Raw genomic sequence first — 115,343 nt, 5'->3', positions numbered from 1 at the left:
TCGGCGTGAATGATATTGTGCCGTTCTTGGGGAATCCGTACTTTAACCGAGATAAACCGGTGCAAAATGTGGGTGTTGTCACAGGACTTGCGTGGACTTCCCTCGGCGGCGTGACGCTTCCTGTGGAAGCTGTGAGAATCCATGAGCTTCAGCGTGGCATTAAAATCACAGGGCAACTCGGCGAAGTGATGCAGGAATCTGCCAATATTGCGTATAGCTATATTATGGCAAATGCCGCAGAACTTGGATTGCAAGAGAGCTTCTTTGAAAAAGCGTTCATTCATATCCATGCGCCGGAAGGTGCTACGCCAAAAGATGGACCAAGTGCCGGCATTACGCTTGCCTCTTGTTTGATGTCTTTAGCGCTCAACAAAGCGCCGAAGAATATTGCAATGACAGGAGAGCTCACTTTAATCGGACAAGTGCTTCCTATTGGCGGCGTGAAAGAGAAGCTCATTGCCGCAAAGCGTGTCGGCATTAAAGAGATCATTTTCCCGAAAGATAACAAAAAAGATGCCGATGAATTGCCGGCATATTTACGAGAAGGTTTAACCCTTCACTTTGTCGAAGATTTCAAAGAAGTCGCCAAGCTTTTATTCTAATCTCAGATATCAACAAAAAGCGTGAATCAATCATAAGATTCACGCTTTTTTCTTTGTCTGTTTCTCTTAGATATAATTTCTCTTTGTTTTCCTGATCATGCATTCTTTATCAATTTACCGGCAATGAAATTCATCTAAGAATCTTTCATACAACAAAAGCTGATTTACGGCTGGTTCGAATGCTTGCATGCTTCTGCATATCCCGCGCCAGCAATTCGCAATGCTTTCCCCAGCGGGCGCTCGATTGCCGCAAGCATGCAGACATTACTTCCCGCCACACACGATCTATTTCAAAATAACTCGCCCAGATTCAATCCAAACTCAATATGAGTACCCCCAATAAACTCTGCGATAAAATTATAATTACGGCATTAATCTTCTTGTTGTTTTTTTTATACAAACCACCTTCTTAGATTGTCATAAATGGTTATATCCCCGCTAAAAAGATAAAGATTTTATTAATAAATGCCGATTATTAAAAATACAACATAATCGAGTTATTTTACTCCCTAGAAGAATACAATCTCACAAATACAAAAAATAACCCATGAAAACAATATGATAAATCTCTTCAAAAAGTCAAAAAACGACTTGATTTATGAATTTGTTGTTTTTTTAATAAGGATTAGTCTTAATTTGTATTATTTCTGTAAATTTAATTTGATTATTGTAATGATATGCGTTTTAATATGAAACGTAGATGAAGTACATCTAAATTATTTTTAATGTGGCGCGAGCCATCCTATGGAGATATTCATTATGATGAAGAAAAGTATTTTCGCAGTAGCAGTAGCTTCTGTTTTAACATTAGGTGCAGCGCAAGCTGAAACAATCCTTTACGGTTCTATTCGTTACGATTACGAAAACAAAAAGAACGAAACTGCTGAAATTGACCAAAAAAATGGTCATGTAAAATTCTCAGGTAAAAGCCTTTCTAACTTAGAAGACGCTGGTTCACGTATCGGTATCAAAGGTTCTGAAGATTTAGGTAACAACAATGCTGTTATCTATAACATCGAATACGGTTTTGACGGTATGTCAGCTAACGAAAAACAAGGTTTCAAAGTTCGTAAAGCTATCTTAGGTTTAACGGGTGATTGGGGTACATTCACAGCGGGTCGTCAAGATAACCCATTCAAAGTAACAATCGTTGATGACACAATCGTTGATGAGTTCAATGCATCTAACGTAATCAAATCTGCATCACAACGTGCAATGACTACTACTCTTAACGGCACTGGAATCGCATCAGTTTCTGGAACAGTTGATAACTATAAGTTCAATGACACTACAATCAATAATGCTGAATACAGCCGTGTTGGTAAAGTAATTGCTTATACAACTCCTGACTTTGCTGGTTTCTCTGCAAATGTTGCGTTAATGATGGACTCAGATCTTTACAAAGCAAACAACGAGAAAAATCTTGACCTTTGGACAATCAACGCGAAGTATGACTATGACTTCGGTGCTGATGGTACTTTGACTGCAAAAGCAGGTTACCTCGAAGGTAAAATGGGTAACGGCGCCCTAGATGAGAAAGGTAATGTAGGCCCTAAGGGTTACAACAAAGGTAAATCTAAAGTTTGGGGTCTTTTCTTAGGATATAACCAAGATGCATTCGGCGTAACAGCAACATATGCAAACGGTAACTATAAATCAAAATTCAAAGATGCTACTACTGGTCCTAAGCACAAATCTGAAGGTTGGGATATCGGTGCGCGTTACTCATTTGGTGCTAACTACTTCAGCACAGTTCGTGCAACTTACGGTCAAAACACTGTAAAAGTTAATGGTGAAGCTGGTAAAGACCACGGTAAGGACAAAGTTAAATCATGGGCGGTTGGTTTTGAACAAAAACTTTCTACTCGTACACGTGCATGGGTTGAGTACGGTAACGAAGAAACAACTTATGCAGCAGATAACGTTGGCAAGAAAAAAGACAACGTAATCTCAGTGGGTATGCGTCACGACTTCTAATTTCACTCACTTAGCAATAAGTGAACTGATTTAGAAATCTTAGCAAAACCATAAGAACAGAAATCCCGTCATGAATTTGGTGGGATTTTTTTACGCCTGGAACTTTCTACTGCAAAAAGATCCACCTTTCTCTACTTTGAAAAATAAATCCAACGATCTCTTCCTATTTTCTGTATTAAAAAAACAACAAATAACTCTTTAAATCCAAATTCTTTTCTCTAAAAAGAAATTTCAGCACTTTTATTCGTTAATATTTTTCAAAAAACTTCAGGATATTTCCTTCAATTTCATAAAAAAAAGCTATTTTATGATTTATTTTCTCTATCTTCCATTTTGGATTGCTTCAAACATTTACTAAATTTACAACAACGGAAACCAAGTCAATCAGAATGAATGAAGTCATAAATAACTTTTATTCACACCTGTCAAACTACAATAATATACATTTATATATTTTTTATGACATAAAATGTATCATTATTACAAAGACTTAGTTGCAGAAATGATAAAAAATCGTTTTAATACTCCCCATGAATGACACATCGTCATATCAAATTTTATTTCACGTGAAACACAAATTCACAATCAGGAGAAATTATCATGATGAAGAAAAGCATTTTTGCAATCGCAGTTGCATCAGCACTTACTTTAGGTGCAGCACAAGCTGAAACAATCCTTTACGGTTCTATCCGTTATGACTATGAAAATGTTAAAAAACAAAGCATTGGATTTGAAAATGTACAATCCACAAATGTAAATGTTAATGATATGCCTTATTACTCAGGAGTAAGAGGAACTCGTACTAGCAACAGAACATCAAATCTTTCTGATGCTGGATCTCGTATTGGTTTAAAAGGATCTGAAGATCTTGGTAATAATAACTCTGTTATTTATCAATTAGAATGGGGTTTTGATGGCATGGAACAACCAGCGGATGGAGCGAGTAATGCTGGTGGTTTTAAAAATCGTTTAGCAATTTTAGGATTAACAGGTAATTGGGGTACATTCACAGCGGGTCGTCAAGAGAATCCTTTCCATAACGTTCTTGTAAAAGATGCAATTGTTGATCAGTTCAATGGAAGTCATGTTATTACGTCGGCATCTCAAAGATCCCTTACAAGTACTCTTCTTGGTACCCAAGCTTCATCTTTTGTAACTAATTATGGTCATAATTATGCTAATTCTGATGGAACATTTGATTACGCTTTAGGTACACCTGCAGTTTGGTCTGGCGAAACAACTATCTCCGATGCTAAATTTTCACGTGTTGGGAAAGTTATAGCATACACAACTCCAAATATGGGTGGTTTTTACGCAAATGCTGCTCTTATGATGGATAACGAAAATTTCAATGTTGAAAAAACAGTAGACTTATGGACTGTTAATGCTCATTATTCTCATGAGTTTGGTAGTGATGGCACTCTTTTACTAAAAGCTGGATATATCAACGGAAAGTTAATTGACAAAAATTCAGCAAAAGCATGGGCTCTTTTTGCAGGATATGATCAAGCTGCATATGGGCTTACTCTTTCTTATACACAAGGAAATCACCGTCATGTAGGTGATGATTATAAAGATAAGTCTAGAGGTTTTGACTTAGGTGGTCGTTATTCTTTTGGTGCTAATTATTTTAGCTCAGTTCGAGTAAACTATGGTGAAAACCAAGTAAAAACAGATGGCCGTAAAGATAAAGTTAAATCATGGGCTGTTGGTTTTGAACAAAAACTTTCTACACGTACTCGCGCATGGGTTGAATATGGTACGGAAGAAACAAAATATGACAACTTCCCTGTAAAGAAAAAAGAAGATGTAATCTCAATCGGTATGCGTCACGACTTCTAATTTGAGCTAAGATCTATTCTTAGCATGAAATAAAAGTCTATAATCTACTTAGTAGATCTTAAAAGAGCTTAATCAAATATGATTAAGCTCTTTTTTATATCTTCATTTTCGAATCAGCTATATACACAATGTCTATACCCCCCTATTTTCTAGCAAACTTCCTACTCCACATCAGTATAATTCCCTTAATAGAACTTGAAAGCCTACAATAAAAACCCTATGTTATAATTTATAAATATTTATGAGATAACAATAGATTTTTAGAAGGGTATTCTTCCAATCCTATCTTCCAAAATCTTCTCTAGAACCCCCATAATAATATGTAGGAGAGATTTTCAATGAGTAAAAAAATTGCCGTGATTGGCGCTGGCTCTTGGGGCACAGCGCTTGCGATTCATTTAGCTGCCAAACATTCTGTAAATCTTTGGAGTCATAACAAAGAACATGTCAAAGAGATGCAAGAGGTGCGCTTAAATGAGCGGTTTCTACCGGAAATTCCTTTCCCTGATTCCATCACGCTTTTTGATAATTTTAATGAAGCACTTAAAGAGTGTGATCTCATCCTCATCGTAACGCCTTCTACGGCATTTAATGAAATTCTCACCAAACTTCAAGATGCTCATTTAGAAACATTGCCTCCGATTGTGTCTGCCACAAAAGGATTAGATCACTCTAATAATGGCTTCTTGAGCGATACATTCTACCAAGCATTCCCCAATGCGCACTTCACGATTCTATCAGGACCGAGCTTTGCTAAAGAAGTGGCAAAACTCTACCCTACTGCAATCGCCATCGCCGGCAATAATGAAGAGGACTTAGCTGAAGTGATTCCTTTCTTTCATCATGACAGCATGCGTGTTTATGGTAATTTAGATATGAAAGGCGTACAACTTGCCGGCGCTTATAAAAATGTGATTGCCATTGCTACAGGTATTTCTGATGGTTTAGGATTTGGCGCTAATGCAAGAGCGGCTCTCATTACTCGTGGGCTTGCGGAAATGACAAGACTTGGTATTGCACTGCAAGGGAAACCCGAAACATTCCAAGGTCTTGCGGGTTTAGGAGATCTTGTACTGACTGCTACAGATAACCAATCCCGAAATAGACGGTTTGGTTTGTACTTAGGTCAAGGCGTTAAAACAACAGATGCCTTTGAACAAGTCGGACAAGTGGTGGAAGGCGCGAATATTGCGAAAAATATCTATGAACTGGGAGAAGAAATGGGGATTGATCTTCCTATCGCACAACAAGTTTATCGAATTCTCCATAAAAATGTATTACCTCACACCTCTTTAAAACAACTTTTAGCTAGAGAACAGAAAACAGAATAAACTTTCCGCTCTACTAACGATTATATTTTTTATTTTTCATAAAAGGATTCAATCATGAATATTATTACCGGTCATTACCCCAATGTACGTCCTCGCCGTATGCGTAAAGATGATTTTTCTCGCCGATTAATGGCAGAAAGTACCATTACTGCGGGTGATTTGATTCAACCGGTATTTGTTATTGAAGGCGAAAATCAACGTGAGGCTGTAGAATCTATGCCGGGGATTGATAGACTTTCTATCGATCTTCTCGTGGAATACGCCAAAGAACTCTATGAATTAGGTGTGCCGGCAATTGCCTTATTCCCAAACCTAAGTAATGATGTGCGCTCTTTAGATGCGGAAGAAGCCTATAATCCAAATGGTTTAGTCCAAAGTACCGTTCGAGCTCTGAAAGCAGCCGTTCCCGGATTAGGGGTTATTACAGATGTCGCACTTGATCCTTATACACTTCATGGGCAAGATGGTTTAACAGATGAAAATGGTTACATCCTCAATGAAGAAACAAAAGATGTTCTCGTGAAGCAAGCGCTTAGCCATGCCGCTGCCGGCGTCGATATTATCGCACCATCAGATATGATGGATGGGAGAATTTTAGCGATTCGTGAAGCATTAGAAGACAATGGCTACATTAATACAAAAATTATGAGCTATGCTGCAAAATATGCTTCTGAATATTATGGCCCATTCCGTGATGCTGTCGGTTCTCGCGAGTTGCTTGGAGAAGCGGATAAGAAAACATACCAAATGGATCCGGCAAATCGCAGAGAAGCATTGTATGAAGTTGCTTTAGATATTCAAGAAGGTGCGGATATGGTCATGGTGAAACCGGGATTACCTTATCTCGATGTTGTTCGTGAAGTGAAAGATAACTTCCTTCTACCAACGATGGCTTATCATGTTTCTGGCGAATATGCGATGATGAAAGCAGCTTTCGAGAAAGGCTGGTTAGCAGAGAAACCAACCGTGATGGAAACAATGATCTGTTTTAAACGTGCAGGATGTGATGCAATTCTCACATACTTCGCAAAAGATGTAGCAACTTGGCTGAAAGAAGACGCTAGAAAATAAATAACCCGAATGCCAATGATAAAAAAGAGCGCTTATTGCGCTCTTTTTGATACTCTTTTTATGAAAGACATTATAGATAATATTATATCCATCTATAATTTACAGGAGATTTTCAACTACTCAAAAACCCATATCCCTCACTTTTAACAATTCATTATTTATAACGAGTTTGTGTAAAGTATTTATCAAATTGTGCTTGAGTTGCTAAAGCGATGCTTTTTGCTTCATTTGCTGTTCTCAATGCTTCATCTGCTTTTGCTTCGATATTTTGTGTTGAGCAACCTACAGCGATCGCACCCAATACTACTAAAGCAGAAATTTTTACTAAACTTTTCATTATTCTTTCCTTTAAACGTAAATAAGATAGTGAGAGATTTTACATATTCTCTGACTATTATCTTGTCAGATTGCTTTATTCTCCACTGTTTATCTCGAAAAATCAAGAGATCCTCCCTAGCAAATTATCGTTTACCTATTTACGCTACCTCTTATAACCTTTTGTTTCAAAAACACTTTACTGATGAGTAATAATTTAATAGGGATTTATCACAAAAGTGGTTATAATTATCTCTTTGTTTATATTGAGAGATCAGAGCGCCATGCGCAATCAGATTAGCCTTGTGTTCAAAGTCATTGGTATATTTGTCACAAGCTTTAGCTTTACCTATTTAATTCCTATCATCATCTCTTTTATCTATGATGACGGACAAGCTCAATATTTTTTTCTCACTTTCTTAATTACTTTCATTCTCGGCTTAATGCTTTGGATTCCATTTCGAAACACCAATGGTAATCTTAAAACTCGGGATGGCTTTTTAATTGTGTCCCTCTTCTGGACGAGTCTTAGCTGTATCAGTTCATTACCACTGATTATCTCTCCGGCGGTCGAACTTCCCATTATTCATGCATTTTTTGAAGCGACATCGGGATTTACCACAACAGGAGCAACAGTTTTAACGAATCTTCAAGAGCTTCCCAAATCCATTTTGTGGTATCGAACTCAGCTCCACTTCTTTGGAGGAATGGGGATCGTTATTTTAGCTGTTGCTATCATGCCTCTCTTAGGAATGGGAGGTATGGCGCTCTTTAAAGTAGAAGTTTCAGGTCCCATTAAAGAAGATAAAATCACCCCTAGAATCGCACAAACGGCCAGAAATCTGTGGTCTGTATACCTACTTCTATTAGCTGCTTGTATCTCTGTCTATTTCATCGGTGGGATGGATCTTTTCGATGCCATTACCCATGGATTTACCACCGTCGCAACAGCTGGATTTTCAAACTATGATGATAGCTTAGGTCATTTTGATAGTCGATTTATTGATATTACCGCCATCATTTTTATGCTTCTAAGCTCTATTAACTTTACGACTCACTTTCTAGCCTTTAGACACAAAAGTCTTAAGCTCTATTTTGAAAGTACAGAATTAAGAGCTTTTTTAGCAATCTGTATTACTGCGATCGTTTTAGTCGCTTTTGGGTTATACCATTTCAATGTATTTGACTCTATTGGGCATATTATTTTAGAGGCAAGCTTTGCCGTTGTTTCGATGATTACAACCACCGGGCTTTCCATCTCTAACTTTAGTGAATGGCCAAGCTATATTCCGATTCTCATTATATTCATTACATTTATCGGGGGCTGTTCAGGCTCTACTGCTGGTGGTATGAAGGTGATTCGAATCATTCTTCTCACAAAACAAGCGATGCGAGAAGTAAAGCTCCTCATTCATCCGCACGGAAAGTTCCCTATTCGCCTTAATAAACGTGTCGTTCATAATGATATCTTGGGGAGCGTTTGGGCTTTTCTTGGTATCTATGCATTCTCAACCGCAATTTTAACATTAGTGATGACGGCTTTTGGGCTTGCTCCTTTAGATGCCTTTTCTGCAGTCGCCGCTTGTCTTAATATTACAGGTCCAGGTCTTGGTGCTGTTGCGAATAATTATGGAGAGCTTCCTTCAGGAGCCTTGTCTACGCTCATGTTTACCATGATTTTAGGTCGTTTAGAAATCTTCACTCTATTCGTCTTAATTACGCCAAGCTTTTGGCGAAACTAAATCACAGCTGTTTAGATTTCACCCCATAAAAGTAAAAATCAAGCTTCTTTACATTTAATTTACTTTACATTTCTTTATATTTACAAATGCAACGATATAATTTCAAATATCGTAAGTATTGTTATATCTAAATTATTATAATATATTATTTTGATAAGGATTTTATAATAAACAATACAAATTTTGCATATATCCACTCAATGCATTTGTTATAAAATTCAATATATTAAAATGTTTTATAAGATTTGATCGTAACGTATAAATATGCAAATTATTTTTCAATCATCTTCTTATCTTCAATCAAATTAAAGAGGCTCTACAATATGACACCCGCAAAAGTTTTATTTATTGATGATGATGCAGAATTACAAACACTTATCCCTGAAATTTTAAAATATGAAGGATTTGAAGTTAATGTAGGTAGCAACGGCATCGAATGCTTAGAATTTCTAGAGCATACAACACCAGATTTAATTATTCTCGATGTGATGATGCCTAAAATGAATGGCTGGGATACCTTAAAAGAGATCCGTAAAATGCACCCTAATCTACCTGTCATTATGCTGTCAGCAAAAGGTGATAGTATTGATCGTGTACTAGGTCTTGAGCTCGGCGCCGATGACTATATCTCAAAACCATTTGATGATAGAGAGCTTGTAGCAAGAATCAGAACAAGATTGCGACTTCAAAATCAAACTCCTGAGCCGGCACAAGCAGAACAAGATAAATCATCTCTTATTGAAACTCATGGATTATCTCTTAATCAGGCGCAGTTCCAAGCTAATTTCCAAGGCGAAACAATCAATCTTACAAGTACTGAATTTGCGATCTTGTACTATATGGCCGCTAGAAGCGGAGAGACGATTAGTCGCGATGAACTCAGTAAAAATGTGTTAGGCAAACGCCACCAAACATTTGACCGCGTCATTGATATGCACCTTAGTAACATTCGTAAAAAACTCCCACCTCGTGAAGATGGGCTTCCTTGGTTTAAAACGGTTCATGGATTAGGCTACCTTTTCTTAGAATAGTCATTCCACCCTTATAGAGAAAGTCCTCTGTCATTCATATTACACATGAACATATGACTTTCTCTATTAGTATTTTGCTTTATAGTGAGTTTCTATGAAAACACGCGTTCAATTATTTAACAGACTCAGTGTTCGAATCTTTATTACGATTTGGATCAGTATGGCTTTAATGATTTCTTTGACGCTTCTTATCCCAAGATTAGATCAACGTAGAATTCTACCGACTCCAGAAAAAGAGCAAAGTTTTTACGAAACTAGAGTGAATCACATGCTCTATAGTGTTCCTTCCAATCGTTTTAAAGATTACCAAGATGATACAGAACTTATCATTATTCCTAATAAAATTTCTGAACGATACAACGCAATTCATAAACTAAAAAATGAAGATACGATCAATTTTATTCTATCCACGTTAACCTCTAAAAAAATCTATCAGCAAGAATTTGGCGATCGTGAACTCATCGGCCCTATTCGCTTCTCTTATGATCCGAATGCTTACTATCTCGATGTCACAGCTCTGCCCCAATCTTATTATCTCAATAGATTTTATGATGCGCCGACACTTATTTTTATATTAATGCTTCTGATCAGCCTACCCTTTGCCGGAGTTTTAAGCTGGTCTTTATCGATCCCGATGAAAAACATCCGAAAAGCAACAGAACGCATCAGTAAAGGGGATTGGCAAGTTGATAAGTACTTAGAATCAAGAGGTCCGATTGAATATCGTTATCTTGCGAAAAGTCTTAATCATATGATTGAAACTCTTAATTCAGCACGTAATGAAAAAAATCGTCTCTTTGCCAATTTATCTCATGAACTAAGAACACCTCTTACTAGAATCAATCTTGCTAATAGCCTCATTCGTATTAAGAAAATTGAAGGCGTTGAGCAAGAAGTTCAGCGTATCAGCGATAACTTACTTTTAGTAGAAGATCGTATTCAAGCAATGTTAGCGCTGTCTAAACAGACAATTTTGAATCAAGATCTGATTAAATCGTTTGAATTAAGTGAGCTATTAACACCTATTTTGGAATCCTCAGCTTTTGAAGCTGTTGAAAACAATATAGAGCTGATCTTTAACGGCATTCCCAATGCCCACATTGAAGTCAATCCAGATCTTTTTCAAAGTGGATTAGAAAATATTATCCGTAATGCCATTCATTATGCGACTTCTAAAATTCAAATCACCATGGAAGTACGTGATCAAAATTTCTATATCAATATCCATGATGATGGCCCTGGAATTCTTGAAAAAGATTTACCACAAATTTTTGAGCCCTTCTATCGAGGTGATAGACCGGAGGACTTTGAGGATTATGGTGGATCAGGATTAGGCTTAGCTATCGTCAATCAGATGGTGCAATCTCATAAAGGTTCTGTTAAAGCTGAGAATTTAGATGGATTATCCATTACTATCATTATTCCGCTATCCCAAATCACTCAAGATTAGCGACATTAACAAGTATTAATCAATCTCATGCTTGAAAAGAATGACCATTCATTGTGGTCATTCTTTTTGATTTTCTAATACAGTCCAGATTCCCACTAAGGGCTTCGCTTGCCAGAAAGATGCACCATAAACCCGCTTATCTACAAACATTCTTGCCAATGTTCCATCTAGATAAAGCGCATTATCGCAAGATAAAATCTCTTTAAAATAACGTGCGAACTCATAAAAACTCACGCTATCTTCCGTCACAACGAAGATCACTTTTTTACCGTTATCTATTGCACAAACACCACTTCTAATTCGAGTACTTGTAGAATCTGGAATAAAATGCGGATTATATTCTCCATCAATCAAGAGCATTGGTCCTGATTGCGTAGCAGATTGAATCTCTTCATAATTACCCTGATATTTCTCATGAAATGCCATTGTGGCTTGAATTTCAGCCAGGTTTTGATCGGTAATATAAAACACCCCATTGGGTAACAGCGAAAAATTCCCTTTTCCTTCATTGGAGGTCACTAAATTCAGTGGTGCCAATACTTGCTTATCTTCAATATACAATCCAAGCGGTTTATAATCATCCGTATAAATGCCGGAATTCATCGCAAATAAGATACTCTGATTTTTCGCTTTTAATATTTTCTGAAAGTTATAAAAAGAACCATAACTTTTAGCCGTACTATCATCTACCCACTTTTGGATAAGCGTCACTTTCTCTAAATCTAAAGTCGCTTCCACATAACGATGCTCTTGAAACAGCTGTTGTTTGAGATTAATGCCCGAATCAACCTCCTTTGCCAAGAGTACATTCGTTGCAAAAAATAGACTTAATATCAAAGATGAAAGCAAAAAGAGCAATACCGCTTCTTTACGAAAACGATATTGCTCTTTTATATAAGATGTTGCTACAGACTGATCAAATGGCTTCTTCATCAAAATCTCTTAATCGTTGATTAAAAATCTATTATAACGATTATTTATCATGATGGGGAATCATTCACAGTGGATCTCGATGAGTTTATCCACACAATCAATGTTTAGATTTGTAACATTCTTAATAATTCTTTCATGAGTTTTGGATGTGCAATGACAATTTCACCGCTTGTTTCGATATCTTCTCCACCGCGGAAATCTGTTACTAAATAGCCCGCTTCTTTAGCGATGAGCTTCACAGATTTTGCCGTACAGATATCAAACCCTGATGCATAATATGCAGAATATTGCCCTTTTACTACTAATGCACTATCTTTTGCAAAGTCGCCTAATACGCGCACGGCTTTCGTACGGCGAAGTGCTTTTTCAAAACGCGCTAATTGATCTTCTTTCGGTGCAACGGCTGTTAAAACAAATGCATTTTCAACTTTACCATCGCTTTTACCAAGACGAATACGTTGCTCTTCATCTTCACATAAAACGCCAAGACCCACTGCTGATTCTGCAATGACTTTATCTGCAACGCCGTCATAAATAAGCGCAGATTGTAATTCACCATCCATTTCAAGCGCAATCGTTACAGAGAAATGTGGATTTCCAACACGGAAGTTATCTGCACCCGATAAACCGACATACCATGAGAAACGTGGACTATTCACAATACCGGAATGATAGTTCGCATAGAATGAGTGATCAGGATAGAGTTTTAGGAGATTTTCAATGATTTCTCCTTCGATTTTTTGATAAAACTGCACAAATAACTCATCGTCAGCACGTTGTTCTGGACTTAAACGATCTAATCGATAATAAATTGAACGAATCGTACGACCAGATTCGATCGCAACTTGCTTTGCAACTTGGGTAAATACACTCATGGATGTCTCTTAGTTGTTAAAGATATAAGGATAACGAATCATCGTTACCACAGAAAAACGGCACTGCTTTACATCAGCAATACATAATAAGGCGTTATTGTAACGCATCTCACTCTAAAAACGTATTCAAAATTTACGAATATAGAAAATTGATCGAGCATCATCTTCCCAATCCTCTTCAAACCAGCTTCTAAATGATCTTTTAGAGCGATCTTCTTTCTACGTTCTTCTCCGGCTTTTTTTGCTGCCTTTTTAATAGTTTTGAACTTGTTTAAGTTTCTTGGAAATGCTTCCTCACGAATTTCATTGGAGCTTCATTGGTGAGCGACATTAGTAAGCTCATTAGGAATTCGCCTCTGTTATCCCTGCCAAATCCTTTTCCAAATCTTTCTCTAAAACCTCAGAAGTTTTAACATCCTCTTTCGGTGCTTTGTTCTGAGGATTCTTCATCGGAAATGCGAGCACAAACCAAACGCCTAATAAACCCGCACCTAACAGTAATCCCGGCGTTACCGACAAATTGCCAGTAAAAATATCCGAATAACCATAGACTAAGCTCGCTACGATTCCACCCACAGAAGCGCCTAAAAATTGGCTTGAGGAGAAGAATCCCATCACCATTCCGCGATTATGCTCCGGCGCTAAACGGCTCATTAAAGAGGGTTGAATGGCTTCCATGGAGTTAAATCCTAAAAAGAATAATGTCATCAGAAGCATTAAGCTCCAAAATCCCGATACAAATACGAGCGCAATCATCGCCGTAATCAATATGCCAATGGAGATCAAGAAGAACACTCTAAACTGCCTAAAACGCTCTGTTATGCCTACACATGGGAACATCAAAAGAGTCGCAATTAAGAAGCTTGGCACATAAACTTTCCAAGACTCTTTCGGCATATATCCTTCTGCTTCTAAAATCCACGGGAAGATGGTAAATCCGAGCGTTAAGATTAAATGCAACATAAAAGCGCCGAGATATAAGCGATTAATATCGTTATTTGCACATGCTTCTTTCATGGATGCCAATAACGGCATTCGGTTCTCTTTGTTTGCTTTATGTTGCTCACTTTTTGGGAGTTGCATGAGGGTGACATAAATGCCGGCAACACCTAGAATTGCACACAATAGGAAGATTCCCATTCCACCAAAAAAACCATAAATCACCGGCGATATAAAGATCGCGAGACCAAAGGTTAAACCGATACTAATACCAATCAGCGCCATGGTTTTTCCGCGAATCTCTTCTCTGACAACATCACTAGTAAACGCTAAAACAACGGCCGAAATAGCGCCGGCGCCTTGAATTACTCTTCCTAAAATTGCGATATAAATGGAATCGGTAAATGCGATCAGTAAACTTCCCAGGACAAAGAGAATCATGCCGATCACAATCGTGATTTTTCGCCCGAAATAATCCGACAGTGAGCCAAAGAGCGGTTGTAAAATAATCTGCGTTAATGCGTAACTACTAATGAATAGGCCAGCAAGTAACGGCGTTGATCCGCTCAATTCTTTCGTATAGAGAGAATAGATTGGCAAAATGATAAAAATCCCGAGCATTCGAATAGAGAAAAGCCCAGCTAAACGTGCGCCTAATCCTAAATCTGCTTTCGACATCTTATGTGCCGGCGATTTTGTGTCATTTGCCTGATTCTTTGTTACTGTTTCTTCAGCTTGACTCATACTTTCCTGCATGATCATTACCCTTCATTTTTTAATGCTAATAATTCTTGATAAAGCTCGTTTTTGCTTCTGCCAGTCACTTTATGGAGAATGCCGGAAATCTGTTTTAAAGGCAGATTTTCCGCCATTAAAATCTGCAATAATTGCTCGCTCTCAATGCCGGCAGATTCCTCTTCCTTCTTCGGAACGCCGGAAGTGACCACCACAAATTCTCCACGCACTTCATCCGCATGATCCACATAATATTGATGCAGTTCTTTTGCCGTACCATAACGATAATCTTCAAATCGCTTTGTCATTTCTCGTCCGACAAAAATATTTCTTGCTTCGCCAAAGATCTCTTGAAGATCTTCAAGCATCGCGACAATTCGATGACTCGATTCATAAAAAACTTGCGTATGCGTCACTTGGCTTAGTGCCGTAAGTTCTGTTCTTCTCTGCCCTTTTTTAGAAGGCATAAAACCGATAAAGGTAAAACGATCGGTCGGAATGCCGGCAACAGAAAGCGCCGTAATAATAGCGCTTACGCCGGGAATCGGCACCACAGTAAAATTCTGCTCACGAAGCGAGCGAACAACGGTAAACCCAGGATCAGAAATTAACGGTGTTCCGGCATCTGAAATAATCGCCACAGATTCACCGGCTTCAAGATGACTTTTAATTCTCTCAACACGGCTCATTTCATTATGTTCATGCAGAGAAATTAGCGGACATTGAATCCCAAAATGCACCAAAAGCCTTGAAGAAACTCTCGTATCTTCGGCAAAAATGGCACTTACAGATCCCAAAACTTCCACCGCTCTCGGCGTCATATCTTGGAGATTTCCTATGGGGGTAGCTACTACATAACAGGTTGACATCAATCCACTCTTCATTCATCTTGAAAGCAGTCAGTATAACAAGAGAAGCGAAAAATGACGAACCACAAAATCATCGGTAATGCCGGCGAAACCATTGCGCAAAACTATCTACAACAGCAAGGTTGCACGATTATCCAACGAAATTATCATTCTCGTTTTGGCGAGATCGATATTATTGCCGAAAGCGATGATTCCCTTCTCTTTATTGAAGTAAAATACCGAAAAAATGAGCGCTTCGCATTAGCAACAGAATCAATTACACCTTCAAAGCAACAAAAGATGCGTTTAACCATCGAAACCTATCTTCAAAAATTTCCCACAAATAAACCTTTACGAATCGATCTCATCACCATTATCGGACAAGAACCTTTTCAGATTACTTGGCTCAAAAATATTTTCTGATTTTTGGTTCCGGATTTCTAAGTTTCTGAATTTATAAGCATTCAATAGTTATCAGAAAAAGTTGATTCTTTCACTGCGGGCGAGCGATTTTGATAAGCACGAAAACATTCCCTCCCGCTACAAATCAGCTTATGTTGATATGATTCTAGCTTACGGACACAAACGAAAAATATTGCCGGCATTAAAAAAGGAGAATATCGCATTCTCCTTTTCTGAATCATTTCACAGCTCTGATTTTTATATCTCTTTTCATATCAGTTTTTACACTAATAACGATGCTTTAATCGCTTCAAAATCTCGCTTCAAACGAATGTTTGTCTCTAACTCTGCTGAGATTTTATCAAACGCATGCATCACCGTTGAGTGATCTCGTGAGAACTCACGGCCAATCTCCGGCAAACTGTGATCTGTTAAAACACGAGAAATATACATCGCTAATTGTCGAGGTTTTACGATATTCGCCTTTCGAGATTTCCCCAAAATTTCCGACATATCCAAATCAAAGTAGCTCGCAACTGTACGCTGAATATTTGAAAGGGTGATTTGTCGATCTTGAATTTCTACTAAGTGACGAAGCGCTTCTTGAGCGATATCAAGCGTTAACGGCATTCCTTTAAAAGATGCCATTGCATTTACCTGTTTCAACGCACCTTCAAGCTCACGAACGTTTGCACGAACGGTTTCGCCAATGAAGAACTTCGTATCTTTCGGTAATTCTACGCCCCAACTTTCCGCTTTTTGCTCTAAAATCGCAACGCGGTGCTCAAAATCAGGTGGTTTAATATCCACTGTTAATCCTGAAGCAAAACGAGATTTTAAGCGCTCTTCCATCGCTTCAAGCTCTTTTGGATATCTATCACAGGTTAAAATTACCTGATGTCCACCATCAAGAAGCGTATTAAACGTGTGGAAGAACACTTCTTGCGATCCACCTTTTCCTGATAATAACTGAATATCATCAATCAAAAGCGCATCTAATGTACGGTAAAAGTGACGTAATTCATTGATTGTATTATTTCGCATGCTACGAACAATATCTTCGATAAAGCCATCACAATGCTGATAAATCAAACGGGCATCAGGATATTGCTCCTTAATAGCATTCCCAACGGCATGCATTAAGTGCGTTTTTCCAAGCCCTGTATTTCCGTAAATAAAGAGCGGATTGTGAGATGTTCCAGGATTTTTAGAAACCTGTGCACATGCGGCAAGCGCAAACTGATTCGATTTACCTTCTACAAAATTTTCAAAGCTGAAATCAGGGTTCAAGTTACTCGTTTCAATCGATTGCTCACGAATGGAATCTTTCGTAACGGTTCTTGCTCGCCCTGTTTTTTTGGTGGCTCGTTTAATCTGTTTTTTGACTTGGTGATCTTCATATTCAGATTCTGTACCAAGCCCGTAACGCACTTCGAGATCTAAATCGCTCTCATCAATAATGGTATTTTCTAATAAGGTTTTGAATTTAGTTTGAACGCCACGAAGAACAATCTCATTTGCCGCCAAGACCATCACATGATCTTCTTTGAAAACTACTTCAAGGGGCGAAATCCACATACTAAATTCCTCCTCCGACATCTCGGAAGCAAGAATTTCTAGGCAATTTTCCCAACTAAATTTCATCATAAATATAAGACTCTAAATTCTAAAAATCGGTAAAGGTTCTGACTTCGAAGAAAATTCAAAAGCTATAAAACATAACTCCGTGAATTTATACTCCAAAAATCATCGCAGTTAAAAGGAAATCCGCTACTAGAATTAGTAACGAAGAGATCACTACTGTATCGGTTGTTGAACGGGCAATTCCACTCGCCGTCGCTCTTCCCTTTAATCCGATATAAAGCGCAACAAGGTTCGATATTATACCGAAAACAAAACTTTTTAAAACTACTCCAAGCCCAATATCGATTCCAAAATCGACACCTGACTTCATTTGCGACCAATAAGCACCACCATCAACCCCTAAAGAGATCGTCGCAACGCCATATCCGCCAATAATTCCAACGGCACTAAAAAGCAATCCAAGAATCGGAACAGCAATCACGCCCGCCCAAAAACGGGGCGTTAAAATATATTGTACAGGGTTAATTGCCATGAGTTCATAGCTTGCCCACTGCTCTGTTGCCCGCATTAAACCGATCTCGGCAGTTAATGAAGAGCTTGCTCTTCCTGTGTAAAGAAGCGCTGTTAATACTGAGCTTAATTCTCTAAATAGTGCTAAAGCAACAATGGTTCCCACAGAAGCTTCTGCCCCGAAGTTAATCAGATTCACATACGCTTGGAAACAGAGCACCATTCCGACAAATAATCCAGAAAGGAGGATAATCGGTAACGATAAAATTCCTAATTGATAAATTTGGCGCACTAATAGGAAGGGTTTTTTGAAAATATACCAAGAGTTAAGAAGAATATTTACCAATAATCTCGCAACTTCTCCCACATGCATGAGTATTTCACGAGTTTTCTCTCCCGTTGCAACAATCACATTACTCAAAACAAAACCTCCTCTAATGGTTTAGTCGGAATATGAAATGGCACCGGTCCATCAGCATTTCCATTAATAAATTGCTGCACCCATTCATCTTCATGATGACGTATCTCTTCCGGCGTACCTTGAGCAATAATGCGCCCTTCCCCCAAAATACAGATGTTGTCTGAAATCGATAAAACTTCTTCCACATCGTGGGAAATAATCACACTTGTTATATTGAGCGCTTTATTCAAGTTTTGAATTAAACGAATCAAAACACCCATGGAAATAGGATCTTGTCCTGTGAAAGGCTCATCATACAGAAGAAGCTCAGGATCTAATGCAATCGCTCTTGCAAGCGCCGCTCTTCTTGCCTGTCCGCCGGATAACTGTGATGGATAGTAATCCTTCAGCGCTCTTAAACCCACCGATTGAAGCTTAATTAATACGAGCGTATTAATCATCGATTCATCAAGCTTTGTATGTTCTCTTAGAGCAAAAGCGACATTATCGTAAACGGTCATATCGGTAAACAGCGCGCCTGATTGGAACAGAACGCCCATCTTTGTACGAATCTCATAAAGTTTCTTCGTAGAGATTGCGCCAACATCTGCGCCCATCAATTCTACATTCCCAGATTGAGGAATAATTTGCCCGCTTAATAAGCGTAAAAGCGTTGTTTTACCAGAACCTGAAGGACCTAAAATCGTTGTGATTTTTCCTGCAGGAATTTTTAATGATAAATCCTTAAAAATTGTCCGCTCACCAAAAGATAAATGAATATCTTCTAATTTAATTATGCTTTCCCGCATGAATACTTATCCTCTAATCCTTGTATCCCTTCAATTGTAGGGCTCTTTTAGCGATATTAGTTATCCGCTTTTTTTAATAATCTAAACTTACCACTTATAAAGTCTTGCGGGTTTTCTTGCAGAAATACTCACAAAAATTCCTACAAGCGCTAAAAACACCGTGAAAATAGCAGTTAACATCGGAATACTAAGCCCCATAAATGTCCACTCTATAACGCTACAATCCCCGCCTCTCATCAGAATATCTTTCACAATTTGATAATCAAATACTTCCGTAATCGCTAAGGTCGTTTGTGTACAACCCAAGCTATCGTTATCGGGATTTAACTGAAGTAAGGCATGCTTTCCTGAAAAATAGAGCCCTAAAGCGCCGACCGCTAAAATTAGTATTGTGGAGATTGATGAAAAAAATCGAGAGCCTTGCCCGACAAAAATGGCACTCAACCAGAAGACAATCGTAAACAATACCATGACCCCACGCTGTAACATGCAATATGGGCATGGTTCTAATAATTGAATATCTTCTAAATAAAACTTCGCAAAAGCTAATGCTATGAGAGGCAAAAAGCCTAAGATAAAAAACAATCGACGTGGAGACATCTTCAGCACCCTTTTCACGGTTATAAGGATTAAATATCTTATCATGTTTTGTGGATAACTTCTTCAGATAAATCAGTTGTTATTGCCCTTTCAAAAAAGACATTAACTAAATGATCTATAACTATTTAGCCTGCCTTATTTTCACATCCCACATGATAAAATTTGATATCCCTCACGGCTTATCCACAAGTTATCCCAAGAATTAAAAAAGCCCGCATCGTTTAATGCAGGCTTTTCAAATATGGCGTCCCTACGGGGATTCGAACCCCGGTTGCCGCCGTGAAAGGGCAGTGTCCTAGGCCTCTAGACGATAGGGACTTAATGGTGGAGCTAGTCGGAATCGAACCGACGACCTCTTGCATGCCATGCAAGCGCTCTACCAACTGAGCTATAGCCCCAGACATGTTGTCTGAGGAGTTGTATAATAGAAAACTTCCATTTTTTTGTCAATCAATCATTTGCTTAATTTCAATACAAATTACACACAAAATTTTAATATTGGAAATACCGGCATTACCCTAAAAAACAACCATTTGTTATTTCACTCTAACTAATTGTAATTGCCTATTTTCAGGTTCGTAAGTCGAAAGACAAATATTCTATTAACTTCCTGATTTTATGTATCTACAACCGTAATTTCTATCTAATTTCTGAAAATCTATAAATCTACAAAGAAATTAATGCGGCAATAAAAAAGGAGAGATTCTAATATCTCTCCTTAAACAATAAGATTCATGCATCGAACTAATTTAATCTTGCTTTCTCTTTTTGTTCTTCAATTTCTTTACAATCGATGCAAAGTTCAGCTGTTGGACGCGCTTCTAAACGTCTTACTCCAATTTCGATTCCACAAGTATCGCAAAAACCGTAATCGTCTAAACCTAATCTACGAAGTGTCTTTTCAATTTTTGATAAAAGTTTTCTTTCACGATCCCTTGTTCTTAATTCAAGAGAGAACCCTTCTTCTTGAGTGGCTCTATCATTCGGATCTGGAAGGTTAAACGCTTCATCTTGCATATTGTTTACAGTTTTTTCACCTTCTTGAACTAATGCTTCACGCCAGCCTTCAAGTATAAACTTAAAGTGCTCACGTTGGGCTTCATTCATATACTCTTCGCCCTCTTTCATCTCATAAGGTTTGAAAGCACTAAACTCTTGATTACTCATTAAAATCCCCTCTCTGTTCTTCTTTTATCTCAAAATAAGAACTAGATGCCATACCAATAAAATATTACATTGATAGAATGTAAGCTCTTAATAAACATTAATGCTTACCATTTAATTTATTAAATAATATTTTTATACATTATTCAGTTAATCTAAAGATAGATTAGATTACATAATTTACCTATAAGAATAAAAAAATACAACCCCTTGCGCGCCTGTTTAATGCGCTTATTAGCACTTCTTAACAGATTCAAAGAGTTATATTATTAATTTTCTCATTAATTATAGGAGCAGAATATTACATTAACATTTCACAAAAAGATACTAATCATTAAAACAACATTCAAAACAATGAGCTAAGTCTACAATTCTTTATATTCTCCCTCATAAAGCTTTCCTTTCTTTTCTCCACTTTTAATATCATTGACATTTTGAGCTTCCGAAAAGGGGGATTGGGATGCTTGATTGTTCGCTTTATTCAGCTCTTCTTTAAATTGTTTACGAATTTTACGTGTTTTCCACCAGAAAAAGATTCCTAATACTGCTGTAATACCTAATCCGATCACTAAAATGGCTAATCCAAAGAAGGCTAGTAAGATTAAAGCCCCAATGCCGATAATGACCGCTAAAATTCGTTGCAATAACGATGCTGGTTTTCCATTGATATATAATTGTCTGCTCATCTATTTCTCCTACAATACTAAGATGATGGATTATCATTCTTAAGTCAGTATGTGAGTATTTCAAAATACTTCCTAAATTAGAAAGTGATTTTCTTAAAACTTTCTTAAGGATTTCTTAAAGCATCGATTATTCCATCATCTTACGAGATTAATCATTAATCCTTGAGAGATAACACGTCAAAGATCGTATATAAACCCGGCTTACTATTTTGAATACTCCACTCCACTGCTTTCAATGCGCCTTTGGCAAAAAGCGCTCTATCAAATGCCGTATGTTTAATGGTGATCTGCTCTTCAAGGCTTGTAAACGTCACTTCATGCTCACCAACAATCGAGCCCGCTCTGGTAGATGAAACACCGATTAAATTCCCTGTACGCGCCGTATTTCCAACGGTATAGGTTTCAAAATCCTGATCATTCGCTTCTTTTTTAACAGCTTGAATATCTTCAAGAAGCGTATTTGCCGTACCTGATGGGCTATCGACTTTAAAACGATGATGCTTTTCATGAAGATCAATATCAAAATCATCTCCAAGCGCTTTTGCCACAACCTTCACAATATAACGCTGAATTGCCGCACCAATACTCGTATTCGTCGCAATAATCACCGATGTTTTTGCAGCAAGCTCATCAATCTTTGGTTGAAGTTTTTCTTGATCCCAACCTGTTGTGCAGATAATTAAGGGTTTTGGATTTTGTAATGCGGCAGTTAACACAGATTCCACTAATTCTGCATTAGAGAAATCCACAACGACATCATTGCCGGCAAAAACTGCTTCTAAGCTCACTTTATCCGAGAGTTCTTTACTATAAGAAACGCCCAATGTTAATCCTGCTTTCTCAGTAATTTCCTGACTGAGGACCTGCCCCATTCGTCCGCTAATACCAATAATTCCAACGTTTTTACTCACGATCATTCCTTTTAGTATCATTTCAATAAAATAAACTAGATTTCATAGCCTACCTTACTTTTTTAAAAAAATGCAATATTTTTCATATCCCAATGATTTCACGATATCCCCGCGCGATTCACCGCTCTTATTGAAAAAATGCATCCACAAAAAAGACTTTGAAAATGATCTTTTCAAAGTCCACTCTAAATATATACATGTGTTATATACATACGTTCAAATACGCTTATTCATTCACTATTTACTATGAATCTTTTTCCACAATCGACGTATCATCTTTAACGACTATTTAAATCTCCCTAAACAGATTCCCCTCGGCGATTATAGAGAGGATTAAGCGATTAAATACTCTTTCTCATGGCGATAAGCACCTAATGATTCAATCGCTTCAATTCGCTCTTCAATGGTAGTTTTTGGAAATTCCAACATAAATTCCTGAATGCCGTACTTTTGCGATAACGCACGGAGATCTCGGCTTACTGACTCCGCCGTGCCGGCAATCACTTGTACTGCGTGTTTTTCAATTTGGTAATCTTTTCGCCCTAACTGCTTCGCAAATTCTTCTGCCGATTCATGAGAAGGAAGCGAATAGGTTCTATGATCTGAAAAATGAATTTTATAGGTGACGATACTTTTTGCTCGCTCTTTCGCCTTTTTCTCGCTCTCAGCAACTACCGCAGAAAGCGCTACCAACGGTACTTTTCCCTTTGTCGCCAAACTATACGCTTTGAGCGTTTCCCGAAGTTTCTGATCGCCACCATTCAGATGTCCCGCATAACTTAACTCCCAACCTAACTTCGCCGCAAATTGTGCGCTTTCAACACTTGCGCCTAAGAGAAACCCTTGCGCTTTATGCTTCACTTTCGGCGTTGCCGCAAGTCCCGAAAAATCGCCCTCTTTAATAGCGTTCCCGCCTAAAAACTGGCTCAACAATGTCGCTTTTTGATCAAAACTAAAACGAGATTCTTCCGAGAATTCTGCCTGAAGTGCTTTCGTTGATGCCGGCAATCCTCCCGGCGTTTTACCAACCCCAAGATCCACCCGATTCGGCGCAAGCGCCGCTAAGACATTAAACAATTCCGCCACTTTATAAGGATTGTAATGTTGCAACATCACGCCACCTGAACCAATACGAATCTGCTTCGTTGCTGCCAACAGATACGCTACCAAAACCTCAGGAGAGCTTGAAGCAAAGCGGTCTGAATGATGATGCTCAGCAACCCAAAATCGTTTAAATCCTGATTTTTCGGCAGTTTGTGCCAGTCTTACCGTATTCGCTAATGCTTCTTCAGCGGAACCATATTCTTTCAACGGACTTTTATCCAATACGCTTAATTCATAAACCATAATGTGTTTTCTCCAGTGTTCTTTATTTCTGTTCTGATATCTCTATTTTTCATATTTCAATATCATTGTTGGTTTTAATCTCTTAGAGCCGATTTGCGGCGGGAGGGAATGTTTGCATGCTTCTGGTAATCCCTCGCCCGCAGTGGAAGGCTTTCGTTTTGAGTTTTCCTTCTGATTCCGCAATCACTTCTTAACCAGCAATGAGTTCGATATTTCGGTGTGAAATATCCTTTGTGAAAGGCAGTTTTCGAAGGGCTTCAAAATCATCGTTAAGATCAAATAGATTCTGATAGCCATGCTTCAGATAGAGCGCAACGGCTTCGGGTTGCCTAAACCCTGTGGTTAAATAGAGTTTTTGATAGCCTTGTCTTATCGCTTGAGTTTCAAGTTCCACTAAAATCTTAGCTGCCAATCCTTGCCGGCGATGATTCGCACTTGTCCAAATTCGTTTCAGTTCTGCGGTATTGTCATCATAGAATTTAAAACCGCCGCCGCCGATGGTTTCTCCATCTCGCACCAACAACACAAAATTCCCTAAAGGTGGTGCAAAATCTGATGCCGGATAGCGATCCATTTCGGCGATAGCACCTTCTTGTTTATAAAAATCTCCATAACGGCGATCGTATTCCTCCGTTAAAGCATCTCGCAATGGTTTCGCTCTGGGATCATCTATTGAGGTATAAATAAATTCATCACTCATGGTTTTAGTCCTTTTATTCTCTTCTTCTTAATGCTTTCTTAAGCTCATTCTTTGAGTTATCTCTTATTCTTATGGCTATCTTATATTTATGGTGCATCTAAATAGCGCTCTACAATTCCTGCCCATAATGCCGCTGCCGGAATAATCGCTTCATCATTAAAATCATACTTTGGGTTATGTAGCGCTGCGCTATCGCCGTTCCCTACAAATAAGAAAGCACCCTCTTTTTCCTCTAATAGAAAAGAGAAATCTTCACTTGCCGTTCTTGCCGAGAAATTGGCTTCAATGTTCTCTGCGCCCAACGTTTGGAGCGCCGTTCGATATGCAAACTGAAGCGGTTCTTGATGATTCTCAACTGCCGCAAATCCTGCGGTTTCTTGAATCTCAGCTTTCGCACCAAAGCTTTCCGTGAGTGAAAACACTAACGTTCTTAAACGATCTTTCATCACACTTCTCACAGATTCTCGGTAAGCTCTTAACGTTAATTGCAATGTCACTTCATCTGGAATCACATTCGCAGCATTGCCACCTTGAATTGAACCGACCGTTAAAACTGCCATCTCTTTTGGGCTGACATTACGGGAAACAATGGTTTGTAAAGAGGTAATGAGATATGCCGCAATCGTCACAGGATCAATGCCGTTTTGAGGTTCTGCGCCGTGACTGCCTTTGCCTTTAATCTTGATTTTGAAAAAATCCACAGAAGCCATCGCCGCATCTTCTACAAATGCCACTTTTCCTACCGGCAATGCCGGCCAATTGTGTAAACCATAAATACGATCGATGGGGAATTTGGTAAATAAGCCCTCATCAATCATGCGCTTTGCGCCTAAGCCAATCTCTTCTGCCGGCTGAAAGATAAAACGCACCGTGCCATTAAAATCGCCGGCTTCCGCAAGCGCTTTTGCCGCCGCAAGCGCTACCGTAACATGCCCGTCATGCCCGCAAGCATGCATTACGCCGGGATTTTTACTGGCATACGCAAGTCCTGTTTCTTCCAAAATGGGAAGCGCATCCATATCTGCTCGAATGCCGATACTTTTATCGCTATCGCCTTTCTTCAAGCTTGCAACAATGCCGGTTTTCCCGATGTTTATGGCAACGTCATATCCCAAATTTCGCAAATAGTCGGCAATCAATTCGCTCGTTTGAATCTCTTTAAAAGCAAGTTCAGGATGTTGATGAATCTTATGTCGAATCGTTCTAAACTCCGCAATATCTCGTTCTAATACCTTCAAAATTGCCCGATGATTGTCGTTCTTTTCATGATTGCCGTGATTGTCATGATTGACGCGATTGTCGTTTAACGCCGTTGTCATTAATTCACTCCTTGGATTTTCAAGGAATGCCCAATGGTTTGGAATATCCGGCGATCAAAGGATTTGAACTCATCATTTTCCACAATTTCCGGCTGATTCGCGGCTGACCTTGTCACAAAGGGCGTAAACTCCTCCACAGCTTGCGCAATTCTCTGCAAAATATCAGGATTGATTAGCTCTTGGTTTTCAGAATAATCTTGTGAAGAAGCGTAAATCGCCGTTGGCAAACTATGCGCCATAAAAAAGCCCAAAAGTGGTCTGAGTTGATGTTCTACCACAAGCGCATGACGATTTCCGCCGCCCGTTGCGGCAAGAAGTACCGGCTTTCCATATAAAATATCGGGATCTAATAGATCAATAAAATGTTTAAAAAGCCCAGGATAACTACCTTTATACACCGGCGTTCCGATAATTAACGCATCGGCATCCGCAATTTGGTCAATCACTTTTTGCGCGGAGACTTCCAAATCATTGACGCTTTTCGCAAGCCCCAAAGATGCGCCTAAGTCCGCCATATCATATTGAAAGAGAGAGAAATAATGTTTTTCTACCGCACGATTGGCAATCGCATTAATTAATCCGCCGGTTTTCGAAGCATCGCCGTAACTGCCAGATAATGTCACTAATTTTGTCATAATATTCTCCTTAATCTCGATAACGGTTCTGCACTACCGGCAAACCTAAGTTTTCTCGAAGGGTTGTTGCCGGCAATATCGGATCGAAATAGCCTCTTTCCGTTAAGCGAGGCAAAATATAATTTTTAAAATCGTCAAAACCTTGTGATGACACGGCGAATGAGAGGATAAAACCATCCGACGCGCCTTCATTCACCCAGGTGATTAAACGATCGGTGATTTGATCTGCCGTTCCGATAAATGCACTTCTGCGAGTGGTTTCATTGAGGGCGACTTCTCGAAGCGTTAAATCTTTCTCTTTGGATTCTCGTTTAATGCGATCCGTTGTAGAGCGGAAACTGTTTTCGCCAATTGTGCCAAGCTCTGGGAAGGGTTCATCTAAGGGATATTGCCCAAAATCATGATGATCAAAATAACGCCCTAAATACGCAAGCGCATCTTCAATATCCACAAGATCACGAATCGCGAGATATTTCGCTTCAGCTTCCGCTTCTGTTTCGCCGATAATCGGACTAATGCCTTGGAATACTTTAATATCTTCCGGCGATCTACCATGTGCTTCTGCTTTCGCTTTCACTTTGGCGTAATACGCTTTTGCTTCTTCTAAATGCGGGATATTACTAAAGATCGCTTCGGCATATTGTGAGGCAAAATCCACGCCGGAATCTGATGCGCCGGCTTGGAAAATCACAGGTTCTCCTTGCTTGGATCTTTGAATATTAAGCGGTCCTTCTACATTGAAAAACTCGCCTTTAAAATTCACACGATGCAATTTTGTCGCATCAATAAATTGTCCTGTTTCTCGATTACGAACAAACGCATCTTCTTCCCAAGAGGACCATAATCCTTGTACCACTTGAATATATTCATCGGCAATCTTGTAACGTAAACTATGCTCCGGATGTGCTCTGCCGTAGTTTTTCGCTGTGCCTTCTAACGGCGTTGTCACAATATTCCAAGCCGCTCTTCCGCCACTTAATAGATCTAAAGAAGCAAACTGACGTGCAATCGTAAAAGGATCGCTATAAGAGGTAGAAACCGTACCGCCCAATCCTATTTTAGAAGTGTGCGCAGAAAGCATCGAAAGAAGGGTTAATGGTTCAAAGCGATTGAGAAAATGCGGCATTGATTTCTCGTTGATATAGAGCCCATCTGCTACAAATAGAAATGCAATGCCGGCATTTTCCGCTTCTTTTGCCAGGCGAATGTTATATTCCACATTCACGCTCGCATCTGAAAGTGATGCAGGATGGCGCCATGAATTAATATGCCCACCGGCACCATTTAACATTACGCCAAAATTAATTTTCTTCTCGCTCATTGTCTCTTTCCCCTTCTTTTTTAGGCGCAGAATCCCCCGCTCCTAAAGTTCATTGTCTTTAAAAGTATCTTTGGTTTATGGTGTGAAATTCGTTTTAAAAAATATTTTTAAAAGTGTTTTTAAAACATGTTATTGCATTACAAAAGCTGATTCATGGCTGGGTCGAATGCTTGCATTCCTCTAGAAATCCCGTGCCAGCAAGATGAGTTCTTAGTCATGAATGGTCGCTCACAAATCTTATCTACTGCCACTTCTCTATTACAGCGAATCTATTAATGAAGATTCCTTATTCAAGTGGCAATCCCGGTGGATTCGTTTCGGAAATCTCCAAAGCTTCTTCGCCTAAATGCCAACGATCTAAAATATTTTGATACGCGCCATCTTCAATTAACGTATTAATGGCAAATGTAATCGGCGCTGCTAATCCGCTATCTTTACGAGTGACAACGGCGACATCAGATCGATCTGGCCAACCGGCACTCAAAGTACCGACTGAATGAATATTGCCATCTCTTGCAGCAAAATAAATAAGCCTAGCATTGGGTTGTACTGTCACATCCGCTCGGCCTGCTTGTAATGCTAGAAGAGTCGTTGCACCATCATCATAGTATTGCAACTCTATAGGCTTTAAGTTTGCAGCAACAAGCTCATCGCTCCAGCGAAGTAAAATACGCTCCTGATTGGTGCCGGCTCCGACAATAATTCTTAAACCTTCCGCATCTTTAGGTGTTTCTATCTTCTGAATATCACTGCCATTTTTCACATAAAAGCCATGTAATCCTTCACGATAGGTGGAGAAATCAAACTTCTGCTTTCGAGCTTCCGTCACGCCGATATTTGCCAAAACGGCGTCATACTTCCGGCTTGAAAGCCCTAAAGACCAATCAATCCACGGAATCGACACAAGCTCTAATTCTAATCCTAAACTCTCGGCAATGGCCGATGCAAAATCAGGATCCGCGCCTATCGGAGTTTGTGCATCGGATGCATAAAAGGTAATGGGCGGATCGCTCGGCGCTACGGCAATTGTGAGTTTTCCTTTTGTGACGAATGGGTAGTTTTCTGGAATTAAGGCAATGGCTTCTGCATTTTTATCCACATGAATTCGCCCTTTTTGTTCGGCAGAAATATCGTAAATTTCTTTCTCTTGTGCCTGCGCCATTCCTACTGAAAGTGCTAACACGGAATACGATACCATTCGTAAAAGTGGTTGCAGTAATGATACGGATTGAAAGCGCTGTAATTGAAATCTTGATAAATAACTCATGTAATCTCCTTTTCAGATATTCGAATCAGTACTTTTAATATTTCCTTACTGAATACTTCATGACTGATTTTTATGATGAATATTGATGATCCATGAGAAAGAATGCGGTATTTCCTCTGTTATTTCCTATAAAGGATCGCACCTGATTTAATGTCAGTCACACTCATTCTTCCTCGAATCTTCTTACTGCTTAGTGGTAAAATACCGGCATTATTACGGCAATCCTGGGGGATTAATCACAGATTCTTCGACAGCTTCAGTTTCTAATGCCCAACGTTCTAAAATCTCTAAATAAAGGCCACTTTCAACAAAATCATTAATAATATTGGAAACAGGTTCTACTAACTCAGAGCCCTTTGGAAATGCTACCGCAATTTCTGCCGTTAATGGCCAACCACCGTTTACAGTTCCTACATGCTTCGTTTTATTCGTTGTTGCCGATAGGTACGCATGTAGAGAATTCACACCGAAAATTGCATCTGCTCGACCGCTTTCAATCGCAATCACTTGCAAGCCTTTATCTTCATAATATTGCACTTCAATGGGCTCTAATCCTGCTTCGACATTTAGACGATCCCACTCTAATAAAATCTTCTCTTGGTTCGTTCCAGAATCTGTAATGACCTTTAATCCGGCAACGTCTTTCGGTTCTTTTACTTCTGTAATTGCGCTATTTTTACTGACATAAATGCCGATATCATCTTTACGATAAGTGGCAAAATCATACTTTTTCTTACGATCTTCCGTCACCGTTACATTAGAAATCACGGCATCAAACTTCCCGCTTGAAAGTCCTAACGGCCAATCTGCCCACGCAATACTAATCACATCGAGTTCTTTACCCATAGAATCGGCAATTGCGAGCGCAAAATCCATATCAAAACCGATAATTGTTTTCGCATCAATGGCAAAATCATGAAGCGGTAATGTGGAAGAAGTCGTCATTCCTACCGTGAAATATCCATCCTTCACAAATTTAGCATCCTTCACTTCATTGGCGCGAATATCACTAAACTCGGCTCTAGGTCTAGCTTCCTGTTCAATACTGAGATCAATCTCCGCACCGACAGAAAATGTACTCAGCGTTGTGCCTAGTAAAATTCCAGCAATGCCCTGAAGCCATTTATGATTATTTTTTTTCATAAGATCTCTTTCCCCTAATCCGAATAGCTCGGTATTTTTTGTCTAATATTGTGATTTACTTCTGTTGTCCATTATTTTTATTGACTGCTTTTTTTATTGACTGCTTTTTTATTCACTACTCTTTATGTACTGCTTTTATGTACTACTTTTTCATCATTTCTCAAATGATCTTCCTTGGCATCATTCAATTTTTTGTTACAAAACCTTCTGTAAAAAATCTTTCGTTCTTTCGTGTTGCGGATGATTAAACACCGCATCTGGTGTCCCTTTCTCGACAATTTTCCCAGCTTCCATGAAGATAATCGTATCGGCAACTTCGTACGCAAAGCCCATTTCGTGCGTGACCACCACCATTGTGACGCCGGTTTGTGCAAGTTCTTGGATAATATCGAGCACTTCGCCCACTAATTCCGGATCTAATGCCGAAGTAGGTTCATCAAATAAGATCACTTTTGGTTTCAGTGCCAGCGCTCTTGCAATGGCAACGCGTTGCTGTTGTCCGCCCGATAATTGGCGTGGATAGCTTTGTGCTTTATCTAATAATCCCACTCTTGCTAATAATTCAAAGGCGCTTTTTGTCGCTTCTTCATAGCTTGCACCGCGCACTTTGATCGGCGCTTCAATGATATTTTCAAGAACTGTCATGTGTGGAAACAGATTGAAGTTTTGGAAAACCATCGCAATATCTGTACGCTGTTTCAGAATGTTTTTCTCTTTCAATTCATAAAGCACATTGCCCTGTTTTTCATAGCCAATGAGATTGCCATCTACGGCAATAAAGCCTTCATCGACACTTTCTAAATGATTAATGGTGCGAAGTAATGTAGATTTCCCTGAACCTGATGGTCCTAAAATCGCCGTCACACTGCCTTTTGGTACATATAAACTAATGTCATCAAGCACTTTGTTATGACCAAAACTTTTAGAAACATTGTCGATTTTAATATCGGCGCCAGAAATAATATTGAAATGAGATACCGCGCTATTTTGAATCGTTGCGACTTCTTGTTGAAACTCTGCATAGAGCTTTGCAGAATCTGGACGACCTAAAATCGATTCCACTGCTCTTTTAATATGGCGTTGAAATGGCAGCGATACGGTATTTCGAACGGCGCCACGAGAATAGTAACGCTCGATATAATGTTGGATAATGGATAACACCGTTACAATCACTAAATACCAAGCCGTTGCCACCATTAAGAGCGGAATCACTTCTAAGTTACGGCGATAAATCACTTGAACCGTATAGAAAAGCTCCGGCAATGCCAATACGTAAACCATCGATGTTCCCTTCGCTAAACCGATAATCTCATTAAATCCCGTTGGCAAAATAGATCTCATCGCTTGCGGCAATACAATTCGAAGGGATTGTGTTCTCTTGGAAAGACCGAGTGCTGCAGCTGCTTCATGCTGACCATGATCTACCGATAAAATTCCGCCTCGTACAATCTCCGCAAAAAATGCCGATTGATTAAGTGTTAAACCAATAATCGCCGCCGCAAAAGGCGTTAAAAGTGAAACCATCGGATAATCAATCCACGCCGTGCCGGTGATTGGGTTACTGATGCGAACGCTTTCATAAAGATAGCCAATATTATTTAATAACAGAAGCAACACAATGAGCGGAATTGCACGCATTAACCAAATATAGGACCAAGATAATCCTGATAATACCGGAGATTTAGAAACTCTCGCTAATGCTAATAATGTTCCTAAAATAGATCCTAATACTGCGCCAATAATCGTTAATAAAATCGTTCTACTTAATCCGACAAGCACCGGTTCTGATAAAAACCACTGCCCGAAAATATCCCAACCCCATTTTGGATTGGTAAATACAGAATAGAGAATGAGCGCAATCAAAATCGTGGCAAATGCCGTGCCAATATTTCGCATCGGATAACGAGCCGGCACAACACGATAATTTTCATATCCATGATTCGTTTGTGGCTGGTGATTTTCCAGCACATCCAATTTTAACTCTCTCGATATAGACATAGATCTTCCCTTCTCAATTCATCCATATTTATTGGCAACTGACAAAGTGAAACCGACGGATTTTTTTAAAGGTATCAATCTGCAAAATGCGAATTGCTACCTGAAATCCCCTTCACTCTTTCATCGTCCTTTATTGTATAAAGCTTATTTTACGAGGTTAAATATAATATATACCAAACATATATGTAATATAAACAAGCTATGATTCATTTAAGCACATCTTTACAAAAAGTAAAATAAAATCGAATAAATCCTAAAGAGTTTTATCAATAATGATTTACTGATAAAAATCTCAGAATGCTTGAATCATTGATGAAATGAAGATGATCGAAAAACATACGGAAATGGTTTATAGGTAAGAAATTTTTTGAAGTTTTCGCAAAAAATCATCAAATAAATCTAAAAAAAGAGAATCAAATACTTTAGAAGTGCATCAGAAATGCTTTAAAAGTTCTTTAAAAATTCTTTAGCATTTCGAAAAAATACATCATCACGTCCAATGTCTATTGGCAGGATGATTATTACCGGCATAAAAAAACCCGCCTAAGCGGGTTTCTTGATCTGTTATTGTTTAAACGCTATTTCAGAAAATCATTTATCAGTCTTTATTTTACGATAATGCGATCTACTTCAATATCTGCATTTCGTCTTCTATGAGTATCCACTTCACCATAAATGACAACTGTGTTTTGCGGACTAACCTCTACACCATTCCAAATATCTCGCTTAATTTTCAACTCAATCGTACCGGTTGCATCTTTGAATAGATATTTTTTGCCACCAATATGTGATTCGATATTTCCTTCAAGCGAAACGATCGTATCATCTTTCAGTTGTAATGCTTCTTGTACCGTCACGAGATTATCTGCCGCAACACTTGGACCTGTAAATTGAGCAAAAGCAATGGATGAACCAAAAATAAGAGCGGTCATTAATGTTAATTTTTTCATATTTATTCCCTAGAGCAATTTTAATGAGGACTTCTACTTCGCTTTCTAAGTGGGTATTAAACTATAAAAAACTTAAGTAAATCTTAAGAGAATTATTAATATTGAATAAATATGGGTGAATTACAGATTCACTCTTTTTGTAGGATTGCTATCACTCGTAATTCTTGGTGGAACAGCATATCCAAGGCAATTTCGCGTACACCTAGCTCAACAAATGTGTAAGAAAAGATATCCGGAACAGCTCCTAATTCTATCGTTTCTTTCTCTATCTTCACTTTATCCAAAATCTCTTCACAAACTTTCAGAGAAATATTAAGGTCAGAATCTTGACCCGGAATACATGATGAAAATAAGGAGATTTTGTCTAAAAATTTATCATGAAAGTGATCATAAAAAAGTCCTCTAACCCGCTTCTCTAAAGAGGCGATCACTCGTTCTTGACTTAATTCATGTCGATCAACTTCTTTAACAATGCTTTTATTCAATATTGAGATTAAAGGCATTTCTCGTTTACCCATACTCATTAAAACACTACTAGCAAGATGCTCATCATCGAGCACCTTATCATGGTTATGTTCTATACAAGATGGTACATAAACCATGCTATTTCGATAATCTTCAACTTTATCGAATAATCCCTGTTCACTAAAAAACAGATGTCTTGGTAACATATATTCTGAAATTGCAGCTACTTGATGACACATATAACAAGTTTCATTGTTCATTCTCAATATCCTATATTTGATAATATAACCGAGATAAGACTTTTCATGATTTTACATTTATTGTTAGTATAAAGATATATGCCACTGATTCATTACGATGATTGCATATATGTTTACGATATTTTATATTTCCAACCTTTTATTAGCAAAAAATTTATTCAATATCACGAAACTCATCTCCTCAAAACCCTATTATCGCCACAACAAAGATATATAAAATCCATTTCAAGGATCTCTTAGCATGAACTTCTTCAAATCTATTTGGTATTTTTTCGGAAAGTATCAAACACCAGGCATAAGAATCTTACACATCCTCACGTTGCTCATGGTGATCAATCAAATCATCGTCAGCAATTAGGATGCAGGGCACTAACGATCTAACGATTCCAAAATTCAGTGATACATATATTTTCACATGGATTCATATCATCGAAGGATTGAAATATTTTTACCCATATCTCTGGGGAAATTTTTCACAAATTTAATAGTGATATCAAACAACTCTTAAAAAGACATCTACCAGATAGCTCTCCCGAGGGACTTTCCCCTGCGGTTCAAGGATTAGGATTAGGATTAGGGGCATTATTCCTTGTCATCTTCTCTGGATTAATATGGTTTGGTCTTTGGTCTCAAGGATCCTCACTTGCTCCTGAGGCCAAAAACATTCACAAATCTCTCACGCTTCTCATAGAACTCTATCTCTATGGACATGGAGGTTTAGGAATTCTACATTTTATTTTTTGGTATAAAAATAAGAATGCCACAAAGCCCAAACAGTAACTGTTTGTGATTGTTAATCCTCATACCTAAAATTACAAAATACCTATCTCTATCAAAGATTCCATCACATCTCAGACGTAAAAAACCCTTAGCTAAAAAGCTAAGGGTTTATCATATTTGGCGGAAAAGGAGAGATTAGATCTATCATTGAGTAGCATTGGTATGACTATCTTTTATAAGCATCATCAATATATTTACCAACAAACTTACCAACAATAATAAAAGTAGCTCTTAATTTATACTGAATAAACGGAAGCTATTTATTCCAAAGTCATAGCTCTTTTTTTATCTTGAAACTTATCATACACATCTAAATGAAAGAGAGATAATGCTTCTATTTCCCCCATTGGAATAACTATTCTGAACTGTTGGATTGTGAGAGGACCATTACCAGACCACATCCCCATCTCATTATATATCTTAGAATAATCATGCTCTTTATAAAAAGTTAGTGTTTCTTTCTCTCGATATCCCGATATAAATGGCACTAGTACTAGGTCGCTAGTATCTCCACTCTCGAAGCGCACTCCATCGACTACACCTATGTATACCTTTCTCGACTTCAACGTCACAAAAAGAAGTACTCCGTTCTTCATATTATCTAATGATTCAAGAATGATGGCTTCTACAGCATTGCTTTCAGCAATCTTTCTAAATCCTTTTATTCGATTTTCAGGTTTTTTATAATATTCTCGCAACCCTTCGCTTTCCATCTTGGAGATCATCAGAGTTATTATGCCCCAAATAATAAAAGGCACTCTCAACTCTAAGAATGTCTGCCCCATAAGCCAATATGCAAAGCTAAAAGGTTCATACCAACCAAAAGCATATGTCAGTAAGTTCAGCAAGAACATAAGAATATAGATAGAGCTAATGATTATTACGGAAATTATCCCGCCTTTAAGAACGAATTCCGCCCCTTTAACAGCTACTAAAAAATAGGAATTCCATCCAATAGATTTCTTTAGTTTATATTTTGAAGGTAAGTCGGCATCAACATACATGTAGCCACACACAAGCATAAATATTACGAAAATAGCCCACATAATTTAGACTATTTCGCTTCTTTCATGCTTTGTAGCTTTTCAATATTTTGGGAAAGCGCTTCTTGAACTACCTTACTCTTATAATTTAAAGAGATGGAGCCATCCGCACCAACACTAAACGTATCATCAGACTTAATATCTTTCGAATATTGAGGATATTGAACAGGAAACAAACGATAATAAGTTTTTCTCATTAAAGATCTCATACTTTTTCCCTCCCCATAAAATTTAATGTTTTCGTATTTCTACGTATTTCTACGTATTTCTACGCATTATATTATCGGCAACAGTTACAAAAGTAAAACTATTCTGTATTTATAAAATACAACACTCCTTGTCTATTCTCCTCATTTTTCATCTAACGCAGGCAATTTTCTTACAACCCTCCCCCCGGCCTTTTGTGCTTTGCAATTCTCTGATCAACAATCACATTAACTTCCCTTTTTAGCTTTGATGATAGTTGTCCGGCATTCGTTTCGACCGATCCATCTTCGGTATTCACGATCACCTCGATGTTAATTGGCTCGCTCTTTTGTGGCTGATTCTGCAATTTGGAGAAGCTCGGAGCACCGCTAACTAATCCTCCACTCGCATAACCTCGCCCCATCTTTGCTGTATTGTGTAATCGATTTAAGTAATCAACGCCGAGATTTTGAGTTGCCTCTTTACTGAAAACGAACTCATTTTTGTGAACAATACCTGCTTCTTGATACTTTCCACCTGGTCCTGTAAAACCACCATCATAGAAAGATCCTTTTGGAAGTATCCCTGTATCTCTTACTGGTGCCGGGCTTCCTGTTCTACCAAGTCCGGGAAAGAAACTCATTATAGTATTCATCATCGCCATGCGAATCATCATCCTAGATAGATCCTTTAATATGGATGCCGTCATGTCGCCAAAGCTCGCTTTCCCTGTAGTAGCAAAGTCAAACAGAAAATCTTCCATGTGACCTAGTACGTCGGTTGTAGCATTAGCAAACTGATCTCTCATATTTCCAACACTATCAGTATAGTTTCTCATTCCCTGAGTTACACCTTGCCCGATACTATTCTCTTGCTCAATTCTCTTCTTTTGAAGAACTCCGTAAAGCTCAAGATACTTTTGGATCTCTTCATTGAGTAGAGCAATATTTTCTTCACTCATACCAATGGAAAGCAATTTAGCCCGATTCTCTAACTCACGCGCATATCTCATCGCATCTATTTGCTCTTTGGATCTGCCCATTAAAGTGAGCTCAAACTCCATATCTTCCAAGCGCTGATCATAATCAGAGCCAAGCTTTAATATCTCATTAATCTGCTTTTGCGCGTCTAACTCTTCCGCTTTCATTAAGAGGATTTGCTTTTGAGCATCAGATAACTTTGAAAGAACACTCGATTGCGATTGTAGCTCGTGAGTTAATGAGGATGCCGCATTGTATTGACTTTCATATCCTGTCGCAGATAATTGGGCATTCAGGCTAATAAGCTTTGCTGTTTCATCTGAAAGGCTCGATAGTTTCTTGGTATAGGCACTAACAAGATCTAAACCACCGGTACCGCCTCTCCCCCCTCCTGAGTTGCCACCACCTCCTGAAAAAGAAATCTCTTCATCTTCCTTTAACCGATTATCTCTTCTATTTTGCGCATACTCTCCAAAAAAAATTGATCCAAACGCATCGCCGATAGGATCGTTAGAGATTAATCCTTTAACCTCCTCCCAAGCCGAGCCCATGCCACTAACCAACATTTCCTTCATGCGATCTACATCGCCTTCGAACTGGGAAGCAAAGCTGAATCTCTCAAAATTTACTTCGAGATCGCCAAGTCCGGGAATATTGGATAATCCCGAAACCAAACCCTCAAGCAATATCTGTATGCCATTAATAGCAAGCTCAAATGGGCTCAATAGGTAATAAGCAATTGTCTTACCTGTAACTAGCATGAACTCGGCAAAGTTGTTAAAGACTCCAACCGTTAAATTAATGGCCGCAGTAAAAGCATTAATGATTATGTTTGCCGGCATTCGTGCCACTTTCGCAATAGCCATAAACACATCGGTAAATGTCAGTTCAAATCCCCCGATACTGCCGGTAATACTCTCATACAGCGTGCTGAATGTTGTACTAATCGCATTCCATCCGGCAATGGCCGTTTCTTTAATATAATCAAATGCGCCACCAACGACATCGCCAAGCGTTAGCCCTAGCTCTTGATTAAGCACAATCTCATTTCTAAAGTGATAAAGCGCAGTTGTTGCGGCTGTTACACCTACGACAATTAATCCTATTGGGTTCGCAGCTAATGCCGCAGTAAAAGCTATGGCCGCCTTAGTAGCTGAGGCAAACATCGCTGTTAAGGCTACACCTGCCAAACCAACCGCCGGAATCAGTACAAATTCTAGGTTATCAGCGAGTAATACCACGCCTCCGGCAAGAGTTGCCATAATGCCGGTAGAGTTCAGCGCATAATCAGTCACTCTCATAATGCTGTTACGCATTACTTGAAATGATTGCCCCATAGTAATCTGCATACTTGAGGCATCTTTCTTAAGTTGCTCACTAGCATTGGTTAAAGCATTAAAGACAACCTCACTTGTGATCTTCCCCTCTGAGGATAATTTCTTAACCTCTCCACGAACAACGCCGAGTTCCTGAGCTACAAGATCAAGAAGAATAGGCGCGTTCTCCGCAATCGACCTAAACTCATCACCTTGTAAAACCCCCGACCCTAAAGCCTGAGATAGCTGTAAGAGCGCAGAAGCTTGCTCAGTAGCGTTCCTACCTCCAATTCGCATAGCGTTGTTCGTGGCTTCCGTAAACTTTAGGAAGTCTGCTTGGCTTTTTCCGGCATCCTGTAATGCTCTTGCTGTTCTTGTGTAGAGATTAGTTGTCGCTTCAAGACTTGCTACCGTCCTATTCGAAATAGAATAAAGCTCATTCTGTACAGCGCTCGCCTCTTCTATGCTAGAAGTCACAAATCTGATCTGCGAGCCTAAAGATGTCATTGTGTCAGCCATATTGACCACTTGTCTTACAAGCGCAAACGACACGTAACCAATAAAGGCTTTTTGTAGCGCACCTAAAGCAGTGGTAGCATTTTTGGCTTCTTGCTCCGTTTTCCCGATTGAAGCATTTACTGAATCATTAGACTTTACGAACCGCCCGTTACTATCCCTCAATCGCCCTTGAGAATCAGTATATGTTCCGGTTGCTTTTTCGAGCCTTTCAGCGGATTTGGTTAATTGATCTAAGCTGATCTTCGCCTTATCCGCACCATTAGACTGAACGTAGATATTCATGCCAATTTGTTCAACCATTCTTTTCCCCTGCCACTGCTCTTGTTAAAGCCAAATACTCATCATCAATAATCGTAAGTACATCTATCTCTATCGGGCTTGCCCGTATAAGCATAAGATCAAAATAAGCCCTCATCATTGGATGAGTAATAGGTTCTGCTTGGAAACCACTTGATCTAGTTCGAGAAAGATCCGTAAACCACTTCCATATGTGTATAAATTCAGGGAGAACTGTCGGAGGGTTTTCAAGTTCTGATAATAGCTTGCCGGTTGCTCGGGATGCCCTTTTTAAATGCTCGTACTTAGTTATCTTCCCGGACGAGGTTTTAAACTGAGGCTTATAATAAAACTCAAAAACAGAGCGAACAGACTCCCTTAAATCATCTACTCGCTCTTGTAAAAAAAAGTAGCGTCATTCGCCTTTGATAGCACTTGTGCTCGTAACCAAGCATGTTTAGTCATTAGTTCTTTAATCGTTTCAGGCGATGATTCAATTTCCTTCCCATCACCATCGGTAAACCCTTTGAAACTTACCAATACAGCACATGCTAGATCAATGTCATCTTTCACTGAATCCGCTAAATCAATACTCGACTTCCCTGTTCTCTGCAATTGCGCTTGGTGCGCTGCTGCCTTATTAGTGATTCTTGTAATCAAAGGAATGGCCACATTCGAATTACTGGATTTAATCCACAACTCTACACCCTCCATCGCCTCTCCGGAATCAGGAAAGACCGGAACAAATGCTGTTCCCTCTTCAAAGTTATCGCTACTGAATCTCGTAATATTTACCATTTCATACCCTCTCTAAATAACATGATCTAATCTCAAATAAGGATTAGATCAATAAAACAAAAAACCTTTAAATACATTGGTTTTATTATACATTTAGGGTAAATATAGGCAAAAATAAACAGCCTTATTTAACAACTAATTACCAACAAATAGACTTCTAGAACAATTATCGCTTTGAAACACGCGCAAATGTAATAGCATGGGATTATGTCGGCGCTATTTACTAATATGGAGATAACATGGGAATCAAAGCTCTTACAGCTACGGGTATAATTTTAGGATCATTGCTTGCTCACTCATTCGCAGACAGTGGTAGGTGGGATGAAAGGAAAAGCATATCCCCAATGGATGACTCGCCAACTGTCGTATTATCTCTAGAATCTTCGGATAGAATTGGTTCCGGATTTAAATCGGAGAAACCAACCTTAGTAATCAGATGCCAAGAAAACCAAACCACAGCCTATATAAATTGGCGAACCTTTATTTCCGTTACTGATACAGAAATAACTACTAGAATTGACAACGATCTTGCTCAATCGTCTCTTTGGAGCGTATCTTCAAACTACAAGGCGACCCTCTCGCCGAAATCGATTCCATTCATAAAGAGCATGATAAACAAAGAATCCCTCATTGTGCGCGTTACGCCATTTAATGATAATTCCTATACGGTAAAGTTTGATATTACAGGTCTAGACAATGCCATTAAGCTCGTGAGAGAAACTTGCGGTTGGTAGACGTAAAAAAAGGGCTTGTATGCCCTTTTATTCTTTAATGTACTGGTTCTTTTAGCTCGTACTGATCATCTTTATGAGATTGTTCCAATACCTGATTTCTAAGCCAATCATACTCAGTCATGAGCCGGCGCTTATTCTCTTCATTGAAAACTAACTCAGTACCGTATTCTATCAATCCCGTGAAGCCTTCCAATAAAGAGCATGCCAAGTCAATATCCTGCTCTCTTCGCTTATCCCAATCATAAACGTATTTCCCCGTTTCCCACGCCTTTTCTCGTGTCCATGTCACATCGGTATTGATTGCCTTAACAATCTCTTTCGCCGCTTCACAATTGACGGACTTCACATACAAGGTAATTTCATCAGCCACTTGCCCTGTTGGAAAAACAGGCGTGATTGGTCGTGCTAATTCAAATCGCTCATTGTTAAATCTTTCAATACTCATAGTATCCATTATCCTCATAAATCATGATTATTAAACTTTCAAAAAGTAGGCTATACGTTCGTAAAAACCTATCATTATTATACCAAATAACGACCTACCAAACACCTGACAAAGCATGTTAAATCAATACTTTTGAGGGTATTTTAAACAACTAAGAAAGAGGTCTATCGCTTTACCGACAGACGTTGGCGGGATATCCCGTTGACCTCTCTATTTTTCAATTATTATAATCCGTCAGTCGGAATTCCGACCGACCTAACTAGCTGTTTTTACACCGTTGCGCGTTTTAGCGCATTGCTATCCTGAATCAAAATCACCTGAAGAGTTATCTAATCTATTTGGATATCTATAGAAAGATACTTAATTTTTTGAGAGAGAGAACCACTCGTGAAATCATCTGAAATGTACCATGCTTTAGATGACCAAAAATCATTATCATATTCTGTATTTTGATCAAAGTATCCTTCAAGTTGAACATGGTCAACCCCTGCGGGTGCCAATTGAGTTTGTCCTATAATCGTTGTATAAAAACACTGCGCTATATCAGACACTATATTTTCATCAGAATCTCTAGCCTCAAAAGATATATCTATTTTATTTTGTTTTCTCAAAAACTTTTCATCAGGGGAAAAATACCAACTAACTTCATCAATCACAGGCTCGTAAACTCTTACTGACTTAATCTCTACACCTGTTAAACCATAATCCTCTGTTGATGCCACTATATTAGTATCACAATTAGATATAAGGTTTATATCAGGAATTTTTTTATTAACCCAGTAAGTTACCCCAAGATAGAAAACAACTATCAGCACCACAATCAAAACAGCCACTTTAAGAAACCATGATTTAAACATATTTATCCTTATCAAAACATCTAATATCGTCCCTGATTGTGTCGAAGAACTACAAAGCAAATTAAATAACCTAACCATCGTTGAGCCTTCGGCGAATAAGAACCGCTCTTTGGTCGTACTTGTACGGACAAAGACATATCTTGCCCCTTACCTGTTGTAAAACAGGTATACATTTAGTGTAAACTTCTTCACGAATGATTTAAAGAACAGTAATCAGATGATTTATTTCTTATTGAAATTAATCTCAACCAAATGTAATCAATATAGTATTAATCAAATAGGCATTTTTTTGATTTACATAAAATGTATGAGAAATGTATGAGAAATGTATGAAAAATGTATATTCGTCTCATTATTTTCCACCAATCCCTTTTGCATCCTTTTATGGGCTCTAAAAATTATTACTAAGTGGTATTTTGATCATTCTGTAACGTGTAAGGAAAGCCTCATTTAATGCGCGTGATTTACAGCAAATCCAACTTGCAAAGAATCCTTGCTAGTTCGAACCGATTGCGACAGAAGAGTTTTAAAAGAAATCAGATAAAAACCACTAAATAACTGATATTGTTCCGCTATGGGGTTCCCCATATCGAGTGCCAATCATCTGATAGTATTCCGATATCGTTAATAGATTGATTTTGTTCCGATACGGGATTTCCCGTCTTGGCTCTCTAACGTGTCCAATAACTCAATCAACAACCTCATTCATAGTTTAAAAACAGGAAAGGCGACTCCTCAAAAGTGGGGAGTCCTGATATACACCCAAAGTATCGATATGCAAATTTGCACATCACCCCTAAGCGCAGTAAAAAGCATGTGATTTTAACGCCCCCATTTTTGGGTTGGTTGAATATGATTTGGCTAGATAAATCAGCTCTTATTCCTAACGTGTCGAAAAACTCTAAAACACCGATTATTACGCCCTTTTTATAGACTCCAAAACTATCGGCCTAACGTGTGCATAAATTCAATTTACCGGCAAAAAATGCCCTCTCTTAACGTGTCCGAAAACTCAAGATTAACGCGCATTATTTTATTTTTGATGTCAGGTTTGTCAGATTCTAGCCAACCTTGCGCGTATCCAAATACATCAACACTTCAAGCCTAAAAGTGAACTCTTCCAATGCTGAACTATAAACCCTCACATTGTCGCTAATATTAAGGCGTTTAAAGACGTTTGCTATTGATTCGCCACCTTGCTGATTGCGAGTAACGACTTTCAATATATGCGCCCTTTCGGCACTCTTACCGCTTGAATTATTCATCATCGCTAAAATGGTGTTGGCATACTCCACTTCTCTATTTTTTGACACCAAACCTCTTGGCGTACTAGCAGTGAAGTTACCGCTATTCTTTGGCTCTCCAATTCGAGCAATCGCCGATCTTGTAGAAAACCCATGATCTCCTAACATCCAAAATCCCCAAGCCTCTAAGCAAATCTTGGCGTATTCGTAATCCATTCTCTTTTTAACCACAATCACTCCCTGATATTTGTTTTATAAAGCATTTTATCATTTTTAATAAGTGATTATGGGTTATGCGAGAACTTGATGATTCTAACGCCCACCATTGGTGGATGATCGATTATAACTAGATTAAAGAGTATATTCCGGCGCCTCAATATGGGATTTCCTATATCGGGATTAATGCTCTACTTCATTAATACGCGCATCTTGAACGCCAACAACAATCTGTACCGGTTGTGCGTTATGCTCTTCTACTTTCGGGCTTGGATTATTACTCCATTTATCAGGCTGTCTGTTTCGAAGCCAAAAGATCATTGCTGCGGAACTTGGTGGGCGATGCTTAATTGTTTTAATCACTTCAATCCTACCGTTAAACTCCTTAACGACTGATTCCTCGTAACTGAATCCAATAGCTGATCGATATAAAGCTTCTACCACCTCAGCATCAGCTAATGCCTTGCCACGTTTAAGCGCTTCGCTAAACTCAGGATAAGCGAGCTTCCACCTGTTGAGTGTCGATTCGCTAACACCAAAGAAGAAGGCTAGCTGTTTATCAATTAGCCCCAACAAAGAGAGTTTATAGGCATCTTCAACAAAGCTATCCCGGTATTTTGTTGGCCTACCTGTTTTGATTACGTCTGTCATATCCCTTTATGGACTCCCAAAACTATCAATCTACTCTTAGTATATCAGCCCATTTAGTCGTATAAGATGGAGATAGCTTCTCACGCTTCATGCTCCAATCCTTATCCTTTCCCTGTGCTGCCAAATTAATCACATGCCCATATCGTTTATTGATCTGATCAATTACGCCCATGAGCTTTAAACTTGCTTCCGTTTGAGATTCAGCAAATAGATCATCTTGCTCTACACCATCGGATAGTTCACGCAATATAATGCCCGTTTTGACGTACTTATGCCCCTCTACCCAAATAGATTCCAAGCAGGACAAAGCGTTTCTTACTATCTGCCTTGTATCATTGGTTGAAACATCAAGCTGACAAGAAGCTTCATTGTAATAAACACCGGGATTCTTAAATCGATTAGTATTCGTGAATACGGTTATATTTTTAACGGATAAACCATGCGCGCGTAATCTCTCAGAAGCGTTCTCGGCATAACTGGATACCGCTTGCCTCATTTCCTCTAAAGATGTTATCTCTTTACTAAATCCTCTTGAGAATACGATCTGTTGCCTTGTTGGATCTTCGAAAATTAGATCTTGGCACGATATGCCGTTTAATTCTTGTATGGTCCTCTCTAAAACCACAGAATAAGAACGCGCCATAATTGCCGGATCGCTACTACTGAGATCATATGCCGTGTTGATTCCTTGCTGATTTAATCGCTTAGTTAATCGCCTACCAACTCCCCAAACCTCATTGACCGGCGTAATGGATAATAGGCGTGTTTGCCTTTCCTTATCCGTTAAATCAACAACCCCACCGGTTTTTGGATACTTCTTTGCGGCATAGTTCGCCAACTTGGCCAACGTCTTAGTAGTTGAATAACCAACACAAACATCAATGCCAATATCCTGCTTTACTTTTCGCCGGATCTCTTTCGCCAACCCTTCCATTTGCTTTGGATTCATACCCGAAAAATCCACAAACGCTTCATCTATCGAATAGACTTCTATCTTTGGCACAATGGATCCAATCGTTCGCATTACTCGGCTTGATATATCCCCATAAAGCGTGTAATTCGAGGAGAACACCTCAACATTATTCTGCTCTAAAAAGCCTTTGATCTTAAAGAAGGGATCGCCCATCCTCACGCCTAAAGCCTTTGATTCCGCACTACGAGCAATTACACACCCGTCATTATTAGAAAGCACTACTATGGCTCGCCCTTTTAAATCAGGCCTGAATATCCTCTCGCAACTAGCAAAGAAGTTATTACAGTCTATTAATGCGAAATACTGACTCATATTATCGAAACATTCTGATCGAGTTAGTCACTACGCCAAATATCTCAAATTCATCATCAGGCTGAATTATGATAGGCGCGTACTCGTCATTTTCCGGCATTAATTGAAGCACCGGCGTTTTAATCAGGCGTTTAACAGTGAATTGCCCATTATAGGAAGCCACCACAATATCCTTATCCCTAACCTCAAGTGATTTATCAATAATCAAAACATCATCAGGATATATGCCGGCTTTTATCATTGAATAGCCAGTGGCTACCGCAAAGAATGTTGCCGCAGGATGTTTTATACATAATTCATTCAGATCTAATGTTTTCTCAACATAATCAGTTGCCGGCGATGGGAATCCGGCTTGGATCTTAGAGCTAAACAGTGGGATTGATTGTATTTTTAGTGGCTTATCCATAATATTATTATCCCTTTAGGTATTGAGAGAAGGTATCTAAGCGCGCCTTATAGGCTAATAATGAAGTCCTGCTGTGTAAAGGATCCAAATTACCGTCATAGAGGTACATTCTAATTAATGAATAACTAGCATTAATGGGTTTCTTTTCACCGATCATGTAATCAAAACTATGTTCCGATACATCAATTAAATATCCAATCTCATTAGGCTCCCATTTTTCAAATTCCACAATTGATCTGTAATGGCGATTTACTAAAAATACCATACTGTCCTCTTCCGATATTTCAATCGCATAAGGAAACTCATTATAAAATCTATCTTTTACTTGGTTATTATATTGAATTATATCTTGCGCGTACTCTTCTTCCTCAGTTATCGGGTTGAGATAAAATCGCCTTCTTTCCCTAAAGCTATCTAAATAACGATCCAATACTTCAATTAAGCCTTTTTTTGTTAGCATAAAATATTTCCTTACCTAATATTTTTAAACTTATTGTTGCAAAAAGAGCTGGTGCGTATGTCAGCTATGGCATACAAGCATGGTTTACCATGCCAGTGCCTTGCACCCAATGCTAGTTTAATACAGCCATTGATTCATCCTTTAAAACATCCTTTGAAGAAGCCTTGACACATACCTTGATGTCGACACTTTAAGTAACTGATTAAATATAGAAAGCTATATTTTACCCTCTATCATACTGACTTTTCTCCTCACCTTGCTTTTCATATCTTTAAGCCACTCGCCTGTAAGTTGAGTGTTAGCTCGATGCTTTAATCTATAAATCCCTTTTGCAACAGGATTTTCCATACGAACGGGCAAAGGTATACAAATCCCCCCTTGCTCTAAAACCTCCATCATCCCTTCGCCTAACACCATGTCCCCATCGTAATTATCATCAGGGTAATTTCTAGTAAGCAAATATTCTTTGCTCACCTCTTTTATTTGAGTTTCATGCGGTAAAACCCCGTCTATAGGAAAAAGAATCCCAGCATCATCGCTATCATCTTCAAAAAGATATACTGCTCTTTCTATCACTCCTATCTCTTCAGCTAGGATAAAGTAACGCCAAAATTCATGGCCATCATCCGGCGCTTCCTCGCATCCAATTAGATCCGTAAGTCCCATCTCAACAACTATTGGATTATCACTGTAGCTATCAAAGCGCTTCTTGCCATCACTTTCAAATAGATAAAAATTCCAGCTTCCCATTTTTTTGATAAATTCTTTACCATACCTAGCATAAATAACAGACGGATTGATGCCTCCGTGCTCAAGTAGGTTTTGGTGCTTATATAGCAGGATTACAAACCTCAATAACTCAACTTCCCTATATTCGATAATCCTTTCTATTACATTTGGAAACTCTTCTTTTGAATTTCGATAACAGAATCTCTCGAATAAACTATTGGGCAGCCAGATTAAAGATTTGTCCTCTGTTTCTTTAGTGTGAATCTGATATCTAGGCTTGGATCTAGGCTTGTCTGGATTTTTAGAGACATCAGTAATAATTCCATTCTCAATTAGAGTAGATATCGCCTTATCAGCCTTCTTCCACCGAATACCTGTATAAGTATAAACAGCAGTTGCAGACCATGAAGAGAACATACCTGTTCCGGCAGTCCCACAAGATATGACCAAATAACTAATGGCTTCATTAAATCCTAACTTACAGGCCAGATCGAACAATTCTTTAGATATCGCAAAGTACCCATTCACAATGGATTTATCTTTATTCATGATATAATAATTCTCGTAAAACGTGATTCTTGAAAGGGATCATATGAGGCGCGTAATGTTTCCAGCATCGCGCCTTTTTCTTATTATAACCGCTATCACTCTAATAGCACCTTGCCACCGTACCCCAATTATTGGAGCCCGTTTCTTGGTATCCCATTTTTTGATCTACGGCACCGTGTACTAATTTACCGTGTCCGGCTTTATCGGTTACGGTAAAAACACGTTCGGTAAAAGTTTAGTGTCCGATCAATTAGCGTAAGCACTTGGTAACACCACAATCCGCCATTGGCGTAACGTGTAAATACGATCATAAAAACTTAAGAAGAACGATATCGGCATTAATCCCCACATCCTGATAATCAGGACGCTACGAAAACTTCGTAGGCTCTGAAATTAACTCATCAGCTCTGTATGTAAGCTTTGTAACTAGTATCCGTGTCCTTGTTTTGAGGAGGCGGGTTTTCAGGTTCCTGATTTTCAGGACCAGGCTTTCCCCCTAAAAGTTTCACAGTGAAACTTATCAACCGACAAAATGTCCTTTGATCAACCGACAATTTGTCGCATGAGCAATAACGCGCCTATATCCTCATTTCCTATATCTACGTTTTAACGACATACGGCCATGTAGAGCTAGTGTGTTTATTCTTTCTTGTAATATTCTTACTTGTATTATTACCTTCAACGATTTCGTTGATACCCTCCCCATCTTTTTGTTGATAGGTATCAACAATTTCATTGATAGGTAGCCCAAATCAGGGAAAGCCTGATCAGGGTTTTCAGGATCAGGGAGTAGTGAATATTCTGCACCACCTCATATCGCCGTTTTGGGTATGTGACACGTTAAATCAACCGCCTCAAAAATAAGGGCGATAATCAAATACCTGATATTTAGAGAGATTTGGAGGACGGCTGAAATTTCAGCGGTCGGAATATCTTAATAAAAGATCAAGCCAAATTTGGATTGACTTCCAAACTCATTGCTATTACTGCCACTTCGATGACGGCTCAATTTTGAGCCATTGGAGTGTCCCAATAAAAGATTAGTCTAGATTTGGATTGACCTCTAAACCGACAACGGAGCATACAAATTTGTATTAACCTCAAAACCCATTGCCCTATCTATCATTTCGAGGACGGCACAAAATTGTGCAGCCGAATTTCCTTATTAATCGCATATAGCGAGTAAAAGATTTCTCCGCCAATCCTTGTTGTAATCTTGTTGCTGTCTACTAGAAGCGAATACCTTTACCGCTCAATCTTGAGCTGTCACATCGCCCTTTTGGCAACGTGATAGATCAACCAATCCAAACTTGGAGGCGTTAATCAAAAAAAGCGTTGAAGTATTCGAGCACTCAACGCTTTTGGATTGACCTAAGCAAAAGGAAATCAATCAATTTGAAAGATAAGTATATTGAAAACCAAGCAATATGTCACTTAATGGAGCGCTCTTATCTCCCACACCCTTAAAGCAAGGAAGCAGTTTTCAACAAATTTGTTGTAAAGTCTTTTCCCTCTGATCTACTCCCCCAATTTTGAGGTAAGTACCCACCTAATCCACTCAGCCGAAAAGACGGCTCAGTACAAATATGAGAAGTAAACTTTTACTTATCCCCGAACCAATACCGGTAACGCCTATTCCGAGGAAGGTACAAATTTGTACTCTCGAAAAGAACACTCCAATTTACCGAGCGCTCTACCCACTACTAAGCTGTTGCTTATAGTGAACTAATTGCGTTGAAGAAAGTCGGATACTTAACACTGCCCCCACATTTGGGGCGAGTGCTCATTTATCCACTAACCTGATATTTCAGGCGAGTATTTTAAATCTCCGCCAATGCCGGCATTAAATAACTCTCAAATTTGGCTTTTACGATCAATTCTCAATGAAATAGTCGTCTTTATCCATATATCGCCGTATTTCGCTTGGATTTTCGATCTAGTGTTAGGTTCAGAACTACCAATCAAGTGGCGATAACCCATCATCAAAGAAAGCAATTGAGAAACCGCCTCTGCCTGACTACACTACCGCTTCATAGATTATGAAAATAATGTATTTCACAAAAATATAAAATGGAGCTTTATATGAAAAAAGTAATCATGTTAGGTGCTGTAGCAATAGCTTTACTCACAGCTTGCGGAGAGGATGAAAGCAAGACCAATGAGCCAATAAGAATCACTGATCAAGGTACTGGCGCTGATGACACAATGCGAAAAATCGAAGCTAGAAAGCAAAAGCAACGAGAAGCCAAAGAACTCGCCGAACGTGACAAGCAGTTTGAGAAATTCCTAGAAGAATTAGAGAACTCCATGGAATAGATATGTAAATTAAGGAGCTACCACTCCTTTTTTTAATCTTGCTCATCATCAGTGATTATCCTTTCTGACAATCTCCTGACTTTTCAGGCGATCTCCCAACATTTCGGGAGATCTATTTTGTGCGAGCTTTTCTGTCAGAATGACCAAAATTGTATGGACACTATTAATCGGCTTCTTTCTTCTCTTTTTTAAACATTGAATGATCGTGTGAGTGGATTAAAACCCATAGGTATATGGCTTAATATATAAAGGTGTCCAGTTTTTGGACTACGGAATTGGTAAAAATAGCTATTACTGGGCTAGTTTCTGGACTACGGAACACCCTTTTTAAGATAGCGTAGTCCATTTTCTAGCCCAATGAGCTGATAGCGTAGTCCAGTTTTTAGACCGCAAAATTTAATATTAAGGCATAAAAAAGCGCCTGAATTGGCGCTCTAATGTTTCGGAGGATCTCGCCACCAATCAGGGGCGCGTGATGTCGGCTCGATATGTATCTTACTGAACCCATTTTCATCCAAACATTTATCAATTGGCACTGTCGTTAAAGCATATAATGCCGGTCTATTTCTATCGCCCTCTCTAGTTAATACTAAAAAACGCGCATCTAATAGCTCTTTTAAAGCTTTCCTTAGCGTGGCATTAGATACCCAACCATGAAGTTTATTCATAACGCTATAAGTAACACATAAATCACCATTATTTTTACCATCCCAATGAGCGCTTACATCATGATATAGCTTAACGGCAGAAGCCCCTAAACGCTGATATTCCTCACTAAAAATAACATCCCTACGAGATGGAAAAAAACCGCTGTTATTAATGCGTTCAGCAAATTTTAATCTTTTCTTTTTCTCTTTTTCTCTTTCTCTGCTTCTAGCGGTATAGCTCCCCATAACCCTACTCCTACAGGAAACTAAATGCGTTATTGTGTTTGAAATGATTGGTTATCTCGTATAACATTGTCATCAATCCTTTAGGTAAAAAAAGATAGGGAAAGATGGCCGTCTCTCCCTATTTTGCTTTTTGGGTTTAAGCGTGTTTCTGCCTGATTCGCGCTTTTTTAATGCTTACATTCTTCGTTTGACTTCGGTATCCAGTACCGCTTAACCCGGCTCTTTCTCCCAAAACGATTTGGCACTTTTTCCCATTCATCATGGATGATTTCTCCCTTTGCTCTTAACATGCTGATAGTCGTATTCAAGCAACTATCCCCTAAGCTCTGTGCTTCAAAGGTATTCAGGCTTCTTTCTCCTAAAATCCTTTTCATCATCTGCAATTTACCTTCTTGTGGCTTTTCCTGATTAATATCAGTCATTAACACCCTCCATTAATTTAATCTCTTCCCTTTAATTGGGCGGAATTGATACCCTTGTTGCTTTAACTCTGCTATTGCCTGATTGAGTGGCTTGTTCGCCTCACGATCTGCTCTTAACTTCTTCATTGCTTTACTATTCATGGTTATTTACCGCCTTATATTCGTAATATACTTCGCTAAAAAATTGGATATTCTCTAATCTGCCTTTGATTTCGCTTGGTTCAATTACACCGTTATTAATATCCCCAATCAACTGCTCCAACAGCTCACAGATCTCTTTTGGCAACTCCTCATAGTGCGAGTTACTTTTTTGCTCTACAGCCTCAAAGTTCTCTCCGGCATGCTCATGTAAATTCTCAAGGGCTTTCATTATTTCGCTATCCTCAAGACCGACATTCTTCGCCATTTCAATTAGATCAGTAACCGAACTAGCAACATCACAAGCAAAGATTTTGTAATCTTCAATCGTTGAATTATGCGCCTGTCTTTCAAGCCAAAATGACTTCAAACCTGTATTAACACCCATGCCCACCTCTCGTATATTCCCCTAAACCATTTGCCACTAAACGGCTAGAAACTTCTTCTACTCGCTCTACTGAATTGCTATAAAACCCATCTACCGCCAATCGCAATAATTCGACACCACCGCCAATCTCTTCATGACTCATTCGATCATGTAAACCTTTTCGAATAAGGCTCAATTGGTCGCTAACTAATCCAAGCCACTCTCTTACTTGCGTGCTGTTGTCATAGTCATCTTTTAGCTCGTTGGCTTTTTCACTTCCTGCTGTCATCAATCTAATTCCGTAAAAATACGCGCCCTTATGCGCGTTAAGGTTAATCAAAAAATACTAAACTTCATGCTCCAAGCCTTGTGGGCGTGAATCAAGCCACTCTAAAATCTCGCTCTTTCTCCATCTCGCTGATCTTCCGACTCTGATTGGCTTTGGTAAACCATCATTCTTAATTGCTCGATAAAGAGTTGAATCGCCCTTTACCCCCATTACTTCTAAAACCGTTTTTCGATCCCACATGATATGACGATCTTCTAAAACTACCTTTTCTTGCGTACTCATATTTTTCTTTCCTATTTCAGTTCTATCAAAATACACTGTTCAACGTGTTCAACATGACCAACTGTTGACAGAGTACATCAATAAAAATAGAATGGCAACCAATGAATAGAGTTAAAAACAACTAGGAGAGAGGGAAAGGTATGTCTAGTAACGATAAGAGCACATATATATTTGAAGACATTCAGCCTAAAGATGAAAGAATAGGCGCGCGCATCAAGACTCAATATCGGAATGCTCTCGACTTAATCGCTAGAGATAGGAGGACTAATATAAGCGAGGTATTAGAGTTAGCGATTCACAAGCTCGCTGAGTCATACACAATAGAGGGGAAAAGCGTTCTAGATTTAACAGATCACTCTTTCAATATATTTGAAAAGTTATTTTTTGGGTTAAGATTCAAGCCACTCCCACCACAACAAAACTTACTACAAGCAGAGTATGCAGATATTAGAAGAGAAATACTAAGCTATATGCCTGATAGTAGCCTTCCACAATCACTGCTTTCCCCTCAGGAATTATACGTGGTATCTGTTTTAGATGATCCAGAGCTAGATGGTGGTGGTGCGTGGTATTCTATTACCCCCTCAGCGCTACTGTATTTTACATACAAGGCTTGGCATATTGGAAAAAGTGTAGAGGAAGCTGTGGAGATACTTCGCTATTCAGATCACTTTGTTAGAGATGTGCTGTGGAAAAAATATACCGCCGATACTACGGATGAAGCTATACGGGAAAACATGGAAGAGGATGTTAATAACTTTCTTGAAGGATTACCGAGACAGCAATCTTTCAAGTAGTTGCTAACTTTCTTAGAGGTTAACACCCCAATCTATACGCCTTTTTTAATTCCCGCCACTCTCCCTCCAAGCTCATTCATCATCTTTACTCGCTCATCATAGAAAGTAGATCTCAAATAAGCGGCAGTCGTTTGATCTCCGCTTCCTTTGGCATGAGATAGCCCGGCTTTAATAACCGCTTCAGGATAGCCGGCTTCTTCTAAAATCGTTGCGGCTAATGCGCGTAATCCGTGAGCCGTACTATTCAGCCCTGATCTTCTTAAGCTAATTCTTGGCGTTTCTCGGTTTAAGTGAGTGCCGTAATCCATTCCCTCAAAAAGATATTTATCTCGAGTATTCATGCCTTTTATTTCCGGCAGTAGTGAGAGGAGAAAATCACTTAACGGGATTATATGATCTCGGCTTTTCTTCATCTTTTCAGCCGGTATACGCCACTGCTTCTTCTCGAGATCAATCTCGCTCCATTCAGCGCTAACCGTTTCAATTGGTCGTGTCATTGTGAGGAATTGCCAATATATAGCGAGGCGTGTTACTCCGGCGATTTCTCCATTCTCAAGCTTATCAATCAATAATGGCAACTCGTCAGGCTCAAGCGCATCAAAGTGCTTTTTATCTGCCTTCTTGAATGATTGAGTGCCAACGGCCACTACTGGATTAAAGTCTAATAATCCACAACTCACGGCATAATCAAAGCTCATTTTAAGCGAGGATTTAACGCGTCTTAAATACTCCAATACTCCACGCTCTTCCATTCCTCGCAACGCCTGAACAATAGTAAAGGGTCGTATCTCCCTAACGTCCATATTTCCGAGCATATCCATTACATTGGCATAAACCGCATTTTTTACTTGAAGAGAATACTTCTCGCTTTTCTTCTCTCCTGCCCAACGGGAATACCAATCCTCAAATACATTCTTATAAAGATAGGCTTCATCTTTAAGGGTTACATCAATTGCCGGCAGATCTTTAGCTATTCGGCTTTTTAACTCTTCACGCCACATACGCGCATCAGATAATGAGTAAGCGGGATATTCGCCCAAGTAAGCTGTCTTCTGTTTACCATCTTCCCTATATGCTAAAGCCCAACGCATTCTGCCGGTTGGATACACCCAAAGAGATAGACCACCACCATCTGAATACTTGGTAAGCTTTTCTTGTGGTTTAATTGCCTTGATCTTGGAATAGTTGAGCTTCATAGAGGCTTCTCCCTATATTTGTTGGTAAACATAAAACCCCTTTCAGGATTACCAACAAACTTACCAACAATTTTATGGTAAGTAAACAACATAAAAGAAAAGGTAAGATAACTAATGACAATCTCGATATAGCCTAAAAGCTCGCAATATGGCTGCTTATCCTTATTTTTGACAAGAAAAAACCCCTACCGGAAAGGTAAGGGTTTATCTGTTTGGCGGAAAAGGAGGGATTCGAACCCTCGATACGCTACTAACGTATACCCGCTTTCCAGGCGAGCGCCTTCAACCACTCGGCCACTTTTCCATAATTTCGGTTGAGGAGCATAAGATACTAAATATCATCACGATTGACAAGCCTAACGTGTAAATAGATATCGCCCTTTTTGTACACCATAATCGAGCTGGCTCTGATTTTTCTCAAACTGATCATACCCTTCTCGAAGATTATTCCAAAACCCATAATTAACTGATTGTTCTTCTTGAAATAATCTCTCATTTGTCATTTTAAAAGGGTATGCTTGGACTTCGACATATTCTTGGCCATTATTCAGGGCAAGTTCTACTAAACCGTAGATCTCTTCAATTTGGTCATCTCGCATTGCGTAACATCCTACAGAATCACACTTGCCATGCACCATTAAGTAATTCCCGGTTCTGCCGAGAGATCTGTCAAATGCATTGGGATATCCTAAGTTGAATGATTTATAAAATCGACTATATGGATTCAACGCTCGCTTATTCACACGGTAAAATCCTTCCGGAGATTGTTTATCCCCTTCATATAATTTCGGACCCAAATCGCCCGAAAAATTACAGATCGGATAATTGCTGAAATGAATATATCGAGATTTCCCACTTGGTTTCATCCAAAGTTCCAGCATCGCTTCTTCTTTGAAAATACGGATTAAGACTTCATCCCCTTTTTTCAAACCATAGTTTTGTAATCGTTCCGTTAAAGGTCCGCCGGAAATATAAGAAGGCGATAAGGTCTGTGTCGTTTGTGAAGCACAGCCTATTAAAAAAGCCATTAAACAACAGAGTAATCCATATTTTACCGATAATCTCTTCAACACGAATCTTAACCTTTTTATTGCATTTATAAATAAATACCGCCGATAAAAATTATTGACGGTATTTTCTACTCTGCATCCATGCAAACTCTTGATAGCCCTCTTCACAGCAAGATTTCACTCGATTATTTCTTGCGATGAATGACATCCTTAGAATGATATTAATAGCTGTCTCATTAAAACTGAAGAATCTCTAATACTTGCGAATGTAATGCCGGCGTTGATGCAAGGATCGTTGTTACCTCTAAATCAATCTTCGAGCCATCTAATGCCGTCATTTTACCACCCGCTTCATTCACAATGATGGAAAGTGCCGCGATATCTAAAATATTCACATCTGATTCCACAATCAGATCTAATTTACCTGTTGCTAAGAAGTGATATTGTAAGAAATCCCCAAAGCCACGAGTAGAGTTTACTTGTCCTACGAGCTTGCCGTAGTTCGCCCATTTCTCGGCATTTTGCGTTAAACGCTTTAAGTTGCCGGAAGAGAAAACTGCTTGTGATAATTCTGAAATATCACTGACTGAGATTTTCTTACCTTCAGAGAACGCGCCTTGACCTTTCAGTGCATAAATTCTCTCACCGCCGTTAAAGCATGGTGCTGTTGAAACGCCGAGAACAATCTCACCTTTATACATTAATGCAATTTGGCAAGAGAACATTGGGCGTCTTCTTACAAATGCTTTTGTGCCATCAATAGGATCAATCAACCAGATGAAATCAGAAGTCATATTCTTTTGACCGCTCTCTTCACCGAAAAATCCATGATCCGGAAACGCTTTAGAAATATGCTCGTAAATTGCTTTTTCAACGGCAATATCTACTTCAGTAACCGGCGTTGCATCCGCTTTAATCTCAATTTTAAACGCATTTTCATCATACGCTGTTGCGATCAATTTTCTTGCGATTTCTGAAGCTTCGAGAGCACAATCTAAATACTGTTGCATATCCATATCTTATTTACCATTCTCTTGTTTGTCGTCTGACAATTTGATTAATCTATACTATTTTCGATTTTTGCTATAAAAAAACAGATGATGGGAAATTCCGATCATCTGCTTATTTTATTCATCTATTTCATTTTATTGAGCATTGGGAAACCGAGTTTTTCTCGAGATTCATAATAACTCTGAGCGACCATTCCCGCCATTTTACGAACTCGTAAAATATAGCCTTGACGCTCTGTGACGGAGATTGCTTTACGCGCATCTAATAAGTTAAATGCGTGAGATGCTTTTAATACTTTCTCATATGCCGGCAATGCTAAATTCTCTTCTAACAATCTTGTCACTTCTTGTTCATAGAAGTTGAAAGAATGTAATAGGAATTCTACATCTGCATGAGAGAAGTTGTAGTGCGATTGCTCTACTTCATTTTGATGGAAAACATCGCCGTAAGTAATGGTTCCAAAAGGTCCATCTGACCACACGAGATCATAAACGCTTTCCACATCTTGTACATACATTGCAAAACGCTCTAAACCGTACGTAATTTCACCCAAAACAGGTTTACACTCTAAACCGCCGGCTTGCTGGAAGTAGGTAAACTGAGTGACTTCCATGCCGTTGAGCCAAACTTCCCAACCTAATCCCCATGCGCCTAATGTTGGCGATTCCCAGTCATCTTCTACGAAACGGATATCGTGTTTTTTCGTATCAATGCCGAGCGCTTCTAAAGAACCAAGATAGAGTTCTTGCATGTTTTCCGGCGAAGGTTTAATCGCTACCTGAAATTGATAATAGTGCTGTAAACGATTTGGATTTTCTCCGTAACGGCCATCTGTTGGCCTTCTTGAAGGTTGCACATATGCCGCAGCCCAAGGCTCAGGACCTAATGCACGAAGAAACGTTGCGGTATGGAATGTTCCGGCACCTACTTCGATATCGTAAGGTTGTAAAACGGCACAACCTTGCTCTGCCCAGTAGGTTTGCAACGTAAAAATCATCTCTTGGAATGTCATCTTTTTCATGTCGTTTCTTATCTCATTTCTTAATCGACTAATGCTTCACTATTACTTACTTTCTAAGTCTTAGTTTTTCATTCTTAATTTTTAATTCTTAATACTCTATTCTTTTGCAATAATCTGCGATCAAGCGCAGATTATTAACTTCATCTTTTCTTCGTTCGGTATTATAACCGATCTACAGAGATCTTTTTATCATGATTGCGCTGTCCTGATGAATTTCTCCGAATCTTATTCGGAATCTTACCCAGAACCTTATCTCTAAATTCTTACTTTAAGGTTTCCCGTGAGCTTCTTTAGCCTTCAGAATTTCCTCATCTGATCCTTCATCTAGCTCCTGTTCTCCTCGCAGAATTTCCGATTTCACATCTTCAATAGGAAGCACTGCACCTTCTCTAAAGCGATGCTCTCTTTGTGGGATCGGGATCTCAATATTATGCTCACGAAGCGCCGTATCAATCGCCCACATATATGCCGCGCGAATCCCATTCGGACGTTTTACCGCACGCGCAGTTAACCAAACTACTAATTCAAATTCATAATAGTAATCTTTAAAATCAACTAACCAAACTGCAGGATTTCTTCCTGGAATTCCTTTTAAGGTATGAGGCAAGGCTTCAGCTGCTGCAAGTACGGCTTCTCGTACCACTTCTTTATCTGTACCGTAAGCAACTCTAAAAGGATAACGCATTCGGCGTTGTGGCTCTTTCAACGTCCAGTTCAACATTTTAGTGTTGATGAACTCTGAGTTCGGAATCACGATATCAACATTATCATTATCCGTAATAATTGTTGCGCGAACGTTAATCTCTTTCACTTCTCCCCAGAGAGCTTTGCCATCTTTCTGATCTTGTAGCTCAATGAAATCTCCCACTTTAATGGAACGTTCAAAGAGGAGTATTAACCCTGATACAAAGTTATTGACGATGGATTGTAATCCAAATCCAAGCCCGATCGCTAATGCCCCGGCAACGAGTGCAAAGTTTGTAAAGTCGATTCCAACGGCCGTTAAACCATATAAAAATCCAAATAAAATAATGGAGTAATAAGTTAAACGTCCTGCTAAGTAATATGCCGGCAACTTGTCATCGCCACGCTTATTTCCCATTCGGTTAAAAATACGATTGAGCCAAAATGCAATCCACCAACAGACTAAAACAATCAGCAAAAACTGTGCAAAACTCAACGCGGTTACCGGCGTTTCTCCTACCGTAAACAGGGGCGTTCGAATCAATTGCTTCACATTACGCCAAGCGTAACTTAAGCTACTTTTTGTCCGGTTAATGGTATTAAGTAAAATCCCTTGATACTGCAACAACTGGTTTTCAAGGATTTTCCCCATAAATTGACTATCAGCAATCTCTGTTTGGAGCTTTTGAAGCAACACGGAAGTTTCTTGAATCAGGATTAAGCGATCATTAGCAATGCCGGCAAGAAATCCATTTTCATTAATTCCGCCTCGAGTTTCAATATCCGCAAGCAAGGCATTCGTACTTCCTCGCTCCACTTCATTCTGCGTAAACCAATCTTTAGCTTTCAGCGATACTTCTTGTAACTCTCTTTGACGTTCCGCATAATTTTTCTGAATACGCTCAACATCAACGCCCTCCTCCTGAGATAAAATCGCTAAAATATCGCGTTCGTTTTCATACATATCTAAACGTACTTCTAACACGGCAACATTGATTTTCTCTTTGGAAACTCGCTGACTTCTAAGCCTTGCTACTGCCTGATCTTCAATGGTTTCATCCGGCAATAAAAGTAATTGTGATTGTTCACGCAGAAGTTTTGTATTCGCTTCTTGTAAACGCACTGAGATATTCGCAATGCGCTCATCTAATCCGATCTGTTCCTCTTCTGTGAAACTCAAACGGCTAATAACAATGCCTTTATCCGCTTGAATATCTTGTAATTCTGTTTCTAATACGGCTAAATTCCCTTTTAAAAGTCGCATTCTTTCGCCAATCAGAGCTTGTTCTGTTTGAGAAATAATAACTTTAATGGCCGCTCGATATCGATCTGAACTACCTTCCGGCGTTTCAAGATAAGAAACATGGCGATTATTGATCCTACGAGTCAAATATCGATATTGAACATCTTGATCTCGAATATCTTCTCGGATACTAATAATTTCACTATTTAAATCACGCTCCCGATGAATCAGCGTTAATAATTCTGCAATGTTATACGCTTCTTGTAATTCGATCTTGGGAGCTTTTCTAGTAACTTGTTTCTCTTTAAGGGCAACATAGGCAAAGAGATTGGCACTAATTTGCGAGATTCTGGGTTGCTCTTTTGCCTGTACCGATTCAGAGAGCGTTAAAGCTTCTGTTTCTAATTCATCTAAAAATGCGATTACAGATTGACGAAGAGGATCTCCTTGTTGCTCCGCAAAATAATTCCACCAAATGGTTGTCAATGCCATGGGATCAGGCATTTCCATAGTTTCTTTTGGCTTTTCAGCACCGGCAACGCCATTTTGTAAAATGGAACCAATAGGATGCACCTGAGAGAAAGCGATATTAACACCCACAAATAAGAGTAAAATCAGGGTCGTTATTCGCTTAATATAGTTCACGGGCACCTCTTTTTAATTCGCTAAATTATCTCAAAAATCATTGTTCTTGATCTTTCTGGACTCAAGGCTAATATTATTGCATATAGCGCGCACTCAATCTAGAATATGAGACCGAATTATTAATTATTTTAAGGAAATAGAGATGTCCGATAAAATAAAAGAAAATCAAAGCATTGAATCACAACTTCAAGCACTCACAAAAATTGTAGAAGCTCTCGAAAATGACGAGCTTTCATTAGAAGAATCCTTAACAAAGTTTGAAGAGGGAATTTCTCTTACAAAAGCCTGTCAAGAGAGTCTTGAAGCCTCTGAAAAACGTATCAATCAACTACTCACTAAAGATTAAGGAAACCACCTTTCATGCCAACAGCTTGGTTTAATGATCAATTTCATGATTTCGAATCTGCATTTCAATCTCAACTAGAAGCCATTCATGCACCAAAGCGCTTAAAAGAAGCGATTCTTTATAGCACCTTAAATGGTGGAAAACGCCTTCGTGCACTTTTGACATTAGCAAGTGGCGAACTGTGTGGTGCAAAGAGAGAAACGCTCTACCCAATTGCCGGCGCAATTGAATGTATCCATGCATATTCCCTCATTCATGATGATCTTCCAGCGATGGATGATGATGATTTCAGACGTGGAAAACCCACTTGCCATAAAGCATTTGATGAAGCCACCGCAATTTTAGCAGGCGATGCACTCTTAACATTGAGCTTTGAATTACTCAGCCAAATTCCTGATCTTTCTGCCGAGAAAAAACTAGAAATCATTCAGCTCTATAGTTTCGCTGCCGGCACGCAAGGGATGGTTGGCGGACAGTTTATCGATCTTGAATCAGAAGATAAAACGATTACGCTCAGAGAACTTGAAACCATTCATCGCAAAAAAACAGGCGCACTTATAAAAGCTTCGATTTTAGCAGGCGCAATTGCCGGCAATACGAATCAAGACACTTATGATAAACTAGCCGTTTATGCAGACAATATTGGGCTTGCGTTCCAGATTAAAGATGACATTTTAGATGTCACAGGAACCCAAGAAGAGCTTGGGAAAATGCCGGGAAGCGATCTATTACAGGATAAATCCACTTATATTTCCCTTCTAGGTCTTGAATCCTCCGTTGAAAAATTAAACGGATTAACCGATGTCGCCATTGAATTATTGGCACCATTTGGCGAAAAAGCAGAACCGCTCATTGAACTTGCGCATTATATTCAAAAGCGAAATCATTAAGGTTAGAGTATGAATCCAACACCATTACTTGATCAGATCCAATCCCCTCTTGATCTTAAAAATCGATCACTTCAAGATCTCGATCTTATCTCAAAGGAATTGCGAGGATTCTTAATCGATAGCGTTCTCGATTCCGGTGGCCATTTTGCCTCCGGTCTTGGTGTTGTTGAACTTACCGTTGCACTGCATCATGTATTTAATACGCCGCACGATAAGATTATCTGGGATGTAGGACATCAAGCCTATCCCCACAAAATCCTCACGGGCAGAAAATCAAAAATTCATACCATTCGTCAAAAAAATGGCTTAGGTCCTTTCCCAGCAATTACGGAAAGTGAATATGATGCATTTGGCGTGGGACACTCTTCTACCTCCATTAGTGCAGCACTTGGAATGGCGGTGGGCGCAAAACATCACACAGATTCCGAGCAGCAGCTCATTGCCGTCATTGGCGATGGCGCATTAACCGCAGGACAAGCCTTTGAAGCGCTAAATCATGCAGGCGATTTAAAAGCAAATATGCTCGTAATTTTGAATGACAATAATATGTCAATCTCACCAAATGTCGGTGCTTTAAGCACCATGCTCACAAAAACATTATCAAAACCAAGCCTACAATCCATTCGTGAAAGCGGTGCAAAGATTTTAGAAAATCTCCCATTTCCTCATGCACTAGACTTAGCAAAACGTGCAGAAACTCGAGTTAAAAGCGCGGTTGCCGAAAAGAGTGTGATTTTTGAGGAATTTGGTTTTCAATATTTTGGCCCGATTGATGGTCATGATTTACCAACATTAATCGCAACGCTTAAAAACCTCAAACAAAAATCCGGCCCCAAATTCTTGCATATCACTACCAAAAAAGGGAAAGGATATGCCAAAGCAGAAGCGGAGCCAGTGAAGTTTCATGCGGTTTCTGCCACAAAGAAACCAACCAAAGAAGTGACTCAAACTCAGAACACTGAAACGCCAATATCAAAAGCATCAGGATTAACTTATACACAGGTTTTCTCACAATGGCTCTGCGATACCGCTGAGATTGAACCAAATCTAATGGCGATCACGCCGGCAATGTGTGAAGGCTCTGGTTTAGTAGAATTTGGTAAACGCTATCCAAGTCGTTTTTTTGATACGGCAATTGCTGAACAACATGCCGTAACATTGGGTGCAGGAATGGCAACCGGCAACTTAAAGCCTGTCGTTGCAATCTATTCAACATTCCTTCAACGTGCCTATGACCAATTAGTACATGATGTGGCGATTCAAAACTTAGATGTGACCTTTGCCATTGATCGTGCCGGCATTGTCGGCCCTGATGGCGCAACACACGCCGGAACTTTCGATCTTGCGTTCTTACGCACGATTCCCAATATGGTCATCATGGCGCCTTCGGATGAAAATGAGTGCTATCAAATGCTCACAACAGCATATCAGCACAAAGGCCCTGCGGCAGTACGTTATCCTCGTGGTAAAGGCATCGGCAAAGAGATTGAAGCGACTGCAACCGAAGCGCTTCCATTTGGAAAAAGCCTCATCAAACAGGAAGGCGAAAAGTTGTTAGTCATTAATATCGGTTCAATGATGACTTTAAGCCAAGCGGTTACTGATCATTTTAATGCAACACTTTTGGATCTTCGTTTTGTAAAACCTTTAGACAAAGAAACGTTAACAACACTCGCGGAATCGCATCAAGCGATTATCACTATCGAAGATGGTGCAATCATGGGCGGTGCCGGATCTGCGGTTTCTGAACTTCTTAATGAAGAAGGTTTCTATCTTCCGATCAAGCATTTCGGCATTAAAGATTATTATCCAGAGCATGGCGAACGTGATGAGGTTTTTGCCGAATATGGTTTAACTCCAGAATCTCTTATTGAAGAAACAACGAGTTTCCTACAAAAAGCATTACGTTAATTAATCCCTTCGCTGCTATACATAAAGGGAATGTTTTCACAAATATCAGACAACAAAAAGCCTTTACCACTGATCTAGCGGTAAAGGCTTTCTTAAGCAAATTTCACGATACTAAAATTACGCGAGCGCCTCTGCAAGCACTTTAATTTGCTCAGCTGTAATTTGTTGAATACCAATCTCTGCAAGATCTAACATTGAGAGCAATTCACGCTTATCAAATGCCGCTTGCTCAGCCGTTGCTTGCACTTCGATAATCTTGCCTTCGCTTGTCATAATGACATTCATATCTGTATCCGCATTACTATCTTCAATGTAATCCAAATCAAGTACCGGCGTTCCTTGATAGATTCCTACCGAGATTGCCGCAATTTGAGAGATTAACGGCGTTTTCTCTAATGATCCTGCTTCCACTAATTTCTGAAGTGCGATGACTAGTGCAATGTACGCGCCAGAGATTGATGCCGTTCTTGTACCGCCATCTGCCTGAAGTACATCACAGTCAATTGTGATTGTTCTTTCGCCTAAAAGCTCAAGATTCACTGCTGCACGAAGGGAACGACCGATTAAACGTTGAATCTCTAAAGTGCGTCCGCTCTGCTTCCCTCTTGCCGCTTCACGACCTGAACGTGTATGCGTTGATCCCGGCAACATACCATATTCTGCCGTAACCCAACCTTTTCCTTGTCCACGTAAGAATGGCGGAACACGCTCTTCAACAGATGCAGTGCAAAGTACTTTTGTATTACCAAATACTGCTAATACAGATCCTGCGGCATGCATCGTGTAATTAGGAATAAATTGCAACTCTCGCATCTCATTTGCAGCTCTTTTTGATGGTCTCATAATCGGCTCTCTCTTAGATAGAATTCAACTATTAAAATTTAAACTTAGAAGTGCAAAAACGCCCGTAAAATACGGGCGTCTTACAGCTATTTGAAACTTAACCCATTAAATAGTGGGTTCAAAGCGCACTGCCATAACTCTGGGTTATTACAGTGATGTATCCTATATTTTATTAATAAGCTAAGGAATAACTGATTATTCCATCTCACTTATTAATCTCACTCCATCAAGCTTTGGAAATACTCGATTGAGTGAAAGATTTCGTGATTATTTACCACGATACACAATACGACCTTTCGATAAGTCATATGGTGTTAATTCTACTTTGACTCTATCTCCCATAAGAATGCGGATATAGTTTTTACGCATTTTACCAGAAATATGTGCGGTGATAACGTGACCGTTATCTAACTCGACTCTAAATTGTGTATACGGAAGTGTCTCGGTGACCGTTCCTTCCATTTCAATATGATCTTCTTTTGACATAGAACTCTTCAAATAGTGTATTAGTTTATTGGTCGGGACAGCAGGATTTGAACCTGCGACCCCTTGCACCCCATGCAAGTGCGCTACCAGGCTGCGCCATGCCCCGACAAAATGAGGTTTAAATAGTAGCAAAGAAAAACAAAAATGACAAGAAACTTAGCGCCTCCCGTCATTTTAACTGTTTATTCTAGCAAATCTTTTTCAGCTTAATTAATCTTTCTTGTTGTAACCGCTTCTGTCTCTGAATCAAAATTAGAGAAGATTCCTGATGTACGGTTACTTGCTTCAATTGCCGCTGTTCCTTTCGCAACAGGATTATCTGCAGCAGCCTTTCTCATATACTCTGTTTGGTTCGGATCTGACTCAAGAGCATTCACACCACCACCTAGTGCTGCATAGAGCATCACATCATTAATATGCTTATTGAAATAAGTTGTCAGCAATGCTTGTCTTGAACTAAACAATGTTCTTTGCGCATCTAATACATCCAAATAACTCGCAATTCCGTTTGTATAGAGAAGATTGGCTAAACGAAGCTGTTCTTCTGTTGTGGATACAAGATTACGTTGCGCAACCAATTGGTCTGCTAGAGGCTGTTTAGATACTAAACCATCCGCTACTTCTTGGAATGCCGTTTGAATTGTTTTCTCATATGTCACAACTGCAACATTTTTACGAACATGAGAAAGCTCTAAATTCTTCTGGATTTGTCCCCAGTTAAAGATTGGTAATGAAATCGTTGGATTAAATGCCCAGCCACCATGACCACCTTTGAATAGATCTGATAAGTCGCCAGAAGCTCTTCCTACTGTCGTCGTTAAACTAATACTTGGGAAGAATGCCGCTCTCGCCGCACCAATATCTGCATTCGCCGCTAACAGGTTATATTCCGCTTCAATCACGTCAGGTCTTACTAATAAAACTTGCGATGGTAAACCTACCGGCAATGTTTCTGTAAATTGTGAAGATCTTAATGCTAAACCTTTTGGAAGATCTGATACTGTCGTTCCGACTAAGGTATATAACGCATTACGTGCGGTTCCTAATTGCGCTTCAATACTTGCAACCTGTGCTTGTGCCGAAAAAACTTGTCCGCGAGCTTGTGCCAAATCAAGGTCATTGGCAATTCCCGCAGATACTTGTTGTTGCACCAAGTTATAAGAAGCTCTATTTGAGTTAAGCGTTTCTTTCGCTACTTGTAATTGCTCTTCCGCTAATACTAAGGATAAGTAACCACGCGCCACACCTGAAACTAAGCTGATATGTGCGGCTTTCTGCCCTTCTTCCGATGCTAAGTATTTTGCAAATGCCGCATCACTCATAGATGCCGCTTTTCCAAAGAAGTCTAATTCAAAGCTACTCACACCGAAGTTAATTGCAGAAGAATCTGAAATCACACGCCCATTTGGTAAGTTTGTTTCAGGATTAAGCCCAGTATTTGCGGATCCTGTCTTACTTCTAGAGAATCCACCACTGACATTCACACCCGGTAAGCGTTCAGAGATAGAGATACCGTAAGCGATTCTCGCTGCTTCCATATTCAAAGTCGCTAATTGTAAATCTCTGTTATGCACTAATGCCGCATCGATTAATGCCTTTAAACGTGGATCTTTAAAATATTGTTGCCAAGTAATTTCGTACGCAAAATTTTGCTCCGCTAACGACCCTTCCGTAATATTTAAAGATGTAGGGAATGTATCAATCACTGGCAGTGATGGGCGCTCATAATTTGGTGCCATTGAACATGCCGCAAGCACAAATGGCGCACCAATAAATAACAATGTTTTTTTCATATTCTTAATGACCAACCTCTAAAGAGTTTGCAACTAACTTCAAATATTTAAATATTAATTAATATACATTTTAAAACTAATTTTGACTTTCGTATTGTAACAATCGACAACAATGTTGTCATTATTTTAAATTTTCCCAAAGCCCATAAAACGTTTTTGCCAATATGGCGTATCAATCCGAGTAATTTCAACACTCTTTCCGGTTCTTGGCGCATGAATCATCTTATTGTCCCCAAGATAAATACCGGCATGAGATATTTGTGATCCGGAAGTAATGAAAAAGATAATATCTCCCGGTTCTGGTGTTGTTGTTCGTTTAAATGCTTGATACATACCACGAGTATCTCTCGGCGTTTCAATGCCGGCATTTTGATACACATATTGAATTAATCCACTACAATCAAATCCTCGTTTAGGATCTGTTCCACCAAAGAGATAGCGCACCCCTATTTGCTCTTTTGCATGAGAGATTGCGCTATTTTTTACATTCAAAAGACTTTCTCGTCTTGTATCAGCGAAGGAGAATGAGGCTAGCAATGCTAACAAAATTAGCATCGTATTTTTCCAATTAATCATATATCCCTTCCTTATCGAATCTCTTTTCTCTCAAAACAAGCATTACTCTGCTTTATTTAATATATAAATTCATGCTTTAACACACAATTTTGCTATAATTTAGCCCTCGATAAATATCGTTTATTCATCAAGGATCTTACCTATGGCACAACATTTAGACAATAAAATTTTAATTGTACACGCAAATCAGCAGGATGCACAGAAAATTGCACGCCTACTCCGTGATGCAGAGTTTTACTCAGAGATTACAACAATCAATGATTTAGCTTCATCTCTAGATCAGTTCCCACCAAAAGGTATTCTTTCTAATACTCCTGAAGAAATTAAAGCGATTCTTACAGCAGAAGGCAAAAATATTCCTGTATTAGCGCTTGATGAAACGACAGATCAAACAGCGATCATCCGCTTTGCAACAGATAACAGCATTCAGCCTGTTTGGAACATTGCCGCATTTATCGAACATCATACGCAAGCAATCAAAAATACTGTTCAATCTGATGAAGTCATTCTCGGCCTTTCTGGCGGCGTAGATTCATCTGTAGTGGCAGCGCTTATGCATAAAGCAATCGGCAATCAATTAACGTGTGTATTTGTAGATACCGGTCTTCTTCGTTTAAATGAAGGCGACAAAGTGATGCAAACATTTGCAGATAACATGGGGATTAAAATTATTCGTGTGGATGCAGAAGCTCGCTTCCTTGAAGCGCTTAAAGGCGAAAATGATCCTGAGAAAAAACGTAAAATTATCGGCGAACTTTTCGTGCGTATATTTGAAGAAGAATCTCGTAAACTTCCAAGCGCAAAATGGTTAGCGCAAGGGACGATCTACCCAGATATCTTAGAATCGCTTAATACAAAAGATGGCGTTGCCGTAAAATCTCACCACAACGTGGGCGGTTTGCCGGAAGATATGGATCTTAAACTCATCGAGCCAATCAGTTCACTCTTCAAACATGAAGTACGTGAACTCGGTGTTGCTCTTGGTTTACCACGCGCAATGGTTTATCGTCATCCGTTCCCAGGACCAGGTCTTGGCGTTCGTATTCTTGGCGAAATCAAAAAAGAGTATGCTGATATTCTTCGTTATGCAGATGATATCTTCATTGAAGAGCTTATCAAAGCAGATCTTTACGATAAAACATCACAAGCATTTGCCGTATTCGTTCCTGTAAAATCTGTCGGCGTTCAAGATGACAAACGTGTTTACGATTACGTCATCGCACTTCGTGCTATCGAAACTATCGACTTCATGACAGCAAGAGCGGCACATCTTCCATGGGATTTCCTAGAGCACGTTTCCACGCGTATCATCAAAGAAGTCAACGGCGTTTCACGTGTAACATACGACATCTCAAACAAACCACCAGCAACAATTGAGTGGGAATAAGATTTTAAAGTAGTAATTCATCAATACAAAAAAACTCGCTTATGCGGGTTTTTTATTGCAGGTCTTTGGTGAAGGACAATCATCTATTTATTGTGACGTTATGTATCTTAGTTCTTATTCCTAAAAATTCATAAATAGCCTCTACCTTTTTTAAAAAACTTTTATCTTCAGAAAATAAGGCATCAACAAAGCTAGCCATAACTGCATGCCCTTGATCACTCTGAGAAGCTATAAAACGTTTATCTATCTTCAGTTTCGAATCAGGATAATAGCCCAGCATATTCAACATACTATAAATTACATTCACTTTTTGAAAGTCAAAATAATCTCCAGTCGGTTCAATAGGATTCTTATCCATATGAAAAAATTTTTCTATGGAAGTTCTATTCTCTATAGATACATTCTTATGAATTAAGTCATAAATTTTTTGTAATACATTCGGGGCCTTAATATTATTTAATTCTTTAGATCCTGCTTTAAGCTCACTACGAAAAACATCCACCCCTATTTCTCCATCTAGAAAGCCCTGATTAATCAAATAATTTTTAGAACTCTCTTCAGACAACCTTTTAATGTTTCTATTTATTTCCAAAGAGAGAGATGCTAATTCAGGACAATACTTTTCTACTTTCTTAATATTTTTTACTATAAAATCATGCAAATCACTATTCGCACCTATTTGAGCATTAACTATGTTTCCCGAACTTGTATTTTTGATTCCCCCATATATTTTTTTAAGCGGTAAAAGCATAGATTGATACACTTGCTCATGAACAGGCTCTATATTATTTTTATATTTTCGATATACCTCGTAACTATTCTCACTTGTAAGAATTACTTGATCAGTTAACTTAAAATACTCATCAACATGTATTTTCAAATGCCATGCCTGTAATTCATTTAACAAATCAAGAAATCGTTCTTCCCCTCCATCTGATCTTTGAATCTCCTTTAAAGTTTCATCCGAATACACAACTTGATACTTACCGAATAAGATTTCCATGACCTTATCTGATTTATGTTTTGTGAAAAAATCTAATATATTATGATCAAGATATGCTGTCGGCTTTCCTTGATAAAGGGGGATATCTTTAAGCATTTACAGTACCTCTAAATTTAATTATTTCGGATATCTTAATCCAACACTTTTATACTACCAAAATCTCAATCTTTCTAGATTTAGCAGAATCTCTCAATTACCAATATAAACTATTCCATCTTTGCACAATTTATCAACGAATATTACAGAAGTGAATTGAGGGGAATCCTTTAAGTGTGTATTATGTTCTTAGTTATCGAAGGGATCTGTCATATGACAGATTTTTATAATTTAAGGAGATAGTTATATATGCGTATTGTCCTGCTTGGCGCACCGGGATCTGGGAAAGGAACTCAGGCTGAAAATATTGTTAAGAAATTTGGAGTGACTCACCTTTCAACAGGTGATATGCTTCGCGCAGAAGTGAGTGAAGGTACACCGCTTGGTCTTGCCGCAAAAAAAATCATGGATGAAGGAAACCTTGTTTCTGATGATATCGTTTTAGGTATGATTAAAAACCGTATTATCCAATCAGAAAATGGCTTCTTATTAGATGGTTTCCCAAGAAACATCAATCAAGCAGAACAGTTAGATAAACTCCTCGAAGAGATCGATATGCCGATTGAGAAAGTAATCTATCTTGAAGTTCCTTTCGAAATCATCCAAGAGCGTTTAAAAACTCGTGGACGTTCTGATGACAACGAAGAAACAATCCTTAAACGCCGTAAAGTGTTTGAAGCAGAAACATATCCATTAGTGGATTATTTCGTACTTCAAGGCAAGCTCAAAACCATCAATGGTTACGGCGATGTAAATGAAATTAGCGACGAGATCTATCAAATTCTTGATCCATCACTTTAATGAACCTATATCAGTATTGTGATGAAGCAATAATGATATTCTTGGAACATTAAGAAGATATTAATTTCGATAAAAGGCTACAAGCTGTGCTTTCGTAGCCTTTTTCTTATCACAAAGGTTTTCTATGAAAAAAAATATTCTCGGCATTCTCGGTGTTTTAGTTTTTATCTCCGTTTTTGCGTATTTCGGTCAAAATCTCTTTATGCCACCCAAACAAGGCAATGTCGAAACAGAACCTTTCTGGATTGTGGAAGCATCGCCGGAAAAATTGAGTGTTTTCAGCATTTCTCTCAACGAATCCAACTTAGAAGAACTCCTCTTCGTGCTTGGGAATCGCCTTAGCTTGTCCATCTTTGAAGAAGGGGATCAGAAGCAACTTGAAGGCTATATTCGTGAAACACATGTTGGCGGATTAACGGCGCGCATTCCGTTCACATTGCAAACAACAAAAGCGCAATTAGAAGAGATTCTGCCATTTTTATCGCCGAGTAAAAAATCTACTTCAAAACGTACGATTTATGAAATCCCGGAAGAGTTCCACTCAAGATTTTACGGCAATATCGTTGAATCCATCGCTTTTATTCCCATGGCGGTTTCTTTGGATGAAAGTGTGATTATTGGCCGATTTGGAGAAAATCCAATTAAGCTTCAAGAGAGCAATAAAGGCGCTTTCCATTATCTCTATCCTGAAAAAGGCGTTGATATTTCCCTCGATTCAAAAGGCGAATATCAATCCATCGTGCAATATGTATTGCCGAAGGATTTTGAAGAAAAAGTATTTCAACCGCTTCGAGATAATGGCGCTGAAGAAGTTCCGCTTTTAGAACGATAAGAATATTCTTTAAAACAATATCAGGTTCATCAAAAATGCCGGCGATTTAAATATTGCCGGCATTTTTGATGACTGAATTACTCATTTCAATTTAAAAATTGAAGTCAGATTATTTTTGCTGGCGCGGGATATTAAGAAAAGTGCAAACTTTCGATCCAGCCGCATATCAGCTTCTATTCTTCAATAAAACTTCTTCAATAGGAATAGAAGAGTCAATGAATTACTCCCATATCTCTTTTTGTAAATCAACTATGCACGCTGAGTAATCTTATTAATAATATAACTCGCAGCCATCATTCCCATCGTTGCCGTAACGGTAATCACAGAGCCGTAACCTTGACAGTTCAATCCACCGCTCGCATTCTTCTTCGCTTGGCTATTCTCTTTACTAAACACAATAGGAATGCCGGCACGTTTACTATGATCCGGAAGTTGATAATCTTTACGCAGGAGCGCTTTTAATCTTGCGCAGAGCGGATCATGATAGGTTTTATTAATATCATCAATCAACAAGTCCTCTGCCCTTGTTTTACCGCCGGCAGCGCCGGTAGAGATAATTTTATAGCGATTCTTTTTTGCAAAAGCGATGAGCGCCGCTTTTACTCGAACTTCATCCATCGCATCTAAAATCCAGTAATTCTCACGAGAATGGGTAAGATATTCGGCAAGATTATCCGTCGTGATAAAATCTTCAATCATCACAACTTCACACGCATCATTAATCTCATGAATACGGGATTTCATCGCTTCTACTTTCGATTCACCAATCGTTGAAGAGAGCGCATGAATTTGGCGATTAATATTGCTCTCGGCAATATTATCTAAATCAATTAAAGTCAGCTTGCCAACACCGCTTCTTGCCAAAGCTTCCACAGCCCAAGATCCTACGCCACCAATGCCGATAACAACTACGTGGCTATTCTGTAATCGCTGTAAGCCTTCTTCCTCATAAAGTCTACTTAATGTGGAAAATCGGCGATCATAATCTTGTACCATTCAAACTTTACCTTTCAATATTTCTCATAAGCCTATCAAACGCATAAAGCTCACAAGACTTATAAGATTCGTAATCATTCACTCATAAAAAAACCTATTTAATGTCGGTATTTTATAGAAATACACTTCAATTAAATAGGTTTATTCAATCAGTTTTATCTTAATGACGGTTATCCGTCACTTTCAACAATTATTTAGCTGCTGCTAAACGCTTGTTTACTTCGTCCCAGTTTACAACATTCCAGAATGCTGCAATGTAGCTTGGGCGAAGGTTGCTATACTTTTTGTAGTAAGCGTGTTCCCAAACGTCTAAACCTAAAATAGGTGTTTCGCCGTTCATTAAAGGAGAATCTTGGTTTGCAGATGATTCAACTTTTAAGTTGCCATCTTTATCTACTACTAACCACGCCCAACCTGAACCGAAACGTGATACAGCTGCAGCTGCAAATTTCTCTTTGAATGCATCAAAGCTACCGAATGCTTTATCGATTGCTTCTTTCACAGCACCTGTTGGCTCACCGCCACCGTTTGGTGTCATTACTTCCCAGAAAAGTGAATGGTTTGCGTGACCGCCACCATTGTTTTGTACCGCTGTGCGGATATCTTCTGGAATCGCTTTCATATCAGAGATTAAGTCTTCAACTTTTTTCTCTGCAAATTCAGGGTATTTTGCAACCGCTGCATTTAAGTTATTTACATAAGTTTGATGATGCTTTTCGTGATGAAGATGCATTGTTTCTGTATCAACATGTGGCTCTAACGCATCATAAGCATAAGGTAATTTTGGTAATTCGTATGACATAATCTTCCCCTAATTGAGTAAGTAGACATTCTGAATTAGCAATAAATTTCATAACGTCATGAAACCCTTGATAATTCCTGAAATAAAAAAATGTAACTCTATAATTTTAAGCATTTTCCTGATCTAACACAAGTTAGATCGGGATTCTTTCACAATTTCATTGTAATCGGGTGCTATTCGTAAAATTACTTCTCTGCTTCACGAAGTGGAATCGTTTTAGAAATTTTATCTAAAACCCCATTCACATAACGATGACTACCTTCTGCCCCAAACTGTTTTGCAAGCTCAACAGCTTCATTGATGACAGATTTGTATGGGATATCTAATTGGTTTTGTAACTCGTAAGCACCGAGCCACAAAATAGAACGTTCGATAGGATCTACTTGTTCAATATCACGATCTAAGAAAGGTGCGATGACAAGATTTAACTCGGCACGTTTTCTTGTAATATTTTGTAATAACTCGTGGAAATATTCACTATTCGCTTCTGAGAATTTTTCGTTATCCGCAATATTACTGCTGATTTCCGCCAATGTGCTATTCGCAATTTGCCACTCATATAGTGCTTGGATTAAAAAAAATCTTGCTGATTTTCTAGATGCGATTAATTTACGTTTTGAAACAGGCACGCTATTCCCCTTTTACTATTTGAATCAGAAAGCGCTCCACTAAAGGAGCGCCTATTCTATGAATCATATATGACAACTATATGAATTATTCTTTACCGGCATTACGGCGTTCTTCATGATAAATAAGGCCCGTTCCCGCAGGGATTAAGCGCCCTACGATGACGTTCTCTTTAAGACCACGGAGATGATCTTTAAGACCACGAATAGATGCGTCTGTTAATACACGTGTTGTTTCTTGGAACGATGCCGCAGAGATAAAGCTATCTGTTGCAAGAGATGCTTTCGTAATACCAAGAAGTACAGGTTGGTAAGTTGCAGGAACTTTACCTTCTGCTTCTAAACGCTCATTTTCATTCAATACAGAAACATATTCAGCTTGCTCACCTTTGATGAATGGGCTGTCATTTGCTTCAAGAATTTCCACTTTACGGAGCATCTGGCGAATGATTACTTCGATATGTTTATCAGAGATTTTAACCCCTTGTAAACGGTAAACGTCTTGAATCTCTTTTACGAGGTATTCAGCAAGTTCTTTCACACCGAGAAGACGAAGAATGTCATGAGCACTTAACTCACCATCAACAATGATCTCCCCTTTCTCAACAGATTCCCCTTCGAACACGTTCACATGACGCCATTTTGGAATGAGCTCTTCATGTGCAACACCATCGCCGTCCGTGATGATTAAGCGTTGCTTACTCATTGTTTCACGGCCGAAGCTGACGATACCTGATTTCTCTGCAAGAATTGCCGCTTCTTTCGGACGTCTTGCTTCGAAGAGGTCAGCAACTCGTGGAAGACCCCCGGTAATATCACGTGTTTTTGAAGACTCTTGTGGAATACGTGCAAGTGGATCACCAATTGACACAATATCACCGTCATTGAGGTTCAAAATTGCACCGACAGGAAGTGTATACATTGCTGTCACATCTGTTCCCGGGATATTTAACTCATTACCAGCTTCATCAACAACACAGATTGATGGACGTTTTCCACCAGTATTACGTTGTTTAGAGTCAAGCACGATTAAGTTAGAAAGACCTGTAATGTCATCCGTTTGTTTCTGTACGTTGATGTTCTCTTCAAAGTCTACAAATTTAATGTGACCTGAAACTTCAACGATAACTGGAATTGTATGCGGATCCCAAGTTGCAACGATATCACCAATCTCTACAGTACCACCTTCATCTACTGAGATCGTTGCACCATAAGGAACTTTATAGCGCTCACGGTTACGACCAAATTCATCCATGATGATGAGTTCGCCCGAACGAGAGATCGATACAAGGTTATTATCTTTGTTACGAACAGTTTTCATACGAACAAGTTTCAAAGTACCCTTTGTTTTTACTTGAACATTTGAAACTGCAGCAGAGCCTGATGCCGCTCCCCCGATATGGAACGTACGCATCGTTAACTGTGTTCCTGGTTCCCCGATTGACTGAGCTGCGATAACGCCTACAGATTCACCTGGGTTTACAAGATGTCCACGACCAAGGTCACGTCCATAACATTTTGCACATAATCCGTGACGGTTTTTACAAGTAATTGCAGAACGTGCAATCAACTCATCCACACCTTTCTCATCAAGGAGTTCAACACCCGCTTCATCTAAAAGTGTACCCGCTTCGAAGAGAATCTCTTCTGTTCCCGGAACATATACATCTTCAGCTACAACAAGTCCTAATACTCTATCACGAAGCGGAAGAACGATATCCCCACCTTCAACGATTGGTGTCATTAAGAGACCATCTGTTGTACCACAATCTTCGTTCACAATCACAAGGTCTTGTGCAACGTCAACGAGACGACGTGTTAAGTAACCTGAGTTCGCTGTTTTAAGAGCTGTATCCGCAAGACCTTTACGAGCACCATGCGTTGATACGAAGTACTGAAGAACGTCAAGACCTTCACGGAAGTTTGCCGTGATTGGCGTTTCGATGATCGAACCGTCCGGTTTTGCCATCAATCCACGCATCCCTGCAAGCTGACGAATCTGAGCAGCACTACCACGCGCTCCTGAGTCTGCCATCATGAAGATTGAGTTAAATGATGTTTGCTCTACTTCTTTACCTGTTTTTTCGTCAAAGACTTCATCTTTACCAAGGTTGCTCATCATCGTTTTCGCAACTTCTTCATTCGTGCGAGACCAGATATCGATCACCTTGTTATAACGCTCACCGTTTGTTACCAAACCTTGAGAGTACTGCATCTGAACTTCTTTTACTTCCGCTTCCGCACGATCAATGATCTCTTGCTTTTGCGGTGGAATCACCATGTCTTCATAACCTACTGACGATCCTGAACGCATTGCGTAGTAGAATCCTGTGTACATCAATTTGTCAGCAAAGATTACGGTATCTTTCAAACCAAGACGACGGTAGCAGCTATTGATCAAGTTAGAGATTTCACGTTTCGCTAATACTTTATCAATGAGCGAGAACGGTAAACCTTCAGGAAGAAGATCTGTTAAGAGAATACGACCTACCGTTGATTCAACACGGCGATACTCTTCCCCTTCTTCTGCATCTTCAAACATTGTAATTGGAAGACGTACCTGAATTTTCGCATGAACATCAAGCTCTTTAAGTGCATATGCACGATGAACTTCATCTGTATTTGCAAAAATACGACCTTCGCCTTTCGCATTAATACGCTCACGTGTCATATAGTAAAGACCAAGTACAACGTCTTGCGATGGAACAATAATCGGCTCACCATTTGCAGGGGAAAGAATATTGTTTGAAGACATCATTAATGCACGAGCTTCAAGTTGTGATTCAATCGATAAAGGTACGTGAACCGCCATTTGGTCACCGTCAAAGTCGGCGTTAAATGCGGTACAAACGAGTGGGTGAAGCTGGATTGCTTTACCTTCGATTAATACAGGTTCGAATGCTTGAATACCAAGTCTGTGAAGGGTTGGTGCACGGTTTAAGAGCACAGGATGTTCTGTGATTACATGCTCAAGGATATCCCAAACTTCTGGTACTTCTCTCTCAACCATACGTTTTGCAGCTTTAATGGTTGTTGCAATACCACGTTGGATTAATTGAGAGAAAATAAATGGTTTGAAAAGCTCAAGTGCCATCTGTTTTGGTAAACCACACTGATGAAGACGAAGTGTTGGTCCAACTACGATTACAGAACGTCCCGAGTAGTCAACACGCTTACCAAGAAGGTTTTGACGGAAACGACCTTGCTTCCCTTTAATCATGTCCGCAAGTGATTTAAGTGGGCGTTTATTCGCTCCAGAAATCGCACGGCCACGACGACCATTATCAAGCAATGAGTCTACTGACTCTTGAAGCATACGCTTTTCGTTACGAACAATAATGTCCGGAGCTTCAAGTTCTAAAAGTCTTTGTAAACGGTTGTTACGGTTAATCACTCGGCGATAAAGATCGTTAAGATCTGATGTCGCAAAACGTCCGCCATCAAGTGGAACTAATGGACGTAAATCTGGTGGAAGAACCGGTAAGTTCGTTAAAATCATCCACTCAGGACTATTGCCTGAAGCGATAAATGATTCTACTAATTTTAATCTATTTGAGAGACGCTTGAATTTCGTTTCAGAACGGGTTTCTTGAAGCTCTTCACGAAGTTGCGATGCTTCTTCTTCAAGATCAATGGCTTTAAGAAGCTCTAAGATTGCTTCCGCACCCATACGAGCATCAAACTCATCGCCGTACTCTTCAATTGCATCAAGGAATTCTTCATCTGTTAACACTTGTCCGTGTTCGAATGGTGTTAAACCTGGTTCGATCACAACAAATGATTCAAAGTAAAGAATTTTCTCAATATCACGAAGCGTCATATCGAGTAATAAACCGATACGGCTTGGGAGTGATTTCAAATACCAAATATGTGCAACAGGAGATGCAAGCTTGATATGACCCATACGCTCACGACGTACGTTTGAAAGTGTTACTTCAACGCCACACTTCTCACAAACAACGCCACGGTGCTTAAGGCGCTTATATTTACCACATAAGCACTCATAATCTTTTACTGGTCCGAAAATTTTTGCACAGAAAAGTCCATCACGCTCTGGTTTAAAAGTACGGTAGTTGATTGTCTCTGGCTTTTTAACTTCACCATAAGACCAACTAAGAATTTTTTCAGGAGATGCAAGACCAATCTTGATCGCATCAAAACCGCCTTTATCTTCATTCTTAAATAAATTTAATAAGTTCATTCGTTATCTTCCAATATATATTTAAAGAAATGTCTCTACGACACAGATTGAGGGAAAAGGATGAGATTACTCATCATCCTCGTCATTCACTGTGTCAATATCGATACCCAGAGAACGAATCTCTTTAATCAGTACGTTAAAGGACTCAGGCATTCCCACTTCAATATTATGATCACCGTTAACAATGTTTTTATAAACTGCTGTACGTCCAGCAACATCATCCGATTTCACAGTTAACATTTCTTGAAGTGTATAAGCTGCTCCATAAGCTTCAAGCGCCCAAACTTCCATCTCTCCAAAACGCTGTCCACCGAACTGAGCTTTACCACCCAATGGTTGTTGCGTTACAAGTGAATATGGACCTGTAGAACGAGCATGCATTTTGTCGTCAACTAAGTGATTCAGTTTAAGCATATACATGAAACCAACCGTTACAGGTCTGTCAAATGCATCCCCTGTACGACCGTCATATAATGTGATTTGTCCTGATTCAGGCAAATCAGCTAAGCGAAGCATACGACGCATCTCTTCTTCAGAAGCACCATCGAATACTGGGCTTGCCATTGGAACCCCTTTTCTAAGGTTTCCGCAAAGCTCAAATACTTCTTCATCACTAAACGTATCTAAATCTACTGTTTGTGCACTTTCATCTTTGTTATAAATTTCATTTAAGAAGCCACGTAATTCCTGCGCCTCTGCATGAGATTTAATCATTTTATCAATTTTCAGACCAAGTCCTTGAGCCGCCCAGCCTAGGTGAGTTTCAAGAATCTGACCGATATTCATACGTGATGGAACCCCTAGTGGGTTTAAGCAGATATCTACCGGCGTACCATCTTCCATATATGGCATATCTTCTTCCGGAACAATCATGGAGATAACCCCTTTGTTTCCGTGACGACCTGCCATTTTATCTCCCGGTTGAATACGACGTTTCACCGCAAGATATACTTTAACCATTTTAAGAACACCAGGTGCAAGCTCATCACCTTGAGTCAACTTCTCACGTAACTCTTCAAATTTCTTGTTAGAGTCTTTACGTTGTTGCTCAAGTAATTTTTTAAGCTTCACAAGCTCTTCTGCTTGCTCTTCTGATTTCAATTTAAGCTCTAACCATTTCTCACGCTCGATACCTTGTAAGTAATCGTCGGTAATCTTATCGCCTGCTTTAATGCCTTTGTTACCTGCAGCAACTTCAGCATCAATTAAGCTCTTACCAACACGCTCAAACAAGTCATCTTCAAGAATACGCAATTGGTCATTTAAGTCCTTACGTACCCCACGCAATTCACGATCTTCAATCTCTTTCGCACGGCTATCTTTTTCGATACCATCACGTGTAAAGACTCGAACGTCAATCACTGTTCCATCCATTCCTGTAGGAACACGGAGAGAGTTATCTTTAACGTCAGATGCTTTTTCACCAAAGATTGCACGAAGAAGTTTTTCTTCCGGCGTTAATGTTGTTTCCCCTTTTGGAGAAACTTTACCCACTAAGATATCGCCTGACTTCACTTCCGCACCGATATAAGCAATACCTGCTTCATCTAGTTTAGAAAGTGCTGATTCTGATACGTTTGGAATATCTGAAGTAATTTCTTCAGGTCCTAATTTAGTATCACGAGCTACACACGTTAATTCTTCGATATGAATTGTTGTAAAGCGCTCTTCTTTTACAACTCTTTCAGAGATTAAGATAGAGTCTTCATAGTTATAACCATTCCATGGCATGAATGCCACGAGCATGTTTTGACCTAATGCAAGCTCACCTAAGTCTGTAGAAGGACCATCTGCAAGGATATCTTGTCTAGAAACAATATCACCCTCTTTTACGAGCACTTTTTGGTTAATACAAGTGTTCGCGTTTGAACGTTGATATTTTGTTAAGTTATAAATATCAACACCAGATTGGCCGACGATTGTTTCCTCATCATTTACACGAATGATGACACGTGTTGCATCTACGTAATCAACAACACCACCACGTTTCGCAACAACACAAACTCCTGAGTCACGAGCAACAATACGCTCCATACCTGTACCAACAAGTGGTTTATCTGCATTTAATGTCGGAACTGCTTGACGTTGCATGTTCGATCCCATGAGTGCACGGTTAGCATCATCATGTTCTAGGAATGGGATTAATGCAGCCGCAACTGATACGATCTGTTTTGGTGAAATATCGATATAGCTAATTTGCTCTTTCGTAAGAAGCGTAAACTCCCCTTCTACACGAGCAGCAATAAGATCATCTACAAACGCACCTGTTTCATCAAGCTTCGCATTCGCCTGAGCGATTCCGTAGTTTGCTTCTTCATATGCAGAGAGATAATCCACTTGATCACTCACACGTCCGTCAATCACTTTACGGTATGGAGTTTCAAGGAAACCATAACTATTGGTACGAGCATAACTTGCGAGTGAGTTAATAAGACCGATGTTTGGTCCCTCAGGCGTTTCGATAGGACATACACGACCATAGTGAGTTACGTGAACGTCACGAACCTCAAAGCCGGCACGCTCACGCGTTAAACCACCTGGTCCAAGCGCAGAAATACGTCGTTTATGCGTTACTTCTGAAAGTGGGTTGTTTTGGTCCATAAATTGTGAAAGCTGAGAAGAACCGAAGAACTCTTTAATCGCAGCACCTACTGGTTTTGCGTTAATAAGATCATGCGGTGTTAAACCTTCTGCTTCAGCAATTAATAGACGATCTTTTACTGCACGCTCAATACGTACAAGTCCAATACGGTAAACGTTTTCAACCATTTCACCCACTGAACGGATACGACGGTTACCTAAATGGTCAACGTCATCCACGTTTCCATGGCCGTTACGAATGGATACTAATTCTTTTAATACATCAAGAATATCTTGATTTGAAAGTGTACCTTCACCTGTATCACTATCACGACCCAAACGACGATTGAACTTCATACGTCCAACACCTGATAAGTCGTAACGATCGCTAGAGAAGAAAAGGCTTGCAAAAAGACTTTCAGCTGCTTCTTTTGTAGGTGGCTCACCTGGACGCATCATACGATAAATTTCGATTTGCGCTTCTAATTGGCTCTTCGTGGTATCCGCACGCAATGTGTCTGAGATATACGTTCCGCGATCCACATCGTTTGTAAATAACACAGGAATTGTATCAATGCCGTAAGCAACAAATTTCTCAAGTGTTTCAGCTGTGATCACATCATTCGCTAATGCTAACAACTCACCTGTTGATTCGTCTAAAACGTCTTGCGATAAAACACGTCCAACAATATATTCAAATGGTACTTCTAAATCTTTAACACCTGCATCTTCAAGCTTTTTCACGTGACGAGCTGTCACACGACGACCTTTCTCTACAAGTACTTCCCCATCTAAAAGAATATCAAATGCCGCCATTTCACCACGTAAACGTGCAGGCACTAATTCTAAGAAGAGTTTTTGCTTTTTAATTTTGAATGTATTCGTCTCAAAAAATTCAGCTAAAATTTCTGTATCTGATAAACCTAACGCTTTAAGGATAATCGTTGCATGAAGCTTACGACGACGGTCAATACGTGCATACAATAAGTCTTTCGCATCAAACTCAAAATCCATCCACGAACCACGGTATGGAATAATACGTGCTGAGAATAGAAGTTTCCCTGATGAATGCCCTTTACCTTTATCGTGGTCAAAGAACACACCCGGTGATCTGTGAAGCTGAGATACGATGACACGCTCTGTTCCATTAATAACGAATGTACCATTCTCTGTCATTAAAGGAATTTCACCTAAATAAACACCGCCACGGCCGAACTGATCGATATCCGCTTCACGAATCTCTTTAATTTCGCCTGTTTCTAAATCAGAAATTTTTAAACGCATTCCAATACGGAGAGATGCGGCATATGTTGTACCACGCATTTGACATTCGCGAACATCAAACTCTGGCTCACCAATATGATAATCAACATATTCTAATGAAAGACGGAAGCCATTAGAGGTTGCTGTTTTCGCTTTGATTGCTTCGATTGGGAAAATTGATTGAAAAGCAGCATTTAAACCCTGATCTTTACGATCCTTACGAGCAATGTTGTCTTGTAGAAATGATTCATAAGAATCAAGCTGAGTAGCTAAAAGAAAAGGAACTTCTTGAACTTCAATTTGTTGTCCAAAGTCCTTACGGATGCGTTTTTTTTCTGTAAACGAATAGACCATGCTGATTGTATTCCTCATAACGATGGGGAGTGTAAACATATAAATTAATCCTTTGGCTAAAAGGCCTAATTTATACGCTCGAAAAAATATTTCTTAGAAGCTAGTAAAGGCTAGAGTTATAACCCTAGCCTTTACTGTTCATTCTTAACCAAAAGAGTACCTATTCACTAGGCTGATAATAAATCATCTCTTTCGATTATAGCCTGATTATTTAAGTTCAACTGTTGCACCAGCTTCTTCAAGCTCTGCTTTAACTTTGTCAGCTTCTTCTTTAGATACTTGCTCTTTGATTGTTGCAGGTGCACTTTCAACAAGCGCTTTAGCATCACCAAGACCAAGACCTGTGATTCCACGTACAACTTTGATTACGTTGATTTTCTTCTCACCTGCTGATGTCATTACAACATCAAACTCAGTTTGAGCATCAGCTGACGCACCAGCGTCACCTGCAGGACCAGCTGCTACTGCAACTGCTGCTGTTACGCCAAATTTTTCTTCGATTGCAGAGATTAATTCCATAACTTCTGCTGTTTTCATCTCTTCAATTGCATTAAGGATATCTTCGTGTGAGATTGCCATAATATAACTCCTAAAATTAACTTAAATTTTTGATTGATTAATAATTCTAAATTTAGAACTATCAGTAGAACAATTAAGCTGCTTCCGCTTCTTTTTTGTCTCTTACTGAAGCTAAAGTTGCTGCAAGCTTCTGAACTGGTGCTTTTAATACAGCCAAGAACATAGAGATCGCTTCTTCCTTCGTTGGAAGTGATGCGATTGCTTTCAATTCTGAACCGTCATAAACTGCGCCGTCATGTGCAATTGCTTTAACAACTAACTTCTCATTCGCTTTTTCCTTAAGGAAATTGTGAATAACACGTGCACCAGCCACTGGATCTTCCTCATTCATTGAGAAAGCCATGATGATTGGTCCAACAAGACTTGGTGTTGCATCTTCAAACTGTGTGTCTTTCAATGCAAGTCTTGCTAATGTATTTTTCACAACACGGATATCAACATTTGCTGATCTAGCCGCATTACGAAGAGATGTAATCTGAGCTACCGTAAGCCCGTGGTATTCAGAAAGAACTAATGAATGCGCACCATTTGCCATTTCATTAACTTCTTTAACCACTTCTTGTTTACTTTGCAAAGAACTCATTTTATCACCTTTACATTTTGGTAATTTCTTACCAGTTACAAACCCAAGCTTTCACTTGGCCCTACGGTAACCCTAATTTAGAACCACCGTCTACGTAGACAACTTTCGTAATTAAGTTCTTTTAACCGAAGTTAAAAGAACATCTACGGTCTTAGACTCACCTTTAATCTATGAAATAAATCAAAAGATAAGTTCGTATTCTTTTAAATACTTATACTGAAGCTAATTCAACCGCAATACCAGGACCCATTGTCGTTGATACTGTCAATTTCTTGATGTAAACACCTTTAGCTGAAGCAGGCTTCAAACGTGTTACTTCAGCAATTAAAGCTTTCAAGTTTCCACGAAGTTTTTCAACATCAAAGTTTGCTTTACCAATTGCTGCGTGAACAATACCAGATTTATCTGTACGGAAACGTACTTGACCTGATTTAGCATTTGTTACAGCAGTTGCAACGTCTGGAGTTACAGTTCCAACGCGTGGGTTAGGCATCAAACCACGTGGACCTAAAACTTGACCTAACTGACCAACGATACGCATTGCATCTGGAGTTGCGATAATAACATCATAGTTTAAATCGCCGCCTTTAATGCTTTCAGCTAAATCTTCAAAACCTACAACGTCTGCACCAGCAGCTTTCGCAGCTTCAGCATTTGCACCTTGTGCAAATACTGCAACACGAACATCTTTACCAGTACCGTTAGGCATAACTGTCGCACCGCGAACTACTTGGTCAGATTTACGTGGGTCAACACCAAGGTTTAACGCTACTTCAAAAGATTCTTCAAATTTCGCTGCAGGTACTTTACCAAGTAACTCTACCGCTTCATCCAAAGTATATACTTTAGTTGCATCAACTAACTCAGCAATTGCTTTTTGTTTTTTAGTTAACTTTGCCATATTACACACCCTCCACTTCGATACCCATTGAGCGTGCGCTTCCTGCGATAATTTTCACAGCTGCGTCAAGATCTGCTGAAGACAAATCTGGCTCTTTCGTTTTTGCAATTTCTTCTAATTGCGCACGAGTCACTTTACCTACTTTTTGAGTATTAGGCTTTGGACTACCAGATTTGATGCCAACTGCTTTTTTAAGCAAGTAAGCAGCAGGAGGAGTTTTTGTGATAAATGTAAATGAGCGGTCGCTATATACAGTAATCACTACAGGAATTGGCATTCCTGGTTCTAATTGTTGAGTTGCTGCGTTAAATGCTTTACAGAACTCCATAATATTCACACCATGCTGACCAAGCGCAGGACCGATTGGTGGTGATGGGTTTGCTTTACCTGCAGCTACCTGCAAGTTAATATAAGACATTACTTTCTTTGCCATGTGGCACTACTCCTATAGATGGGTCAAACGCAATTAACTGCTCCCCAGTTTTTAAAGACTGCACATTGTAACACTAATTTTTCATAGCATCAACAACATATAAAGACAACCATCAAATGAGCCATCTTTACCCAATCAAATCAAGAAACTATGAATTACATCTTCTCAACTTGACTAAACTCAAGATCAACAGGTGTCGCTCGACCAAAAATCATCACTGAAACTTTTAAACGACCCTTCTCAGAATCAATCTCAGTTACAGAACCATTAAATTCATTAAATGGCCCATCGATTACTCGAACTTCTTCCCCAATCTCGTAAAGAACTTTCAAGCGAGGTCCCTCTTCGGCTTGCGCCACTCGATTTAAAATCGCATTCGCTTCACGCTCTGAAATAGGACTTGGTCTATCACTCTTACCACCGACAAAACCAATAACTCGAGGAACACTATTCACTAAGTGCCAAACCTCTTCATCCATATCCGCTTGAATTAAGACATAGCCAGGGAAAAACTTCCGCTCACTCTTACGACGCTTCCCGTCCTTTACCTCGACAACCTCTTCAGTTGGCACTAAAAGCTCACCAAACTTAGACTCTAAACCTTCTCTGGCAATATACTCATGCAGCGCACGAACAACTTGTCCTTCGTACCCAGAATAAGCCTGGATGACATACCAATGCATACTTTTTCTCCTACGAAAATGACAATACGTATGAAATAATATTTTTAATAATAAAATCTACAAACATTAAAAATAGCAATGTAATAGCCATCACAATTACGACTAATAATGTCATTTTTCGGGTTTCATCCATCGTAGGCCAAACAACTCTACGAAGTTCTATTCTTGCCTCTTTGAAAAAAACCATAAGATTTTTTCCTTTCGGAGAAACAAAAAAGATTCCCGCACCCGCCGCAAGCCCAACAAATAGAGCCCCGAACGAATACAATGCATTTACACCCTCAAAATAGTAATAAGTGAATACTCCAGCCAAAGCTACTACTAACGCCAACCAGATCATCCCTTTACCACCCGAAACTTCCTGTCCTTTTCCAGCCGCAACTTTCCTTGAAGCTGACTGTTCAACCACCGCTTTATCAGTCTTTTTCTTTGTATTCATTTTATTACTTCTCATTTATGCATATAAACTTCGCATTATACTAGATTATTTTCATTAGATAAAATAAAAGCAGTCAGAAACTACTGACTGCTTTATTTTTATGGCGGGCCAAGAAGGAATCGAACCCTCAACCTACGGTTTTGGAGACCGTCGCTCTGCCAATTGAGCTATTGACCCAGATACTGCTAGCAGTAATTATGCAATAACTTTAGCTACAACGCCCGCACCAACTGTACGACCACCTTCACGAATTGCAAAACGTAAACCTTCATCCATCGCGATTGGGTTGATTAACTCAACAACCATTTTCACGTTATCACCAGGCATAACCATTTCTACACCTTCAGGAAGCTCACAAGCACCTGTTACGTCTGTAGTACGGAAATAGAACTGTGGACGATATCCTTTAAAGAATGGAGTATGACGACCACCCTCTTCCTTAGAAAGAACATAAACTTCAGCTTCGAATTTTGTATGCGGTTTGATTGAACCTGGCTTCGCTAATACTTGACCACGCTCTACATCTTCACGCTTAGTTCCACGAAGAAGAACACCAACGTTATCCCCTGCTTCACCACGATCAAGAAGCTTACGGAACATCTCAACACCAGTACAAGTTGTCTTAGTAGTTGGGCGAATTCCTACGATTTCAAGCTCTTCACCAGTTTTAACAATACCAGACTCGATACGACCAGTTACAACTGTACCACGACCTGAAATTGAGAATACATCTTCAATCGGCATCAAGAATGCTTTATCGATCTCACGCTCTGGCTGTGGAATCCAAGTATCTAATGCATCAAGAAGTTTTTTAATCGCCGGAACACCAATCTCAGACTCATCTCCTTCGATTGCTTTAAGTGCTGAACCAACAATTACTGGAGTGTCATCACCAGGGAACTCATAAGCATCTAAAAGCTCACGAACTTCCATTTCTACTAATTCAATTAACTCTTCATCATCAACCATATCTGCTTTGTTTAAGAAAACAACGATATATGGAACACCAACTTGGCGTGATAAAAGAATGTGTTCACGAGTTTGTGGCATAGGACCATCAGCTGCTGAACAAACGAGAATTGCTCCATCCATTTGCGCTGCACCAGTAATCATGTTTTTCACATAGTCAGCATGCCCTGGGCAGTCAACGTGTGCATAGTGACGATTTGGCGACTCATACTCAACGTGTGAAGTAGAGATTGTAATACCACGCTCTCTCTCTTCCGGTGCGTTATCGATCTGATCATATGCACGAACATTACCACCTACAGCTTCGTTACCTACTTTAGTTAAAGCAGCTGTTAAAGTTGTTTTACCATGGTCAACGTGTCCAATTGTACCGACGTTTACGTGCGGCTTACTACGACTGAAAGTTTCCTTAGACATAATATCACTCTTCTAGATTAGATTTTACACGGAAGGGGAATGGTGCTCATAACCGGAATTGAACTGGTGACCTCGTCCTTACCAAGGACGCGCTCTACCAACTGAGCTATATGAGCATAATGGAGCGGGTGATGGGAATCGAACCCACACTATCAGCTTGGAAGGCTGAAGTTCTACCATTGAACTACACCCGCAGAACTCATTTAATATAAAATTTGGTGGTGGAGGAAGGATTCGAACCTTCGAAGGCATAGCCGCCAGATTTACAGTCTAGTCCCTTTAACCACTCGGGAACTCCACCAAAGAAGTCATCATTATATACCGTGATTTCGATCTGTCAATTTTATTTTTGAGTGATTTTTTACCAACTCTTTCAACTGACCGAAGCATCTAAAACTCACATTATTGAAGCTGACGATAGGCATCAATAAGCGCTTTATCTTTGTTATAGATGTCTGCACGGAAAGAGATACTATCACCCTCAACTCGAACTGTCATGTATAAAGTATAGACAGGTATCTTTTTATCCTTCCCCAAACTGACATGAGCCTCTGAAGAACGCCTAAATGCCGTCTTTATACGACTTTCATCCCAGCCTAGATCGCCTAAAAAATACTCAGCCAATTCTTCTGGATTCTCAATTCTGACGCAACCAGAACTGAAGTCTCTAGACGTTCTATTGAAGAGAGATTTAGAAGGCGTATCGTGCAGATAAATAGCATGTTTGTTAGGAAACATGAACTTCACACGCCCTAAAGAGTTGTGATCACCGGGGTCTTGACGTAGTTGGAATGGGAAATTACGATTACTATATTCAGACCAATCCACTGTTCCCGGATCAATTTCTTGTCCATTTTGAAAGATTCTAATTTTTGAACGGTTTAATGCGTATGGATCTTTCTTCAATCTTGGCAAAAAGTCTTTAACTGCCATAGATCTTGGAACATGCCAATAAGGACTGAAGACGATATAGCTCATAGGCGCCATAAATACCGGAGTTCTTCTTGCATCTCGTCCCACAACTGTTTTAGCAGTCATGACTTCCTCATCGTTCTTGATCACAGAATAACTAAATCCTGGGATATCCACCATGATGTAATGCTCCCCCATTGTTTCCGGCATCCAGCGCCAGCGCTCTAAATTAAGCTGTATTTGCTGAATACGCTCCTCATTGGATCTATTTAACTCCGTGATTGTTTTGCGCCCTGGCGCACCATCTGGCTCTAAAAGATGCGTTCTTTGAAATGTTTTTACTGCATCTTGCATCTGCGCATCATACTGCTCGGAATCTCCTGCGTCATACCCTAAGTAATTTAAGCGATCTCGAAGCTTCATTACCCGATCAGCACTCATTCCGAGCTTAATTGTTGCACCTAAAGGCACGATTTCTGGTTCTAGCTCACTCTCTTTCGCTTGAAATGATGCTAACGCTTGTTTCAAACTTTGATATTGCGGATATCGTGGTGTTAGCGCATTCAATGCATCTTTAGGACTTCTACTTTGAAGCACTTCAACCATCACATTACTAACATCTATCGATCGCCCTTCTAGTAACCATTCTGAATCTTTACGCTTTATCTCCGGCATTCCTAACACCATATCTCGGATGTAAGATAATCCCCCGTCATGTAATAACGCACGAATCTCAGCCTGATGCTGTCCTACTTCTCCACTTTGAAGGAGATTTTCAATTCTTCCAACATGATAAAGAGAAGGAATTAGCCCTTCCCCTTCACTTGCAAGTAACGTTTGATACAGAGATTCTCCTTGAGAAGTTAATCCTTTCTGATTCACAAGTACGATCTCTTTAATCTCTTCTGAATCAATCAAATCTAGATATATCTCTTTAAAACGCGCCTGATCTTTAGAATTTACACGAGTCTTATAAGCATATACTTCGCTTGCTTTAGGCGCTTTATCCGCCCAATAAGAAGCTCTATATCGATAATCGGGGGTTTTTACTTGCGTAAATTTTTGATAATTTTCTAAAAGTCCCGCTTCGTCCACTAATGTAAGATTATCAACATTAACATGCTGGCTTTGTAACGGAGAGATAGGAGATTCAGGAATAACTGTTTTCTCAGACAGCTCTAAATTACGAGGTGTATCTGCGATCGTCATTGTAATCACTGCATCGCCCACTTCGATAGCTGTTGTTTCTACACCCTTTGAGATCGATGAAGCTACATTCTTAGAAGCCACCTCATTTATTATCGAATTCGGTTCAATAGCACTACTTACCTCTTGCTCTGATAACAAATTAAGAACAGGAGCCGTTTGCTCTTCTAAAGCTCCTCCCGAAAAAAAACTCGAAAGCTGAGAAACATCTTGTCCATTTAGCTTCACTTCAACAGATTCTCTATTTCCGGTAGTCGCTGAATATACCAATCCCGGCACCAAGGCAAGACTCAAACTAATTGCTATTAAATTTTTTTTCATTGCTTTATCTCAATTCTTATACTTTTAATATTTAGAGCTATTCTCTTGTTATATCAATAACTCTTTCAATATTTGTAATTCCTGAATCTCTTTACTGAATCTCTTTAATTTTCTTCTCTAAAGCCTTTCATCATTGATGAATGACTTGTTACTTTACTTCTCGCTTTAATGTATGTAGATCATAGGGTGTTTCCTGATACACACAATAGTTCAGCCAATTTGCAAATAACATATTGCCGTGAGATCTCCATGTGACATGCGGTCCATTATCAGGGTTATTACCCTTATAATAGTTCTCTGGAATGGCAATCTCATCGCCTTTATCAACATCTCGGCGATATTCACGATCAAGCGTGTCAGCATCATATTCGCCATGTCCCATGACATACACATGACGCAGATCTCTGTTTGCCACAATATGAATGCCGGCAACATCAGATTCTGCCAATACCATTAAATCATCATGTTTTTCGATATCTTCACGCCTTACTTCAGTATGTCTGCTGTGTGGCGCATTGAACGAATCATCAAAGCCTCGAAGCAGTTTCACATTCTTCTCAAGCACATCATGCTCAAAAACCCCGAAACGCTTCTCTTCCAAATCATATTTTGGAACACCGTAACGATGATAAAGCCCCGCTTGCGCGCCCCAACAGATATAGAGCGTGGAAAAGACATTTTTATCCGCCCATTCCATGATTTTAGTAAGCTCTTCCCAATATTGCACTTCTTCAAATGGAAGCGTTTCTACCGGCGCACCTGTAATAATGAATCCATCAAAATTTTCATCTTTAATTTCATCAAAGGTACGATAAAACGCATTTAAGTACGCCTCATCGGTATTTTTAGGTTGATAACTCTCTGTCGCAATAAATACCGGATCAATTTGCAAAGAGGTATTCCCCAGCATTCTTAAGAGCTGAGTTTCTGTCACTTCTTTGAGTGGCATTAAATTTAAAATGGCAATTTTAAGGGGACGAATATCTTGCGCAATCGCACGATCATCATCCATTACAAAGATATTTTCATTCTTCAGCACTTGATATGCCGGCAATTTACTTGGAATTTTAACAGGCATTATTTGCCTCCTCTATTCATTCTCAATAATCCCTTTCATCTTAAAAAAGGATTACTTATCATACCTAATAATCATTATAAATATCTATATTAAGAAGATATCACAATCACTTACGTCACTATTTTCGATACAAAATCACGTAACAACAAGAAAAGAGCTGTTTGAAAAATTCTAAACAGCTCTTATAAATATGCATTCAAAAATACGTTCTCAATATCCGTTACAGAGTCGCAACAAATTTAAGAATATCTTCAGATGTCATATTGAAATCATGATTCTTGTGATTTTTTTAATGCTTGATCGATATCGGCAATTAAGTCATTCACATCTTCTAAACCCACAGAAAGGCGAATTAATTCAGGTAAAACCCCTGCTTTCTTCAATCCTTCTTCATCTAATTGTGAATGTGTTGTGCCGGCAGGATGAATGACCAAGCTCTTCGCATCTGCAACGTTTGCTAATAGTGAGAAAATTTCAAGATTATCAATAAACTTAATGCTCGCTTCTTTCCCGCCTTTCACGCCAAACGTAAAGATTGCGCCCACACCTTTCGGGAAGTAATGCTGTGCTCTTTCGTAATATTCGCTTGATTCAAGTCCAGGATGCTTCACCCATGCAACATCAGGATGTTGCTCTAAATGTTTTGCAATTTTAAGCGCAGATTCTGTCATTCTCTCAACACGAAGGCTTAATGTTTCTAAACCTAAAAGAATTAAGAATGCGTTGAAAGGACTGATACAAGCGCCGGTATCACGAAGCAATTCCACTCGGCATTTAAGGATATATGCCGCTTCTCCAAGATCTGCATATTGCAAACCATGATATGCCGCATCTGGCGTATTAAAGCCTGGATAACGAGGATTATCTTTGAAATCAAAGTTACCGTTATCAACAATGCCGCCGCCAATAGAAGTGCCGTGTCCGCCGATATATTTCGTCAGCGAATGCACAACGACGTTGATGCCATAATCTTTCAAATTGATCAAATACGGCGTACCAAACGTATTATCCACGATTGTGACGATTTTATGCTTTTGCGCAATTTCCACAATTTTTTCAATATTGGGAATATTAATATCTGGGTTACCGATACTCTCAAAGAAAATTGCTTTCGTTTTGTCATTAATTGCAGCTTCCAATCCTTCAAAGTCTTCCGGTTCAATAAAATGAACCTTAATACCAAATTGAGATTGTAAACGGTTATTAAAGAGCGTGTAAGTACCGCCGTAAATCGTGCTAAGCGTGATGATCTCATCGCCCGGCGTTGCCACGTTCAATACAGAATATAAAATTGCCGCCATTCCCGAACTTGTAGCAAGTCCGCCAACACCTTTTTCAAGCGCAGCAATACGCTTTTCAAGAACATCCGTTGTCGGATTCATAATGCGTGTATAAATATTTCCCGGCTTTGCTAATCCAAAAAGATCGGCAGCGTGCTGAGAATCATCAAAAACGTAGCTTGAAGTTTGGTAGATAGGAACGGCTCTTGAACGTGTTTCGTCGATTTCTTGGCCGGCATGAAGCTGTAGAGTGTCAAAACTCCAGTTTTGGGTAGTCATTAAATGAACTCCTAAATTTTATTGGTTTTACACAGAACGTGTAAGAAAAGTAGTAATCGCATTAAGTCCAAAAAATTAGAAACGTAAACTTAAATGCTTGACACATAGCTATATCGCACCCACAAAGAGAATGCAATAACCCGCTAAAAATAAGAGTTCCCGCAAAAGAACGTGAAATCGTGATAAATCATTCTTAATATTGTGAAAATCAGAGATAAAAACCATTGCTGAAAAAACGGCAACTCTGTCAAAATCCAGATAAAAACATCAATAAAAAATATCAACGAAAAAATACCGATGAAAAATCTCATAAAAGATCTTTAGCATCGGTATTTGATTTACAGCCCTATTTTAATAGCACATCGCTGTCAGTCATTATCATCAAGTTGAATCCATAATGTATCCAACTGAATTGTTATAACTGATTAGAATCTTGGAGAGATATTTGGCGCAATCACCTTCAAAATAGGTTGTGTAAAACTTGTAGAGGATTCTTCTTCCTCATTATTACTCGTGTTCCCTCATTATTCAGACCGATAAACTTCTTTGCCGGCAATATAGGTTGCCGCAATGGCACGATCATCACCTAATGTCATCTGAATGAAGAGCATTTCTTCTAAACTTTCGGAATATTTCATACGATATTCAATAATTGGCGTGGATTGTAGATTTAAAACCACTAAATCCGCCTCCATTCCCACTTCAATGGCACCGACTTTATCGGCAATCGACAACGCTTCTGCCGTGCCTTTCGTTGCTAAATAGAATGTATGGAAAGAAGAATATGGCGCACCATTCATCTGCGCTGCTTTATACGCTTCATTCATGGTTTGCAAGATGGAGAAACTTGTACCGGCGCCTAAATCCGTTCCTAATCCCACTTTAATCGGGCGATCGCTCTTCTTCGCATGATGCACATTAAACGCGCCAGATCCTAAGAAAAAGTTAGAAGTCGGGCAATGAGCAACCGCTGCGCCTCTTTCATTTAACACATGAAATTCCCGCTCTGTTAAATGCACGCCATGACCATAAATCGCCCGTTCACGCAGTAAATTATAACGATCATACACATCGGTATAATCAATAGATTCAGGGAAAAGCTCTTTCACCCAAGCGATCTCGGCAATATTTTCTGAAACATGAGATTGAATCAAGGTATCGGAAAACTCCGTTGCTAAAGCGCCCACCATTTCTAGCTGTTCACGAGTTGAAGTTGGCACAAATCTCGGCGTAATCACATATTCCGCACGACCTCTTTTATGCCATTTTTCGATGAGCGCTTTCGATTCGTCATACGCTTTCTCCGGCGTATCTAACAACGCTTCCGGCGCATTGCGATCCATACAGACTTTTCCTGCCATAATGCGCATATTGTATTTCTCAGCTTCTGCAAAAATCGCCTCCACAGATTCCGGAAATACCGTACAAAACACGGTTGAAGATGTCACACCGTTTCGGCGTTGTTCTCGCAGAAAAACTTCCGCCACTTCATCAGCATGGGATCGATCTTTGAAATTTTGCTCGGCAATAAAGGTGTAATTATTGAGCCAATCAATGAGCTGTTCGCCGTAAGAAGCGATAATCTGCGTTTGCGGATAATGCACATGGCTATCAATAAATCCCGGCATGATTAAACTATTATGATATTGCGTTACCGGCATATCACCAAGCCTTGGAAGTAGTTTTTTTGCCGTTCCTACTGCCGTAATCTTGCCTGATTCCATCACAATAATCGCATCAGATTCATACCAAAAACACTCTTCCACAGGATAGAAGAAAGGATCTTTCGTAAACGATAACATTGCGCCACGAATCGCTGTTTTAGTAGGAATTGCAATCGTTTCTATTGCCGGCATGAGGTTTTTCCTTTAAATATGATTTGATTCTTATGATGTGATTCTGTTCTATCTCATTTTAATTATTTAGATAGATTTCCATATATCGTGAATAGTGAATAGTGAATAGTGAAATTAGTTTAAAAGTTCAATGAACAAATAGAGCTGATTCAGCGCCGGATCGAATACTTGCATTCTTCTACAAATCCCGTGCCAGCACTGTTAATCCGTTTTAAAGTTTTAAATCACAATGACGATATTCAATCTTTTAAAAGTATCTTTATGGAAAGATACTTTTCAGGAAGATATCATATTTCTACGAAAAGTCGAATAACTCTTTCACTTATTCTTGGGTTATTTTTCAGTGTATCTATTGGGTGGTTACGTAAAATCGATTTAAAAATGAGTAATGGCGCAACAAAAGTTGCAATATCGCTGATTCAAATGTTTGCATCCTTCTAAATATCCAGTGCCAGCAATATCCTTTTTTAGATTTCCATACCCAAACATCTATCAATTATTTTTTGCTCTGTTTATAAACAATACTTTTATGCTGATTTTTTTCATCTACATATCTCACAGTCCTAGCCCTCTTTGAATTGAAATTTCATGAAAAACTGCGTAAAGTCGACAAGAAGATTCACGATCATCTTCCATTTCCCGACTTGAAGTGCCGTTATGCCGAAAAAAACATCTCATACAACGCCCGAATGCACCTCTGATTTAATTGATACGATTATTCAGAAATGGCAAAAAACCGATTTGCCGGCAACAAACTATATGGGCACAGAAATTATCGGCAGAATTGTTCGCTTAAATGCGTTTATTCAGCTTCAAAGTGAACAGAACTTTGCGAAATATGATCTTTCCATTGGCGATTTTGATCTACTCGCTGTGCTTCGAAGAGAAGTTTCCGAGCAATTAACGCCGAGAAAAATTCAAGAGCTAATCATCGTCTCTTCCGGCGGTTTATCCAATCGAATGACGCGCCTTGAAGCCAAGAATCTCATTGCAAGAATTCCTGATCCTAACGATCGCCGAGGTGTGATTGTCATTCTCACGTCTAAAGGCAAAGCGCTTATCGACAAAGTTGCGCCTACGCATTTGGCGTTAGAAAATGAATTGGTAGCAAATCTTTCACATGAAGAACAAGCGCAATTATCCGCACTTTTAAAGAAAATTTTACTTCCTATTGAACAATCAAAATGATTACCCTCAAGAACCATTCCTTTGTAACATTTAATTTTTATCTACACTATCAAAATATTTTTTCAAATACTCATAAACATAATTAGCGACAAAAGAATATTTAGTCCGAATGGGACGACACATTATGATTCGCCAAGAAATAGGATCTTTAAAATGTTTTTGAACAATTCCTTTATGTGTATAAAAACTTGCAATAGGCGCCGGTAAAATAGTTACAAAAGATGAGTTACTTACCATCACTATTAAAAAATCCCAAGAACCAGATACTACTGTTTTTTTAGCATGCACTTTATATTCATCAAGCTTTTTTTGAATTTTTCTCTGTACCATAAAGGTTGAATCTAACGTTGCCATTAACGTGTCATTTAAATCAGTCCAATCTATCTTATCCTTCATAGCAAGCGGATGATTTTCATTAACAAAAGCGGTTAACTCATTTTCAACAATAAAATGCTCTTCAATGATGTCAGGGTTTATATTGCTTGGATCTAGCAAAAATACGATATCTAATTCATTAGATATGAAAATATTTTGCAACTCATAGGCACCCTTTTCAATAATCTCTATATCCAATTCTGGATGAACTATAATTAAATTCGCTAAAACATCTGCAAAAATAGCGCTTTGCACTAAAGGAGGAATTCCTATTTTTATTTTCCCCTTTAATTGGCTGTAACCATGCCTCACAGCCATCAACATATCATCATATTCTCCAACAATTTTTGAGATGTATTCATAATATATCTCTCCCGCATTCGTTAGTTTTTGTAATCTTCCTCCATATCTATCGAATAACAGGATTCCTTCTTTCTCTTCAATAGACTTAATAAGTTGGCTCAATGAGGGTTGCGAGATGTAAAGCTTTTTAGCAGCTTTAGATAAATTATAATCACAACGAACTATTTCTAAAAAATACCTCATTTGTTTAATTTCCATAATGCTTTCAACTCCCTATAAGCAAGACTTATACACGGTATAACAATCTACTAGTAGCATTATATTAATATGTTATCTAATATTTTTTATTATATATGCATGATTTTTTCCGTGAATAAATCTATAACTGCGTAAGTGGTTAAGAATTAGGGGTAAATATGATAAATAAAAAAATAGAAATGCAAGATATAAGCTCTCTATTAAAAGACGGTATGAGCATTATGTTCGGTGGATTTATGGGGGTTGGCACTCCCCCTAGATTAATCCAAGCCATTTTAGATTCAAAAATAAAAGATCTCACAATTATTGGTAATGACACAGCTTTTCCCGATAGTGGCATAGGCTTATTAATTAAAAACGATAGAGTCAAAAAAGTTATCACTTCCCATATTGGTACTAATCCGGAGACAGGAAAAAAAATGATCGCCGGGGAAATTAACGTTGAATTGGTACCGCAAGGAACTCTCGCAGAAAGAATTCGCTGCGGTGGCGCAGGTCTTGGTGGAATTTTAACTCCCACTGGTATCGGTACTATTGTAGAAGAAGGTAAACAAAAACTTACTATTGATAATCAAGAATATCTTCTTGAGCTCCCTTTAAAGGCTGATCTAGCTATTATTCATGCTCAAAAATCTGATGAAGTTGGAAACCTTATCTATGAACTTTCGGCTAAAAACTTTAATCCTTTAATCGCTCTAGCTGCTGATACTGTTATCGCAGAAGTAGATCAAATTGTTCCTGTTGGAGCCATAGAGCCTGATGCTGTAATGACGCCGGCTACGCTCATCGACTATATCGTCTATCCATAAACTCAGGAGATTTTACTATGAATGCTAAAGAAATTATTGCTCGCCGTATTGCCATGGAATTCAAAAATGGGGATGTTGTTAACCTTGGAATTGGATTGCCAACCTTAGTTGCAAATTATATTCCTCAAGATGTGCACTTAACCCTACAATCTGAAAATGGCTTCTTAGGCTTATCCGCTCTTGATCCCAATAATGAAAACCAAAACCTCGTAAATGCCGGAGGGCAACCCTGTGGAATTATAGATGGGGGATCAACATTTGATAGTGCTTTTTCCTTCGCTCTGATACGAGGTGGACATGTTGATGCTTGTGTCTTAGGAGGATTAGAAGTAGATCAACACGCAAATCTAGCTAACTGGATGGTTCCTGGAAAAATGGTTCCGGGAATGGGGGGCGCAATGGATTTAGTTAGTGGTGCAAAAAAAGTCATTATTGGTATGGAACACTGTACAAAAGCAGGCACGCCTAAAATACTTTCCAAATGCACCCTCCCCTTAACAGCAAAAGCAAAAGTTCACCTTATTGTCACAGAATTAGCTGTTTTTGAGTTTTCTGAAAATAAACAACAACTCATTCTAAAAGAACACGCTCCAGGTGTAGATCTACAAACCATAAAAAACAATACATCCGCTGATTTTATCATTTCCGATAATTTTAAAGAGATGTCTCTAGCAGTTTAACTAAAGCAAAGGAGGTCTAAATGACAGCTTTATTTGGCTTATTAACAATAATATTAGTCTTAGTTGCAATTATGACTAAACGTATGTCAGCAATGTCTGCACTAATTATCATTCCCGTAATAATGGCGCTACTTGCCGGTTTCCCAATAGGCGATATCAATCAATTTGCTATTAATGGTATTAAAACTATCGCACCCGTCGTCGGTATGTTTGTATTTGCAATTATCTTTTTTGGCATATTAACTGATGCAGGAATGTTAGATCCTATTATAGATAAAATTCTTAAATTTGTAGGTCTCAACCCAGCAAAAATAGTACTTGGAACTGCAATTCTTGCCTCAATCGTACATTTAGATGGCTCCGGCGCTGTCACATTCTTAGTAACAGTACCAGCAATGCTTCCTCTATATAAGCGACTGAAAATGGACCCAAGGATTTTAGCCTGCGCTGTAGCTATGGGTGCCGGCGTCTGTAATATGTTGCCATGGGGAGGTCCTACATTACGAGCAGCTGCTTCTTTGCAAATTCCCGTCATGGAATTATTTACTCCGATGATTCCAGCGATGGTTAGCGGATTAATATTTATCTATATATGCTCATGGGTCTTAGGGAAAAGGGAAGCTAAAAGATTAGGTCTAATTGGAGGAGTCTCTCTTTCTAGCTCAGATCCCACAATTTCAATGTATATCAAGGAACTTACGGAAGAAGAAAAAGTGCTTCGTCGCCCTAAGTTTTTTATTATTAACGTTATTTTAGTTCTTTTAGTTCTAGGAACAATGATTTCTGGTATTGTGCAGCCCGTTTTATGTTTCATGATTGGTACGATTGCTGCTCTTTTAATTAACTATCCAAAAATAGATCAACAAAAAGCAAGAATTGATGCTCATGCAAAATCAGCATTAATGATGGCAACTATCTTATTTGCGGCAGGGATATTTACAGGAATCATGAAAGACTCAGGAATGCTGACTTCCATGGCGGATTATCTCGCAAATAATGTCCCTCACTCCTTTGCATCTCATTTCCCTTTTGTTTTAAGCCTTATTTCAATGCCCCTCAGTATTGTCTTTGATCCAGACTCTTTTTATTTTGGAGTTCTTCCTGTTCTTTCATCAGCAGGTGCTGATTTAGGTGTTCCGGCAATACAAATGGGACAAGCAGCAATACTTGGTCAAATGACAACTGGATTTCCTGTCAGCCCATTAACACCTGCAACCTTCCTATTAGTAGGCTTGGCAGGTATTGATTTAGCAGAGCACCAGAAGTTCACATTTTTATTTTTATGGGCTGCATCAATCGTTATGTCTTTCACAAGCATCATATTTGGTGTCTATCCTATATAAATTAATAACATCAACTTAAGGCAAGGAATATATCTCTATGAAAAAAATTAGAATTGGTTGTGGTGCAGGCTACGCAGGTGATCGAATTGAACCTGCTATCGAATTAGTAAAAAAAGGAAATATTCAATACTTGGTATTTGAATGCTTAGCTGAGCGTACAATTGCCATTGGTCAACGACAGAAAAAACATGATCCTAATTCTGGCTTTAATGAACTATTAGAGGAAAGAATCCGTGCAGTTCTTCCTACTTGCCTAGAAAAAGGGATTAAAATTATTACTAATATGGGGTCCGCAAATCCAAAGTCAGCTGCCGAATTAACGCTTAAAATAGCTCAATCAATAGGTGCCGAACAGTTGAAAATAGCTATCATAGAAGGTGATGATGTATATAACATTGTCATGAAAAATGATTACGTATTAGATGAACAAAAATGTAAAATTTCTGAATCTGGGAAAAACATTATTTCTGCCAACGCTTACATTGGTGCTACCCCAATTGTTGAGGCTCTCGTTCAAAATGCAGACATAGTAATTGCTGGTCGGGTAGCGGACCCCTCTCTATTTTTATCCATTATGATGTACGAATTTGGTTGGCAAGCAGATGATTGGAAAAACCTAGGAAAAGGTACATTGATTGGGCATTTATTAGAATGTGGTGGTCAAATTACGGGTGGATATTTTGCAGATCCTGGTTTTAGAGATGTCCCTAACTTAGCAAGACTTGGATTCCCTATTGCAGAAGTCAGCTCAAATGGTGATGCTATTATTACAAAAGTTGAAGGCTCAGGCGGTATCGTCAATATCGATACCTGTAAAGAGCAACTGCTTTATGAAATTCATGACCCTTCCGAATATAAAACTCCTGATGTCACCGCCGACTTCTCTCATGTTACATTCACACAAATCGGAAAAGACCAAGTACTAGTAACTGGTGCTACCGGCACAGAAAAACCTGCAACATTAAAAGTGTCTGTCGGCTATGAAGACGGCTTCATTGGAGAGGGTGAAATCTCCTATGCCGGTCCTGGCGCCGTTAATAGAGGAAATCTAGCTCTTGAAATCGTCAAAGAACGTTTTGAATTAATTAATCTTCAAGCTCAAGAATTACGATTCGATCTCATCGGTGTCAATGCTCTTCACGGATCAACCTTATCCAATCATTCTGAGCCTTATGAAGTAAGAGTTCGTGTTGCTGGTCGCTTTGATACTAAAAAACAAGCATCTATTATTGGTAATGAAGTAGAAACACTTTATACCAATGGTCCTGCTGGTGGTGGAGGTGCTTTTAAAAGTGTTAAAGAAATCATAGCCATGGATTCTACTAAAATGCCTAGGAATTTAGCAAAATTACATGTAAGTTACTTGGAGATTTAAGATATGAAAATAAGAGAAATAGCACATTCACGTACTGGTGATAAAGGTAATATATCAAACATATCGCTCATTGCTTACGATATAAAAGACTACGATTTATTAAAAAAACATGTTACTACAGAGCAAGTTAAAGCTCTATTCTCTGATAGTGTCAAAGGCGATATTATCCGTTATGAACTCCCCTTAATCGGTGCTCTTAATTTTGTGATGTATGATGCTCTAGGCGGTGGCGTAACTCGCACCTTAGCGTTAGATATGCATGGAAAAGGTCTGAGCTCCGCCATATTAGATATGGAGATTAAGGAGTAATTATATGAAAAATATCGTTATTGTTAGCGCAACGCGAACTGCCATTGGTGCATTTAATGGCGCACTATCATCCGTTAATGCTATAACACTTGGTCAAACAGTTCTAAACTCAGCTCTAGAGCGAGCTGGATTAGATGCAAATACTATTGATGAAGTCATCATGGGAAATGTGCTACAGGCAGGTCTTGGGCAAAATCCTTCAAGACAAATGGCATTAAAAGCTGGTATTCCTATGGAAACACCGGCATTTACGGTCAATAAAGTTTGTGGTTCAGGCTTAAAAGCTGTAGCACTTGCTGCTCAAGCAATTAAAGCTGGCGATTCTAATATTATTGTGGCTGGAGGTTCAGAAAATATGAGCCAAGCGCCCTACTTACTTCCAAAAGCTCGTTGGGGATATCGTCTTGGCAACCAGGAAGTGATCGATACTCTAATCCACGATGGTTTAACTTGTGCTACCAATCATTATCACATGGGAATCACTGCTGAAAATATTGCCGAAAAATATGGTATTACTCGCCAAGAGCAAGATGCATATTCATTAAGATCCCAACAATTAGCCTCTAAAGCTGTTGCTAATAACTTGTTCGATTCTGAAATCACCCCTGTGCTCATTAAAAGCCGTAAAGGAGATACTATCTTTTCAAAAGATGAGTATCCAAAAGCAGATGCGACTTCCGATGATTTAAGCAAACTTAGACCGGCTTTTAAACCTGATGGCACTATTACAGCAGGAAATGCGTCCGGTATTAATGATGGTGCTGCCGCATTAGTATTAATGAGTGAAGATAAAGCGAAGGCGCTAGGACTTACTCCCTTAGCTCGTATCGTGAGCTACGCAAGTGCAGGAGTTGATCCAGCATTCATGGGAATGGGTCCTGTTCCTGCTACTCAACAAGCATTATTAAAAGCTAATCTTACGCTGAATGATATTGATCTTATCGAAGCTAATGAAGCCTTTGCGGCGCAATTTTTAGCAGTTGGGCGTGAATTAAATTTAGATATGGATAAAACTAATATCAATGGTGGCGCCATTGCTTTAGGTCATCCTATCGGTGCGAGTGGTGCTCGAATTCTCGTAACGTTATTACATAACCTAAAAGCTCACGATAAAACTCTTGGTCTTGCCACTTTATGTATTGGCGGAGGGCAAGGAATAGCAATGGTTATTGAGAGAATGAACTAAGTTTTTAAATTATTTTAAAAGTCCTATAACTATTGAATCTGGTTATAGGACTTTTTTATTTTAGTACATCAAATGAATCACTTTATGCGGGCTTTCCGCCATTAAATCGCCGGCTTCTGGCTCTGTTTCATCAAACATCGATAACCCACAATGCTCGAAGAATCGTAATGCCGGCACATTATCTGCATAAACATCGGCATATTCGGCATTTAAAACTTCGTGTGCAAAATAGAGAAGCGCACTGCCGATGCCTCGGTGTTGTTTCTCTTTGATGACGGCAATTCGCTCAATAGAATCTTCTTCCACAGCAAGTACAGCAATGAGTTCTGATTCATTTTCTGACTCAAAAATGCCGTAAAGCTCGCTCACTTCTGATAGAAATGCGATTTCTTCCGCTTCACTATTGGTGTATAACGTTTTGCCGGCAAGCGCATTACTCTGCTCTAGCCCTGCATAAACAACTTTTCCGGCAGTTTCTTTTTCTGCAACTGCTTCCAACTTTTTTAAGACAAAAGAAAACGCTTCATTCGAAGCGTTTACAAAACTATTTTCTGCAATCTTGCTCATCATCAATCTTCCTGTTCATCCGATATTTATGGAATCATATTCTATCGTACTATTTTAAGATTGAATCTCACAGCGACAACTCTTGTACCATGATTGCGCAGAAATATCGTTAAATTCTTTAATTTGGCTCTTCCACTCGCTCATCATGCGGTCTTGAATCATATCTTTTCGCAACGTTAGAGAATTTCCCAGTCACAATTGCACAGATATACGCATAAATCGCACCTAAAACAGCACCAATTGGCGCAGCGATGAGTAATTTATAAGAGAAAGCACGTAATCCAAGCATATTTGCAATCGGTTCATCAATGACGAGCACTAACCCGATCAACACTAATAAATAGATAAACGTTAAAATAAATCCTCGGCGCACAGCTGCCATTCTAAATCCGCTATCTAAAGCACCGCTTCCAAAACCGCTCATCCAAAATCCTAAGATCAATCCCAGTGGCAATACCGCCGAAAATGTCATAACAGAAAATGGCACAATTTTGCTAATTTGGATTGCATCTTGCACGTTATCTGCAACCAATGCATTTAGGACAAAATATCCTACAATAAATGTAACTAATGCAAGAAGATCAAACAAATAGAAAAACGTTAACGTAATCCGTCCTCGCTGATTCCCTTGATATACCTGATTTCCTTGGTTTGTCATAATGAACTCCTTTTACGTCATGATTTAACCAAAATAGATGAATTTTATAGTGCTATCAGTGTAAAAGGAAACCTTAATGATTGACAGTTATTTAAGAAAATATTATTAAAATAATAGATATTAATCATCTATTTAAGTATCTCCTAATGATAGATTAATGATTTATAACAATTCTTTTTTTAGAGCTTTCTGAACATCTTGGAGCTGTGATATCTGCCGAATTAAAGTAAAGGAGTTTGAATATGAGCAAACAAGTACAAAAGAAGCCGTTTTCACATTATTTTGGACACTCATTTTTATACGTAGGTATTTCCGGCTTGATTCTCTTATATTTCTTGCTGTCGGAACCATCAGCTCTTTGGTATGTGATGATTCCTTTCATAGTTATCAGCGTTATTTTTTTCTCTATTATAAGCCTTATTATCGCCGCATCAGTATATGAAGCTAATACTCTTAAAGACTTAACGAAGTATGGTGCAATAATCAGTGGCGTAATCTCATTATTTATTTTAATGCTTATGTTGGTCAATCAGGTAAACAAGATAGAAGCTTTTTTTATCTTTCTTGCTATTTTTAGTGTTCTGTTTCTTTATGTTTTTACAATTCAATTCATCGTTTTCAACATCATGAAAAAATAAAACATTCCTCGAATAATTTCCTTCAAACCAAATCCCTTTTTGCGCTTAACTTCGGTAAGATAGTTCTTTCAAAATAATAAACGAACCGTTGATAGGAGCTTATTGTGAAGATTCTGCATACTGCTGATTGGCATTTAGGAAAATTGATTCATGGAATCTATATGACGGAAGATCAGGCGCATCTGCTTGATCAATTAATGGCATATATCGAAGCGGAATCTCCCGATCTCATCATCATTGCCGGCGATATTTATGATCGTGCTATTCCGCCGGTGGAAGCCATTGCGCTCTTTGATCAGTTCCTTAATCGGGTCGCTTTAGAGCTTGAAATTCCCATTATTGCCATTAGCGGCAATCACGATAGCCCGAAGCGTTTAGGCTTTGGCAGTGCCTTTTTACAAAATCGCAATTGCCATCTCATTACTGAGCTTTCCCAAGCGTTTTCGCCGATTCATTTTCAAGATCAATATGGCGATGTGAATATCTACACGATTCCTTATGTGGAACCTGCCGAAGTGCGTGCTTATTTTAAAAATCCTTCGATTCTTAGCCACGATGATGCGTTTAAAGCTTTATTACATGAAATTGCTAAAAACCTTGATCAAAAAGCTCGTAATGTGCTGGTACTTCATGCGTTTGTGATTCACTCTTCTACGCCGGAAAAACTTACGTCAGATTCTGAAAGACCGCTCTCTATCGGCGGTTCTGAATATATCTCTGCCGATTATTTCGAGGATTTTGATTACGTTGCGCTCGGGCATCTGCATCAAGCACATTCTATTAAAAATGATTCCATTCGCTATTCCGGTTCGCTTCTGAAATATTCCCTGTCTGAAGTTCATCACAAAAAATGTGTGTTAGAAGTGGAACTTCATGAAAAAACCGCGCCCATTGCCATTGAGAAAGTGAGTTTTACGCCAAAGCGAGATCTGCGAGAAGTGAAAGGCACCATCAAGGAACTACTCTTATTGCCGAAAAGTGAAGATTTTATTTTCGTCACATTACTCGATGAAACGCCGGTATTGCAACCGATGGAACAGCTTCGAACCGTCTTTCCAAACGTGATGCATATTCGCCGAGATCTGCAAAAAACGAGAACCCTAAAAGAAGATCAAAATCGGTTAAAAGAGATTGCCAAAAATGATGATCTTTCACTCTTTAAAGGATTCTATGAAGCGCTCACAGAGCGAGATCCTGATGCGGAAACCTTGAAGATTTTCAAAGAATCGCTCTCATCCATGCTCGATACGGAACAATAGGAGAATATATGCGCCCTTTAAAACTCACATTAACGGCATTTGGTCCGTATCAAGATCAAGAAATTATCGATTTCCAAAAGCTTCAACCTTACGATCTGTTCGTGATTTCCGGCAATACCGGCGCCGGTAAAACCTCTATTTTTGATGGGATTTCTTATGCGCTATTTGGCAGTGCAAGCGGGGAAGATCGTAAAGATCCGGCATCGCTCCGCAGTGATTTTGCTTCTGATTCTGAGCCAACTTCTGCCGAACTGATCTTTTCGCTTCGAGATAAAACCTACCGTATTTACCGGCAATTGCCTTATACAAAAGCCGGCAATAAGAGCCAAACGCCGGGGAAAGCGGAGATTTATGAAATTGATCTTGAAAATGACGATCTCTTTTCGGAAATCAATATTGTCGATCGTCAAATTCCCACAGAAGTCGATCGAAAAGTTTCTGAACTCATTGGTTTAAATAGCGCACAATTCAATCAGCTTGTCATGTTGCCACAAGGGGAATATCAGCGGTTTCTCACATCTTCTACCAATAATAAAGAAGCGATTTTACGCACCGTTTTCAATACGGAAAAATATCAAAAACTCACGGAACAACTCAAAGCAAAACGAGATCTTCAAAATGAGAAAGTCACTCGCTTAAACGCCAAAGAACAGCATCTTTTACATTCTCTTTTCACGCAATTACCGGTGCGAGATTCTCTGCTGTTCTCCTATCTTTCCGAAGATGATTCAGAAAAAAATGCAGAAAACAGCGCCGAACAAAATGCCAGCAAACGAGAAATTTCTGAAGCTGTTTCCATCAATGCACATCAAGCTTTAACCGCACTTGAAGCGGAAGCCGAGTTTTACTTTGCCAAAACTCAAGAAACAGAAGCAGAAATCACGGCAAAAACGGCGCTTAGTAAAACATTGCAAATGCAGATTGCACAAGGTGAAGCGATTAATGACGATTTTACGAAGTTATCGATGATTCAACAGCAACTGAAAAACCATTTAACAGAAGAAACCACAATCCAAACAGAGAAAATCCGCCTAGATCAAGCAGAGAGAGCGCAGCCCATTGAGAAATATCACGATGCCGTGATTCGCTTGCGAACGGAAGCGAAAGAAGCCTCCAGCAAACATCAAGTAACCACTAAAAAACTTGAAGAACACCAAGCGCTCGCCAAAAAAGCAGAAGTAAAATATGCCGAAGAAGTGGCAAAAGAACCGCTGAAATTAGCACTTCAAACAGAAATTATTCAGCTTGAAAGCAATCAAGCGCAAGTGGAATCGTTGGCGTCTCTGAAACAAGCGCTTGCCGGCATTCAGGCGCAACAGCAAGATGCTGAAAAAGCGCAACTCGCGCAAAAAACTCGCTTTAAAGCATTACAAAAAACAAGAGATATCCTGCAAGATAATCTTAAAGTGTTAGAAAAAGAAGCATTACCGGCATTTGCCTTAACGCAGTTACAGCAAGCTTTACAGGAAGTTGTCAGATCACTGAAAACAGAGAATGATCTCAAAGCTCGTATAGAAGTGCTACAAGAGAAATCCAAAACGGAAAAGCACCAAGCAGAAGAAGCGCAAGCCACATTTCAGGAAGCGTATCAACATTGGTTATCGAATCAATCTCAGCTTCTTGCAGAAAATCTCCAAAAAGGTGAACCTTGCCCTGTTTGCGGCAGTAAAGATCATCCGGCGCTTCATCTTCAGAAAGAAGTTTCCCATCAAGAATCTTCTCAAGAAAGTACTCAAATTGCCGGCAATCACGAAAACTCCAGCGATCACAATGATCACACCGATCGCAATGATGATTTCACAGAACTTCAGCAATCTTATCTACAACAAGAAGCGCAATATCAAAATACGTTATCGCAAATTACGCAGGTTTTAGCAGACTTACAGAAACACGAACCGATGATGCAATCGGCAATTTCGGTGCTTCAAAACTACCTCAATTCAGAAGAAGCGAAACTGATCTCAACGGTTGCAAGCTTATCGATGCCGGCATTTTTACAATTTTGTGAAAATCCATCATTGCCGGAAGCGCAAGCATTGTTGGCAGAAGTAGAAAATGCGCAAATGCATGCGAATCAGCAATCGCAAAAAGCAAACAAAGCGAGAACCGAGCTTCATACTAAAGATTCCGCCATTGAAACAGAACGAAAAGCGTTAGATTCTCTTCAAACTTCACTGCAAGAAATCGAGAAAAATCTTATCCTTAAAACCGCTGATATCACTCGTATTACCGAATCCATTCCTGAAGAATTGCAGGATATTGCCGAATTCAGAGCCAATTTACAGCAAAAGCAGACGGCATTTACGGCGATGAAACTCGCATTTGAATCGGCAAAAACAACATTAGATACTGAAATGCGTGCCGTTGCTGTTTTAGAAAGCCAAGAGAAACAAGAAAAACTCACTTTAGAAAAACTCATTCATGCCGGTATGGAAGCTCGGAAAACGTTAGATTGTGAGCTTATCAAAGCTGGTTTTATCAAGAAAAGTGAGCACAATGCCGGCAATCACGAACACGAAAATGGAAGCGAGAATAAGAACGAACTGATCGCCGATGAAGCAAGTTTTACGGCATCAAAGTTAGAAGCATCCCTGATCAAAGCGCTTCGAGAAACGATTCAAGATTTTGAGAAATTACAAGATAGTTTCAATCAACAAATTGCGATTCTACAAGAGAAATTAACGGATAAAACGCCGGTAGATCTTGCGAATTTAAAAACATCTTTAGAACAAGTAGAAGCTACGTTAATAGCGCTCAATGATGCAAAATCTCAAGCGAAACATCTCTATGATTTTGCAAAGTCTAGCCAAAATCAGATTGAAGATAATGCTAAAAACCTCGAAAAAGAACGAGATTACTTACAAAAAGTGATTGAAGTTCATGATCTTTTAAAAGGCGATAATGCGCATAAACTCTCATTTGAGCGCTATATTCTCATTGAATATTTTGAACAAGTGATTGAAGCCGCGAACCTTCGCTTACAGAAGATGACGAATGGACAGTTTGAATTCACACGTTCCGAAAGCCTTGCTTCTCACGGCAAACAGAGCGGTTTAGATTTAGATATTTATGATGCGTACACCGGCGAAGCGCGCGATGTGAAAACCCTTTCCGGCGGTGAGAAATTTAAAGCTTCTTTAAGTCTATCTTTGGGAATGGCAGATATTATCCAAGCGCATCAAGGCGGCATTTCTATCGGGATGATGTTTATTGATGAAGGTTTTGGTTCTCTTGATGAAGAATCCTTACAACAAGCGCTCGATGTGCTGATTGATCTTCAAGCTTCCGGCAGAATGATCGGCATTATTTCTCATGTGGAAGAGTTAAAGCAGAAATTACCGGCAAGAATCGAAGTTACCAAAACTGCCGGCGGTTTCAGTAAAACGAAGCTGATGACGCAGGATTTATAAAACATCTTCAAGACTGATATTTAAAATCAAACTTTCAAAATAAAACCTTCACTATAAAAAAGATTTGTAAGATTTCTATAGTGAAGGTTTTAGCAAATGAGATTGCATGAAATATTAGCTTCATCGCTGATTTAAGGCTGATTCGTGGCTAGTTCGAATGTTTGCATGCTTCTAAAGATCCTGCGCCAGCTATATGCGTTCCTTTGAAATATTTTGGGATTTTTTAGATCCTTTTCAATGTTTAAATCAATTGAACGATATCTCTCTAAACAGATCTCTAATCATAAATGCCGGCAATGATTCTTTCGCCAAGCGCGGGTCCAATACTCATTCCTAAACCTACTCGCATCAATACCGCTTTTACTTTTGAGCCTTTCTGAATAATGCTGAAAGGTTCGTTTCCTCTAGCGCCATATTCCCCTGCCCATCTTTCAATCACTTCTAAGGGCGTATTCAGCGTTTCTTCTGCTAATTGCAGTAACATGGCGTCAATCTCTTCGCTATTAAACGGTTTATGCGTCACGCCGTAATGATGAGAATCGCCAATAATCATATCGCCATACGGCGTTGGTGTGATGAGTAGATGAATGCCATTTTCCACATATTGCGGATATTTTTCTTCAATCATCGCTCGCAACTTTTCTGTTTCCGGAAGATCTGTGAATGCATCATAATGGGTACAACTTAATCCCGTAAATAGTGCATGTTCAAGCGGAATGTTCTCTTTCGGCCTTACTCTCAGCATCTGCAAACGGCAGGTTACCGGCGATAATTTCGCCATCTCTTCCGATAAAAGTGTTTGATAATCATGCCCTGAACAGATGATGATTTGCTCCGCATAAAACGTGCCTTTTGTTGTGATCAATTCGCCCGTTTCTGCATCCACATCTCGCACTAATGTTCCAAATTGAAATGTGACATTCGGCAAACTCTTTAAGTATTCCGAAATTTGCGGAATCGCTTCCCGAGAATAGAGTACTTGATCCTCTTCGCCATGCAAAATTGCCGGAAATTTCGCAAATCGCCCATCATATAATGCATTCTTTTCAGCTTCCGTAAGAAGCTGACTTTGGTAACCATGTTGCTTCGATTTTCTTTCCGAAAAAGCTTCTAATACCGCTTTTTCTGCTTCATTACGAGCAATTAAGAGCGAGCCTTTTCGCTTCAAAGAGATACCGGCATTTTTCTGCCATTCGCCCCAAATATTTCGGCTTGTTTGCGCCAAATGCAGCATTTTTCCCGATTGTTGCCCTGTGACAACGCCAAAACCAAAGTTCCGAATGGAAGCGCCAATTTGCGTTTCATTGCGCTCCAAAATTAAGACTTTCAAACCCCGTTTTGCCGCCGCATAAGCATGACTTAATCCGATAATTCCGGTGCCGACAATGGCAATATCATACTGATTCATGATGTGTTGATCCTTGCTAAAAAAACAATAATGGGCAAATTCTACACAGCATTTATGTCAGCTCTGTAACGACCAAATAAAAGAGGAATGACTACTAATAGTCATTCCTCTTTTTATCTCTATTTCATACGAATCGTTTATAAGCCATTTATAAATAGAAAAATTTAAAACTTTTCTATTTATTACAACCATTCAACCATTCGCATTGTTGAGGCTACTTATATCTCTGCTTATTAATAATATCCTACAAAGTTAATATAGAAGCCTTTAAAACGGTAATCTTGTTGGGTTAAGTCATCACTAAAGTCTGTGAAGTTATAGCCCACACCGATTCTAAAGTTATCTGTAATATCTTTATCAATTCCTAATAATAGCCCGCTCTTCGTTCCGCCATCTTTGACTTTAAGCGCGCGGTATTCACCAATTACATGCCACTTATTGTAAATATCATAACGAACTTGCGCCGCGGCAAAGAGTGCTGAGCTATCGAACCAAGTATTATTGAGATATCCAAATCGTGTATCACTCTTACGATACGCAACTTTTGCTGCATATTCCCAATTTGCATCTTGCTTATAAACCCCTTCCATTGAGAAGATATGAGATTTTTGGTCGTAATCAGAACCATAACCTACTTGACCGCTACTCGCATCGTCGTAGTAATAATTATATCGCCCAAATGCCGCCCACTTATTGTTATCCCATGGTCGATACGCAAATCCGATACCACTATCCACAAACTTCGCATCTTCTGTTCGGGTAACATAATCATAAGATTCTGAGTAGTTAAATTTCCCTTGGAATCTTAAGCTCTCATCAAACTTATAAGAGATACGATTCGTAGTTAACCACTGACGGCGATCATCAATCCCATTATCTCGGCGATATTCAAGCTTTGAACTGTACTCAATAATTTCATCTGTTTTTGAAATACTAGCACTGACGGCATTACGCGTACCTTTTTCATCGCCTTCATCACTATTCATCTGTCTTTTCAGTCGAGATTGTTGGAAAGTAATATTCGTACTCCAACCATCATCTAACAGATAATCAGCGCCAATGGTGTTCGCTAAGCCTTTTTCGTTATTATTTCCTCGTAAGCTCTGAACTTCATTGAAGATATTTAAACGATCCGTTAAACGCCAGCGTTGACCGACTGTTAAACCGGTTTGGCTATTATTAAATACAGAATCATAATCTGATTTTTGATTCGCAAACGTATAGTTTGCATACACCGTATGGTCGGGATTTAACTTATGCTCAAAGCCCGCTAAAATACTATGACCTCGAGTTCCCGTTGCGCCTTCGATATTAATAGAAGAGTTATCTCCATAGAAATAACTAGCCCCTAACGTTACCATATTATTTTTAGCATACTTCTTATTATCATCATCAATCGTGAGCTGACCAATACCATACACTTCTAAATCAGGTGTGGCATACATGCTGTAACGAACCGCTGCAAGCTTACCAATCGCTTTAAGTCCATTATTTTCAGTTTGAACTTGTTTCAATTCTCCCGTAATGGTGGAATCATTTTCAAATCGATATTCCGCAGATACTTGTGATTGGCTATAACTATTTTGATCTTGCTTAGCAACAGAATGACGAATATAAGTTAAGAAGTTATCACTGAGCTCGGCAGATATTTCAAATCCATACTCTTCCATTCCCGATATATTACTACTATAACCATTTGAAAAACCTTTCTCGGTTCGTTTGTACCAAGCACCGGTTTGCACATCTCTCTCTGTAACTCCTTGCTCACGAAGATTCACTCTTCCTTCTACAGCATAAGCGTCACCTTTACGGTCATTTCCATCATTACGATCAATTTGTGTAAAATTCAATCCACCATTATCTGAGTAAAAGGTAGGAACACCAGCATTACGTGTATGGGTATATTCTGCTCGCAAATAAGTACCATTACCTGCTTTTAAAATAGTATCAAAACCCATAATCTCATGAGCGGACTGTCCTGCTTGCCTCTCATCAACATAAGTTACACCAACAGCTAAATGGTCATTGAGCCAATATTGTCCACGGCCCCCTCGAGTAACATCTTTTGGATCAAATCCTGATGGGATGAACTCATAATCCACTAAAAGATATTGCTCAAATCCATTTAAAGGACCTTCCGTAATAATACTAGGGTTATGCTGGCTGACAATTTGTAAGAGAGGTCTTGTTAAAATTAATCGACCTTGCACCGCATCAAATTCATAATCCACACCTCTCTCTAAAAAGATAAGTGCTTGTGTTAAACCTGTTGATGGGTCAACGACTTTCACTTGAACCTTATCAGAACCAGGTAATACTTGTGTATGTCTTAAATAGTAAAGACTTCCCCCTGTTCCTAAGAACTCACTATGTCCTGGAGCTGATTGAGCTTGTGAACCGAACATTCTTAATGTTCCCTTGGTATCTCCATAGATCGTATTGTCATTCGTACGAAGATCTACAGCACCCCCATAGAGTGAACGGGAATAAGTTCCAAATTCTGTCCCTGTAATACCAGTATTAAAGTTCCCCCAAAGTGCTTGGTTTTTATCCCAATCGACTCTAGCATAGAAACGCCCCATCGTATCGACATCTCGATAAACTGTTGAATCATCCCCATAGGTTGGATAATAAAGATCTGGATCTAAAGATCTAAAGACATCTTCAGGATACGCTCGCCCAAATCCTCTAAATAGGTGTTTAATCTCTCGTTCTTTAGTATCTGCATGAGCAGTAATGGTATAACGCCCTTTCATTCTACTCTTTAAATAGAATGCTAAGCGCCCATCCGATAAAAGATCTGACGTCTGACTATTACCATCATCATCTACTTGTACTGTTTCTTGTCCTGCGCCTGTCACCTTTTTCTGATAGAGCGTGAAGTCAGCAATTCCTACCATAAAAAAGGAATCACCCGTAATATCAGTTTCTAACGTACGTGTGATTTTCCCGCCAAAAGGTGATGATACTTCCACATTAAACTGTCGTGCACCTAATGGGACTAAAAAGTCTGCTTCAAATTTTTTCTCTTGATCGACAGGATAAGACTCCCCATCAATATATACGCCTCCTTCCGGAAGGTTACTTCCTTGGATTCGAATACGTGAACCTATGAAAGGGATATTTTGACGATATAGATCATTAGAACCTACAACAGCATCAATTAAAGAATCTGTTAAAGCTTCCTCTTGTGTCAGCACTTGCCCTTTGATTTTCGAAATAGAATCTCGAATTTCAATATTTCCACGATCATCTTCCGCAGGGGTTACAAGGCGAATCTCCTTAGCATATGTTTCATCAAAATGACCTTCACGATCATACGCTCGAACAACATAGCGAAGATCATCATTTAATCTAAAACGAATATTCTCAGGAAGTTCCCCTGACCAATTCACAGAAGTAATCGCATTCACATCAACCGGAACAATTGCTACAGGAGTAACTAAGTCAACGTCATTGCCCCGATAAATTAAAATTTCATATTTAGAAACAAATGCAGAGTAGTTCGAACGAACATGAAACTCGACAGGTTTCATGATCTTACCATCATAAAAAGGAACATAGGTGGGAGCTGAAACAGATAGTTCAGCGCTCCCCATATTAGGATTTTCTGTTAACCAGATCATCCCATTATTTGGTAGTGAAATAATCTTTTGACTTGCTGCTTGAGTTGGTCGCTGTTTAAGACTAAACAGCGCCTGACCATCACCTGCACAAACCACAGACTCTGCACAACCTATGCTATCTTGCCCAATCCCTCCAGCGAAGGGTGCTGCAGCGACTGGCGCTGCAAACCCTGCAAGGATCATTAAAAGTCTTAAATCAAGAAGTTTCATACGTGCTTTCATTTAGATACCCTCCACTTCTTGTGACTCACTTCCCACAATAATCCGATTTTCATCATTAAGCTTGCTATTTAATAGCTCCTGTAAATATGCTTCACGTTCTTCTGATAACTTCCCAAGCTCCCACGTTTTAATGGTAATCACTTGAATATCATTCGCTTCAATCAATTCAATCATCTGTCCTAAGTATTGTTCATATTCAGGTTTCATACGTGCTTGATTGTTCACAAATAAAGCCTCACTCACCTCTAAGATCGTCTCTTCCGGTAACTGCACCGCAAAGTCAAATCTTGTTGGTAACCCTGGGGTAATACGTCTGACCAATGGGTTTGCTGTAATAAACTTCACACCTTCCGGTAAGGATGCAATATCCACCTTCAAGATATAGTTTCTACCACGCTCCCACTTACCACCTTTGATATCCTTCAAGTGATAACGTCCAAACTGATCCGTTGTAATAATGAGCCCTTCTGCACTCACGATACGTGTTCCAGGAATTCCTGGCTCCCCTGGATCTTGCATTCCATTTCCATTTCTGTCGTGGTATACCGTTCCAAGCACAAGGCTGTCATCAAAGAGTGGATCACTGTCATCTACGTTTAGCACTACGGATGCTCTGTTAGAAACAGAGATACTCCGTGTTTCGATAGCTCTTGTTAAAAAGAGTTTATCCATGAAAGCTTCTGCATAAAGCGTATTATTACCAGGTTTAACACCTGCACCGATTCTTATCACATAGCGAAGGTTCATCTCTTCACCTGTTAGTAATTGAATATTACCAACCGTTAGTGGTGAAGTACCTGCAACAGTAATGACATCATCTCGGTCTCCTTTGAGAGAGTTCGGAACATAACTAAACCCACCAGGAAGACTGTTAATAATAGTCACTGGGTCTGCTGGAACATTACCAATATTTTTAATATTCGCAGTGATCAGAACAATATCTCCAATCTTCACTTGAGCATTCGATGGCGTTAGTTTAATGAGTAACTGTGCATCTTCAGCATTCAAATAATCGATAACCACCTGTTTTATACTAGTTTGTTGCTCAGTCTTGAATTTCCAAGTCTCTTGACCTTCAATAAGTGACATCACTTCAAATTCATATACTCCTGGAGCCGATTCAAACGTTCCTGCTGGATTAACAATCCCAATTTGCTCTCCACTTTCTGATACTAAAGTCAGAGTTTGAGGCGTATGACCTTCAATTGGAACACCATTAGTGTAGAAGAGAGTGACTGTTACAATAGAAGTATCAATACCATTAGCATCTATCACCGGTGGTACTGCTGTCATCAGAGACTTCTCTTCATCAAATACACCACCTGCTAGATATTTCACGGTCACTCGTTCATCAGAGGCATATGCTCTCGTTTGGAAGTGGAAGGTATCTAAGCCTACCTTCTCTGACTTCACTTCAAAAGTATAACGTCCATCTTGATGATCCGTTGGTGCACTCACAATTCCTACTAATCCTGCCTCTGAAACAAGCTCTAAGCCTTCATAACCAATAATTGGTTTTTGACCTGCGGCATCGTAATACATAGTTACAGTGACAATTGAAATTGTCTCACCATCTGCGGCAATTTCTACAGGATCTGCCGCAATACTAGACGATGCTTGATCAAAGAAGCCATCACCACCGGTATAACGGATTTGTGCTGTATCAACTGATGCATATGCTCTCGTTTGGAAGTGGAAAGTATCTGCACCCGCTACCTCTGATTTCACTTCAAAGGTATAACGTCCATCTTGATGATCCGTTGGTACGCCCACAATCCCTACTACAGCACCCGCTTCTGTAACAAGCTCTAAGCCTTCATAACCAATAATTGGTTTTTGGCCTGCAGCATCGTAGTACATAGTTACAGTGACAATTGAAGTCATCACACCATCTGCAGCAATTTCTACAGGATCTGCCGTAATACTAGATGATGCTTGATCAAAGAAGCCATCACCACCGGTATAACGGATTTGTGCTGTATCAACTGATGCATATGCTCTCGTTTGGAAGTGGAAAGTATCTGCACCCGCTACCTCTGATTTCACTTCAAAGGTAT

General features: G+C 39.2%; 102 protein-coding genes and 8 tRNA genes (1 of these 110 running past the window's edge). 29 read left to right on the top strand and 81 right to left on the bottom strand.

What is annotated here, in order from left to right:
- The 5 genes from lon to hemB form a co-directional block, all read left to right on the top strand.
- Nucleotides 1-602 carry the end of an endopeptidase La gene (lon, locus tag ACYSN2_RS05500; RefSeq protein WP_461749252.1) on the top strand. 1,786 nt of this gene lie to the left of the window's left edge, so only the last 602 of its 2,388 coding nucleotides appear in the window; the start codon falls outside the window, past its left edge; the stop codon is at nucleotides 600-602.
- A gap of 759 nt (nucleotides 603-1,361) precedes the next feature.
- Nucleotides 1,362-2,579 (top strand): porin, encoded by a 1,218-nt coding sequence (locus ACYSN2_RS05495; protein WP_461749251.1) that lies wholly within the window; start codon nucleotides 1,362-1,364, stop codon nucleotides 2,577-2,579.
- Between the two features lie 600 nt (nucleotides 2,580-3,179).
- Entirely contained in the window at nucleotides 3,180-4,421 is a 1,242-nt protein-coding gene (locus tag ACYSN2_RS05490) for a porin (RefSeq protein WP_461749250.1), read from the top strand.
- Between the two features lie 338 nt (nucleotides 4,422-4,759).
- Nucleotides 4,760-5,752: an NAD(P)H-dependent glycerol-3-phosphate dehydrogenase gene (locus tag ACYSN2_RS05485; protein WP_461749249.1), complete on the top strand. Its 993-nt coding sequence runs from the start codon at nucleotides 4,760-4,762 to the stop codon at nucleotides 5,750-5,752.
- Nucleotides 5,753-5,806: 54 nt separating this feature from the next.
- A complete protein-coding gene (hemB, locus tag ACYSN2_RS05480) occupies nucleotides 5,807-6,823 on the top strand; it encodes a porphobilinogen synthase (protein ID WP_461749248.1) in 1,017 nt (338 codons plus the stop codon).
- 154 nt (nucleotides 6,824-6,977) lie between these two features.
- Here hemB and ACYSN2_RS05475 read toward each other — a convergent pair whose 3' ends face one another.
- Nucleotides 6,978-7,160, bottom strand: coding sequence for an alanine-zipper protein (locus ACYSN2_RS05475; protein WP_461749247.1), 183 nt, complete (start codon nucleotides 7,158-7,160; stop codon nucleotides 6,978-6,980).
- Between the two features lie 262 nt (nucleotides 7,161-7,422).
- Between ACYSN2_RS05475 and ACYSN2_RS05470 the strand changes: the two genes are divergently transcribed.
- The 3 genes from ACYSN2_RS05470 to ACYSN2_RS05460 all read left to right on the top strand — a co-directional run bounded on the left by ACYSN2_RS05470 (nucleotide 7,423) and on the right by ACYSN2_RS05460 (nucleotide 11,361).
- On the top strand, nucleotides 7,423-8,880 hold the full coding sequence (locus tag ACYSN2_RS05470; RefSeq protein ID WP_461749246.1) for a potassium transporter TrkG: 1,458 nt from the start codon (nucleotides 7,423-7,425) through the stop codon (nucleotides 8,878-8,880).
- A gap of 323 nt (nucleotides 8,881-9,203) precedes the next feature.
- Nucleotides 9,204-9,911: a response regulator gene (locus ACYSN2_RS05465; RefSeq protein WP_461749245.1), complete on the top strand. Its 708-nt coding sequence runs from the start codon at nucleotides 9,204-9,206 to the stop codon at nucleotides 9,909-9,911.
- A 94-nt stretch (nucleotides 9,912-10,005) separates the two neighbouring features.
- Complete coding sequence (locus ACYSN2_RS05460; RefSeq protein ID WP_461749244.1) at nucleotides 10,006-11,361, top strand: ATP-binding protein; 1,356 nt, start codon at nucleotides 10,006-10,008, stop codon at nucleotides 11,359-11,361.
- 57 nt (nucleotides 11,362-11,418) lie between these two features.
- On the opposite strand, the gene ACYSN2_RS05455 is transcribed toward ACYSN2_RS05460, so the two are convergent.
- The 4 genes from ACYSN2_RS05455 to rsmI all read right to left on the bottom strand — a co-directional run bounded on the left by ACYSN2_RS05455 (nucleotide 11,419) and on the right by rsmI (nucleotide 15,712).
- Complete coding sequence (locus tag ACYSN2_RS05455) at nucleotides 11,419-12,294, bottom strand: phosphodiester glycosidase family protein (protein WP_461749243.1); 876 nt, start codon at nucleotides 12,292-12,294, stop codon at nucleotides 11,419-11,421.
- Between the two features lie 104 nt (nucleotides 12,295-12,398).
- Nucleotides 12,399-13,169, bottom strand: a complete 771-nt coding sequence (locus ACYSN2_RS05450; RefSeq protein WP_461749242.1) for an inositol monophosphatase family protein — start codon at nucleotides 13,167-13,169, stop codon at nucleotides 12,399-12,401.
- Nucleotides 13,170-13,511: 342 nt separating this feature from the next.
- Complete coding sequence (locus ACYSN2_RS05445) at nucleotides 13,512-14,864, bottom strand: MFS transporter (RefSeq protein WP_461749241.1); 1,353 nt, start codon at nucleotides 14,862-14,864, stop codon at nucleotides 13,512-13,514.
- A gap of 5 nt (nucleotides 14,865-14,869) precedes the next feature.
- Nucleotides 14,870-15,712 (bottom strand): 16S rRNA (cytidine(1402)-2'-O)-methyltransferase, encoded by an 843-nt coding sequence (gene rsmI / locus ACYSN2_RS05440; RefSeq protein ID WP_461749240.1) that lies wholly within the window; start codon nucleotides 15,710-15,712, stop codon nucleotides 14,870-14,872.
- A 54-nt stretch (nucleotides 15,713-15,766) separates the two neighbouring features.
- On the opposite strand from rsmI, the gene ACYSN2_RS05435 reads away from it, so the two are divergent.
- Nucleotides 15,767-16,114 (top strand): YraN family protein, encoded by a 348-nt coding sequence (locus ACYSN2_RS05435; protein WP_461749239.1) that lies wholly within the window; start codon nucleotides 15,767-15,769, stop codon nucleotides 16,112-16,114.
- A gap of 261 nt (nucleotides 16,115-16,375) precedes the next feature.
- Here ACYSN2_RS05435 and dnaA read toward each other — a convergent pair whose 3' ends face one another.
- From dnaA to ACYSN2_RS05365, 14 genes are all read right to left on the bottom strand, one after another.
- On the bottom strand, nucleotides 16,376-17,737 hold the full coding sequence (gene dnaA / locus ACYSN2_RS05430) for a chromosomal replication initiator protein DnaA (RefSeq protein ID WP_461749277.1): 1,362 nt from the start codon (nucleotides 17,735-17,737) through the stop codon (nucleotides 16,376-16,378).
- Between the two features lie 88 nt (nucleotides 17,738-17,825).
- Nucleotides 17,826-18,560: an MlaE family lipid ABC transporter permease subunit gene (locus ACYSN2_RS05425; RefSeq protein WP_461749276.1), complete on the bottom strand. Its 735-nt coding sequence runs from the start codon at nucleotides 18,558-18,560 to the stop codon at nucleotides 17,826-17,828.
- 44 nt (nucleotides 18,561-18,604) lie between these two features.
- Nucleotides 18,605-19,396: an ABC transporter ATP-binding protein gene (locus ACYSN2_RS05420; protein ID WP_461749238.1), complete on the bottom strand. Its 792-nt coding sequence runs from the start codon at nucleotides 19,394-19,396 to the stop codon at nucleotides 18,605-18,607.
- An 87-nt stretch (nucleotides 19,397-19,483) separates the two neighbouring features.
- Nucleotides 19,484-19,996, bottom strand: coding sequence for a disulfide bond formation protein B (locus ACYSN2_RS05415; protein ID WP_461749237.1), 513 nt, complete (start codon nucleotides 19,994-19,996; stop codon nucleotides 19,484-19,486).
- 242 nt (nucleotides 19,997-20,238) lie between these two features.
- Nucleotides 20,239-20,314: transfer RNA gene (locus ACYSN2_RS05410), tRNA-Glu, on the bottom strand.
- Between the two features lie 4 nt (nucleotides 20,315-20,318).
- Nucleotides 20,319-20,394 (bottom strand) — tRNA-Ala (locus ACYSN2_RS05405).
- A gap of 346 nt (nucleotides 20,395-20,740) precedes the next feature.
- Nucleotides 20,741-21,163: an RNA polymerase-binding protein DksA gene (gene dksA, locus ACYSN2_RS05400; protein ID WP_461749236.1), complete on the bottom strand. Its 423-nt coding sequence runs from the start codon at nucleotides 21,161-21,163 to the stop codon at nucleotides 20,741-20,743.
- Between the two features lie 362 nt (nucleotides 21,164-21,525).
- Nucleotides 21,526-21,846, bottom strand: coding sequence for a hypothetical protein (locus tag ACYSN2_RS05395; protein ID WP_461749235.1), 321 nt, complete (start codon nucleotides 21,844-21,846; stop codon nucleotides 21,526-21,528).
- Nucleotides 21,847-22,001: 155 nt separating this feature from the next.
- Nucleotides 22,002-22,757, bottom strand: a complete 756-nt coding sequence (dapB, locus tag ACYSN2_RS05390; RefSeq protein ID WP_461749234.1) for a 4-hydroxy-tetrahydrodipicolinate reductase — start codon at nucleotides 22,755-22,757, stop codon at nucleotides 22,002-22,004.
- Nucleotides 22,758-23,090: 333 nt separating this feature from the next.
- Nucleotides 23,091-24,104: an MsnO8 family LLM class oxidoreductase gene (locus tag ACYSN2_RS05385; protein WP_461749233.1), complete on the bottom strand. Its 1,014-nt coding sequence runs from the start codon at nucleotides 24,102-24,104 to the stop codon at nucleotides 23,091-23,093.
- Nucleotides 24,105-24,294: 190 nt separating this feature from the next.
- Nucleotides 24,295-24,804 carry a GNAT family N-acetyltransferase gene (locus ACYSN2_RS05380; RefSeq protein ID WP_461749232.1) on the bottom strand — a complete coding sequence of 170 codons (510 nt, stop codon included), beginning with the start codon at nucleotides 24,802-24,804 and terminating at the stop codon, nucleotides 24,295-24,297.
- An 86-nt stretch (nucleotides 24,805-24,890) separates the two neighbouring features.
- Nucleotides 24,891-26,123: a M20 aminoacylase family protein gene (locus ACYSN2_RS05375; protein ID WP_461749231.1), complete on the bottom strand. Its 1,233-nt coding sequence runs from the start codon at nucleotides 26,121-26,123 to the stop codon at nucleotides 24,891-24,893.
- Nucleotides 26,123-26,758, bottom strand: a complete 636-nt coding sequence (locus ACYSN2_RS05370; protein ID WP_461749230.1) for an NAD(P)H-dependent oxidoreductase — start codon at nucleotides 26,756-26,758, stop codon at nucleotides 26,123-26,125. The genes ACYSN2_RS05375 and ACYSN2_RS05370 overlap by 1 nt, the downstream gene beginning before the upstream one ends.
- 10 nt (nucleotides 26,759-26,768) lie before the next feature.
- Nucleotides 26,769-28,079 (bottom strand): LLM class flavin-dependent oxidoreductase, encoded by a 1,311-nt coding sequence (locus tag ACYSN2_RS05365; RefSeq protein WP_461749229.1) that lies wholly within the window; start codon nucleotides 28,077-28,079, stop codon nucleotides 26,769-26,771.
- Nucleotides 28,080-28,232: 153 nt separating this feature from the next.
- Between ACYSN2_RS05365 and ACYSN2_RS05360 the strand changes: the two genes are divergently transcribed.
- Nucleotides 28,233-28,355, top strand: coding sequence for a hypothetical protein (locus ACYSN2_RS05360; RefSeq protein ID WP_461749228.1), 123 nt, complete (start codon nucleotides 28,233-28,235; stop codon nucleotides 28,353-28,355).
- A 10-nt stretch (nucleotides 28,356-28,365) separates the two neighbouring features.
- On the opposite strand, the gene ACYSN2_RS05355 is transcribed toward ACYSN2_RS05360, so the two are convergent.
- The 10 genes from ACYSN2_RS05355 to ACYSN2_RS05310 form a co-directional block, all read right to left on the bottom strand.
- Nucleotides 28,366-29,346: an ABC transporter substrate-binding protein gene (locus ACYSN2_RS05355; protein ID WP_461749227.1), complete on the bottom strand. Its 981-nt coding sequence runs from the start codon at nucleotides 29,344-29,346 to the stop codon at nucleotides 28,366-28,368.
- Between the two features lie 213 nt (nucleotides 29,347-29,559).
- Entirely contained in the window at nucleotides 29,560-30,489 is a 930-nt protein-coding gene (locus tag ACYSN2_RS05350) for an ABC transporter substrate-binding protein (protein WP_461749226.1), read from the bottom strand.
- Nucleotides 30,490-30,684: 195 nt separating this feature from the next.
- Nucleotides 30,685-32,487, bottom strand: a complete 1,803-nt coding sequence (locus tag ACYSN2_RS05345; RefSeq protein WP_461749225.1) for an amino acid ABC transporter permease/ATP-binding protein — start codon at nucleotides 32,485-32,487, stop codon at nucleotides 30,685-30,687.
- A 605-nt stretch (nucleotides 32,488-33,092) separates the two neighbouring features.
- Complete coding sequence (locus ACYSN2_RS05340; RefSeq protein ID WP_461749224.1) at nucleotides 33,093-33,437, bottom strand: YgiW/YdeI family stress tolerance OB fold protein; 345 nt, start codon at nucleotides 33,435-33,437, stop codon at nucleotides 33,093-33,095.
- Nucleotides 33,438-33,565: 128 nt separating this feature from the next.
- Nucleotides 33,566-34,162, bottom strand: a complete 597-nt coding sequence (locus tag ACYSN2_RS05335; protein ID WP_461749223.1) for a hypothetical protein — start codon at nucleotides 34,160-34,162, stop codon at nucleotides 33,566-33,568.
- Nucleotides 34,163-35,202: 1,040 nt separating this feature from the next.
- Nucleotides 35,203-35,988: a hypothetical protein gene (locus tag ACYSN2_RS05330; RefSeq protein WP_461749222.1), complete on the bottom strand. Its 786-nt coding sequence runs from the start codon at nucleotides 35,986-35,988 to the stop codon at nucleotides 35,203-35,205.
- 8 nt (nucleotides 35,989-35,996) lie between these two features.
- A complete protein-coding gene (locus ACYSN2_RS05325; RefSeq protein WP_461749221.1) occupies nucleotides 35,997-36,194 on the bottom strand; it encodes a hypothetical protein in 198 nt (65 codons plus the stop codon).
- 170 nt (nucleotides 36,195-36,364) lie between these two features.
- Nucleotides 36,365-39,286 (bottom strand): tape measure protein, encoded by a 2,922-nt coding sequence (locus ACYSN2_RS05320; RefSeq protein ID WP_461749220.1) that lies wholly within the window; start codon nucleotides 39,284-39,286, stop codon nucleotides 36,365-36,367.
- Nucleotides 39,279-39,575 (bottom strand): phage tail assembly chaperone, encoded by a 297-nt coding sequence (locus tag ACYSN2_RS05315; RefSeq protein ID WP_461749275.1) that lies wholly within the window; start codon nucleotides 39,573-39,575, stop codon nucleotides 39,279-39,281. Before ACYSN2_RS05315 ends, ACYSN2_RS05320 begins: the two co-directional genes overlap by 8 nt.
- A gap of 74 nt (nucleotides 39,576-39,649) precedes the next feature.
- Nucleotides 39,650-40,060, bottom strand: coding sequence for a hypothetical protein (locus tag ACYSN2_RS05310; RefSeq protein ID WP_461749219.1), 411 nt, complete (start codon nucleotides 40,058-40,060; stop codon nucleotides 39,650-39,652).
- A gap of 239 nt (nucleotides 40,061-40,299) precedes the next feature.
- Here ACYSN2_RS05310 and ACYSN2_RS05305 point away from each other — a divergent pair, with 239 nt between their 5' ends.
- Complete coding sequence (locus tag ACYSN2_RS05305; RefSeq protein ID WP_461749218.1) at nucleotides 40,300-40,794, top strand: type VI secretion system-associated protein TagO; 495 nt, start codon at nucleotides 40,300-40,302, stop codon at nucleotides 40,792-40,794.
- A gap of 34 nt (nucleotides 40,795-40,828) precedes the next feature.
- Here the strand turns inward: ACYSN2_RS05305 and ACYSN2_RS05300 are convergent, their stop codons facing one another.
- From ACYSN2_RS05300 to ACYSN2_RS05265, 8 genes are all read right to left on the bottom strand, one after another.
- Nucleotides 40,829-41,239: a hypothetical protein gene (locus tag ACYSN2_RS05300; RefSeq protein WP_461749217.1), complete on the bottom strand. Its 411-nt coding sequence runs from the start codon at nucleotides 41,237-41,239 to the stop codon at nucleotides 40,829-40,831.
- 329 nt (nucleotides 41,240-41,568) lie between these two features.
- A complete protein-coding gene (locus ACYSN2_RS05295; RefSeq protein ID WP_461749216.1) occupies nucleotides 41,569-42,096 on the bottom strand; it encodes a hypothetical protein in 528 nt (175 codons plus the stop codon).
- Nucleotides 42,097-43,157: 1,061 nt separating this feature from the next.
- Nucleotides 43,158-43,508 (bottom strand): hypothetical protein, encoded by a 351-nt coding sequence (locus ACYSN2_RS05290; RefSeq protein WP_461749215.1) that lies wholly within the window; start codon nucleotides 43,506-43,508, stop codon nucleotides 43,158-43,160.
- 231 nt (nucleotides 43,509-43,739) lie between these two features.
- The gene (locus ACYSN2_RS05285) at nucleotides 43,740-44,207 is read right to left on the bottom strand and encodes a terminase (RefSeq protein ID WP_461749214.1); all 468 of its coding nucleotides are present in this window, start codon (nucleotides 44,205-44,207) and stop codon (nucleotides 43,740-43,742) included.
- Nucleotides 44,208-44,232: 25 nt separating this feature from the next.
- Complete coding sequence (gene umuC, locus ACYSN2_RS05280; RefSeq protein ID WP_461749213.1) at nucleotides 44,233-45,492, bottom strand: translesion error-prone DNA polymerase V subunit UmuC; 1,260 nt, start codon at nucleotides 45,490-45,492, stop codon at nucleotides 44,233-44,235.
- A gap of 1 nt (nucleotide 45,493) precedes the next feature.
- A complete protein-coding gene (gene umuD, locus ACYSN2_RS05275) occupies nucleotides 45,494-45,898 on the bottom strand; it encodes a translesion error-prone DNA polymerase V autoproteolytic subunit (RefSeq protein WP_461749212.1) in 405 nt (134 codons plus the stop codon).
- A 7-nt stretch (nucleotides 45,899-45,905) separates the two neighbouring features.
- Nucleotides 45,906-46,358: a hypothetical protein gene (locus ACYSN2_RS05270; RefSeq protein ID WP_461749211.1), complete on the bottom strand. Its 453-nt coding sequence runs from the start codon at nucleotides 46,356-46,358 to the stop codon at nucleotides 45,906-45,908.
- Nucleotides 46,359-46,574: 216 nt separating this feature from the next.
- Nucleotides 46,575-47,636 carry a hypothetical protein gene (locus tag ACYSN2_RS05265; protein ID WP_461749210.1) on the bottom strand — a complete coding sequence of 354 codons (1,062 nt, stop codon included), beginning with the start codon at nucleotides 47,634-47,636 and terminating at the stop codon, nucleotides 46,575-46,577.
- 2,082 nt (nucleotides 47,637-49,718) lie between these two features.
- Here ACYSN2_RS05265 and ACYSN2_RS05260 point away from each other — a divergent pair.
- Nucleotides 49,719-49,952 (top strand): hypothetical protein, encoded by a 234-nt coding sequence (locus ACYSN2_RS05260; protein WP_461749209.1) that lies wholly within the window; start codon nucleotides 49,719-49,721, stop codon nucleotides 49,950-49,952.
- A gap of 434 nt (nucleotides 49,953-50,386) precedes the next feature.
- Here ACYSN2_RS05260 and ACYSN2_RS05255 read toward each other — a convergent pair whose 3' ends face one another.
- From ACYSN2_RS05255 to ACYSN2_RS05230, 6 genes are all read right to left on the bottom strand, one after another.
- Complete coding sequence (locus ACYSN2_RS05255; protein WP_461749208.1) at nucleotides 50,387-50,845, bottom strand: hypothetical protein; 459 nt, start codon at nucleotides 50,843-50,845, stop codon at nucleotides 50,387-50,389.
- Nucleotides 50,846-51,012: 167 nt separating this feature from the next.
- Nucleotides 51,013-51,267, bottom strand: a complete 255-nt coding sequence (locus ACYSN2_RS05250; RefSeq protein WP_461749207.1) for a helix-turn-helix domain-containing protein — start codon at nucleotides 51,265-51,267, stop codon at nucleotides 51,013-51,015.
- 12 nt (nucleotides 51,268-51,279) lie between these two features.
- The gene (locus ACYSN2_RS05245) at nucleotides 51,280-51,408 is read right to left on the bottom strand and encodes a hypothetical protein (protein WP_461749206.1); all 129 of its coding nucleotides are present in this window, start codon (nucleotides 51,406-51,408) and stop codon (nucleotides 51,280-51,282) included.
- A complete protein-coding gene (locus tag ACYSN2_RS05240) occupies nucleotides 51,401-51,793 on the bottom strand; it encodes a hypothetical protein (protein ID WP_461749205.1) in 393 nt (130 codons plus the stop codon). The genes ACYSN2_RS05245 and ACYSN2_RS05240 overlap by 8 nt, the downstream gene beginning before the upstream one ends.
- A complete protein-coding gene (locus ACYSN2_RS05235; RefSeq protein WP_461749204.1) occupies nucleotides 51,783-52,061 on the bottom strand; it encodes a hypothetical protein in 279 nt (92 codons plus the stop codon). The genes ACYSN2_RS05240 and ACYSN2_RS05235 overlap by 11 nt, the downstream gene beginning before the upstream one ends.
- 57 nt (nucleotides 52,062-52,118) lie before the next feature.
- Nucleotides 52,119-52,343: a helix-turn-helix transcriptional regulator gene (locus ACYSN2_RS05230; RefSeq protein ID WP_461749203.1), complete on the bottom strand. Its 225-nt coding sequence runs from the start codon at nucleotides 52,341-52,343 to the stop codon at nucleotides 52,119-52,121.
- A 140-nt stretch (nucleotides 52,344-52,483) separates the two neighbouring features.
- Between ACYSN2_RS05230 and ACYSN2_RS05225 the strand changes: the two genes are divergently transcribed.
- On the top strand, nucleotides 52,484-53,140 hold the full coding sequence (locus ACYSN2_RS05225; RefSeq protein WP_461749202.1) for a hypothetical protein: 657 nt from the start codon (nucleotides 52,484-52,486) through the stop codon (nucleotides 53,138-53,140).
- Between the two features lie 32 nt (nucleotides 53,141-53,172).
- On the opposite strand, the gene ACYSN2_RS05220 is transcribed toward ACYSN2_RS05225, so the two are convergent.
- The 6 genes from ACYSN2_RS05220 to ACYSN2_RS05195 all read right to left on the bottom strand — a co-directional run bounded on the left by ACYSN2_RS05220 (nucleotide 53,173) and on the right by ACYSN2_RS05195 (nucleotide 59,950).
- The gene (locus ACYSN2_RS05220) at nucleotides 53,173-54,336 is read right to left on the bottom strand and encodes a tyrosine-type recombinase/integrase (RefSeq protein ID WP_461749201.1); all 1,164 of its coding nucleotides are present in this window, start codon (nucleotides 54,334-54,336) and stop codon (nucleotides 53,173-53,175) included.
- A gap of 213 nt (nucleotides 54,337-54,549) precedes the next feature.
- Nucleotides 54,550-54,640: transfer RNA gene (locus ACYSN2_RS05215), tRNA-Ser, on the bottom strand.
- A gap of 52 nt (nucleotides 54,641-54,692) precedes the next feature.
- Complete coding sequence (locus ACYSN2_RS05210; protein ID WP_461749200.1) at nucleotides 54,693-55,409, bottom strand: L,D-transpeptidase family protein; 717 nt, start codon at nucleotides 55,407-55,409, stop codon at nucleotides 54,693-54,695.
- 173 nt (nucleotides 55,410-55,582) lie between these two features.
- On the bottom strand, nucleotides 55,583-56,362 hold the full coding sequence (locus tag ACYSN2_RS05205) for an inositol monophosphatase family protein (RefSeq protein ID WP_461749199.1): 780 nt from the start codon (nucleotides 56,360-56,362) through the stop codon (nucleotides 55,583-55,585).
- Nucleotides 56,363-56,481: 119 nt separating this feature from the next.
- Entirely contained in the window at nucleotides 56,482-57,378 is an 897-nt protein-coding gene (glyQ, locus tag ACYSN2_RS05200) for a glycine--tRNA ligase subunit alpha (RefSeq protein WP_461749198.1), read from the bottom strand.
- 268 nt (nucleotides 57,379-57,646) lie between these two features.
- Nucleotides 57,647-59,950 (bottom strand): mechanosensitive ion channel family protein, encoded by a 2,304-nt coding sequence (locus ACYSN2_RS05195; protein ID WP_461749197.1) that lies wholly within the window; start codon nucleotides 59,948-59,950, stop codon nucleotides 57,647-57,649.
- Nucleotides 59,951-60,092: 142 nt separating this feature from the next.
- Between ACYSN2_RS05195 and xseB the strand changes: the two genes are divergently transcribed.
- The 3 genes from xseB to dxs are packed head-to-tail and all read left to right on the top strand — an operon-like array spanning nucleotide 60,093 to nucleotide 63,097.
- Complete coding sequence (xseB, locus tag ACYSN2_RS05190; protein WP_461749196.1) at nucleotides 60,093-60,296, top strand: exodeoxyribonuclease VII small subunit; 204 nt, start codon at nucleotides 60,093-60,095, stop codon at nucleotides 60,294-60,296.
- 14 nt (nucleotides 60,297-60,310) lie between these two features.
- Nucleotides 60,311-61,186 (top strand): polyprenyl synthetase family protein, encoded by an 876-nt coding sequence (locus tag ACYSN2_RS05185; protein WP_461749195.1) that lies wholly within the window; start codon nucleotides 60,311-60,313, stop codon nucleotides 61,184-61,186.
- Nucleotides 61,187-61,195: 9 nt separating this feature from the next.
- Nucleotides 61,196-63,097, top strand: coding sequence for a 1-deoxy-D-xylulose-5-phosphate synthase (gene dxs, locus ACYSN2_RS05180; protein WP_461749194.1), 1,902 nt, complete (start codon nucleotides 61,196-61,198; stop codon nucleotides 63,095-63,097).
- A gap of 117 nt (nucleotides 63,098-63,214) precedes the next feature.
- Here the strand turns inward: dxs and rph are convergent, their stop codons facing one another.
- The 5 genes from rph to ACYSN2_RS05155 all read right to left on the bottom strand — a co-directional run bounded on the left by rph (nucleotide 63,215) and on the right by ACYSN2_RS05155 (nucleotide 66,795).
- The gene (rph, locus tag ACYSN2_RS05175) at nucleotides 63,215-63,940 is read right to left on the bottom strand and encodes a ribonuclease PH (RefSeq protein ID WP_461749193.1); all 726 of its coding nucleotides are present in this window, start codon (nucleotides 63,938-63,940) and stop codon (nucleotides 63,215-63,217) included.
- A 267-nt stretch (nucleotides 63,941-64,207) separates the two neighbouring features.
- Nucleotides 64,208-64,426: a translation initiation factor IF-1 gene (gene infA, locus ACYSN2_RS05170; RefSeq protein ID WP_109189037.1), complete on the bottom strand. Its 219-nt coding sequence runs from the start codon at nucleotides 64,424-64,426 to the stop codon at nucleotides 64,208-64,210.
- 29 nt (nucleotides 64,427-64,455) lie between these two features.
- Nucleotides 64,456-64,532 (bottom strand) — tRNA-Pro (locus ACYSN2_RS05165).
- Nucleotides 64,533-64,632: 100 nt separating this feature from the next.
- Entirely contained in the window at nucleotides 64,633-66,219 is a 1,587-nt protein-coding gene (locus ACYSN2_RS05160; protein ID WP_461749192.1) for an efflux transporter outer membrane subunit, read from the bottom strand.
- A gap of 126 nt (nucleotides 66,220-66,345) precedes the next feature.
- A complete protein-coding gene (locus ACYSN2_RS05155) occupies nucleotides 66,346-66,795 on the bottom strand; it encodes a C40 family peptidase (RefSeq protein WP_461749191.1) in 450 nt (149 codons plus the stop codon).
- A gap of 142 nt (nucleotides 66,796-66,937) precedes the next feature.
- Here ACYSN2_RS05155 and guaA point away from each other — a divergent pair, with 142 nt between their 5' ends.
- A complete protein-coding gene (gene guaA / locus ACYSN2_RS05150) occupies nucleotides 66,938-68,182 on the top strand; it encodes a glutamine-hydrolyzing GMP synthase (protein ID WP_461749190.1) in 1,245 nt (414 codons plus the stop codon).
- A gap of 79 nt (nucleotides 68,183-68,261) precedes the next feature.
- On the opposite strand, the gene ACYSN2_RS05145 is transcribed toward guaA, so the two are convergent.
- A complete protein-coding gene (locus tag ACYSN2_RS05145; protein WP_461749189.1) occupies nucleotides 68,262-69,281 on the bottom strand; it encodes a hypothetical protein in 1,020 nt (339 codons plus the stop codon).
- Between the two features lie 249 nt (nucleotides 69,282-69,530).
- On the opposite strand from ACYSN2_RS05145, the gene ACYSN2_RS05140 reads away from it, so the two are divergent.
- Nucleotides 69,531-70,082, top strand: coding sequence for an adenylate kinase (locus tag ACYSN2_RS05140; RefSeq protein ID WP_461749188.1), 552 nt, complete (start codon nucleotides 69,531-69,533; stop codon nucleotides 70,080-70,082).
- Nucleotides 70,083-70,206: 124 nt separating this feature from the next.
- Nucleotides 70,207-70,914 (top strand): hypothetical protein, encoded by a 708-nt coding sequence (locus ACYSN2_RS05135; protein WP_461749187.1) that lies wholly within the window; start codon nucleotides 70,207-70,209, stop codon nucleotides 70,912-70,914.
- Between the two features lie 249 nt (nucleotides 70,915-71,163).
- Here ACYSN2_RS05135 and ACYSN2_RS05130 read toward each other — a convergent pair whose 3' ends face one another.
- From ACYSN2_RS05130 to guaD, 20 genes are all read right to left on the bottom strand, one after another.
- Nucleotides 71,164-71,910, bottom strand: a complete 747-nt coding sequence (locus ACYSN2_RS05130) for a tRNA threonylcarbamoyladenosine dehydratase (protein ID WP_461749186.1) — start codon at nucleotides 71,908-71,910, stop codon at nucleotides 71,164-71,166.
- Nucleotides 71,911-72,100: 190 nt separating this feature from the next.
- On the bottom strand, nucleotides 72,101-72,712 hold the full coding sequence (locus tag ACYSN2_RS05125; protein ID WP_461749185.1) for a superoxide dismutase: 612 nt from the start codon (nucleotides 72,710-72,712) through the stop codon (nucleotides 72,101-72,103).
- 185 nt (nucleotides 72,713-72,897) lie between these two features.
- Nucleotides 72,898-73,341, bottom strand: a complete 444-nt coding sequence (nusB, locus tag ACYSN2_RS05120; RefSeq protein WP_461749184.1) for a transcription antitermination factor NusB — start codon at nucleotides 73,339-73,341, stop codon at nucleotides 72,898-72,900.
- An 85-nt stretch (nucleotides 73,342-73,426) separates the two neighbouring features.
- Complete coding sequence (gene rpoC / locus ACYSN2_RS05115; RefSeq protein ID WP_461749183.1) at nucleotides 73,427-77,539, bottom strand: DNA-directed RNA polymerase subunit beta'; 4,113 nt, start codon at nucleotides 77,537-77,539, stop codon at nucleotides 73,427-73,429.
- Nucleotides 77,540-77,605: 66 nt separating this feature from the next.
- Nucleotides 77,606-81,736, bottom strand: coding sequence for a DNA-directed RNA polymerase subunit beta (gene rpoB, locus ACYSN2_RS05110; RefSeq protein WP_461749274.1), 4,131 nt, complete (start codon nucleotides 81,734-81,736; stop codon nucleotides 77,606-77,608).
- Nucleotides 81,737-81,943: 207 nt separating this feature from the next.
- Complete coding sequence (rplL, locus tag ACYSN2_RS05105; RefSeq protein WP_461749182.1) at nucleotides 81,944-82,315, bottom strand: 50S ribosomal protein L7/L12; 372 nt, start codon at nucleotides 82,313-82,315, stop codon at nucleotides 81,944-81,946.
- Between the two features lie 73 nt (nucleotides 82,316-82,388).
- Nucleotides 82,389-82,898 (bottom strand): 50S ribosomal protein L10, encoded by a 510-nt coding sequence (rplJ, locus tag ACYSN2_RS05100; RefSeq protein ID WP_461749181.1) that lies wholly within the window; start codon nucleotides 82,896-82,898, stop codon nucleotides 82,389-82,391.
- Between the two features lie 211 nt (nucleotides 82,899-83,109).
- Nucleotides 83,110-83,799 (bottom strand): 50S ribosomal protein L1, encoded by a 690-nt coding sequence (gene rplA, locus ACYSN2_RS05095; protein ID WP_461749180.1) that lies wholly within the window; start codon nucleotides 83,797-83,799, stop codon nucleotides 83,110-83,112.
- Between the two features lies 1 nt (nucleotide 83,800).
- On the bottom strand, nucleotides 83,801-84,232 hold the full coding sequence (gene rplK / locus ACYSN2_RS05090) for a 50S ribosomal protein L11 (protein ID WP_461749179.1): 432 nt from the start codon (nucleotides 84,230-84,232) through the stop codon (nucleotides 83,801-83,803).
- A 155-nt stretch (nucleotides 84,233-84,387) separates the two neighbouring features.
- Nucleotides 84,388-84,915 carry a transcription termination/antitermination protein NusG gene (gene nusG, locus ACYSN2_RS05085; protein ID WP_461749178.1) on the bottom strand — a complete coding sequence of 176 codons (528 nt, stop codon included), beginning with the start codon at nucleotides 84,913-84,915 and terminating at the stop codon, nucleotides 84,388-84,390.
- Between the two features lie 10 nt (nucleotides 84,916-84,925).
- Nucleotides 84,926-85,354 carry a preprotein translocase subunit SecE gene (gene secE, locus ACYSN2_RS05080; RefSeq protein WP_461749177.1) on the bottom strand — a complete coding sequence of 143 codons (429 nt, stop codon included), beginning with the start codon at nucleotides 85,352-85,354 and terminating at the stop codon, nucleotides 84,926-84,928.
- A 101-nt stretch (nucleotides 85,355-85,455) separates the two neighbouring features.
- Nucleotides 85,456-85,531: transfer RNA gene (locus tag ACYSN2_RS05075), tRNA-Trp, on the bottom strand.
- A gap of 18 nt (nucleotides 85,532-85,549) precedes the next feature.
- Complete coding sequence (tuf, locus tag ACYSN2_RS05070) at nucleotides 85,550-86,740, bottom strand: elongation factor Tu (RefSeq protein WP_461749176.1); 1,191 nt, start codon at nucleotides 86,738-86,740, stop codon at nucleotides 85,550-85,552.
- Between the two features lie 40 nt (nucleotides 86,741-86,780).
- Nucleotides 86,781-86,856: transfer RNA gene (locus ACYSN2_RS05065), tRNA-Thr, on the bottom strand.
- 4 nt (nucleotides 86,857-86,860) lie between these two features.
- Nucleotides 86,861-86,934 (bottom strand) — tRNA-Gly (locus tag ACYSN2_RS05060).
- Nucleotides 86,935-86,956: 22 nt separating this feature from the next.
- A tRNA-Tyr gene (locus ACYSN2_RS05055) sits at nucleotides 86,957-87,041 on the bottom strand.
- A gap of 101 nt (nucleotides 87,042-87,142) precedes the next feature.
- The gene (locus tag ACYSN2_RS05050) at nucleotides 87,143-89,179 is read right to left on the bottom strand and encodes a L,D-transpeptidase family protein (RefSeq protein ID WP_461749175.1); all 2,037 of its coding nucleotides are present in this window, start codon (nucleotides 89,177-89,179) and stop codon (nucleotides 87,143-87,145) included.
- A gap of 148 nt (nucleotides 89,180-89,327) precedes the next feature.
- Nucleotides 89,328-90,257 carry a homoserine O-acetyltransferase MetA gene (gene metA, locus ACYSN2_RS05045; protein WP_461749174.1) on the bottom strand — a complete coding sequence of 310 codons (930 nt, stop codon included), beginning with the start codon at nucleotides 90,255-90,257 and terminating at the stop codon, nucleotides 89,328-89,330.
- 269 nt (nucleotides 90,258-90,526) lie between these two features.
- Nucleotides 90,527-91,816: an O-acetylhomoserine aminocarboxypropyltransferase/cysteine synthase family protein gene (locus tag ACYSN2_RS05040; RefSeq protein WP_461749173.1), complete on the bottom strand. Its 1,290-nt coding sequence runs from the start codon at nucleotides 91,814-91,816 to the stop codon at nucleotides 90,527-90,529.
- Between the two features lie 524 nt (nucleotides 91,817-92,340).
- Nucleotides 92,341-93,672, bottom strand: coding sequence for a guanine deaminase (gene guaD, locus ACYSN2_RS05035; RefSeq protein ID WP_461749172.1), 1,332 nt, complete (start codon nucleotides 93,670-93,672; stop codon nucleotides 92,341-92,343).
- Between the two features lie 657 nt (nucleotides 93,673-94,329).
- On the opposite strand from guaD, the gene ACYSN2_RS05030 reads away from it, so the two are divergent.
- Nucleotides 94,330-94,860: a MarR family winged helix-turn-helix transcriptional regulator gene (locus ACYSN2_RS05030; RefSeq protein ID WP_461749171.1), complete on the top strand. Its 531-nt coding sequence runs from the start codon at nucleotides 94,330-94,332 to the stop codon at nucleotides 94,858-94,860.
- A gap of 30 nt (nucleotides 94,861-94,890) precedes the next feature.
- Here the strand turns inward: ACYSN2_RS05030 and ACYSN2_RS05025 are convergent, their stop codons facing one another.
- Entirely contained in the window at nucleotides 94,891-95,796 is a 906-nt protein-coding gene (locus tag ACYSN2_RS05025; RefSeq protein ID WP_461749170.1) for a LysR family transcriptional regulator, read from the bottom strand.
- Nucleotides 95,797-95,954: 158 nt separating this feature from the next.
- Here ACYSN2_RS05025 and atoD point away from each other — a divergent pair, with 158 nt between their 5' ends.
- From atoD to ACYSN2_RS04995, 6 genes are read left to right on the top strand one after another with little or no spacing between them, the layout of a single operon-like run.
- On the top strand, nucleotides 95,955-96,605 hold the full coding sequence (atoD, locus tag ACYSN2_RS05020; protein ID WP_461749169.1) for an acetate CoA-transferase subunit alpha: 651 nt from the start codon (nucleotides 95,955-95,957) through the stop codon (nucleotides 96,603-96,605).
- Nucleotides 96,606-96,622: 17 nt separating this feature from the next.
- Nucleotides 96,623-97,285, top strand: a complete 663-nt coding sequence (locus ACYSN2_RS05015) for a 3-oxoacid CoA-transferase subunit B (protein WP_461749168.1) — start codon at nucleotides 96,623-96,625, stop codon at nucleotides 97,283-97,285.
- 20 nt (nucleotides 97,286-97,305) lie between these two features.
- On the top strand, nucleotides 97,306-98,628 hold the full coding sequence (locus ACYSN2_RS05010) for a CitMHS family transporter (RefSeq protein ID WP_461749167.1): 1,323 nt from the start codon (nucleotides 97,306-97,308) through the stop codon (nucleotides 98,626-98,628).
- A gap of 37 nt (nucleotides 98,629-98,665) precedes the next feature.
- Nucleotides 98,666-100,003 (top strand): acyclic terpene utilization AtuA family protein, encoded by a 1,338-nt coding sequence (locus ACYSN2_RS05005; RefSeq protein ID WP_461749166.1) that lies wholly within the window; start codon nucleotides 98,666-98,668, stop codon nucleotides 100,001-100,003.
- A 3-nt stretch (nucleotides 100,004-100,006) separates the two neighbouring features.
- Nucleotides 100,007-100,312 carry an AtuA-related protein gene (locus ACYSN2_RS05000; protein ID WP_461749165.1) on the top strand — a complete coding sequence of 102 codons (306 nt, stop codon included), beginning with the start codon at nucleotides 100,007-100,009 and terminating at the stop codon, nucleotides 100,310-100,312.
- Between the two features lie 4 nt (nucleotides 100,313-100,316).
- Nucleotides 100,317-101,498, top strand: coding sequence for an acetyl-CoA C-acetyltransferase (locus ACYSN2_RS04995; RefSeq protein ID WP_461749164.1), 1,182 nt, complete (start codon nucleotides 100,317-100,319; stop codon nucleotides 101,496-101,498).
- Between the two features lie 60 nt (nucleotides 101,499-101,558).
- Here ACYSN2_RS04995 and ACYSN2_RS04990 read toward each other — a convergent pair whose 3' ends face one another.
- Together ACYSN2_RS04990 and ACYSN2_RS04985 are read right to left on the bottom strand one after the other, a co-directional pair.
- Entirely contained in the window at nucleotides 101,559-102,068 is a 510-nt protein-coding gene (locus ACYSN2_RS04990) for a GNAT family N-acetyltransferase (protein ID WP_461749163.1), read from the bottom strand.
- Nucleotides 102,069-102,183: 115 nt separating this feature from the next.
- Nucleotides 102,184-102,723: a hypothetical protein gene (locus tag ACYSN2_RS04985; protein WP_461749162.1), complete on the bottom strand. Its 540-nt coding sequence runs from the start codon at nucleotides 102,721-102,723 to the stop codon at nucleotides 102,184-102,186.
- Nucleotides 102,724-102,965: 242 nt separating this feature from the next.
- Between ACYSN2_RS04985 and ACYSN2_RS04980 the strand changes: the two genes are divergently transcribed.
- From ACYSN2_RS04980 to ACYSN2_RS04970, 3 genes are all read left to right on the top strand, one after another.
- Nucleotides 102,966-103,361 carry a hypothetical protein gene (locus tag ACYSN2_RS04980; RefSeq protein ID WP_461749161.1) on the top strand — a complete coding sequence of 132 codons (396 nt, stop codon included), beginning with the start codon at nucleotides 102,966-102,968 and terminating at the stop codon, nucleotides 103,359-103,361.
- A gap of 104 nt (nucleotides 103,362-103,465) precedes the next feature.
- Complete coding sequence (locus ACYSN2_RS04975) at nucleotides 103,466-104,620, top strand: exonuclease SbcCD subunit D (RefSeq protein ID WP_461749160.1); 1,155 nt, start codon at nucleotides 103,466-103,468, stop codon at nucleotides 104,618-104,620.
- Nucleotides 104,621-104,628: 8 nt separating this feature from the next.
- On the top strand, nucleotides 104,629-108,030 hold the full coding sequence (locus ACYSN2_RS04970) for an AAA family ATPase (RefSeq protein ID WP_461749159.1): 3,402 nt from the start codon (nucleotides 104,629-104,631) through the stop codon (nucleotides 108,028-108,030).
- A gap of 277 nt (nucleotides 108,031-108,307) precedes the next feature.
- On the opposite strand, the gene ACYSN2_RS04965 is transcribed toward ACYSN2_RS04970, so the two are convergent.
- The 3 genes from ACYSN2_RS04965 to ACYSN2_RS04955 all read right to left on the bottom strand — a co-directional run.
- Entirely contained in the window at nucleotides 108,308-109,438 is a 1,131-nt protein-coding gene (locus tag ACYSN2_RS04965; RefSeq protein WP_461749158.1) for a TIGR03364 family FAD-dependent oxidoreductase, read from the bottom strand.
- Between the two features lie 233 nt (nucleotides 109,439-109,671).
- Nucleotides 109,672-113,286 (bottom strand): hypothetical protein, encoded by a 3,615-nt coding sequence (locus ACYSN2_RS04960; RefSeq protein ID WP_461749157.1) that lies wholly within the window; start codon nucleotides 113,284-113,286, stop codon nucleotides 109,672-109,674.
- Nucleotides 113,287-115,343, bottom strand: a 2,057-nt coding sequence (locus tag ACYSN2_RS04955) for an invasin domain 3-containing protein (protein ID WP_461749156.1), incomplete at its 5' end; no start/stop codon positions are given.

The organism is Ignatzschineria sp. LJL83, from assembly GCF_054871845.1.
This window is presented reverse-complemented; position numbering and strand designations above follow the sequence as displayed.

Coding starts and splice junctions, on each gene's coding strand:
- ACYSN2_RS05495 (WP_461749251.1), top strand. CDS start 1,362: ATGATGAAGAAAAGTATTTTCGCAGTAGCAGTAGCTTCTGTTTTAACA.
- ACYSN2_RS05490 (WP_461749250.1), top strand. CDS start 3,180: ATGATGAAGAAAAGCATTTTTGCAATCGCAGTTGCATCAGCACTTACT.
- ACYSN2_RS05485 (WP_461749249.1), top strand. CDS start 4,760: ATGAGTAAAAAAATTGCCGTGATTGGCGCTGGCTCTTGGGGCACAGCG.
- hemB (WP_461749248.1), top strand. CDS start 5,807: ATGAATATTATTACCGGTCATTACCCCAATGTACGTCCTCGCCGTATG.
- ACYSN2_RS05475 (WP_461749247.1), bottom strand. CDS start 7,160: ATGAAAAGTTTAGTAAAAATTTCTGCTTTAGTAGTATTGGGTGCGATC.
- ACYSN2_RS05470 (WP_461749246.1), top strand. CDS start 7,423: ATGCGCAATCAGATTAGCCTTGTGTTCAAAGTCATTGGTATATTTGTC.
- ACYSN2_RS05465 (WP_461749245.1), top strand. CDS start 9,204: ATGACACCCGCAAAAGTTTTATTTATTGATGATGATGCAGAATTACAA.
- ACYSN2_RS05460 (WP_461749244.1), top strand. CDS start 10,006: ATGAAAACACGCGTTCAATTATTTAACAGACTCAGTGTTCGAATCTTT.
- ACYSN2_RS05455 (WP_461749243.1), bottom strand. CDS start 12,294: ATGAAGAAGCCATTTGATCAGTCTGTAGCAACATCTTATATAAAAGAG.
- ACYSN2_RS05450 (WP_461749242.1), bottom strand. CDS start 13,169: ATGAGTGTATTTACCCAAGTTGCAAAGCAAGTTGCGATCGAATCTGGT.
- ACYSN2_RS05445 (WP_461749241.1), bottom strand. CDS start 14,864: ATGCAGGAAAGTATGAGTCAAGCTGAAGAAACAGTAACAAAGAATCAG.
- rsmI (WP_461749240.1), bottom strand. CDS start 15,712: ATGTCAACCTGTTATGTAGTAGCTACCCCCATAGGAAATCTCCAAGAT.
- ACYSN2_RS05435 (WP_461749239.1), top strand. CDS start 15,767: ATGACGAACCACAAAATCATCGGTAATGCCGGCGAAACCATTGCGCAA.
- dnaA (WP_461749277.1), bottom strand. CDS start 17,737: ATGAAATTTAGTTGGGAAAATTGCCTAGAAATTCTTGCTTCCGAGATG.
- ACYSN2_RS05425 (WP_461749276.1), bottom strand. CDS start 18,560: ATGCATGTGGGAGAAGTTGCGAGATTATTGGTAAATATTCTTCTTAAC.
- ACYSN2_RS05420 (WP_461749238.1), bottom strand. CDS start 19,396: ATGCGGGAAAGCATAATTAAATTAGAAGATATTCATTTATCTTTTGGT.
- ACYSN2_RS05415 (WP_461749237.1), bottom strand. CDS start 19,996: ATGTCTCCACGTCGATTGTTTTTTATCTTAGGCTTTTTGCCTCTCATA.
- dksA (WP_461749236.1), bottom strand. CDS start 21,163: ATGAGTAATCAAGAGTTTAGTGCTTTCAAACCTTATGAGATGAAAGAG.
- ACYSN2_RS05395 (WP_461749235.1), bottom strand. CDS start 21,846: ATGAGCAGACAATTATATATCAATGGAAAACCAGCATCGTTATTGCAA.
- ACYSN2_RS05385 (WP_461749233.1), bottom strand. CDS start 24,104: ATGGTTTATGAATTAAGCGTATTGGATAAAAGTCCGTTGAAAGAATAT.
- ACYSN2_RS05380 (WP_461749232.1), bottom strand. CDS start 24,804: ATGAGTGATGAATTTATTTATACCTCAATAGATGATCCCAGAGCGAAA.
- ACYSN2_RS05375 (WP_461749231.1), bottom strand. CDS start 26,123: ATGACAACGGCGTTAAACGACAATCGCGTCAATCATGACAATCACGGC.
- ACYSN2_RS05370 (WP_461749230.1), bottom strand. CDS start 26,758: ATGACAAAATTAGTGACATTATCTGGCAGTTACGGCGATGCTTCGAAA.
- ACYSN2_RS05365 (WP_461749229.1), bottom strand. CDS start 28,079: ATGAGCGAGAAGAAAATTAATTTTGGCGTAATGTTAAATGGTGCCGGT.
- ACYSN2_RS05360 (WP_461749228.1), top strand. CDS start 28,233: ATGGCTGGGTCGAATGCTTGCATTCCTCTAGAAATCCCGTGCCAGCAA.
- ACYSN2_RS05355 (WP_461749227.1), bottom strand. CDS start 29,346: ATGAGTTATTTATCAAGATTTCAATTACAGCGCTTTCAATCCGTATCA.
- ACYSN2_RS05350 (WP_461749226.1), bottom strand. CDS start 30,489: ATGAAAAAAAATAATCATAAATGGCTTCAGGGCATTGCTGGAATTTTA.
- ACYSN2_RS05345 (WP_461749225.1), bottom strand. CDS start 32,487: ATGTCTATATCGAGAGAGTTAAAATTGGATGTGCTGGAAAATCACCAG.
- ACYSN2_RS05340 (WP_461749224.1), bottom strand. CDS start 33,437: ATGAAAAAATTAACATTAATGACCGCTCTTATTTTTGGTTCATCCATT.
- ACYSN2_RS05335 (WP_461749223.1), bottom strand. CDS start 34,162: ATGAACAATGAAACTTGTTATATGTGTCATCAAGTAGCTGCAATTTCA.
- ACYSN2_RS05330 (WP_461749222.1), bottom strand. CDS start 35,988: ATGTGGGCTATTTTCGTAATATTTATGCTTGTGTGTGGCTACATGTAT.
- ACYSN2_RS05325 (WP_461749221.1), bottom strand. CDS start 36,194: ATGAGATCTTTAATGAGAAAAACTTATTATCGTTTGTTTCCTGTTCAA.
- ACYSN2_RS05320 (WP_461749220.1), bottom strand. CDS start 39,286: ATGGTTGAACAAATTGGCATGAATATCTACGTTCAGTCTAATGGTGCG.
- ACYSN2_RS05310 (WP_461749219.1), bottom strand. CDS start 40,060: ATGGTAAATATTACGAGATTCAGTAGCGATAACTTTGAAGAGGGAACA.
- ACYSN2_RS05305 (WP_461749218.1), top strand. CDS start 40,300: ATGGGAATCAAAGCTCTTACAGCTACGGGTATAATTTTAGGATCATTG.
- ACYSN2_RS05300 (WP_461749217.1), bottom strand. CDS start 41,239: ATGAGTATTGAAAGATTTAACAATGAGCGATTTGAATTAGCACGACCA.
- ACYSN2_RS05295 (WP_461749216.1), bottom strand. CDS start 42,096: ATGTTTAAATCATGGTTTCTTAAAGTGGCTGTTTTGATTGTGGTGCTG.
- ACYSN2_RS05290 (WP_461749215.1), bottom strand. CDS start 43,508: ATGTTAGGAGATCATGGGTTTTCTACAAGATCGGCGATTGCTCGAATT.
- ACYSN2_RS05285 (WP_461749214.1), bottom strand. CDS start 44,207: ATGACAGACGTAATCAAAACAGGTAGGCCAACAAAATACCGGGATAGC.
- umuC (WP_461749213.1), bottom strand. CDS start 45,492: ATGAGTCAGTATTTCGCATTAATAGACTGTAATAACTTCTTTGCTAGT.
- umuD (WP_461749212.1), bottom strand. CDS start 45,898: ATGGATAAGCCACTAAAAATACAATCAATCCCACTGTTTAGCTCTAAG.
- ACYSN2_RS05270 (WP_461749211.1), bottom strand. CDS start 46,358: ATGCTAACAAAAAAAGGCTTAATTGAAGTATTGGATCGTTATTTAGAT.
- ACYSN2_RS05265 (WP_461749210.1), bottom strand. CDS start 47,636: ATGAATAAAGATAAATCCATTGTGAATGGGTACTTTGCGATATCTAAA.
- ACYSN2_RS05260 (WP_461749209.1), top strand. CDS start 49,719: ATGAAAAAAGTAATCATGTTAGGTGCTGTAGCAATAGCTTTACTCACA.
- ACYSN2_RS05255 (WP_461749208.1), bottom strand. CDS start 50,845: ATGGGGAGCTATACCGCTAGAAGCAGAGAAAGAGAAAAAGAGAAAAAG.
- ACYSN2_RS05250 (WP_461749207.1), bottom strand. CDS start 51,267: ATGACTGATATTAATCAGGAAAAGCCACAAGAAGGTAAATTGCAGATG.
- ACYSN2_RS05245 (WP_461749206.1), bottom strand. CDS start 51,408: ATGAATAGTAAAGCAATGAAGAAGTTAAGAGCAGATCGTGAGGCGAAC.
- ACYSN2_RS05240 (WP_461749205.1), bottom strand. CDS start 51,793: ATGGGTGTTAATACAGGTTTGAAGTCATTTTGGCTTGAAAGACAGGCG.
- ACYSN2_RS05235 (WP_461749204.1), bottom strand. CDS start 52,061: ATGACAGCAGGAAGTGAAAAAGCCAACGAGCTAAAAGATGACTATGAC.
- ACYSN2_RS05230 (WP_461749203.1), bottom strand. CDS start 52,343: ATGAGTACGCAAGAAAAGGTAGTTTTAGAAGATCGTCATATCATGTGG.
- ACYSN2_RS05225 (WP_461749202.1), top strand. CDS start 52,484: ATGTCTAGTAACGATAAGAGCACATATATATTTGAAGACATTCAGCCT.
- ACYSN2_RS05220 (WP_461749201.1), bottom strand. CDS start 54,336: ATGAAGCTCAACTATTCCAAGATCAAGGCAATTAAACCACAAGAAAAG.
- ACYSN2_RS05205 (WP_461749199.1), bottom strand. CDS start 56,362: ATGGATATGCAACAGTATTTAGATTGTGCTCTCGAAGCTTCAGAAATC.
- glyQ (WP_461749198.1), bottom strand. CDS start 57,378: ATGAAAAAGATGACATTCCAAGAGATGATTTTTACGTTGCAAACCTAC.
- xseB (WP_461749196.1), top strand. CDS start 60,093: ATGTCCGATAAAATAAAAGAAAATCAAAGCATTGAATCACAACTTCAA.
- ACYSN2_RS05185 (WP_461749195.1), top strand. CDS start 60,311: ATGCCAACAGCTTGGTTTAATGATCAATTTCATGATTTCGAATCTGCA.
- dxs (WP_461749194.1), top strand. CDS start 61,196: ATGAATCCAACACCATTACTTGATCAGATCCAATCCCCTCTTGATCTT.
- rph (WP_461749193.1), bottom strand. CDS start 63,940: ATGAGACCATCAAAAAGAGCTGCAAATGAGATGCGAGAGTTGCAATTT.
- infA (WP_109189037.1), bottom strand. CDS start 64,426: ATGTCAAAAGAAGATCATATTGAAATGGAAGGAACGGTCACCGAGACA.
- ACYSN2_RS05160 (WP_461749192.1), bottom strand. CDS start 66,219: ATGAAAAAAACATTGTTATTTATTGGTGCGCCATTTGTGCTTGCGGCA.
- ACYSN2_RS05155 (WP_461749191.1), bottom strand. CDS start 66,795: ATGATTAATTGGAAAAATACGATGCTAATTTTGTTAGCATTGCTAGCC.
- guaA (WP_461749190.1), top strand. CDS start 66,938: ATGGCACAACATTTAGACAATAAAATTTTAATTGTACACGCAAATCAG.
- ACYSN2_RS05145 (WP_461749189.1), bottom strand. CDS start 69,281: ATGCTTAAAGATATCCCCCTTTATCAAGGAAAGCCGACAGCATATCTT.
- ACYSN2_RS05140 (WP_461749188.1), top strand. CDS start 69,531: ATGCGTATTGTCCTGCTTGGCGCACCGGGATCTGGGAAAGGAACTCAG.
- ACYSN2_RS05135 (WP_461749187.1), top strand. CDS start 70,207: ATGAAAAAAAATATTCTCGGCATTCTCGGTGTTTTAGTTTTTATCTCC.
- ACYSN2_RS05130 (WP_461749186.1), bottom strand. CDS start 71,910: ATGGTACAAGATTATGATCGCCGATTTTCCACATTAAGTAGACTTTAT.
- ACYSN2_RS05125 (WP_461749185.1), bottom strand. CDS start 72,712: ATGTCATACGAATTACCAAAATTACCTTATGCTTATGATGCGTTAGAG.
- rpoC (WP_461749183.1), bottom strand. CDS start 77,539: ATGAACTTATTAAATTTATTTAAGAATGAAGATAAAGGCGGTTTTGAT.
- rpoB (WP_461749274.1), bottom strand. CDS start 81,736: ATGGTCTATTCGTTTACAGAAAAAAAACGCATCCGTAAGGACTTTGGA.
- rplL (WP_461749182.1), bottom strand. CDS start 82,315: ATGGCAATCTCACACGAAGATATCCTTAATGCAATTGAAGAGATGAAA.
- rplJ (WP_461749181.1), bottom strand. CDS start 82,898: ATGAGTTCTTTGCAAAGTAAACAAGAAGTGGTTAAAGAAGTTAATGAA.
- rplA (WP_461749180.1), bottom strand. CDS start 83,799: ATGGCAAAGTTAACTAAAAAACAAAAAGCAATTGCTGAGTTAGTTGAT.
- rplK (WP_461749179.1), bottom strand. CDS start 84,232: ATGGCAAAGAAAGTAATGTCTTATATTAACTTGCAGGTAGCTGCAGGT.
- nusG (WP_461749178.1), bottom strand. CDS start 84,915: ATGCATTGGTATGTCATCCAGGCTTATTCTGGGTACGAAGGACAAGTT.
- secE (WP_461749177.1), bottom strand. CDS start 85,354: ATGAATACAAAGAAAAAGACTGATAAAGCGGTGGTTGAACAGTCAGCT.
- tuf (WP_461749176.1), bottom strand. CDS start 86,740: ATGTCTAAGGAAACTTTCAGTCGTAGTAAGCCGCACGTAAACGTCGGT.
- ACYSN2_RS05050 (WP_461749175.1), bottom strand. CDS start 89,179: ATGAAAAAAAATTTAATAGCAATTAGTTTGAGTCTTGCCTTGGTGCCG.
- metA (WP_461749174.1), bottom strand. CDS start 90,257: ATGCCTGTTAAAATTCCAAGTAAATTGCCGGCATATCAAGTGCTGAAG.
- ACYSN2_RS05040 (WP_461749173.1), bottom strand. CDS start 91,816: ATGACTACCCAAAACTGGAGTTTTGACACTCTACAGCTTCATGCCGGC.
- guaD (WP_461749172.1), bottom strand. CDS start 93,672: ATGCCGGCAATAGAAACGATTGCAATTCCTACTAAAACAGCGATTCGT.
- ACYSN2_RS05030 (WP_461749171.1), top strand. CDS start 94,330: ATGCCGAAAAAAACATCTCATACAACGCCCGAATGCACCTCTGATTTA.
- ACYSN2_RS05025 (WP_461749170.1), bottom strand. CDS start 95,796: ATGGAAATTAAACAAATGAGGTATTTTTTAGAAATAGTTCGTTGTGAT.
- atoD (WP_461749169.1), top strand. CDS start 95,955: ATGATAAATAAAAAAATAGAAATGCAAGATATAAGCTCTCTATTAAAA.
- ACYSN2_RS05015 (WP_461749168.1), top strand. CDS start 96,623: ATGAATGCTAAAGAAATTATTGCTCGCCGTATTGCCATGGAATTCAAA.
- ACYSN2_RS05010 (WP_461749167.1), top strand. CDS start 97,306: ATGACAGCTTTATTTGGCTTATTAACAATAATATTAGTCTTAGTTGCA.
- ACYSN2_RS05005 (WP_461749166.1), top strand. CDS start 98,666: ATGAAAAAAATTAGAATTGGTTGTGGTGCAGGCTACGCAGGTGATCGA.
- ACYSN2_RS05000 (WP_461749165.1), top strand. CDS start 100,007: ATGAAAATAAGAGAAATAGCACATTCACGTACTGGTGATAAAGGTAAT.
- ACYSN2_RS04995 (WP_461749164.1), top strand. CDS start 100,317: ATGAAAAATATCGTTATTGTTAGCGCAACGCGAACTGCCATTGGTGCA.
- ACYSN2_RS04990 (WP_461749163.1), bottom strand. CDS start 102,068: ATGATGAGCAAGATTGCAGAAAATAGTTTTGTAAACGCTTCGAATGAA.
- ACYSN2_RS04985 (WP_461749162.1), bottom strand. CDS start 102,723: ATGACAAACCAAGGAAATCAGGTATATCAAGGGAATCAGCGAGGACGG.
- ACYSN2_RS04980 (WP_461749161.1), top strand. CDS start 102,966: ATGAGCAAACAAGTACAAAAGAAGCCGTTTTCACATTATTTTGGACAC.
- ACYSN2_RS04970 (WP_461749159.1), top strand. CDS start 104,629: ATGCGCCCTTTAAAACTCACATTAACGGCATTTGGTCCGTATCAAGAT.
- ACYSN2_RS04965 (WP_461749158.1), bottom strand. CDS start 109,438: ATGAATCAGTATGATATTGCCATTGTCGGCACCGGAATTATCGGATTA.
- ACYSN2_RS04960 (WP_461749157.1), bottom strand. CDS start 113,286: ATGAAAGCACGTATGAAACTTCTTGATTTAAGACTTTTAATGATCCTT.